The organism is Peribacillus sp. TH16 (assembly GCF_016651095.1).
In the GTDB taxonomy this organism is placed as follows: Bacteria; Bacillota; Bacilli; order Bacillales; family DSM-1321; genus Peribacillus; species Peribacillus butanolivorans.
In genome coordinates, this window is the sequence record NZ_JAEKEM010000009.1 from 1,730,145 (window position 1) to 1,845,487 (window position 115,343).

The 115,343-nt window shown below is 37.6% G+C and carries 101 protein-coding genes, 2 pseudogenes and 2 riboswitches; of the genes and pseudogenes, 29 read left to right on the forward strand and 74 right to left on the reverse strand.

Translation table 11 applies throughout. The features are described 5' to 3' along the window. Window positions 1-15: 15 nt before the first annotated feature. Window positions 16-642: an arylformamidase gene (kynB, locus tag JFV29_RS22395; protein WP_201186452.1), complete on the forward strand. Its 627-nt coding sequence runs from the start codon at window positions 16-18 to the stop codon at window positions 640-642. A 376-nt stretch (window positions 643-1,018) separates the two neighbouring features. Further along, window positions 1,019-1,651 carry a LysE family translocator gene (locus tag JFV29_RS22400; RefSeq protein ID WP_201186453.1) on the forward strand — a complete coding sequence of 211 codons (633 nt, stop codon included), beginning with the start codon at window positions 1,019-1,021 and terminating at the stop codon, window positions 1,649-1,651. A 205-nt stretch (window positions 1,652-1,856) separates the two neighbouring features. Here JFV29_RS22400 and JFV29_RS22405 read toward each other — a convergent pair whose 3' ends face one another. The 3 genes from JFV29_RS22405 to JFV29_RS22415 form a co-directional block, all read right to left on the reverse strand. Continuing rightward, the gene (locus JFV29_RS22405; RefSeq protein WP_201186454.1) at window positions 1,857-2,570 is read right to left on the reverse strand and encodes a Dph6-related ATP pyrophosphatase; all 714 of its coding nucleotides are present in this window, start codon (window positions 2,568-2,570) and stop codon (window positions 1,857-1,859) included. Window positions 2,571-3,066: 496 nt separating this feature from the next. Next, a complete protein-coding gene (locus tag JFV29_RS22410; RefSeq protein ID WP_201186456.1) occupies window positions 3,067-3,918 on the reverse strand; it encodes an MBL fold metallo-hydrolase in 852 nt (283 codons plus the stop codon). A gap of 452 nt (window positions 3,919-4,370) precedes the next feature. Then, window positions 4,371-5,801 carry a phospholipase D-like domain-containing protein gene (locus tag JFV29_RS22415; protein ID WP_201186457.1) on the reverse strand — a complete coding sequence of 477 codons (1,431 nt, stop codon included), beginning with the start codon at window positions 5,799-5,801 and terminating at the stop codon, window positions 4,371-4,373. 252 nt (window positions 5,802-6,053) lie between these two features. Between JFV29_RS22415 and JFV29_RS22420 the strand changes: the two genes are divergently transcribed. After that, window positions 6,054-6,500, forward strand: a complete 447-nt coding sequence (locus JFV29_RS22420) for a hypothetical protein (RefSeq protein ID WP_201186458.1) — start codon at window positions 6,054-6,056, stop codon at window positions 6,498-6,500. Between the two features lie 1,293 nt (window positions 6,501-7,793). On the opposite strand, the gene JFV29_RS22425 is transcribed toward JFV29_RS22420, so the two are convergent. From JFV29_RS22425 to JFV29_RS22435, 3 genes are all read right to left on the reverse strand, one after another. Next, complete coding sequence (locus JFV29_RS22425) at window positions 7,794-8,492, reverse strand: polysaccharide deacetylase family protein (protein WP_201186459.1); 699 nt, start codon at window positions 8,490-8,492, stop codon at window positions 7,794-7,796. A 196-nt stretch (window positions 8,493-8,688) separates the two neighbouring features. Further along, a complete protein-coding gene (locus JFV29_RS22430) occupies window positions 8,689-11,280 on the reverse strand; it encodes a polynucleotide kinase-phosphatase (RefSeq protein WP_201186460.1) in 2,592 nt (863 codons plus the stop codon). 2 nt (window positions 11,281-11,282) lie between these two features. Then, on the reverse strand, window positions 11,283-12,629 hold the full coding sequence (locus JFV29_RS22435) for a 3' terminal RNA ribose 2'-O-methyltransferase Hen1 (RefSeq protein WP_201186461.1): 1,347 nt from the start codon (window positions 12,627-12,629) through the stop codon (window positions 11,283-11,285). A 253-nt stretch (window positions 12,630-12,882) separates the two neighbouring features. On the opposite strand from JFV29_RS22435, the gene JFV29_RS22440 reads away from it, so the two are divergent. Further along, complete coding sequence (locus tag JFV29_RS22440; RefSeq protein WP_201186462.1) at window positions 12,883-13,425, forward strand: ATP-binding protein; 543 nt, start codon at window positions 12,883-12,885, stop codon at window positions 13,423-13,425. 493 nt (window positions 13,426-13,918) lie between these two features. Here the strand turns inward: JFV29_RS22440 and JFV29_RS22445 are convergent, their stop codons facing one another. The 6 genes from JFV29_RS22445 to JFV29_RS22470 form a co-directional block, all read right to left on the reverse strand. Further along, the gene (locus JFV29_RS22445) at window positions 13,919-14,707 is read right to left on the reverse strand and encodes an alpha/beta hydrolase (protein WP_242485384.1); all 789 of its coding nucleotides are present in this window, start codon (window positions 14,705-14,707) and stop codon (window positions 13,919-13,921) included. 3 nt (window positions 14,708-14,710) lie between these two features. Next, window positions 14,711-15,508: an ABC transporter ATP-binding protein gene (locus JFV29_RS22450; protein ID WP_201186464.1), complete on the reverse strand. Its 798-nt coding sequence runs from the start codon at window positions 15,506-15,508 to the stop codon at window positions 14,711-14,713. 9 nt (window positions 15,509-15,517) lie between these two features. After that, entirely contained in the window at window positions 15,518-16,549 is a 1,032-nt protein-coding gene (locus JFV29_RS22455; RefSeq protein ID WP_201186466.1) for an iron ABC transporter permease, read from the reverse strand. Beyond that, the gene (locus JFV29_RS22460) at window positions 16,542-17,549 is read right to left on the reverse strand and encodes a FecCD family ABC transporter permease (protein WP_201186468.1); all 1,008 of its coding nucleotides are present in this window, start codon (window positions 17,547-17,549) and stop codon (window positions 16,542-16,544) included. Before JFV29_RS22460 ends, JFV29_RS22455 begins: the two co-directional genes overlap by 8 nt. A 22-nt stretch (window positions 17,550-17,571) precedes the next feature. Next, a complete protein-coding gene (locus tag JFV29_RS22465; protein WP_201186470.1) occupies window positions 17,572-18,564 on the reverse strand; it encodes an ABC transporter substrate-binding protein in 993 nt (330 codons plus the stop codon). Window positions 18,565-18,916: 352 nt separating this feature from the next. Next, the gene (locus JFV29_RS22470) at window positions 18,917-19,819 is read right to left on the reverse strand and encodes a LysR family transcriptional regulator (RefSeq protein WP_201186472.1); all 903 of its coding nucleotides are present in this window, start codon (window positions 19,817-19,819) and stop codon (window positions 18,917-18,919) included. 123 nt (window positions 19,820-19,942) lie between these two features. On the opposite strand from JFV29_RS22470, the gene JFV29_RS22475 reads away from it, so the two are divergent. Beyond that, a complete protein-coding gene (locus JFV29_RS22475) occupies window positions 19,943-21,946 on the forward strand; it encodes a YhgE/Pip domain-containing protein (protein WP_201186474.1) in 2,004 nt (667 codons plus the stop codon). Window positions 21,947-22,128: 182 nt separating this feature from the next. On the opposite strand, the gene JFV29_RS22480 is transcribed toward JFV29_RS22475, so the two are convergent. Further along, on the reverse strand, window positions 22,129-23,577 hold the full coding sequence (locus tag JFV29_RS22480; protein WP_098175840.1) for a DHA2 family efflux MFS transporter permease subunit: 1,449 nt from the start codon (window positions 23,575-23,577) through the stop codon (window positions 22,129-22,131). Window positions 23,578-23,835: 258 nt separating this feature from the next. Between JFV29_RS22480 and JFV29_RS22485 the strand changes: the two genes are divergently transcribed. Further along, on the forward strand, window positions 23,836-24,747 hold the full coding sequence (locus JFV29_RS22485; RefSeq protein WP_201186476.1) for a TetR/AcrR family transcriptional regulator: 912 nt from the start codon (window positions 23,836-23,838) through the stop codon (window positions 24,745-24,747). 686 nt (window positions 24,748-25,433) lie between these two features. Here the strand turns inward: JFV29_RS22485 and JFV29_RS22490 are convergent. From JFV29_RS22490 to JFV29_RS22500, 3 genes are all read right to left on the reverse strand, one after another. Further along, a complete protein-coding gene (locus JFV29_RS22490; RefSeq protein ID WP_201186478.1) occupies window positions 25,434-26,114 on the reverse strand; it encodes a hypothetical protein in 681 nt (226 codons plus the stop codon). A 151-nt stretch (window positions 26,115-26,265) separates the two neighbouring features. Then, window positions 26,266-26,991: a sulfite exporter TauE/SafE family protein gene (locus JFV29_RS22495; RefSeq protein ID WP_201186480.1), complete on the reverse strand. Its 726-nt coding sequence runs from the start codon at window positions 26,989-26,991 to the stop codon at window positions 26,266-26,268. 322 nt (window positions 26,992-27,313) lie between these two features. Next, window positions 27,314-27,970: a hypothetical protein gene (locus JFV29_RS22500; protein WP_242486930.1), complete on the reverse strand. Its 657-nt coding sequence runs from the start codon at window positions 27,968-27,970 to the stop codon at window positions 27,314-27,316. Window positions 27,971-28,395: 425 nt separating this feature from the next. Between JFV29_RS22500 and JFV29_RS22505 the strand changes: the two genes are divergently transcribed. Then, window positions 28,396-30,069: a ribonuclease J gene (locus JFV29_RS22505; RefSeq protein WP_201186482.1), complete on the forward strand. Its 1,674-nt coding sequence runs from the start codon at window positions 28,396-28,398 to the stop codon at window positions 30,067-30,069. A gap of 195 nt (window positions 30,070-30,264) precedes the next feature. On the opposite strand, the gene JFV29_RS22510 is transcribed toward JFV29_RS22505, so the two are convergent. The 8 genes from JFV29_RS22510 to JFV29_RS22545 form a co-directional block, all read right to left on the reverse strand. Then, a complete protein-coding gene (locus JFV29_RS22510; protein WP_190270953.1) occupies window positions 30,265-31,140 on the reverse strand; it encodes an ROK family protein in 876 nt (291 codons plus the stop codon). Beyond that, window positions 31,137-31,826 (reverse strand): putative N-acetylmannosamine-6-phosphate 2-epimerase, encoded by a 690-nt coding sequence (locus JFV29_RS22515; protein WP_201186484.1) that lies wholly within the window; start codon window positions 31,824-31,826, stop codon window positions 31,137-31,139. Before JFV29_RS22515 ends, JFV29_RS22510 begins: the two co-directional genes overlap by 4 nt. Before the next feature lie 381 nt (window positions 31,827-32,207). Continuing rightward, complete coding sequence (locus JFV29_RS22520; RefSeq protein ID WP_098175612.1) at window positions 32,208-33,224, reverse strand: ABC transporter ATP-binding protein; 1,017 nt, start codon at window positions 33,222-33,224, stop codon at window positions 32,208-32,210. Then, window positions 33,221-34,237, reverse strand: a complete 1,017-nt coding sequence (locus tag JFV29_RS22525; RefSeq protein WP_201186486.1) for an ABC transporter ATP-binding protein — start codon at window positions 34,235-34,237, stop codon at window positions 33,221-33,223. The genes JFV29_RS22520 and JFV29_RS22525 overlap by 4 nt, the downstream gene beginning before the upstream one ends. A gap of 10 nt (window positions 34,238-34,247) precedes the next feature. Further along, entirely contained in the window at window positions 34,248-35,123 is an 876-nt protein-coding gene (locus JFV29_RS22530; protein ID WP_098175610.1) for an ABC transporter permease, read from the reverse strand. Window positions 35,124-35,140: 17 nt separating this feature from the next. Beyond that, window positions 35,141-36,094 (reverse strand): ABC transporter permease, encoded by a 954-nt coding sequence (locus tag JFV29_RS22535; RefSeq protein ID WP_201186488.1) that lies wholly within the window; start codon window positions 36,092-36,094, stop codon window positions 35,141-35,143. 80 nt (window positions 36,095-36,174) lie between these two features. Beyond that, a complete protein-coding gene (locus tag JFV29_RS22540; RefSeq protein ID WP_201186490.1) occupies window positions 36,175-37,719 on the reverse strand; it encodes an ABC transporter substrate-binding protein in 1,545 nt (514 codons plus the stop codon). Between the two features lie 89 nt (window positions 37,720-37,808). After that, window positions 37,809-38,741: a dihydrodipicolinate synthase family protein gene (locus JFV29_RS22545; RefSeq protein WP_201186492.1), complete on the reverse strand. Its 933-nt coding sequence runs from the start codon at window positions 38,739-38,741 to the stop codon at window positions 37,809-37,811. 281 nt (window positions 38,742-39,022) lie between these two features. On the opposite strand from JFV29_RS22545, the gene JFV29_RS22550 reads away from it, so the two are divergent. After that, window positions 39,023-39,700, forward strand: a complete 678-nt coding sequence (locus JFV29_RS22550) for a FadR/GntR family transcriptional regulator (RefSeq protein ID WP_190270951.1) — start codon at window positions 39,023-39,025, stop codon at window positions 39,698-39,700. A gap of 175 nt (window positions 39,701-39,875) precedes the next feature. Next, entirely contained in the window at window positions 39,876-40,583 is a 708-nt protein-coding gene (locus JFV29_RS22555; RefSeq protein ID WP_201186493.1) for a FadR/GntR family transcriptional regulator, read from the forward strand. 383 nt (window positions 40,584-40,966) lie between these two features. Here the strand turns inward: JFV29_RS22555 and JFV29_RS31790 are convergent, their stop codons facing one another. The 12 genes from JFV29_RS31790 to JFV29_RS22620 form a co-directional block, all read right to left on the reverse strand. Then, window positions 40,967-41,137 carry a DUF4083 family protein gene (locus JFV29_RS31790; protein WP_201188027.1) on the reverse strand — a complete coding sequence of 57 codons (171 nt, stop codon included), beginning with the start codon at window positions 41,135-41,137 and terminating at the stop codon, window positions 40,967-40,969. 72 nt (window positions 41,138-41,209) lie between these two features. Continuing rightward, a complete protein-coding gene (locus JFV29_RS22570; protein WP_201186495.1) occupies window positions 41,210-42,667 on the reverse strand; it encodes an amino acid permease in 1,458 nt (485 codons plus the stop codon). Between the two features lie 406 nt (window positions 42,668-43,073). Continuing rightward, window positions 43,074-44,387, reverse strand: a complete 1,314-nt coding sequence (locus JFV29_RS22575; RefSeq protein WP_201186496.1) for a peptidase — start codon at window positions 44,385-44,387, stop codon at window positions 43,074-43,076. A 2-nt stretch (window positions 44,388-44,389) separates the two neighbouring features. Beyond that, window positions 44,390-45,580 (reverse strand): thiolase family protein, encoded by a 1,191-nt coding sequence (locus JFV29_RS22580; RefSeq protein WP_201186497.1) that lies wholly within the window; start codon window positions 45,578-45,580, stop codon window positions 44,390-44,392. 18 nt (window positions 45,581-45,598) lie between these two features. Further along, window positions 45,599-46,261, reverse strand: coding sequence for a 3-oxoacid CoA-transferase subunit B (locus tag JFV29_RS22585; RefSeq protein WP_201186498.1), 663 nt, complete (start codon window positions 46,259-46,261; stop codon window positions 45,599-45,601). Further along, on the reverse strand, window positions 46,246-46,944 hold the full coding sequence (locus tag JFV29_RS22590) for a CoA transferase subunit A (RefSeq protein WP_056530315.1): 699 nt from the start codon (window positions 46,942-46,944) through the stop codon (window positions 46,246-46,248). Before JFV29_RS22590 ends, JFV29_RS22585 begins: the two co-directional genes overlap by 16 nt. Window positions 46,945-46,954: 10 nt before the next feature. Beyond that, the gene (locus JFV29_RS22595; RefSeq protein WP_053347555.1) at window positions 46,955-48,316 is read right to left on the reverse strand and encodes an aspartate aminotransferase family protein; all 1,362 of its coding nucleotides are present in this window, start codon (window positions 48,314-48,316) and stop codon (window positions 46,955-46,957) included. Between the two features lie 133 nt (window positions 48,317-48,449). Continuing rightward, the gene (locus tag JFV29_RS22600; protein WP_053347556.1) at window positions 48,450-48,680 is read right to left on the reverse strand and encodes a ferredoxin; all 231 of its coding nucleotides are present in this window, start codon (window positions 48,678-48,680) and stop codon (window positions 48,450-48,452) included. 12 nt (window positions 48,681-48,692) lie between these two features. After that, entirely contained in the window at window positions 48,693-49,571 is an 879-nt protein-coding gene (gene ablB / locus JFV29_RS22605; protein WP_201186499.1) for a putative beta-lysine N-acetyltransferase, read from the reverse strand. Between the two features lie 63 nt (window positions 49,572-49,634). Beyond that, the gene (locus JFV29_RS22610) at window positions 49,635-49,901 is read right to left on the reverse strand and encodes a YokU family protein (protein ID WP_053347558.1); all 267 of its coding nucleotides are present in this window, start codon (window positions 49,899-49,901) and stop codon (window positions 49,635-49,637) included. Between the two features lie 2 nt (window positions 49,902-49,903). After that, complete coding sequence (gene kamA, locus JFV29_RS22615; protein ID WP_201188029.1) at window positions 49,904-51,328, reverse strand: lysine 2,3-aminomutase; 1,425 nt, start codon at window positions 51,326-51,328, stop codon at window positions 49,904-49,906. Between the two features lie 332 nt (window positions 51,329-51,660). Beyond that, window positions 51,661-53,118, reverse strand: a complete 1,458-nt coding sequence (locus JFV29_RS22620; protein ID WP_201186501.1) for a sigma-54 interaction domain-containing protein — start codon at window positions 53,116-53,118, stop codon at window positions 51,661-51,663. Between the two features lie 252 nt (window positions 53,119-53,370). Between JFV29_RS22620 and JFV29_RS22625 the strand changes: the two genes are divergently transcribed. After that, window positions 53,371-53,880, forward strand: coding sequence for a GNAT family N-acetyltransferase (locus JFV29_RS22625; RefSeq protein WP_446728273.1), 510 nt, complete (start codon window positions 53,371-53,373; stop codon window positions 53,878-53,880). 555 nt (window positions 53,881-54,435) lie between these two features. Here the strand turns inward: JFV29_RS22625 and JFV29_RS22630 are convergent. Then, a complete protein-coding gene (locus JFV29_RS22630; RefSeq protein WP_201186504.1) occupies window positions 54,436-54,681 on the reverse strand; it encodes a hypothetical protein in 246 nt (81 codons plus the stop codon). Next, complete coding sequence (locus JFV29_RS22635; RefSeq protein WP_201186505.1) at window positions 54,654-54,923, reverse strand: hypothetical protein; 270 nt, start codon at window positions 54,921-54,923, stop codon at window positions 54,654-54,656. The genes JFV29_RS22630 and JFV29_RS22635 overlap by 28 nt, the downstream gene beginning before the upstream one ends. A gap of 259 nt (window positions 54,924-55,182) precedes the next feature. Here JFV29_RS22635 and JFV29_RS22640 point away from each other — a divergent pair, with 259 nt between their 5' ends. Beyond that, window positions 55,183-55,575, forward strand: coding sequence for a thiol-disulfide oxidoreductase DCC family protein (locus JFV29_RS22640; RefSeq protein WP_201186506.1), 393 nt, complete (start codon window positions 55,183-55,185; stop codon window positions 55,573-55,575). A 257-nt stretch (window positions 55,576-55,832) separates the two neighbouring features. Here the strand turns inward: JFV29_RS22640 and JFV29_RS22645 are convergent, their stop codons facing one another. From JFV29_RS22645 to JFV29_RS22675, 7 genes are all read right to left on the reverse strand, one after another. After that, entirely contained in the window at window positions 55,833-56,627 is a 795-nt protein-coding gene (locus tag JFV29_RS22645) for a collagenase (RefSeq protein WP_201186507.1), read from the reverse strand. Between the two features lie 570 nt (window positions 56,628-57,197). After that, the gene (locus JFV29_RS22650) at window positions 57,198-57,359 is read right to left on the reverse strand and encodes a YvrJ family protein (RefSeq protein WP_056530289.1); all 162 of its coding nucleotides are present in this window, start codon (window positions 57,357-57,359) and stop codon (window positions 57,198-57,200) included. 91 nt (window positions 57,360-57,450) lie between these two features. Then, window positions 57,451-57,669, reverse strand: coding sequence for a DUF2922 domain-containing protein (locus JFV29_RS22655; protein ID WP_056530286.1), 219 nt, complete (start codon window positions 57,667-57,669; stop codon window positions 57,451-57,453). Window positions 57,670-57,712: 43 nt separating this feature from the next. Then, window positions 57,713-57,931, reverse strand: a complete 219-nt coding sequence (locus JFV29_RS22660; protein WP_057219837.1) for a DUF1659 domain-containing protein — start codon at window positions 57,929-57,931, stop codon at window positions 57,713-57,715. A 189-nt stretch (window positions 57,932-58,120) separates the two neighbouring features. Continuing rightward, a complete protein-coding gene (locus JFV29_RS22665) occupies window positions 58,121-59,365 on the reverse strand; it encodes an MFS transporter (protein WP_201186508.1) in 1,245 nt (414 codons plus the stop codon). Then, window positions 59,355-60,845, reverse strand: coding sequence for an FGGY-family carbohydrate kinase (locus tag JFV29_RS22670; protein WP_201186509.1), 1,491 nt, complete (start codon window positions 60,843-60,845; stop codon window positions 59,355-59,357). Before JFV29_RS22670 ends, JFV29_RS22665 begins: the two co-directional genes overlap by 11 nt. An 18-nt stretch (window positions 60,846-60,863) precedes the next feature. Further along, window positions 60,864-61,865, reverse strand: coding sequence for a 2-hydroxyacid dehydrogenase (locus tag JFV29_RS22675; RefSeq protein WP_201186511.1), 1,002 nt, complete (start codon window positions 61,863-61,865; stop codon window positions 60,864-60,866). 142 nt (window positions 61,866-62,007) lie between these two features. Further along, window positions 62,008-62,098: riboswitch (SAM riboswitch) on the reverse strand. Between the two features lie 158 nt (window positions 62,099-62,256). Here JFV29_RS22675 and JFV29_RS22680 point away from each other — a divergent pair. Both JFV29_RS22680 and JFV29_RS22685 read left to right on the forward strand, forming a co-directional pair. After that, the gene (locus tag JFV29_RS22680) at window positions 62,257-64,305 is read left to right on the forward strand and encodes a molybdopterin oxidoreductase family protein (RefSeq protein WP_201186513.1); all 2,049 of its coding nucleotides are present in this window, start codon (window positions 62,257-62,259) and stop codon (window positions 64,303-64,305) included. Between the two features lie 347 nt (window positions 64,306-64,652). Further along, window positions 64,653-65,288: a hypothetical protein gene (locus JFV29_RS22685; protein ID WP_201186515.1), complete on the forward strand. Its 636-nt coding sequence runs from the start codon at window positions 64,653-64,655 to the stop codon at window positions 65,286-65,288. A gap of 49 nt (window positions 65,289-65,337) precedes the next feature. Here the strand turns inward: JFV29_RS22685 and JFV29_RS22690 are convergent, their stop codons facing one another. The 6 genes from JFV29_RS22690 to JFV29_RS22715 form a co-directional block, all read right to left on the reverse strand. Further along, entirely contained in the window at window positions 65,338-65,592 is a 255-nt protein-coding gene (locus JFV29_RS22690; protein WP_201186517.1) for a sporulation protein, read from the reverse strand. Between the two features lie 124 nt (window positions 65,593-65,716). Beyond that, complete coding sequence (locus JFV29_RS22695; protein WP_053347568.1) at window positions 65,717-65,923, reverse strand: helix-turn-helix transcriptional regulator; 207 nt, start codon at window positions 65,921-65,923, stop codon at window positions 65,717-65,719. A 10-nt stretch (window positions 65,924-65,933) separates the two neighbouring features. Beyond that, the gene (locus tag JFV29_RS22700) at window positions 65,934-66,437 is read right to left on the reverse strand and encodes a DUF6773 family protein (RefSeq protein WP_201186519.1); all 504 of its coding nucleotides are present in this window, start codon (window positions 66,435-66,437) and stop codon (window positions 65,934-65,936) included. Window positions 66,438-66,656: 219 nt separating this feature from the next. Next, a complete protein-coding gene (locus JFV29_RS22705; protein ID WP_201186521.1) occupies window positions 66,657-68,084 on the reverse strand; it encodes a GntP family permease in 1,428 nt (475 codons plus the stop codon). A 142-nt stretch (window positions 68,085-68,226) separates the two neighbouring features. Beyond that, entirely contained in the window at window positions 68,227-69,003 is a 777-nt protein-coding gene (locus JFV29_RS22710) for a 3-hydroxybutyrate dehydrogenase (RefSeq protein ID WP_201186523.1), read from the reverse strand. A 48-nt stretch (window positions 69,004-69,051) separates the two neighbouring features. Further along, window positions 69,052-70,335: a GntT/GntP/DsdX family permease gene (locus JFV29_RS22715; RefSeq protein WP_201186525.1), complete on the reverse strand. Its 1,284-nt coding sequence runs from the start codon at window positions 70,333-70,335 to the stop codon at window positions 69,052-69,054. Between the two features lie 577 nt (window positions 70,336-70,912). Here JFV29_RS22715 and JFV29_RS22720 point away from each other — a divergent pair. Both JFV29_RS22720 and JFV29_RS22725 read left to right on the forward strand, forming a co-directional pair. Further along, window positions 70,913-71,803, forward strand: a complete 891-nt coding sequence (locus tag JFV29_RS22720; RefSeq protein WP_201186527.1) for a LysR family transcriptional regulator — start codon at window positions 70,913-70,915, stop codon at window positions 71,801-71,803. Window positions 71,804-72,747: 944 nt separating this feature from the next. Beyond that, window positions 72,748-72,851, forward strand: a riboswitch (purine riboswitch). Window positions 72,852-73,189: 338 nt separating this feature from the next. Next, window positions 73,190-74,071 carry a 5'-methylthioadenosine/S-adenosylhomocysteine nucleosidase gene (locus tag JFV29_RS22725; protein WP_201186529.1) on the forward strand — a complete coding sequence of 294 codons (882 nt, stop codon included), beginning with the start codon at window positions 73,190-73,192 and terminating at the stop codon, window positions 74,069-74,071. A gap of 395 nt (window positions 74,072-74,466) precedes the next feature. Here the strand turns inward: JFV29_RS22725 and JFV29_RS22730 are convergent, their stop codons facing one another. Then, window positions 74,467-74,805: a hypothetical protein gene (locus JFV29_RS22730; RefSeq protein ID WP_056530254.1), complete on the reverse strand. Its 339-nt coding sequence runs from the start codon at window positions 74,803-74,805 to the stop codon at window positions 74,467-74,469. A 235-nt stretch (window positions 74,806-75,040) separates the two neighbouring features. Then, window positions 75,041-75,397, reverse strand: coding sequence for a hypothetical protein (locus tag JFV29_RS22735; protein ID WP_201186531.1), 357 nt, complete (start codon window positions 75,395-75,397; stop codon window positions 75,041-75,043). A gap of 226 nt (window positions 75,398-75,623) precedes the next feature. Here JFV29_RS22735 and JFV29_RS22740 point away from each other — a divergent pair, with 226 nt between their 5' ends. Then, window positions 75,624-75,833, forward strand: coding sequence for a hypothetical protein (locus JFV29_RS22740; RefSeq protein WP_201186533.1), 210 nt, complete (start codon window positions 75,624-75,626; stop codon window positions 75,831-75,833). Window positions 75,834-76,343: 510 nt separating this feature from the next. Here JFV29_RS22740 and JFV29_RS22745 read toward each other — a convergent pair. Next, window positions 76,344-76,589, reverse strand: coding sequence for a hypothetical protein (locus tag JFV29_RS22745; RefSeq protein ID WP_446728261.1), 246 nt, complete (start codon window positions 76,587-76,589; stop codon window positions 76,344-76,346). 205 nt (window positions 76,590-76,794) lie between these two features. Between JFV29_RS22745 and JFV29_RS22750 the strand changes: the two genes are divergently transcribed. Beyond that, the gene (locus tag JFV29_RS22750; protein WP_201186535.1) at window positions 76,795-77,712 is read left to right on the forward strand and encodes an aldo/keto reductase; all 918 of its coding nucleotides are present in this window, start codon (window positions 76,795-76,797) and stop codon (window positions 77,710-77,712) included. 359 nt (window positions 77,713-78,071) lie between these two features. Here the strand turns inward: JFV29_RS22750 and JFV29_RS22755 are convergent, their stop codons facing one another. The 3 genes from JFV29_RS22755 to JFV29_RS22765 all read right to left on the reverse strand — a co-directional run bounded on the left by JFV29_RS22755 (window position 78,072) and on the right by JFV29_RS22765 (window position 81,687). Continuing rightward, a complete protein-coding gene (locus JFV29_RS22755) occupies window positions 78,072-79,673 on the reverse strand; it encodes a sodium:solute symporter family protein (RefSeq protein ID WP_190270934.1) in 1,602 nt (533 codons plus the stop codon). Further along, window positions 79,674-79,814 carry a hypothetical protein gene (locus tag JFV29_RS22760; RefSeq protein ID WP_201186537.1) on the reverse strand — a complete coding sequence of 47 codons (141 nt, stop codon included), beginning with the start codon at window positions 79,812-79,814 and terminating at the stop codon, window positions 79,674-79,676. A 97-nt stretch (window positions 79,815-79,911) separates the two neighbouring features. Continuing rightward, complete coding sequence (locus JFV29_RS22765) at window positions 79,912-81,687, reverse strand: sigma-54 interaction domain-containing protein (RefSeq protein WP_201186539.1); 1,776 nt, start codon at window positions 81,685-81,687, stop codon at window positions 79,912-79,914. Window positions 81,688-82,046: 359 nt separating this feature from the next. Here JFV29_RS22765 and JFV29_RS22770 point away from each other — a divergent pair, with 359 nt between their 5' ends. Then, window positions 82,047-84,005, forward strand: a complete 1,959-nt coding sequence (locus JFV29_RS22770) for an oxidoreductase (RefSeq protein WP_201186541.1) — start codon at window positions 82,047-82,049, stop codon at window positions 84,003-84,005. Between the two features lie 591 nt (window positions 84,006-84,596). Here JFV29_RS22770 and JFV29_RS22775 read toward each other — a convergent pair. Next, a complete protein-coding gene (locus tag JFV29_RS22775) occupies window positions 84,597-85,229 on the reverse strand; it encodes a sigma-70 family RNA polymerase sigma factor (protein WP_201186543.1) in 633 nt (210 codons plus the stop codon). A gap of 660 nt (window positions 85,230-85,889) precedes the next feature. Between JFV29_RS22775 and JFV29_RS22780 the strand changes: the two genes are divergently transcribed. Continuing rightward, complete coding sequence (locus tag JFV29_RS22780; protein WP_201186545.1) at window positions 85,890-86,174, forward strand: hypothetical protein; 285 nt, start codon at window positions 85,890-85,892, stop codon at window positions 86,172-86,174. A gap of 512 nt (window positions 86,175-86,686) precedes the next feature. Then, window positions 86,687-86,827 (forward strand): hypothetical protein, encoded by a 141-nt coding sequence (locus tag JFV29_RS22785; RefSeq protein ID WP_207205165.1) that lies wholly within the window; start codon window positions 86,687-86,689, stop codon window positions 86,825-86,827. A 287-nt stretch (window positions 86,828-87,114) separates the two neighbouring features. Here JFV29_RS22785 and JFV29_RS22790 read toward each other — a convergent pair whose 3' ends face one another. The 5 genes and pseudogenes from JFV29_RS22790 to JFV29_RS22810 form a co-directional block, all read right to left on the reverse strand. Next, window positions 87,115-88,185, reverse strand: a complete 1,071-nt coding sequence (locus JFV29_RS22790) for a DNA (cytosine-5-)-methyltransferase (protein ID WP_201188031.1) — start codon at window positions 88,183-88,185, stop codon at window positions 87,115-87,117. 40 nt (window positions 88,186-88,225) lie between these two features. Further along, the gene (locus JFV29_RS22795; RefSeq protein WP_201186549.1) at window positions 88,226-89,275 is read right to left on the reverse strand and encodes a DNA cytosine methyltransferase; all 1,050 of its coding nucleotides are present in this window, start codon (window positions 89,273-89,275) and stop codon (window positions 88,226-88,228) included. A gap of 335 nt (window positions 89,276-89,610) precedes the next feature. Further along, the gene (locus JFV29_RS22800) at window positions 89,611-89,829 is read right to left on the reverse strand and encodes a hypothetical protein (protein ID WP_207205166.1); all 219 of its coding nucleotides are present in this window, start codon (window positions 89,827-89,829) and stop codon (window positions 89,611-89,613) included. A 270-nt stretch (window positions 89,830-90,099) separates the two neighbouring features. Next, window positions 90,100-90,330 (reverse strand): hypothetical protein, encoded by a 231-nt coding sequence (locus JFV29_RS22805; RefSeq protein WP_242486931.1) that lies wholly within the window; start codon window positions 90,328-90,330, stop codon window positions 90,100-90,102. An 18-nt stretch (window positions 90,331-90,348) separates the two neighbouring features. Then, window positions 90,349-90,797: pseudogene (locus JFV29_RS22810) on the reverse strand (JAB domain-containing protein). Window positions 90,798-90,998: 201 nt separating this feature from the next. Between JFV29_RS22810 and JFV29_RS22815 the strand changes: the two are divergent. Together JFV29_RS22815 and JFV29_RS22820 are read left to right on the forward strand one after the other, a co-directional pair. Then, window positions 90,999-92,090 carry a DNA cytosine methyltransferase gene (locus JFV29_RS22815; RefSeq protein WP_201186553.1) on the forward strand — a complete coding sequence of 364 codons (1,092 nt, stop codon included), beginning with the start codon at window positions 90,999-91,001 and terminating at the stop codon, window positions 92,088-92,090. Between the two features lie 21 nt (window positions 92,091-92,111). After that, window positions 92,112-93,191 carry a DNA cytosine methyltransferase gene (locus JFV29_RS22820; RefSeq protein WP_201186555.1) on the forward strand — a complete coding sequence of 360 codons (1,080 nt, stop codon included), beginning with the start codon at window positions 92,112-92,114 and terminating at the stop codon, window positions 93,189-93,191. A 25-nt stretch (window positions 93,192-93,216) separates the two neighbouring features. On the opposite strand, the gene JFV29_RS22825 is transcribed toward JFV29_RS22820, so the two are convergent. Next, window positions 93,217-94,692, reverse strand: a complete 1,476-nt coding sequence (locus JFV29_RS22825; protein WP_201186557.1) for a hypothetical protein — start codon at window positions 94,690-94,692, stop codon at window positions 93,217-93,219. A gap of 269 nt (window positions 94,693-94,961) precedes the next feature. Between JFV29_RS22825 and JFV29_RS22830 the strand changes: the two genes are divergently transcribed. After that, window positions 94,962-97,058: a DUF262 and DUF1524 domain-containing protein gene (locus tag JFV29_RS22830; protein WP_201186558.1), complete on the forward strand. Its 2,097-nt coding sequence runs from the start codon at window positions 94,962-94,964 to the stop codon at window positions 97,056-97,058. Window positions 97,059-97,243: 185 nt separating this feature from the next. On the opposite strand, the gene JFV29_RS31255 is transcribed toward JFV29_RS22830, so the two are convergent. After that, a complete protein-coding gene (locus JFV29_RS31255) occupies window positions 97,244-97,369 on the reverse strand; it encodes a hypothetical protein (protein WP_274607076.1) in 126 nt (41 codons plus the stop codon). Window positions 97,370-97,611: 242 nt separating this feature from the next. Between JFV29_RS31255 and JFV29_RS22835 the strand changes: the two genes are divergently transcribed. The 4 genes from JFV29_RS22835 to JFV29_RS31795 all read left to right on the forward strand — a co-directional run bounded on the left by JFV29_RS22835 (window position 97,612) and on the right by JFV29_RS31795 (window position 98,789). Next, entirely contained in the window at window positions 97,612-97,839 is a 228-nt protein-coding gene (locus JFV29_RS22835) for a helix-turn-helix transcriptional regulator (RefSeq protein ID WP_342366584.1), read from the forward strand. 17 nt (window positions 97,840-97,856) lie between these two features. Next, window positions 97,857-98,255, forward strand: a complete 399-nt coding sequence (locus tag JFV29_RS22840) for a hypothetical protein (protein ID WP_201186559.1) — start codon at window positions 97,857-97,859, stop codon at window positions 98,253-98,255. Between the two features lie 88 nt (window positions 98,256-98,343). Beyond that, window positions 98,344-98,637: a hypothetical protein gene (locus JFV29_RS22845; RefSeq protein ID WP_201186560.1), complete on the forward strand. Its 294-nt coding sequence runs from the start codon at window positions 98,344-98,346 to the stop codon at window positions 98,635-98,637. After that, a complete protein-coding gene (locus JFV29_RS31795) occupies window positions 98,613-98,789 on the forward strand; it encodes a sigma factor-like helix-turn-helix DNA-binding protein (RefSeq protein WP_201188033.1) in 177 nt (58 codons plus the stop codon). Before JFV29_RS22845 ends, JFV29_RS31795 begins: the two co-directional genes overlap by 25 nt. Window positions 98,790-99,277: 488 nt before the next feature. Here JFV29_RS31795 and JFV29_RS22855 read toward each other — a convergent pair whose 3' ends face one another. Then, window positions 99,278-99,790, reverse strand: a complete 513-nt coding sequence (locus JFV29_RS22855; RefSeq protein WP_201186561.1) for a helix-turn-helix domain-containing protein — start codon at window positions 99,788-99,790, stop codon at window positions 99,278-99,280. 173 nt (window positions 99,791-99,963) lie between these two features. Here JFV29_RS22855 and JFV29_RS22860 point away from each other — a divergent pair, with 173 nt between their 5' ends. Both JFV29_RS22860 and JFV29_RS22865 read left to right on the forward strand, forming a co-directional pair. After that, window positions 99,964-101,262, forward strand: a complete 1,299-nt coding sequence (locus JFV29_RS22860) for an MFS transporter (protein ID WP_201186562.1) — start codon at window positions 99,964-99,966, stop codon at window positions 101,260-101,262. 34 nt (window positions 101,263-101,296) lie between these two features. Next, window positions 101,297-102,280 carry an ornithine cyclodeaminase family protein gene (locus JFV29_RS22865; RefSeq protein ID WP_201186563.1) on the forward strand — a complete coding sequence of 328 codons (984 nt, stop codon included), beginning with the start codon at window positions 101,297-101,299 and terminating at the stop codon, window positions 102,278-102,280. Between the two features lie 198 nt (window positions 102,281-102,478). On the opposite strand, the gene JFV29_RS22870 is transcribed toward JFV29_RS22865, so the two are convergent. The 8 genes and pseudogenes from JFV29_RS22870 to JFV29_RS22905 form a co-directional block, all read right to left on the reverse strand. Continuing rightward, window positions 102,479-103,827, reverse strand: a protein-coding gene (locus tag JFV29_RS22870) for an IS3 family transposase (protein WP_201182105.1) whose coding sequence is annotated in 2 segments (ribosomal slippage) — window positions 102,479-103,383 and window positions 103,383-103,827 — 1,350 coding nt in all. Because the reading frame shifts where the segments join, the coding sequence is not laid out codon by codon here. Window positions 103,828-103,904: 77 nt separating this feature from the next. Continuing rightward, a pseudogene (locus JFV29_RS30735) lies at window positions 103,905-104,003 on the reverse strand (excalibur calcium-binding domain-containing protein); the annotation flags it as partial. Between the two features lie 73 nt (window positions 104,004-104,076). After that, the gene (locus JFV29_RS22880) at window positions 104,077-104,532 is read right to left on the reverse strand and encodes an SRPBCC family protein (RefSeq protein WP_201186567.1); all 456 of its coding nucleotides are present in this window, start codon (window positions 104,530-104,532) and stop codon (window positions 104,077-104,079) included. Window positions 104,533-104,682: 150 nt separating this feature from the next. Beyond that, window positions 104,683-107,853, reverse strand: coding sequence for an ATP-binding cassette domain-containing protein (locus JFV29_RS22885; RefSeq protein ID WP_201186569.1), 3,171 nt, complete (start codon window positions 107,851-107,853; stop codon window positions 104,683-104,685). Between the two features lie 274 nt (window positions 107,854-108,127). Next, window positions 108,128-108,262, reverse strand: coding sequence for a small, acid-soluble spore protein L (gene sspL / locus JFV29_RS22890; protein ID WP_201186571.1), 135 nt, complete (start codon window positions 108,260-108,262; stop codon window positions 108,128-108,130). A 181-nt stretch (window positions 108,263-108,443) separates the two neighbouring features. Continuing rightward, entirely contained in the window at window positions 108,444-110,783 is a 2,340-nt protein-coding gene (helD, locus tag JFV29_RS22895) for an RNA polymerase recycling motor HelD (RefSeq protein ID WP_201186573.1), read from the reverse strand. Between the two features lie 1,119 nt (window positions 110,784-111,902). Further along, window positions 111,903-113,477, reverse strand: a complete 1,575-nt coding sequence (locus JFV29_RS22900) for a malate:quinone oxidoreductase (RefSeq protein WP_342366597.1) — start codon at window positions 113,475-113,477, stop codon at window positions 111,903-111,905. Window positions 113,478-114,408: 931 nt separating this feature from the next. Continuing rightward, complete coding sequence (locus JFV29_RS22905; RefSeq protein WP_057219804.1) at window positions 114,409-114,975, reverse strand: competence protein ComK; 567 nt, start codon at window positions 114,973-114,975, stop codon at window positions 114,409-114,411. Window positions 114,976-115,343 lie beyond the last annotated feature (368 nt).

Sequence of the window (115,343 nt, forward strand, 5' to 3'; positions counted from 1 at the left end):
ATGGAGGTAAGATACATGGGTACATGGATTGATATTTCACAACGTCTGGATGAAAATGTCGCAGTCTGGCCTGGAGATACACCTTTCTCATACAAGGTCAATTGGAGTAAAGAAGAGAGTGGATCTGTCAACGTAGGTCAAATCAATATGAGTATACACACTGGTACTCATATTGATGCACCTTTTCATTTTGATAATGATGGAAAAAGAGTGATTGAACTGGATCTCGATTTATATATTGGAAGTGCCCGAGTCATCCATTTACCAAACAAGACAAGCATAGGAGTCCATGAATTATCCAGTATAGATTTAGAAGGAGTGACCCGTCTGTTAATTCGCACAGATGCCTGGAAGGATCGTCGTGTGTTTCCACAAACTATTCCTCATATCCAACCAGAATTAGCGGCTTATCTTTCAGAACTCGGTGTTCGTCTTATTGGTCTTGATTTACCATCAGTAGATCCATTAGATAGTAAAGAACTGTCTGCCCATCATGAACTTGCTGAGCATGGAATTCACATTTTGGAGGGGCTTGTATTAGATGATGTGTTACCGGGGGATTATGAATTGGCAGCCCTCCCACTTCCATTAGTTGAAGCAGATGGAAGTCCGGTACGTGCGGTGTTGAAAAAATTACCCTAAAAAGAAATAGATAGATTTTCACTAGGTTTAAATAAAAAAACAAGCCGAGTCACAAAAATGATTCGGCTTGTTTTTTATCTTTTTTAATTAAGCTGCCCATGGAGAATTGCTATTCATCCCCTACGTATAGAAAATTTCCCATAACATTTTTATCTCCTCCCTTAGTTCGATAAAAAAAAATCAAAATCATAGATAGATTTCAGTCCATTCTTTATTTAAGAGGTTATTAATGCTGTGTTTCATAGTTTTTTCACATGATCACAACTACTACTTACAGGAATTCGGCTTACTTATTTACCTCCCCAAACTACGTTCATTTATGTTAAATTAAATGTAACAATTTTTAGAATTTTCATCTTTGAATGGAGGTCCATAAATGGAAAACTTTTATTTGTTTGTGATTACGTGTATTCTTCTCATTATTCTACCTGGTCCAGATACAGCAATAACAACAAGGAATACCGTTACCGTTGGGACAACGGGAGGTTTCAAGACGATGTTTGGTACGTGTTGCGCACTTCTTATTCATACATCAGCTGCAGTGTTTGGCCTTTCAGCAATCATTGTAAAATCCGCTTTATTATTTTCTATTTTCAAATACGTCGGTGCCGTTTACTTGGTATATCTAGGCATCAAGACGTTATGGGGATTAAAAAACAAGGAAGTGGCAGCAACCACTGAAACGGCTGTCAAAAATAAGTATGAAAACCAGTCTTACTTTAAGCAAGGGTTCCTTACCAACCTGCTGAATCCTAAAGTGGCAGTTTTCTTCTTAACTTTCTTGCCACAGTTTGTTGACCATGGAACCAATACATTTTTACCGTTTCTTATAATGGGTTTAACGTATACCGTATTAACCTTAGTGTGGTTTGTATTTTATATCTATTTATTGAATCAGATTAGTGCTTTTATGAAAAAGCCTAGAACACAAGCGATTTTTGAAGGAATAACGGGTGCGATACTGATAGGTTTTGGGATAAAACTAGCTCTAGAAAAAGCTCATAATTAGATGGATGTTTAAGCCCCTTCGTTGATAAAACGAAGGGGCTTTTATTGAAGGATAATTAGATGACTTAGAGATACACTGACTTCAAGTTCTCTATGAAATCTCCCATCTAATCATTACAAAAAGCAATCGGCCGTAACGTCGGACAAAAGTGATTGTCTGGCCCTAGAAAATAATCAGCTGTGGATTTGAAATAAATTCGTACCGGTTATAAAAAAGTTGCACCGTCCGCCATCTGATCTAGCTCCAAGGGCAAAAAAGCATATTCTCCGTCCTTAATAATCTCACATTTACGAACTGGAATAGGATATTTAAAAATGGGCCCATCTATTACTGTGGTATGGAATTCTCCACCTTCTCCGCAGGGGTCAATACCACGGGCTTCAAGCTCCTTCACGTATTCATGGGTTAATGTTCGCCCTAAATCGTTCTCTCGCATTCCGAATGATAAATTAACAGTTACAATTATCGTTACAAATCCTAGATTTATGAACTCTTCGACAGCTTCACGATGGTTCATTTCCCATAAAGGCATCCCCAGCTTTAATCCAGCATTCTTCGTAACCTTTTCATGCCAACAGCCATGAGCAGGCATATCTAAGTCTCCAGTTACTAACACTTCTGCTCCTTGATTTTTAGCTTTGTCTAAAAGGTACATAAATACTTTTTCATAATCTGTCCAACTTGCAGCTGCAGTATATACGGGCAAACCTATAGATTTAGCTTGGGCACGAATGAGTTCCCGAGGCATTCCATGGGATCTGGAACGTTTCCCTTCTTCTTCCAGCATGACGATCAATCCAACTGCTTCTCCAACCTTCACTGCTTTATATAGAGCTAAGACACTATCCTTTCCTCCGCTAAAAGAAGCTATAAATTTATGCCCGCGAGCACTATCTTTCCAATCCATTAATTCTGCCATTCCTATCTTTCCCCTTTATTCTAATGACTTTTTTCACGATGCCTGTTATTAGCCAATTTCATGTTTTATATATGAGGTTTCATAGCTCTATTTGTTTGATTTTATCACTATTGGACCTTACAGATAATATATTATTGCACCCTGATACAAAGAAAACTTGAAATCTAATGATGAAGAAAAGAGAAGATTATCTCAAAGAAACTACTTCATTGTCGACAGAGAAAAGATAAGTCATACCCTAAAGGAGGCTTTTCTTGAAATTACTACTGCAATAGTGATCAGGACGATCTTTCATTAAAGGGCGCGATTCTTTAGCTCGTTAAGGAACACAAAAATGATCAAACTTTTTTATAAAAGAATAAATATTATAAGGGCATGTTTTGATTAATCTTTTTTCAAAACATGCCCTTTCTATTTATACATTTATCTGGGTTTCTTGTATTAATTTGATCAAAGCTACATCAGCACCATATATAGCCGCTTTTAGTTCTCGTAATTATTCAGCATATCCGTTTACAAAAAAACCAACTGTTTCGAGTTCACTTTCGGTTAATTTCCGGTTTAGCTGCTTGGCCAATTCCTGCTCCATTAAATCACGATTTCCCTGATAGTTGACGACAAGCCTTGCACAATCTTTCATTAGCTTTAGCTCGGTCTCCATTTCCTGCTTCGTGCTGGGCTTTTCGTGATGGGAGAGTATATATGTATCGGCATCATAGGCTTCAATCTTCTTAATGAGTAGCAAAGCTTGTTCAGCCGTATAATTCCATTTTTCTGCATAAAGATTGGCATAAAGACAATCTCCTAGAAATAATGTTTTTTCCTCCGGAACATAAATGATACAAGAGTCTGCTGCATGATCACCTCCAACGTGTTCAATTACACAGGTTATATCGCCAAGATCAATGGTAATCGCTGTTTCAAAGATAATATCGGGCAACGGCAGGTCAATATTTCTCTTTGTCCCGAGTTCCAATTTGATTGCATCGGCACAAAATGGAATCTCAATCCCTGCTTCGACCCGTTGATCAAGATCGTGATCTTCCCATGAAAGCTGCTGCATATCCTTAATATTGTTGTAAGTTTTCTCCTGACAAATTACCGGTATTCTCACATTCTCCAGACCAAATACATGGTCCCAGTGGGAATGGGTAAGAACAAGAAAATTCCCGCTTATATTAGCCTGTAGTAATTCGTCCTGAAAAAGCTGTGCATGCTGGACAGAGTTACCGGCATCAATGATGATAGTTTTCTTAGCTCCAGAAACGGCGGCGAGAATGGGCCGATCAGTTTCTCCCACTGGAGTCAGGTAGACAATATGTTTCGATAGATGCTGTAAAGTTTGCATGTTTCTGTTCTCCTTAGGATAGTTTAATTATCTGACCAAAACATCAATCAGCTTGCTTAAGTATAGCAAAATTACACATCTGTTGATTAGCTAATTATCCCCATAAAAAATTTCCTATTCTGTTACGATGATAAGCGTTGAAATCATCCCCTTTAATTAGCAGGCACACCACCTTGTAACTTCCATGTTCTAAGCAACTTGATTTGTGGATTAAACTTCTGAATCAATTGTTCAATCTTTCTATCACATTCATTTTGACTCATAAATCTCCTCCTATACATATATTTTCAGAAACTCATTTTATAGCGTTAGCTTTATTTCTATCATTATAATAATTAAGGTTTCCAATATGTTGAATTTCACATAATTTTCTTTCGTTCCATCAAGCTTGGTATACTATTTCTCCAAACTAAAAGACAACAATCACTGGATTGCTGTCTTTTCGTCATCATTCAAACGAACCTTTTCCAATATACCGTTATTTTCGAAAGGGCATTTAAAAAGGTCGCTTTAAAGAAAGATTCTTCCTTTTTCTGATCTTCAGGTGGTTCTATATATCTTTTATTATCCGCGACGAGTGTACTATCTGAGATTTTCGACTCGATGGCCCCTATCAATTGCGTTGCAAATTCTTCACCATCGATTATCACTATCGATTCTGTATTTAAAAAGGCAGATCGCGAATCCAGATTGAAGGAACCAACTGCACTTAATCGCTGATCATAAACAGCCGATTTACCGTGCAATGAATAAAGCTTTGAATATTCATAAAGCCTTGCCCCTGTCTCAACGATACTATCCCTAAGTGCCAAGTAACTGGAAAAAGCTATCACATTCGGGGTTGATGTCACCGAGTTGGTAAGTATGGTCCAATCAGCTTTTGAATCCATATTCTTTGGTACATATTCCTTCATGGCATCCGCAGGAACAATATAGGGACTCTGGATAAGTACCGACTTATTGGCGTTCGCAGCAATATCCACTAGAGATCTCCACACAAAAGGGTGTTTATTGAAACGTTCGATTGGATTATGAATGAAGGACACTTTTTTAGTAGGTGTTGTAGACTTGCTCCAATCGATGGCCGGATTAACGAAATCGGCATTATTTTGAATAGCTTTGCTGTATTGATTTAATAATGTATCTCTGACGCGTTTTCCTTTTTCCTTTTGCCTTTTCGAAAGGTCCGCAAAGACTTTGCTCGTATACGGATGAGTCCATAATTCATGTAAATAGTCCTTCATTTCAACGATAACACTATCTTTCTCCTGTTTAGCATTGAAAATGAGTACATCCCGGTCATAGACATAATTCTTGGGCGGATTGTTTGCTAAATACTTATCGGCGATATTCCTTCCTCCGATGATGCCTAACTTTCCATCTGTAGTGATTATCTTGTCATGGAGGCGGTTATGCCAGGTCCAGGGCTTAAATGGCTTAAAGGTTTCGTAGTACCTTAATTCAATGTTTTCATGCGATGCCAGTGCATAACGGACACTGCTTAATTGACCTCTGAGTCCATGAGAAATCCCATCCAGAAGGATTCTAACTTTGACACCCCGGTCAGCAGCTTCGAACAAGGCTCCAAGAATAAGTTCAGTAGATTTTCCTTTTCCAAAAGCGTAGTAGGCAATATCGATTGAATGCTGGGCTTCCTGGATCATTCGCATTCGGGCTAGTCCCGATTCATAACCATCTTCAAGAAGCAGGACACGATCCACGGTGGATTCCTTCTCCCCCATATATTCACTTATATGTTTAATCGGCCTATCTTCTTCTTTTTCCTTGAGGAAGTAGAAAAGGACCACTGCCGTCACCACTATATACAGGAAATATAATAGAAGAACGAGCAGAAATCCTTTAATCATCGTTTGTGCAGTCATAACGCTCTCCCCCTTTACATTTTATTACTATTCGTAATAAGTACGGACTCTATTCAACATCTTCAAGCTTAAATAAACCCTCTGACTAGTTAGCCAGAGGGTTTATTTCATTTCCTATAGTGACCATTTACCTGTCTTAGGACCGAAAGCATGATCCTGGGTGGAACTTGGAACATTTATTTTTCTTTTAAATGTGACAGAGTCGTGAACATGAAAGCAGTTGCATAATATATATATAGAAGGAGGGATTTCATGCTTAAACGACCTGATAAGATAAGTATTTTCAATTATTGTTTTGCATTAGGTGTTTCCGAAGTGTTCTTTTTATCTAGCTTTTATCTTTCCATTCTAGACGTTTCATTATTTGCTTTAGCTTTACCATTTTCCGCTTTATTTCTATTAGTCTCCTTATACCTATTCCTTCGAACAAACAAAGCTGCAAAGACTTCACACAATCAAGAAGAACGAAGAAGGGAAATTTATGCTTTCTATCATCAAACTTTCGGGATCTTCACAATCATTTTTTTCGTTTTGCTCTTTGTTGCTTTAGCGTATATCCCCTTGCTGCAAAACGGAGGACATGTCTATATACTTTATTGTTTACCCATGGCGCTATTTTGTTTGATTCCTTCGATTACCTCGTACAAGGGAATGAAATTATACAAACTGGAATCTGACAAGAACTTAACCAAAATCTAATCTGGTTATACATGGCCCTAAAGTGGATCCTCTTGGAATCCGAAAGCTTTAGTGCTTTTTTTATTTCACTTCAGTCATTTTACCAAGCCTTCAAGTCCCTAGATACGGCCTGGATAACGGGCACCGGCAGCAAAGCCTTTCGTTTTGCCCAAGATCTGCTTTGAAATAACTTCAAGATTTAATGAAAATGAATTGAACTTCATGTCCGTTAGGTCGAATTTCGTTTACGTTCTTTCTATGTTTTTTAGTTGAATGTATAGGTAAAATGAGGATATAATAAAGATAACTATCATATATAAAAAAAAGACACTGGTAAAAACCAGCGTCTTAATGAACAGCAAACTGCATAAAGAGCAGCGGCTTTCTGTGGTAAGTCAGTAGCTACTCGATCAAGAAAGTAACCCTTTTCCTACATACATCTGGCCGGATGGTATGGAGGGGGTTACTTTTTTAATGTAACCGCGATTACTGCGACGATTAAAGAGGCGAATGAGATCATAAGCATCAAACCGTCCATTATAGAAATCACCAGCGACACCCCCTTTCTTAAAGGAGTCACCGCTGCCCACTATACCAAATTGCTGTCCATTTACTATTATATCTGTATTTACTTGTTATTTATAGAAAAATATAGATATATTTAATTTCAGTATGTTTTTTTAAAAATCCCACTAAAGAACAAATTTCACCTGATTTACCCCTTATTCTTCTACTACACGGCCATCTTTATAAAGTGTCTTTTTGTCGATGTCTTAATGTAACTAACCTAGTTCTTTCGTTACACAACAAAAAGGTTGCCGCAGCAACCTCACTTATTGATGGATAGTACCTTCTTCTCCATTAAATCCTGGTTACTTATAACCTTTTAAAAAAGAATAACAATAGTCAAAATTATTACCCCGATAAATAATAAAGGTCCGATGCCTGAACTATACACGAAGTATATAGTAATGTGGCGGAAAACGATCACAACAAGAAATAAGAGTAACAGGATACACAAAATAATGATTAGAGCGGCATTTTTATTCCGATACAAAGTAACCAGCCCCATTTTCAAATCTTTATTTATACTAAAGAATAGGAAAATCAAACCATAGTAGATATTAGTAATAATTAGAATAAACAATACAGATTCATTCCGTTAAGAAACAATATGCCACCCACATTTTGTACTATTCTGTGAATATTGAAATATAACTTGCCCAGAAACCATAATAAAAAGGTTGCCGCAGCAACCCTGATTTTTGAAGTGGTTCATTCAGGTGGTAAAAAATACACTATTAGCTATATAACTTAAAAACCCTGAAGCTCATTAACAGTTACAAATGTATATCCTTCGTTTGATAACAATTTTAATACACCTTCAATCGCTTGAAGTTCTTTACCCGTATCATCATACATGGGATGCATTAATATAATCGAACCTGGTTTAATATGATCCTTCACATAATTTACTTTGTCAGAAGCAGAATTGTAATAGCTATCTGGCTCAATATTCCAGGTTATAGTGTCCCTATCATTTTTATTTAAGTAATAAGGCAAGCCTACAAGTTTTTTTCCGTTTGGTGGTCGAACGTCAATTTCACCCTTATATCCGAAGTTTTGAATTAATTTATCCGTTTTCTCGATTTCCTCTTTGATATAGGAGGACGATTTAAAAACCATTCGCTTGTGAGAATAGGTATGATTTCCAATTTGATGTCCTGCTTCTACAATTTTTTTAGCTTCCTCTGGGTATCTTTCTATTTCGTTACCGATTAGGAAGAATGTAGCCTTTACATTGTATTTATCTAATAGTGGTAGAATCTGATTTACATTCTTCGATGGACCATCATCAAAAGTTAGAGCAACCACTTTTTGATTTGTCTCGACTTTTGCTGTTAACCCTCCGAATAATTGGTGTGTTCTAGAATTCATTAATTTATATGTACTAAATAATAGAATAAAAACTAACAGTATTCCGATTCCAATAAATATTAATTTCTTTTTCATAAATACAACCTTTCTTTCTAAAAGTTTTTTTAATTATTTATTATAACAAAAACCGTTCCCCACACTTAAACAGCTATTTTTAATATCTAACCTTCTTTAGTTCAAAAAGAAAAAGGTTGCCGCAGCAACCCCTCTTTTTAAACTCAAGTACTCCTTAAGTAACGAAGAACCTGAAAAACATACTTCCACTTACCTATCACAATCTGGGATCCACAGGATCCGATTCCATGGCCAATGTTCCTAGAACACATTCATGGACTCTCTCTATCGATTCACCTTTTACATATCTTTGAATGCCTTCGATTCCCAGCGAAAATTCTCTCAGCGCTAGTTTTTGCTTTTTGCCTGTATTCCTGCTTTTCAGCCGCTCAAGATTTTTCGGTAGCAAGTAGTCCATTCCATAAATAATGTTAAGGTACTTTCTTCCCCTTACTTTAATTGCGGGCTGCAATAGCTTGCCTTTATTTCTTGAAATGTAGAATTCCGGCTTGATTACAATGCCTTCATGGCCTTCGCTTGTGATATCCTGCCACCATTTAATGACATCTTCTTCACTTGCTTCACTCGTGATTAGTTTGTATTCCGTTTCTATAAATAAACTAGATCGGATTGCAAACTCCCTGTTCATCTCCATATGCCATGTATGTGGCTGATCAAAAAAGGTTTCATTGCTATGAGCAAGCACGTGGAATGGAGCGATTTGTATAGAATTTATATCTTCAATCTCCCAGCAATACTTTTGAAAGACTTCTTTAAAAGTATAGGCATTTTCAAGTTTTTGCTCATACTCTTCCAACCATCCTTTTAACTCCATATTCTCACGAGCTGCTTCCGCTATTTTTTCCTTCAGCATCGTTCGATCAAGAATCGCATTTTCAGAAACGTGGGCATATTGGCTGCTGATGAGCTCTTTTGCCTTCAGGTTCCAGGGCATGATTTCAGCGTCCAGGAGCACATAGTCCGTATCGTACTTTTCAAAATAGCCGCTTTCATGCAAATCTTGATTGATTTTCAAGACCAGTTCTTCCTCCGTCGCGACGTCAAAGAAACGTCTGCCCGTTCTGGTATAAATAACTCCCAAAGATTCGATACCTGTATGCTTCTTAGCGGCTTCAGTATCTTTAAATAGAAAAAGAATCGCCCGGCTCCCCATATGTTTCTTTTCAGCAATCATGGTTTGAATCCCATGGCTTCTGTAATAATCGATTGCCTCTTTGGGATGCTCTAAATAATTTTCCAAAGAGGAGGGACTTGGTGTTGGACTCATTGTAGGCGGGATATAGATTAATTGTTCAATCGGTATCGTGAAATGTGATACCGTATCAATCGCAGGCTTTACAATATCCTGATGAATTTTAATCTCACCCATTTTTTCTGTCAATACTGAATACCCATTGATGAACTTGCCAATATTCGGCGGATTCAAACGGTTTTTCTCCCATTCTCTGAGAGGATTGTCATCGGCTCCTGAAAAATCTTGACTCGCTTGTACCGAAATGAATTCTCCCTCCGGATATCGAAAAGCTGTTAATGCTCCGCCAAAGACAACACCTTGATCGATGTTGATGGTATTGTTAATTAGCAGCGGTTGTGGCTTCGGATCATGTCCCCAGACAATCAGCGAGCTTTGCTTATGAGAAATATACCAATCTTTACGCACTGGCTTTCCTTTTTCATCAAATCCATTCGTATCACCGTAACGGCAGAAGTCACGAACAGCTTCAGACTGCTTTCCGATGAAAGCATCTTTGATTCCGGCATGAACACAAACTAAAGTCTGTACATCATTCTTGGTAAATACATAATGGGAAGGAGCTTGAAGGAGGAATTCTTTAAGTGTCTGTTTCGTTTCCTCTGCTTTTTCGCTTCCAAACTCCTCTTCGTACGCTTTAAATTCTTCTTCCACTTTTTCATCACCATGATTTAATGTTACGTCTCTTCCATCTAGCCATCTAGCAATTTTCCAGCCGTGATTGCTGTCAATCATATAGGCAACGTCCTTTTGAACATGTTCATAGAAAAAGAGCATCGTTTTAAGTGACTCTGGTCCTCTGCTCATGACATCCCCAATGGAAACAAACTTTCGACCTTCAGGGTGAAGATAGAGGCCTTCCTCATTTTTTTGATAGCCTAGTTTTTCAAGGACGAGGATCATTTCCTTATAGCAGCCATGAATATCCCCAATGATGTCGATCCCATTCTGGATGTCTTTTTCAATTGGATTTGTACGTCTGCTTACCTGAATATCTTCTGTTCCCTTTAACGTGTAAAGAGACGAATACCCTTCTTTTTTTAGGACGCGCTTTTCCCTTTTGAACGTCTGGTATTGCTGTTTAATACGTCTTTTTCCTCGTGGATGTTCTCTTTGTTCATCTCTGACAAGCAGATCCTCTTCAGGTATATCCAGAACAATCGATAGGATTGGGACATTATTTTTTTGAGCTAAAGAGATATATCTTTTCCGATCATCTGGGTGAAGATTGGTCGCATCAATAAAGGTTAATTTATTTAAACGGCATCTTGCTTCAATGACGGAATCCATCATGGAAAATGCTTCGCCTGAAATGGACTGGTATTCATCCATCAGATTGTCCGCTTCATCCTTTGGTCTGCCCCGCCAATCAATAAATTCAATATCACTCACCAATACCCGAAAGGCATCTGAACTAACGACCTCTGAAGGCAGAATCTCTTCTTTTTCAATCATGCTTTTTAACCATGTTGACTTACCGCTATTGGATGGTCCAATCAGCAAGACAATTCCTGCATGGGGCAATACGATTTGCATAGTTAGTCCTCCTTTCTTTCGAACACACACATTTGTGTCGGATAACCATATGTATCATGCTCTTCACCAATTCCTTCAAATTTAAGGCTATAGATATCAGAGTGATTTCGCTCTGTACACCACTGACGAAATTCAGCTCTTGTCCACTCAAAACGATGATCGTTGTGTCGAAGAACATCCTCCATATCGTATACCTCGTTATATTCACGGTTTGGCGTTGTAATAATCAGGGCATTCGGTTGATAGTCATGTAATATCGTATCCAGCACCTTAGGCAGACGGTACTCGTCGATATGCTCGATGACTTCGCACAAGATAATGACATCCTTATTCTTCAATCTTTCATCATAGTAGAAGAGTGAGCCCCATAGTGTTTCAGGAACCACAAATTTCTCTTTATTCTTCACTTTCTCGAATCGTCCCAAGGCTTTAATGGCAGCAGTTTGGGACGGCTCAACAGCCAGGATTTCTTTTATCCCTTCTACAAAACCAAGGCGTACTGAAAGTTTCCCTTCACCAGAGCCGAAGTCCACGATGCTTCTTGGATTCATTTGACTGACTGTATCAACGATTTTTTCATAGCGAAGATCATTCAGCCGAACCTTGCTTTCTTTTTCTTCCTTCTTCTCTTCAGGTTTCCTGTTCTCGACGATGCTGTATACTTCCTTAAATCTAAGTGATTGGCGATAGATATAATCTCGCATCGGATGATCCTTTAGCCACCCGTCTCCATATCTCTCAAGCTTTTCAATTTCTTTTTCATCAATGTAGTAGTGCTTATAGTTATCGATTACCGGAATCAATACAAACAAATGCCTTAACCCGTCTTGTAGTGTTTTCATTCCTTTTAGCGAAATGTACCTTGCTGAGCTTTTATCTTTAATTTGGAAAGAGTACTCAATTTCCGGACGGGTTATCGTCACTTCATAACCAATCGGCTCAAATAAATCCTTTAATTGGTTATCAGAAAGAGAAGAAACCACAGGGCCAAACTCGAACTGAAACGAAAACGGATGATTCACCCACTCTGTATGCTCTTCCTTCGGCTGACCGTTCAAAGCTGTCCCCAGTGCAGACCTAATCAATGAACAAAAAATGCTGCTTACCGCAAACTCCCGATCATTTATGTAATGAGTAATGTCATAGGAATTGGAATTGCCTTTTACCAATTCGATCGGGTCAGGTGTAACAAAAATCGTCGCTTCCAGTTCTGTTTCTGTAAACTTGCTATAAAAAAGGCGCACTAAATGGCCTTTATGATTTCTCTCATATAAATTACTCGGGTTCTTAGACAATAAATAAGATATAGCTTGTACATTGTCGCCCGAAGCCTGAATCGTTAACTGCATTTGGAACACTCCTTTCAAACACTTCATTCATTAAAAAAGCTAAAGTAAAAGTCTTTCTTAATTTCCTATTATAACAACCTAATATTACCACATAATGAAGACTTATCAGCATCAACTACGACATTATACTCTGATAGGGAGCATCTTTTAGAAGCATGTAAAAATAGGCTCTGGTCATGAGGAAGGAATTTTTATTATCTAATGGAATATTTATTACCTATCATAAAAAAGATTCGGAGTTGAAGAGAAAAGAATGAAAAAAATACATATTATCGGTGCTTCAGGTTCAGGAACTACAACTCTCGGAAAAGCATTATCAAACTCCATATCGACAGTTCATTTTGATACAGATGATTATTACTGGCTGCAAAAGTTTGGTGATAAAAGAGAAGTAAACGAAAGAAAACAAATACTCCGAAAAGATTTATTAACTTATGATGATTGGATACTATCGGGTTCCTTATGCGGGTGGGGTGATGAATTTATAAGTTATTTTGATTTAGTTATATTTTTATGGATTCCAAAAAATATAAGAATAGAAATGCTGCAGAAAAGAGAGGCACAAAGGTATGGCAAGGAAATTTTAGTTGGAGGCAGCCAATTCGATCAATATAATAACTTTTTAGAGTGGGCCTCCCTATATGACGAGGCTGGAATGGAAGTCAGGAGCAAGCATTCACATGAACAATGGATGTCAGGCTTAACTTGTCCTTTATTAAGGATTGAAGGAGATTATACAGTTCAGGAAAGGGTGGAATTTGTTTTAGAGTATGTGCAAAATCTGCGAATGAATTAATTCGTCCTTCAGAAAGATAATCCGACCGTTGCAGGATAATTCGGCCTTTGCGCCATTTATTCGTCCTTCAGAAAGATAAGCCGACCGTTGGGCAGGATAATTCGGCCTTTGCGCCATTTATTCGTCCTTCAGAAAGATAATTCGACCGTTGAGCTGGATAATTCGGCCTTTGCGCCATTTATTCGTCCCTCAGAAAGATAATTCAACCGTTGCAGGATAATTCGGCCTTTGCGCCATTTATTCGTCCTTCAGAAAGATAATTCGACCGTTGAGCTGGATAATTCGTCCTATCATCCTTGTAATTGAACAAATAATCCCCATCTACTTAACAGAGGGGGATTTTTATTTTTCATAATGCCTTTATTCACTTTACTGTGGCTGGGACTAAAAATTTGATACTATATGAAAATATGTAAGGAAGAAAGAATCCTATAACGAATGGATCCGTCACCGATATACATATAAACTCTTAATAGTATCCATAGCCCCCTCCTTACGTATTGATATATCGAAATGCTCTACTCATTATCGTTGGCACTACTGAAGCGTGATTTTCCTCCGGTGCTATATACAGTTTTACTTCTAATTGTTCCATCGATTGCAAACTAATAAATAATTGATTTGCATCATCCACCATAAATGTCTCTTCACTTCCAACAGTGATTAACAGCTTCCTATTCTCATGTGTTACAGCGTTCTTATAATATTGCTCTGCATACGTGAATAGCTCGTGGTCATTCCACCAGATCGAAGGGCTCGATGCTAAATAATATTGAAAAAGGTCTGGACGTTTAAATAAGGTCCAAAGTACAAACAAGCCTCCTAACGAATGGCCAAATAACGCCTGTTTTTCTACGTCCACTTGGTATTTTTGTGTAACTACTGGCATTAATTCTTGTTCCAAAAAAGCAAGAAATCTTTCAGCACCACCATGTATCCCAATATCTCTTCCTTTTAGTCGCTCTGGGTAAATATATTGTGCTGCTGGAGGAGTGAATTCATAAAATCTTCGCTCGTTTACCTCTTCATTTACTCCATGATGGCCAATCCCTATAACGATGGCCGGTGAAATAAATGTTTTCGGTGCATTTCTCGATTGTAGCTTTACAACATCACGTCCAAATTGAAAATACGCATGACCATCCAACAGATAATAAACAGGAAATCCTTTTTCTGGTGGGGCTACTTTCGGTAGAGATACTTTCACGTCATACGTATATTCCATTATTTTTGATTCTATTTGCCAAAGTTCTGTTTCGTCTAACTGAATTTTATCAGCCAACTCTCATTCCTCCATTAATGTTTCATATCCATAGCAAACTGGTGAGCCATTTTCCTCATCGATCATAATTTTCGCATCAATCTGGAATACTTGTTTCATTACTTCTTGTGTTAAAATCTCTTTCGGTGTTCCAACAGTAATAATTTCCCCATCCTTCATGGCAATAAGCTCATCTGAAAACCGAGCTGCATGATTTATGTCATGAAGAACCATCACGACTGTACAATGATGTTTTTTATTAAGTTTATCCACAATTTTCAGCACTTCAAGCTGATGGGACATATCTAAATAAGTAGTTGGCTCATCGAGTAGCAAAATGTCTGTTTCTTGTGCTAAAGCCATCGCAAGCCAAACTTTCTGTCGTTGTCCACCTGACAATTGATTGATTTCTCTTGACCGAAATTCACTCGTCTTCGTTATCTTCATCGCCCATTCAATGACTTCTAAATCTCTTTTCGAAAGAGTGCCTGCTCTTTTTCGGTGCGGAAAACGGCCATATGATATAAGCTCTTCCACTTTTAATTGCGGTGGAGCTTCAGGGTTTTGTGATAGCAGTGCTAACTGCTTGGCAATTTCTTTTGTTGAGATTGCTTGCATATTTTGTTCCTGCAAAAATACTTTACCACTTTTTTGTTTTAGGATTCTTCCCACCGTTTTTAATAGCGTAGATTTCCCACATCCATTTGGCCCGATAATGGTAGTAATTTTACCTTCTTGTATCGATGTACTCAAATTCTTGAAAACGGTTTGCTTCTCATAACCAGAACATAATTGTTCTACACGTAATACAGCGTTTGTCATTGGGACCTCCTATACTCTAGATCTCGCTAATAAATATAAAAAGTACGGAATACCAATAATGGATACAACAATTCCAACAGGCAGCTCTGATGGCTCAAATAATGTTTTTGCAAAAAAATCTGAAAAAACAAGTAAAAACATGCCAACAACTGCACTTGTCGGAACTACATAGCGGTGGTTAATTCCGACTAATCTTTTGGCAATATGCGGTGCTATTAATCCGATAAAACCAATACTTCCTGATACCGATACACAAGCACTTACAATTCCTATACTGCTTAACAACAAAATGGATTTTTCTTTTTCAACTCTTATCCCTAAGCCTTTCACACTAGATTCCTCTAATTGAAAATAATTGAGTAAGTGACTTTTTTTATAAATTACAAATCCCAAAATCGCAATCCACGGTATGATAGAAATAACAAATGACCAGTTGGCACTATAAATACTACCTGCGCTCCAAACTGCCGCCATTTCATAATCCTGAGCTTTCATTTTCAGTGAAATATATAGTGACAATGCACCAAAACCACTGCTTATAGCAATCCCTGTTAAAATGAGTCTTTGCATATCTAAAACGCCATTTCTCCATGAAAAAAGATAAATTAATCCCGCCGCTGCAGCCCCGCCAACAAAGCCAAAAAGTGGCATTATCAAAATAGAAAACCAGCTATCTCCTAATCCATTACTATAAGATATTTGAAAGAAGAACATAAAAATAACGATCGCTGCCCCAGCACCTGCATTAATCCCTAAAATACCTGGATCTGCTAAGTCATTTCTCGTTACGCCTTGCATTACAGTACCTGCTATACCTAGGCCAATCCCTACCAATGCTGCAATGACAATACGAGGCAAACGAAATTCGAAAATAACTAAATCATATTTTTCATTTATATCTATCCGAAGAATTGTTTTTATAATATCCATTACGGACATATCAAATGCTCCGTTGGTAATATGAAAGTAAAAGGCAATACATGTTAATCCTATAAAAACGAACATCGTTGTGATGAAACGACCTAATTCCCCTTTACCCATGACGTTCTCCCCCTCTTGTTCGAATTAAATAAAGAAAGAAAGGGACACCAATAATAACTGTTACTACACCAATAGGCGTTTCAAACGGGAAATTAATAAATCGACTGATTACATCACATAATGCTAGAAAGGTGGCACCTATTACTGCCGAACATGGGATAACAAAACGGTAGTCCATACCGACGATAAAACGTGTAAGATGTGGAATGACTAAACCAACAAAAGCAATTTTCCCGACTAGTGCAACCGCCGTTCCAGTCAAACATACAACAGATAACATACTGATTATTTTCACCCATTTTGTTCGCTGCCCTAAACCAACTGCAATATCATCACCTAACGAGGAAATCGTCACTGACTTAGCAATGCATAGAGCAAGTAAAAGCCCCAATATACCAAAAGGAATGGAAAGCCATAACATTTCAGGATTCACAGTATGTATTTTCGCGTTATACCAGACGCTGACGCTTTGTGAAACTTGAAAATACATCGCAACAGCTGTGGCAACACTACTTAAAAATGTCCCAATAATTGTTCCAATAATCGCTAGCCTAACTGGTGAGAAACCGTCTTTTAAAAGGGAAGCAAATCCGAAAACTAAACCTGCTCCAATAGCAGAACCAACCATTGATAATAAAATCATTTGATAATTCGGTAGACCAGGAAAAAATACCATTGCCAGCGTAATAACAAATGCCGATCCGTCATTTACACCCATTATCGATGGGTCAGCAAGATAATTGCGTGTAACACCTTGCATCACAGCACCCGAAATAGCTAAAAATGCTCCAACACATAAAGCAGCGATTACACGTGGTAATCGCGATGTTATGATAATATTGTGGTCAACATTACCCTTATCGAATTGTGTAATCGCATGCCAAACAGTTAATGCATCAATATCCTTTGCACCATATAAGACGGATAAAGCAATTGCCAGTACGATGAACAGTGGAGAAGTTATAAGAATAATAGAAGCTATCCAATTTGTTTTGTTCATTTCAATTCATCGCACCTTATTTTTAATTCAGTAAGTTTTCAATTGCAGCGTCTAAGAATTTCACTTTTGACCAAGCTGTTCCACCTTGTGCTAATGGGTCAATTGCATTCACAAATACTTGATCGTTTTTAACTGCTTCGATGTTTTTGAAAATTGGATTATCTAATAAATCATCAAGAGCAGTTAGATTGTCAGTATTTTCACTTTTATCAAACTGTACGAAAACATAATCTGGATTAATATCGGCTAAAGCTTCTAATGATAGCTCTGCCTGTGCCTTTGTTTGCGTAATAATTTCTGGAACTGTTGCACCTAAGTCTTCATAAATAACTGGATTTAAATATACATCTGCTGGGTATACACAAACACTTCCTGCACGAATACGCAGCACTAAGATCGTTTTATCTTTCAATGATTCCCCAATCTTCTCTTTCGCCTCAGCAGCCTTTGTATCATAGTCGGCAATGATGGTATCCGCTTCTGATTCTTTCCCTGTTAATTGACCTAATAACTGCAAATTCTCCTTCCAATTAGTAGAAATATGAGAGTATGGAATCATTGTCTCTATTTTGTTTAATTGTTCCGAAACATCCTCAGTGAATTTAGATGAGCCTAAAATAACATCCGGATCTAATGCTAAAATCGCTTCATTATTCGGGGCAAATTTATCCCCTACTAATGCTGCACCATCTAAGTCAGTTGCTAAATAAGTTGGAATTGCATCTGCAATAGCTAATACCCCGGCAGGCTTCACACCTAAAATCGCTGCATCCTCCATCGATTCAAGACTTGCTGCAACAATATTATTTACTTTTGCTGGTAAAACATAATCTTCCCCAAGATATGTAATTGTTTGTTCAGTAGCATCTTCTCCTTGTGCTGATTTCTCTGTACCTGCAGTCTCCTCTGTTGTAACCGAAGTTGTAGCTGCTTCCTCTTCCTGTTCACCACATGCCGCCAAACTTAAAGCTAAAAGTGTTGATGCCCCAATCAATCCATACTTTTTCTTCGTCATTGTAAAATCTCTCTCCTTAATAAAATGATAGAATTAGGCCTAACTAACTTTTTATTGATAATGATTATCAATATCAATGATAATCTAAAGATGACCGTTCCGCAATTATATTTTGAAAAAATAAATATTCTAATACTTAACTAAAAGTAATAAAGGCGTTGTTTCATGTAATAAAATTATAAAAAGTCACAACAAAAAGAAGTGAAGATGCAATCAGGTTATGACATCTTCACTTCTTTTTTGTTTGTTTGTGTGTAAATTACTTAGCCTTGCAAACCACCTTCTACCTTCTCTTTTCACTTAACATGTAGTTTCTCTAAAAATAATCAACTATATAGAGGCTAGTGTTCATCTACAGTGAATCCTTAAGCTCCTTAGAGATAGTAGAAAAATAATCCATGACAAATAAGCGAAATTGCTTAGCAACTGGTGTAAAGTATCGCTTTTCCGACCATCCCAATCCAATCGTCCTTTGGCAAGCAGGTTCTGTTATTCGAATTTTATGTGACAGCGACCCGGTTTGGTGCAGCCAAGTTAACTCTGATACAAAAGCGACACCTAAGCCCCTTCTGACAAGGTCTGAGATAACAGCCGGCTCATCACCTTCAAATGCAATATTCTGAATAAATCCAGCTTCTTGGCAAAATTGATCCGTTAAGTTGCGGAATCCAAAACCTGTGTTCATGCTAATGAACGCTTCGTCTTTCACTTCATTAAGATGAATGCACTCCCTCCCTGCTAGTCGATGATTGGGAGGCACAATCAAAAATATTTCTTCCGTTATCAGCGGTTCCCACTTAATATCGGGGCCTTCAATCGGAACGGACGAAATGCAATAATCAATCTCCCCTTCAATAAGCAATTGTTTCATGGAAGATACAGATTTAAGAAATTGTTGAAAACGAACATCTGGATATTCTGATAAAAATGTCCCCAGCAAATCAGGCAGCACTCTTGGAATGGTAACAGCCAACGTAATATTCTTTTGATCCTGGTCCGCTAATTCCACAATCTCGCGCCTTCCTTCATTTAATTCTGCAAAAGCTCGTTCGACACGGTTCAAGAATATCCTTCCGGCCGCATTCAACCTTATTTTTCGATGTTCCCGATCGAACAACGCCACTCCCAAATCTTCTTCAAGACGAGAAATGGTTTTACTGAGAGACGGCTGAGCAATTTGAAGTTGCTCCGCAGCCTTCGTCATATGTTCTAGGCGTGCTACGGTTTGAAAATACTGCAGCTGTAACATTTCCATTTTTATCACTCGTTTCGTATAGATTCAAATCTATTATTATATAACTAATTATGTATTATACAGTATTTAAAAAAGCCCTTATGATGAAATAATCTCATTTAGTTAGAAAGGGCAGGCTCATTAATGAAAGGATTACAACTCGTACTTCAAGACATAAAAGCAATGTGGAAACATAAACACGGAAGAATCGCCTTGATTTTTCTTTTAGTCGTTCCATTGATTTACTCAGGTTTCTTTTTAGCAGGGTATTGGAATCCTTACGGTAAGTTGGATCAGCTACCTGTTGCAGTGGTCAACCTCGATACAGGATCCGAAATGGACGATAAGCCAATCGAGGCAGGAGATGACTTTGTTAAACAATTGAAGAAGCAGAAAGAATTGGACTTTCACTTTGTATCGGCAAAGGCGGCAGATACAGGACTTAAAGAGGGCACCTACTATATGGTTGTCACGATTCCAGATGATTTTTCTGAAAATGTCACCACTTTAATGGATGAAAAACCGGAAGCCGCTAAACTTTTATATAAAATTAATCCGGGTAAAAACTTCGTTGCCTCACAAATTAGTACAACTGCAGTTGAAAAAATGACCACCAAAATCAATGCCAGCATCACGAAAGGCTATTCAGAAGGCATTCTTTCCAAATTCCAAGATGTTTCTAAAGGCTTAGCAGACGCCGGAAATGGAGCCGAGGAACTTCATCAAGGAACTGTCGATGCGAAAAGCGGCAGTGAGAAATTAACAGATGGAATTCAGAGATTAAATGATGGTGCCCAGAAGCTACGTACAGGAAGCACCCAGCTTTCGGACGGAGAAGAAGCCTTATCTACTGGCGCGGAAGGTCTAACATCAGGTTCCCAGACCTTGTATACCGGCATGAAACAGCTAACAGATGGACAACAAACATTAGAAAATGGTATGAACAAGGTGAGCAAGGGAGTTAAAGACTTGTCAGCTGGCAATGCAAAATTGGTTCAAGGACAGGAACAGGCGGAAAGTACAGCAAGTACCCTTAAGAAGCAATTGGATGCATATGCCCAAAGTCATCCCGAAGCAAAGCAAGATCAAAACTTCAAGCAAATCCTTGCCTTATCTGATGGATTATCCAATGCGGCCACTACTTTAACCGCTGGGCAAAAGCAATTGGGGCAAGGAGCGGCAAAAGTGGCAGATGGGCAAGTCACCCTTCAGGCTGGTATGAAAACGTTTGGTGATAAAATGGCGCTGGCTACCTCAGGTGCTAAGCAATTAAACGAGGGAGCAAGCCTTTTCACAAACGGATTTATAAAATGGACAAGTGGCTTTTCCACTCTAAACACCGGAATCACTTCACTTGCTGGCGGAAGCAGTCAACTAGCCAGTGGATCAACGGAACTTCTGGATGGACTTGCTTCACTAGAAACGGGCTCAAACAAGTTATCTTCCAAACTTAATGAAGCCGCGGATAAAACAGCAAGCCTTCAGTACAGCGATTCTACCACTTCGATGTTCTCTGAACCTGTGCAATTGGTCCAATCCAATCTTTCGGAAGTTCCAAACTATGGAACCGGAATCGCTCCTTACTTTCTGTCTCTAGCCTTTTATGTAGGCGGCATTATGGCTTCCAATATCCTGCCGCTAGGCCGTAGACAGAATCTTAAGGTTACCGGAACCGTTCATTTTACAAATAAATTAGGGCTAGTTTATGTAATCGGCTTGATTCAGGCACTTCTCGTGGATGCAGTTGTGCTCCTTGGATTCCATTTACATGTGGCTAGCGTTCCTGTATTCATTCTATCAAGCATCATCGTTTCATTTACCTTCATGACTTTCATACTTATGCTGGTAACCGTATTCGGAGTCGTCGGCAAATTCGCAGCCGTGACCCTTCTTGTATTTCAATTAGCCACTTGCGGTGGAACTTTCCCGGGTGAACTTGGAATGTCGATCTTAACACAAATCGGTCAATTTTTACCTATGGCTCATTCCCTTCAGGAGCTACAAGAAGTCATTTCATTAGGCGGCTGGTCAAACTTACAGACCCAGATTTGGATTTTACTTGCCTATCTCGTTTCTGCAGCAGTAATTGGCTGGATTACGAGTCATATCCAGCATGCAAAGGTGAATTCAGAAGATATAGCGTCATAACCTAAAAAGCAGTGCCATTCGATTAGAAATGGCACTGCTTTTTTATCTCTCCGCTTTTACTTGCAAAAAAAACATGATCACAAGCATATTCCGAAAAGGAAACCGCCATGACCATGCCTTAATCTATAACTTATTCTAAAATGATTATCTGTACCATTTAGTCATTCAGACATTACTTGTGATTAAGCAGTCTGATCAGCTTTTTCAGCTGGCTTATCTTTTGCCGGCCATGCACGCTTAATGAATAATGCCAAAATCAGCGCCACAGCTGCGATAAAGGTAGACACAAAGAAGGAAAAGTTAATTCCATCCAACATGGCCTGCATCCCGATTTGGGCCTGCATTTGATTCATCATCTCAGTAGTAGGCTGACCTGTTAATTTGCTCATCGCTTTAGTCATAAGATCCTCACCAGTCGAAGCTGACCGGTTAGACATGACCGTAACAAGTAGTGCTGTACCGATTGCTCCGGAAACCTGGTTCAGCGTGTTATTCATCGCTGTACCATGCGGATTCATACGGGCTGGGAGCGAGTTTAAACCATTTGTCATGATAGGCATCATTGCCATCGACAACCCGAATGACCGGATTGAAAACAATAGTACTATGTGTGTATATGATGTATCCATTGTCAGCTTACTGAAGAAATACGTCGTAATCACCGTGATAAGCAAACCAAGAGAAGCAAGAATACGCGCTCCGAACTTATCAAAGAGTTTGCCTGTTATTGGTGACATAATTGCCATTAAGAGAGCACCTGGAAGCATCAATAATCCCGAATCGAACGGGGAAATGCCTCGGACCGTTTGAGTGTACAACGGCATTAAGATCATCGCTGAAAACATTGCCATATTTAGTACGATCGAAATGGTTGCAGATAAAGCAAACATTGGATGTTTAAAAATCTTGAATTCAAGCATCGGTGTTTCCATTTTAAGCTGGCGTGTAATGAAAAGGACCAGTGAAACGGCACCAACAATTAATGTTCCGTATACCAAAGGGCTATCCCAGCCCTTGCTGCCTGCTGAGCTAAATCCATACAACAGGCCGCCAAAGCCTAAGCTTGATAAAATGACAGATAGAATATCAATTTTGATATCAACTTTTTCTTTCTTGTCTTTAAGTTTAAAGAAACCAAAAATTAGTATAAGTAAAGCAAGAGGAGTAATAAAGTGGAAAAGCATTCTCCAATCATAGTGTTCGATAATCCAGCCTGAAAGCGTCGGCCCGATAGCAGGAGCAAACATCATGACTAAACCAAACAATCCCATCGCCGAGCCGCGTTTTTCAACAGGGAAGGCAGTTAAAAGAACGTTCATTAATAATGGCATCATAATCGCCGAACCAGCAGCCTGAACCATCCGCGCGCCTAATAACAGCGGGAATACGTGTGCTACACCTGCAACAATCGTCCCGATTGAAAATAACAGCATGGCTGTCAAGAACAGATTACGCACCGAATATTTTCTTATTAAGAAGGCGGTTGTAGGAATCATGATTCCGTTCACCAGCATGTATCCTGTTGTCAGCCATTGGACCGTAGACGTCTCAATTCCAAGGTCTGTTTTAATTGATGGTAGTGCAATATTCAAAAGGGTCGAATTCAGTATGGATATAAATGCCGCGACCATTAAAATAATCAGGATACCATATGAGCCCTTTTTTTCAGTAATTTGAGCAGTACTCACTTTTTATCTATTCCTCCATTCAAACTAATAGTTCATTTTATTGTACGACTGGTATAATCCAATCTGCATAAAATCTATAATATACCTCTAGTTCAATTTTTGCAATAAAAATTTACTGGTTTAAATAAGGGTTTGTACTGTAATAGAAAATAGAGTACGATTACATTTATACAGGCAGTATAATGGAAATTAGGTGATTTGATGAATAATCGAAGACAGAATGTCATCGATACAGCTCATAAGCTGTTTATTGAAAAAGGATATCAAGCCACGTCCATCCAGGACATTTTAGACGGCAGCGGCATTTCTAAGGGTACATTTTATAATTATTTCCCTTCGAAGGGTGAATTATTTATAGCTATATTCCGTTCCTACCATAAGAAGATTCACCAAGCCCGTGAAGAACTATTAATTGGTCAAGATTTAGCCGATATTGAAATTTTTATTAAGCAGTTGGAACTGCATATGATGGTGAACAAACAAAGTAAATTACTTATCCTGATCGAAGAAGTGCGTGTGTCTAACGACGATGAATTAAAACAATTCATCAACCGAATCCAATTATTAAGCATACGCTGGGTGTATAGTCGGTTCCTCGATATATTTGGGGAAACCAAAAAACCGTATCTGTTAGATAGCGCCATTCTCTTTCTTGGGATGATGACCCACTTGAATCATTTTAATTATAAAGCCAAAACTATCAGTTCACCGGAAATAAAAGTCATCCGTTACTGCATGAACCGAATCGTCCATATAGTCAATGAGGTAGCTGAAAGCGGAGAGCAGATTCTTGACCCAGAGCTAATTGATACATGGATTCCTAATTTCAGGTGCAATCTTCATACCAGCCACAATGATCTGATGCAATCCACCTTGGCATTGAAAAAAGCAACAAACAAAGCTCTACCTTGCAGCGAAGATCGAGCCAAAGCAATTGAACTGATTGATTTCATCCATGAAGAGATAACGCAATCCAGCAAACCACGCCAATTTTTGATAGAAAGTTTGCTGAACACCTTAAAAACCCAATACGCAACAATTGCCCAGCAATATGTTGAAAATTTCGAAGAAAATATCAACTTCTGCTTGAGCCAATTAGAACAAGAAATATAAAGTCTGATGAAAATGAATGGGCTAACCTAAAAACTAAAGACAAAGAAAAAACAGTATGTTATTGAACACATACTGTTTTTTCTAATTTATGAAATGATGGAAAGTCGATTTATTTGTAACGACGGACGAATTATCTCTCTGAAGGTCGTATTATTCCTGGCCACGGACGAATTATCTCTCTGAAGGTCGAATTATTCCTGACCACGGACGATTAATCTCTCTGAAAGTCGATTTATTCCTGGCCACGGACGAATTATCTCTCTGAAGGTCGAATTATTCCTAGCCACGGACGAATTATCTCTCTGAAGGTCGAATTATTCTTGGCCACGGACGAATTATCTCTCTGAAGGTCGTATTATTCCTGACCACGGACGATTAATCTCTCTGAAGGTCGAATTATTCCTGGCCACGGACGAATTATCTCTCTGAAGGTCGAATTATTCCTGGCCACGGACGAATTATCTCTCTAAAGGTCGTATTATTCCTGGCCACGGACGAATTATCTCTCTGAAGGTCGTATTATTCCTGGCCACGGACGAATTATCTCTCTGAAGGTTGAATTGTTCCTGGCCACGGTCGAAAAATCGGAGGTGTTTTGCATGTGCAGAAATTGTGCATTCATGTGAAGGAAAATGGTCAGTTGTGGTTATCACTAAAACCAGTTTTCATCATCTGTAACCCACTTGCTATAAATTCCGTTTTCTCCATACACTCAGATACCCAACATTTTCCCACCCCGCTGCCACTGCTGCACTAAGATTTTCATCCTGCTCATAACCGACTATATGCTTGCCTACATGATTTTGACTGATTACATGAACAATATCTCTCCATATGGATGCAGCAGCATTTCCAGAGGAAAAAACATTTGATACGCCAATCGTGTCTCCACTGCCATTAGCAATAAAACCAGCAGTTATTTCATCTCCTTCTTTTGCATATACAACAACATCAGGCTGAAATAAGATATCCGGTAACAGAATGCCGTTTAAACCGGAAACCGATGTCCAGCACTGAAGTTCCTCTTCTGAGATGATTCTCCTGTATGTTGCCTTTTCAACATCTTCAACAATTGCAGGTTTATGGTAAATCCAACTGGCTTCATATAAAAGTTCAAAGTTATCTCCTAGTTTTAAGGATGAAAAACTGTCTTTAATAAACTCTGCTTGTGAGTCCTCTATAAAATTAAAGAATTCATCGTTACATACATCATTACTCAATGTAATGACATCGGGATAATAGGTCGGAGCTTTTTTATCCAAACCCCAGAGGTTATTTCCACTCCTAATTCGACATCCATGAAGTTTACTTATAATTCCGCACCAGACAACATTGTTCATTACAGCTAATTCTTGTTTTGATGTCAACTTACCCCTCCTCTTTATCTTCCTCTGAACAAACTACGCTTAATTATATTCGCTGTTATACATCGGAAAATCCTGTCAAACTCATATGTATAAAAAAAGTGTCTATCACTCTACCAGATGAAATTTAGTATAAAAATAAGGACGCCTACTTCTATAACGCTTTTAAACTTTCCAGTAAAAGATAAATCCCTGTAAAAATTAAAAGGATATATGTAAATATTCTAAATACCCTTTGGTTTAGCCGTTTGAAAATAATTTGACCTATATACAAACCCAGAAATACAATTGGAATTGCATAAAGACTTGATTCCCATATTACTTTGTTGGTTCCAGTAAAGATTATTTGGGTTATGAGACTGATGAAATAAATAAAGAGATAAAATGCTAAGGTAGTTGCTCTTAACTTTCCTTTTTCAGTATCTGTTCCTGTAAAGTAAAGCAATAACGGAGGGCCAGGCATACCGATACTTGTCGTTAAAACACCTGATATCCCGCCAACTATGAAATCCCTAAATTGTGTTGGTTTAACCCTAAAATTGCCTATCAGTAACAATGTTAATATTAAAAGTAGTATGCTAACCCCTAATTTTAAAGCATTAATGTTAATAGAAACAAAGATTAGAACACCCAAGGGTACGCCAACTATACTTCCGAAAATAAATCTTTTTAATAATATAAAATCAATGTCATTTCGTATCTTCAAAATTAATGATATTGAAATAACTAAAGATAAAATAATATTTATTTGTATGGCTTCTTGCGGTTGGAATAACATTAGTAAGAAAGGTGTCGCCATTATGGAAAAACCAAAACCTGTACTTGATTGCAGTATAGAAGCCACCAATACAATGCATATGAAAATTAGTGCAGTCCCCAAAGTACAAACCTCCTATTTTATAACTTATCTCTTCTTTTCTTTGCTGTACTTTTTCTTTTTCTCTTCTAATTTCATATACCCTCTCTTAGGTGATTAATAAGTACTTGACCCTCTCGTTACGTAATAGCTTACATTAAATGTATCTTAATTAGAGGGGAACAATAAACCCAAACCCAATATGAATTAACATCTCAAAAACTAAAGTTTCATTGTATAGTGCAATTTTTCAGGCTTCATTTCTATAGGCATGCTTACTTTGGTATTTGTAACCGATGTATGAACAAGAAAGACCTTCATAATTGAAGGCCCTTCCTTTTATGTATCAATAAGACCATTTCTCATCATCTGTAACCCATTGATTTTTCTTTAAATCAAAGGATTCATAATCATCGTGAAGAGAAAAGTAGGCTGGCAATGTGATTGATTGTCCATCTGCTTTTTTCCAGCAATCTGCGACCCAAGTAGCAAACGCTTGTTTTTCTGCAAGGTTAAGTTCTTCTTCATTGTTTTCGTAGAAATCCCAAAAGTCATCTGTTTGATTACCTAACAGGTGGGTGTATCTTACATTTCCAATCATATCCAGACTGCCTGCAAAGATAGTAGAATCCGTACCCTCGTTAAAGACTTCATTAGCTTGTCTATCCATTGAGAACATAGTAATGGATAAGTCAAACTCTGAAGGGTCTTCTACAAATGCTACAAAATCCAATAATTCCACTTTTGAGTAAATGGTGTATATATGTAACTCCTGCATGTTACTGATTAATGTTTCCGATTTTGCTTCAAGGTTTTCTTCTACTGACTTCATATAACTATCGACCGTATAAAGTGATTTAACTTCTTCATCTTCTTTGATTGATTTTTCCTCATCTTCTTTGACTGTTTTTTCTTCAGAATTGGCTTTCTTGTTCTCAGCTTCACAACCCAATAGCCCTAATAATAATAAAATAGAAAATATAACAAGTGATACCTTTTTCAAATCTTTTCCTCATTTCTATAACTTTTCCAACACGATTCAACTTATTATAACAAACCTTATACCCAAAAGGTCTCTTCAGATGCATACGAAAAAAGTTGCCGAAGCAACCCTTTTTGAAGTGAAATTTTCCTCCACGATTCAACATGTCTATGGAATTCCAAAAAATTCTTCAATAAGCCATTTCTTAACAGATCGTAGACTAAAAGCTAATTTTCTGTTTCGATGGAATAACTGATTTAGCTAGCCATCTGTTTTTGTTGTTTATATGCATTGTATTTATTCGTCATTTTATGAATAGGCCTATTTTGTCCCCTACTTTAAAAATGGAGCATAATCCTAAATTCCCTCACAAAACAATTCTCAGTAATTATACGGGATACATAAGGAAAGACTAACCATTATTGCTATAAAAGGAGGGCCTAAAAATGAGTACGAAAGATAATGCTTTGTCCATACTAGCTTTAGGCGGAGTAAATGAAATCGGTAAAAACATGTATGTGATCCAATATTCAAACGATATTATTATTATCGACTGTGGTGCAAAGTTTCCAGATGAAAGTTTATTAGGAGTTGATTTAATTATTCCTGATATTACATTTCTGCAGGAGAATATAAATAATATCCGCGCTTTAATTGTGACTCATGGGCATGAAGATCATATTGGGGGTATCCCCTACATCTTAAAAAAAATAAATGTACCCATATATGCCACACGTTTAACACTTGGTTTAATTGAATTAAAATTAATAGAACATAGACTATTGGGTGATACTGAATTAATTCAGATTGACTCTGATTCAAAGATTGAATTTGGGAATATAAATCTAGATTTTTTCAAAACTAATCATAGTATACCCGACTGTCTAGGAGTCACCATACATACCCCAGAAGGTACAGTGGTTCACACAGGGGACTTCAAATTTGATTTAACTCCTATGAATAAGCAATATCCTGACATTCATAAAATGGCCAGAATCGGGAGTGAAGGTGTCTTGGTTTTATTATCTGAAAGTACTAATGCTGAACGCCCTGGCTCAAGTCCTTCAGAGCATCTTGTTGGTAGCCATATTGAAGAGGCCTTTATGCAGGCTAAACAGAAAGTTTTTCTATCTACCTTTGCTTCAAATGTTAATCGCGTCCAACAAGTTGTGAACGCTTGCCGGAAGACAAACCGAAAACTCGCCTTATTAGGACGAAGTATGGTTAACGTCGTATCTGTTGCCATGGAGCGCGGGTACCTCGATATTTCAGATGGGATGCTGATCCAAGCACATGAAGTCGATAACTATGCTCCTGAAAGAGTCGCGGTTTTATGTACGGGAAGTCAAGGGGAGCCGTTTGCTGCCCTGTCTCGCCTTTCCAGTTCGAATTATCGCGATATGAGTATATTACCTGATGATACAGTGATCCTTGCCTCTACTCCAATCCCCGGAAATGAACGGGATGTTTCACGTATCATCGACAACTTGTTTCAGCTGGGGGCAAAAGTCATTTACGGATCAGGAAGTGTAACAGGCATGCATGTTTCTGGACATGCCTACCAGGAAGAGTTAAAACTCATGCTTACCCTGATGAAGCCTAAGTATTTCATACCCATTCACGGTGAATATAGGATGTTGCACCAACATCGAATATTAGCTGAGTCTGTCGGGGTAGAGAAGGACAATATTTTCGTTATCAATAATGGCGATGTCGTGGATATTGATAACTCGGTCGCCCTTCAAACCAGAAAAGTTCCTGCTGGCAATACCTTTGTTGACGGTATGGGCGTTGGTGATGTTGGAGAAATCGTACTGCGGGACCGTAAGCAGCTTTCCGAAGACGGGATGCTCGTAATTGTCATAACACTAAGCAAAACGGAAAGAAAAATAGTGTCAGGACCGGATACCATTTCCCGTGGATTTGTATATATTCAAAATTCCGAAGATCTCCTTAGACAGGTAAATCGCCTTGTCACGAAAACAGTCAACGAATTACAAAGTGATAAAATATACCGTTGGAATATCATTAAACAAACTATTAAGAAGGAAATAGGACAATATCTCTATAACCAAACGAAGAAGAAACCAATGATCCTTCCAATAATCATTGAAATTTAGCGTCAATTGAAGCTCCACAAAAATGGAACTCGACTTCATATAGTCGAGTTCCATTTTTTCAATCAAGTTCTGATTACTTGCTTTTGCCACCATAACTGTTTTTATGATATTTGGTTAAAAAGATACGGTGAACAAAAAGCAAAGTAAAATACTACGACTTTTTTTAAAAAATAAACCCTGTAATTCACAGGGTTTTCAAGTTTGTTTTTTTAAAAAATTATAAACTGCACCAATCATGCCGGCATTATTAGATAGCTTGGCAAGAACAATTTCTGTATTTCTGTAAAAAGAAGGCTGTAAATGTTTCTGCATTTCAAGCCGAACTTCCTGCACAAATGTATCTCCCCTGGCTGTTAAACCTCCGCCAATTATTACTTTCTCCGGGTTAAAGATATAAATCAGATTGGAAATACCAATAGCTAAATATTTGTAAAATTGGGAAACTGCTGTTTTGATATTTACATCGCCCTGATCGTACAAATCAAAGATTTCTTTTCCGGTCCAGTTACGATTTTCTTTATATCGCTGCGCAAAACGAATCAAACCTGATATGGAAGCATTTTTTTCAAATGGTTCTCCCTCAATGAGCATATACCCCCACTCTCCGGCACTGAATGTATGTCCAGAATACATTTTTCCATCTATCACGATAGCTCCGCCAATTCCTGTACCAACTGTTAGGGCAATTAAATTGCTTGTGTCATGGTTTCCGAGCCATTGCTCACCAAGCGCGGCACAATCCACATCATTTCTTACTTCAACCGGTAAATCGAGTGCATTGCTGACCAGATTCTTCACTTCTACACCCGTATAATTGGGAATCGTTTCGCCAGCACCCACTATCATTCCAGTATGGATATCAACTTGCCCAGCAGTACTAATAGCAACTCCATTGACTGAATGATTTTCAATAATGCTTTGGCTCAAGGCAATCACTTTTTCAATAATTGCCGGACCTCCCAGATGGGCTTCTGTGTCTATTAAGGACTGTGATAGAATGGAGCCTTCTTGATTCACAATCCCATATTTAATTTGCGTCCCACCAATATCAAATGCTAGGTATTGCTTCATAGCATCCGAATTTTCTCCGTAAAGGTTTTGGTGATTAACTGCGGCCTTGTTATGGAGCTCCCTACCACAATCGACCAAGCTCCCAATTCCAACATTCTACGCGCCTGGTCCGGAGTTTGGATACGTCCCTCTGCAATCACAGGAACCGTTGACGTCTTGCTAAGCCGTTCAACCAAATCAAAATCGGGTCCTTCAAATTTAGGGCTGTCTGAAGTGTAGCCCGATAGAGTCGTTGATATCATGTCAACTTCACATTCAATTGCATATTCTGCATCTCTTAATGTGGCAATATCCGCCATAACTAACGTGTCGCTTTGCCCGTGAATATAGCTGACCAGATCTTTTAAAGTTTCCCCATTCGGTCTTTTACGGAGAGTGGCATCAAGGGCAATAACATCAGGATTTACTGCAAGCAACTCCTTTACCTCTTTTAAGGTAGCTGTGATAAAGACTTCGTTGTCAGGGTAATCACGTTTGAGCAGACCAATCACCGGAAGACCTGTTTGTTTTTTAATTGCGGCCACATCTGAAGCTGAGTTACTTCTAATGGCTTTCGCTCCACCCTCTTTGGCGGCTTGGGACATTTTCGCCATAATATCAGAACCGTGCAGTGGTTCATCCTCAAGGGCCTGACAAGAGACAATTAAGTTCTTATGTATGTTTGAAAAAAAAGTATCACGGTTCACTTCATCATCTCCTAAAAATTTTCTACACGCGCGGACTTGGTAATATAAGGTTCAAATTCGAATTGACCACTAACGTCAAGATAGATTAGGTCATTATTTTATTCATTGGCAGTAATTGCTGGCCACGTTTTGGAAGGACTATCCGCAGTATTGAACTCCCATATGTGAGCTATTTTTTTATTGGATTTATAAAACTTCCATTCCACCTGTTCATCAATATATACAGTTACAAGAGTGCTTGTACTTGTTGAGATAAACATATTTCTACTTATTTGTATTTTGCTATGTTCATAGAAAAACACCCATTCTATCTTGTGATGTAGTAAAAAAATGCATTATGTCAGAGGTTTTTTTATAGTTCCCTTACACATAATCCAATTATCAAGTGTATAAATGACAAGCAACATAATGCTCATCATCAGCATGGGGAAGTAATTCCGGCTCAATTTGTGTGCAAATATCAATCTTTTTTGGACATCTATTGCTGAATGGACATCCTAATGGCCTATTAATTGGGCTGGGAACATCGCCAGAGAGGATGATCCTTTCCTTTTTTTTATCCCTTAAGACAGGAACGGGAATTGCTGAAAGCAACGCTTCCGTGTAAGGGTGCAGCGGTTTTATATGAAGCTCAGATGCATCGGAGATTTCCACAATTTTCCCCAGATACATCACGACAATGCGATCACTCATGTACTGTACAACACTCAAGTCATGAGCAATAAAAACATAGGTTAAGTTCAATTCCTGCTGAATTTCTTTCATTAAATTCAATACTTGTGCTTGAATCGAAACATCAAGCGCAGACACCGGTTCATCGCAAATGATAAGCTCAGGATTGATGCATAGTGCCCTTGCTATACTTATACGCTGTCGCTGGCCTCCTGAAAACTCATGTGGAAACCGATATAAATAATCTTCGTTTACATTCACCATGTTAAGGGCATCGATAATCTTTTGTTTTCTTTCTTCAGGGTCTTTATATCCATGCACCTTTAGCGGCTCATCAAAGGCTTCAATAATTCTTTTTGATGGATTTAGGGAGGAATACGGATCTTGGAAAACCATTTGTACACGGCTTCTAAAATCGAAAATCTCTTTTGAATTTAATGAGGTAATGTCTTTTTTCTCTCCATTGAAATTGTAAATCATTTTACCGTCGGTTGGTTTTTCAAGCAGCATCAACGTTTTACCCAAAGTAGATTTTCCACAACCCGATTCGCCTACAATCCCCAATGTTTCACCTTTTTTAATCGTTATCGAAATATCATCTACTGCCTTAACCGTTCCAATTTGCTTTCGAAAAAATCCGCCTAATACAGGATAATAAGTCTTTAAATTTTCGATACTGAAAATTACATCTTCATCTACTGGCTTCTTTTCTTTTAACTCGATCATTTTGCTACCACTTCCTTACTATTTTCAAATAATAGACATCTTACTTTATGATTATCTGTTAAGTTTACATTTGAAATAGTGGTAGATTTACAACTCTCCATTGCAAAACCACATCTATCGGCAAATTCGCACCCTCCTGTATAGTACTTCGGGTTTGGAGTAGTGCCTCTAATAGTAGCTAGCTTTCGATTTTTATCGAGACCCATAACAGGAACGGATTGTAACAGTGACTTTGTATAGGGATGGCTTGGATGATTTAAAATATCACTGACTGTTCCGTACTCAACAATTCTTCCCATGTACATGACAGCTACATGATCAGCAACCTCTGCTACTAAACCCATATTATGTGTAATTAATATGATAGATTTATTATATTTTTCCTGCAGTTCTTTCATCAAATCCATAATTTGTGCTTGAATGGTTACATCTAGGGCTGTAGTAGGCTCATCAGCGATTAATAAATCCGGATTACAAATCATCGATATCGCGATCATTACACGTTGTCTCATTCCCCCGCTGAATTGATGAGGATAATCTTTAACCCTCTGTTCCGGATCAGGTATTCCCAGACGTTTAAATAAATCGATTACCCTTTTCATTGCTTCTTTTTTCGGCATTTTATAATGTTCTATTAAATTTTCGGCTACTTGTTTTCCAATTCGATGCGTGGGGTTTAATGAGGCCATAGGGTCTTGAAAAACCATCCCTATTTTCCCTCCGCGAATCGCCCTCATCTTCTTACTGAACTTGGTCATAGAGAATAAATCCACTTCATTTTCCCCGTCATTAAAGAATACTTTCCCACTATCAATATGCCCGTTTTTCGGCAGCAATTGCATGATAGAGTGAACGGTTACACTTTTGCCACACCCAGACTCTCCTACAATGGCTAGCATTTTTCCACGAGGTACTTCAAAAGAAACATCCTTCAATATTTGGACTGATTCTTTCCCATTTTGAAAAGATGCTGATACATTTTCAACCCTTAATGTTAATTCAGTTTTTTTCATATTTTTCACCTCACTGTTTAGGATCTAATACATCTCGTAATCCATCGCCCAAAAAGTTAATGGCTAAAACAAACATTGAGATAGCCACCCCCGGGGCAAGCCATAACCACCAATAATTAGTCACTACATCAATTGATTGAGCAGCATTCATGATATTTCCCCATGTAGAAATCGTAACGGGAACCCCGAGACCCAAGAAACTCAACCCCGCCTCAGCAAGGATAAAAAATGCAACGTTTACTGTGAATGAGACAATAATCGGACTCATGGTGTTAGGCAGCATATGCCTGAATATAATGGAGAAGTTTGATATACCAAATGAACGACATACGCTAACATACGTTTCTTCCCTTACAGATAAATATTCGTTCCGTACAAGACGAAATGTTGTCATCCATCCTGTGAGAACAAAAACAATGATCAGATTATTCACACCTTGACCAAGAATAGAAACCATAACTAATACCAATATTAAATTTGGAAAAGTCATGACTATTTCAGAAAACCGAATGAGCAAGCTATCAAGTTTTCCTCCAAAAAAACCAGCAATACATCCGAGTAATACTCCAATAACCGTTCCTCCAAGTGAACTTAATATCCCTACGTATATTGAAATACGCCCACCATATAAAATTTGGGAAAAAACATCTCTGCCTAATTTATCTGTTCCAAAAATGTGCTCTGCACTCGGAGGTTGTGAAATGCTCGTAAAATCCATATGAGTGGGGCTATAACTTGTTACAAGTGGTGCCAATATTGATAACAGAGTCATAATAAGGCAAATAGCAAGACCAAGGGTAGCTGGTTTATTTGACCACAGCTTCTTTACACGCAACTTAAACTGACTTGTTTTTTTTATTTTCATTTCCATAACTGAAGTAGCCATCACTTGTTACCTCCTCACTAATCAAGTTGAATTCTTGGATCCAATAATGCTGCAAGTACATCCACTAAAAAACTTGCAATTAATATGGCGGCTGCAAGCATCATGGTCGTAATCATGATTACAGGATAGTCACTTGATGAAACCCCACTAAGTATCGCAGACCCTATACCTGGCCACATGAATACCGTTTCGATGATAACAGACCCACCAATCAGCATAGGCAAACGGAATACCAGAATGATGAGGATTGACCCCATAGAATTACGGAATGCATGAAATAGATAGACCTTCCATTCAGGAATCCCTTTACTTCTCGCTGTCTTGATATAATCTTTACTCAACACATCCAGCATTGAGTTTCTCGTATATCTGAGAAGTACAGCTAACATTCCAAAAGCCAAAGTAAGGGATGGAAGAATCAAGTTAGGAAGCCTGTCCCAAAATGTCGTATCTTCTACGCCTATCCGCCCTCCTACAGGCAGCCATCCCAGTTGTATCGCAACGACTTGAATGATGATAATTCCAAAAAAGAATTCTGGAATTGATATGCCAATTACACCAATATTCCGAGAAAAGTAATCAATGATACTATTTTGTTTGATTGCAGAAATCAACCCCAATAACACACCAAAGAATGTAGATAATACTAACGCTATCACTGAAAGTTCAATGGTTGCCGGCAATCTTAAAGCTAAAATCTCCGCTATCGGTTGACCGGTTATGATACTGTATCCAAAATCCCCTTTTAAAATATTTATGATCCAGTGGAAATATTGAACGTATAATGGATCATTCAAACCCAAGTGTTCCCTGAGCGCATCCATATTTTCTGAATTTCCAGCTACATCAGGGGATACTGAATAACTGATCGGATCTATCGGTGAGAATTGAATAGCGAAAAAAACAATGCAACTAATTAAGATCAACATCGGAATTGTGATTAAAGATTTCCTAATAATGAATTTCAACATTTACTTCACCGCCTCGAATCTGTTTAAAAACTAATCGCAAATCATAATCCAACTGAATCAACGATTATTTTTTAAATAATTTATTTAATTTCCCATTCTTCGAATTTCATATCATAGTTATACCAAGGATTTCCGTATATTCCTGAAGTCTTAACTTTCTCTTCATTTACATAGTAATAGCTTTTAATAGTATATAAAGGGAGCTTATAAAGATGTTCTACCTCAAGATTTTGTAGTTCTGAAAGTATTTCTTGGCGTTCCTTCATATCTTCAGTTCCTTTTAACCTATTAACTGCGTTGTCGAAGATGCCTTCACTACCAAAAACATTTTTAAAATTTGCATTTTTTGATTCATACTCTCCGTACCACTCTTCATAACCAAATGAAGATAAACCTTTTAGTGCTAAATCATAATCTTTCATTTTATATAGTTCACTTGCAACATCACCCTGGAATTTCAATACCTCGACTTTCATTCCAAGTTCAGTCAGGTACTGTGCAACGGCTGTCATAAAATTGATCGAAGTTTGATCTTCGTAATAATAACGAAGTTTAATTGTTTTATTAAAATCAAAGTTTGCTTCTTGTAAGAGTTTTTTGGCTTTCTTTGGATTAAACTCATATTCAGAAGCTTCTGTATCATACTCGTTAAAAGATGACGGAACTCCCGTATTTAAAGAGGTAGCTAAATTCGGATATAATTTTTCAGCTAAAATCTTTCTATCTATCCCATACATAAGGGCTTCACGAACTCTTTTATCAGCCATTTCCTCATTCTTATTTCCTTCTGCATCTTGAATATTCACTACCAAATAACGATAGAAAAGCATATCAATTGAATTCGCCGCGAAATTATCAACGGATTTCATACTTTCAATGATTTCAACTACATTTGTATTAAAGAAATCTAATTTACCTGTTTTTGCAGCAGACGTTGGTTCTGAAACAGTTGTCAATACTATTTTCTTAACTTTTGGTTTTTTCCCTTCGTACGTCTCTGCTGGAACAAATGACGCATAATTTCCTGGCTCTAGCTTTTCTAGTTTATACATTCCATTCCCAATCGGATTTTTCCAAAAATCAGAATTATGAATTTCCAATGGATTTTCATCTTCCAATAAATGCTTTGGATAAATAGCGAATTGTCCGAGAACGGGAATAAGGTTACCTACTGGTTTTGATAATTTAATAGTAATAGTATTCCCATCAACAGAAATCCCTGAAATATGATCACTCTTCTTTGCTATCCAAGCTTCCGCTCCTTCAATGGAAGAGAAAGCACTAGTATAGATTGCATTGACTTGGGAAGCCTTTAAAACCATCCCGATACTCCATACAACATCTTCACCGGTTAAGTTTTGTCCATCATGCCACTTAACTCCATCCTTCATGGTAATTTTATAAGTAAGTTTATCATCCGAAACAGTGTAACTCTCAGCCAAATCGGGTTTCTCATTCTTCAAGTCTGCATCTGGCAAAAATAAACTTCTGAACATTAACTTTTGGCTTAAATCCCCTCTGTTTAACCACAAATGGGGTAACTTATCACCAAGTCCTTCAGCCGCAATGGTAGCAATATTTAATACATCGTCACTAGTTGAAGATGCTAAAGATGAATTATTCATTAATTTAGAATCCGTCTTGTTTGAAGGTGTACAGCCGACAATTAAAATGGCACTTAAGATAGATAATAAAGTGATTATAAATTTTCTAATTAAACTCGCCCCACTTCAAATGAATATTTTTGTATGCATTCAATTATTTCATCATTCAAATCAGATAAGGATTGATGATTTAATGATGAAACTGGTAATAGTGGCAGTCTCGGAGCTCCTGTTTTTATACCTCTAAGCGATAAGATGTATTTACAAGCTCCGTATAATGAAGGATAACTAAGTAATTTATTTATTATGTTATTAATTTTAAATTGAAGTTCTTGAGCATCTTTCAGCTTATTTTCAATTATCAGCTTATTTAAAGCACAAAACAATTCAGGCATTACTCCATAAGTTCCGCCAATTCCTCCATCGGCTCCCATCGTCCTCCCACCTAAATATTGCTCATCTGGCCCGTTATAAACTAGAAACTCTTTTCCAGCATTTGCTTTAAATTGTTGGAGTTCAAAAACACTTTCACCCGACATTTTAATTCCAATCACTTTCTCTTGTGCTGCCATTTTCTTAAATAAAGACTGTGTTAAGTTAAATCCTGTTGTTTGAGGAATGTTATAAATAATGAATGGTAATGACGAGCTATCGATCATCTCTTGCCAATGTCTTTCTACGGATTTTTCAGATAATCGATAGTATATGGCTGGAACAGCAGAAATAGCATCTGCACCACATTTTTCTGCATGAATTGCCAACTCTGCACTTTCTCTTGTTGAGTTAGCACCTACGTGGACGATAATCGTTAGCTCCTGCCCTACTTCCTCCATAACTGCCTCTACTACTTTCTTTCTCTCTTCACTTGTTTGAAGGATGCCTTCTCCCGAACTCCCTCCAACATATAATCCTTTCACTCCAGAATTGACATAGTAACGCGCAAGTTTTTTCACACTTCTTTCACAAACCTCGCCAGCCTCATCATAGGCAGAATACATTGCCACAAATACACCTTTAAACTTGTCTAAATCCGATAAAGTCATAAAATCATCCCTTTTCTTCTTATAAATTAATCGTGATAGTATGGTCCTACCAGTTGAAATATCATATTATATATCATATGATGGTACTACCAATATTTATATTTAATAATAAAATTACCCATATTATCTTCCATTGTCAACATTTTTTTATTAAATATCTGAATATTTAATAAGTAGTAAAATAGCATAATCGGAGGATTTATACATTTATTGTGTTTTATGCAAAAGGCAGTTTAAAATGTATCTAATATACAAATCAAATTAGTGAGGTAAGAAAAAGAATGATTCAGCGAAAACGAACTTTATCGGAAATTGCCAGTGAACGGATTAGGACCTTCATTTCAGAGAATAATTGTCAGCCCGGTGATCGCTTGCCAACAGAAAAGGAAATCATTGAAATGCTTGGAGTTAGCAGAACCATCGTAAGAGAGTCATTAAAGGCTCTTCAGTCACAAGGTATTATTGAAATTAAACAAGGAATTGGAATATTTGTAAAAGAAGTAAAGTTCCAAAACTTATTTAAAAAAATATCACCCTTTCTAAAATTCGATAAGACAAAATTCAAAGAGTTAATAGATACACGAATTGTTCTGGAATTAGGCGCTATTGATCTTGCTATTACTCATTATCAATTGGATAAGATTAACCAAATGTCATATTGGAATGATACTATTCTTGAAAAAGTCAACAAAGGAGAAAAAGCAAAAAATGAAGACTTATTTTTCCATCAAGCTTTATTCCATGCTACCGGCAACGAAACTTTCATTCAGCTCTCTTCTATCATCAACGAATATTTTCAGATAAATCAACTTGAGGAAATTGTAGGCCTCGAGGAATTTATGACTGCATATAAAGAACATAAATTAGTGATAGATTCCTTGATTAATAAAGATGCAGAAACAGCAAAACAAAACATGAAGGTACATTTAAGCAAATTGTATAACTTACTTGAAGAATGAAAAAACAGTTAAGAAATAATCGTATTTCCTTAAACCATTTTGTTGAAGAACTGATCATGTCTTTTCGCTTCTTAAGCGATATATTTATTTAATTATTAACCGTTTAACAGTCACAAAGTCAGAGATCCTTATACAAAGGATTTGATCTATATTTCATAAAAAGTCGGTGAGAGAAATGAAACCTATTGAAGATAAAGAAAGATATACATTAAGTAAAATAGTTAGAGATAATTTGCGAGAATATATCATGAGTAACAATTTGTCTACAGGCGATAAGCTCCCTTCAGAAAGAGATCTTGCAAGTATGCTGGATGTGAGCAGGGTAATTATCAGAGAAGCGTTACATTCTTTGGAGGCATCTGGAATTCTTACAATCAAGCATGGAGAAGGTGCCTTTGTAAATGCAGATGATTCAAGTACGATTTTTAACAACTTGCTCTTTTTTTGGCAAATGAAAGATAAAAAAATCGAGGAACTTTTTGAACTTAGACTTCTATTAGAAAAAACAGCTATTGAACATCTTATTGCAAAAACGAATCCTGACCATTTGGTTGAACTAGAAAACAATATAAAACTAATGAGTGAAACAGAGGACCTAGAAAAGTTTAAAGAATACGATATTGAATTCCACAGAGGTTTAATTTCTGCTACTAAGAATGAGCTATTCTCTCAATTAGTGGATATCATTGTTCAATATTTCTCAAATGTATCTCCATCAAATTTGACTCAACATGATAAAGATCAAACCATCCAAGAACATACACTAATCATTGAAGCTTTGAAGGATAAAGATGAACAATTGGCTCTTAAACTTTTGGATGTGCATTTGCAGAGATCAAAGACATTGACACCTCTCATGGTAAAGAAACTAGATTCCAGCTAAAGGAGGAAACGACTTTCATGGGTTTTATTGAGTAAAATCTATTTCATTATTAGGCTACCTTCCCCCAAAAAGAGAATGAGGTAGCCTAATTTAGTTTTAACTCTTAGTCCAATGAATACTAATAGCTTGTGCACTATACTTGTTAACAAGTCCGAACGAAGAATTAGCATTAAATGAATGTTACTAGGTTTCAGGAAACAAAAAAGCATCATGAGCGTTACATTAATAATGCTATTAAGAATCTTGCTTACAAATGGACTGTTAATCGACCATGTTTTCGTTCAACGTTACCAGTTTTATTTCAATATGATGAAGCAAATAAAGGGGAACAATAAACCAAAACCCGATTGCAGGCACACCCTATTTTAATTAATAGAGATTCATTACTTCCCTTTATTCATCTTCTCGTTTATAGAATTCAATTCATCTTCAACTCTATCAAATCTGTTTTCAATATCTAATTGATTACTATTCTTTTTGTTAGAAATCGCAAGCAATTTCTTAATTAATAAAGTAATGGCAACGACGAATAAAACGATAAGTGCAACAACGATAAAAAAGCATCATGAATGATAACATTCACAATGCTCGTTACGATACTGACTTTGAAATTCAGTTTACTTTTCCTATGCTGATTTCTCAAAATGACAATCTTTCAATGAAATTACCTTTGTCTTATGAAAAACCTTGTACCCTAACCATATCGCTAAAAATATTGGTAAACCAATATAGGAGACTGCGACTCCATACCAGTCAATACTGCCGCTTAGAAACGCCTCGTAATTCTGCCCTGCAATGACAACTATACATAGAAAAAATGAAAGAATCGGACCGAATGGGAACCATTTTGCTTTGTATTTTAACTCATTTAAGTCACCGCCCTGTGCTACGTACGCACGTCTAAAACGATAATGGCTTACGGCAATTCCAATCCAAGCGATAAATCCCGTTAATCCTGAAGCATTTAATAGCCATGTAAATACATGATCCCCAAAAACAGATGTTAAAAAAGCTAGTCCTCCAATTATTGCCGTGAGAATCAAGGCATTCATCGGGATTCCCCTTCTGTTAACTTTAGCTAGAAACTTTGGAGCCTGATTATCTTTTGCCATCGACCATAACATCCGAGTTGATGCATAAAGCCCCGAGTTCCCTGCAGAAAGTAATGATGTCAAAACAACAGCATTCATGACAGAAGCAGCGAAAGCAAATCCTGCCCGTTCAAAGACGAGCGTGAAAGGGCTTACAGAAATATTTTCTACATCCCCACCTAATAAACTTGGACTCGTATATGGAATTAACAGCCCGAGTATCAAAATGGCTCCGATGTAAAACAATAAGATGCGCCAAAATACTTGTCGAATCGCATTCGGAACATTTTTTTCAGGATTCTCACTTTCGCCAGCAGCAATACCAACTAGTTCTGTACCTTGAAAAGAAAATCCAGCGATAAGAAAGATACTAATGATCGATAAAAATCCTCCCTTGAAAGGAGCCTCGCCCATGGTGAAGTTTTCAAATCCAATCACCTCTCCACCAAAAACACCTAAGATTGTCAATAATCCAATAATGATAAAGAAAATAATGGCCACAACTTTTATTAGGGAAAACCAATATTCTGATTCACCATAACTTTTAATGGATAAAGCATTCAGCATAAAGACGAGTCCAAGAAACAATGCACTCCATATTATGCTTGGCACTTCAGGCAGCCAGAATTTCATGATGATGGCTGCCGCAGCTATTTCCACAGCAAGGGTAACCGCCCAGTTAAACCAATAATTCCAGCCAAGTGCAAAACCAAATGCTGGATCTACAAAGCGTGTCGCATAGGAGGAAAATGAACCCGATACAGGCATGTATGTAGCCATTTCCCCCAAGCTTGTCATAAGGAAATAAACCATGATCCCAATGCATGCATATGCAGCGAGAGCACCACCAGGTCCTGCACTTTGGATGGTTGCACCACTTGCCAAAAATAAACCAGTTCCGATAGAACCTCCAATTGCGATCATGGTCATATGCCTTGCTTTTAAGTTTCTTTTAACTGTCGGTTCTTGATTTTCAATGAGATTCATGTCCATTGGCTACTACCTCATTTTCTATTAAAATTAAAACTTTAAGAAATATTATAAGAGATTTGTCTTAACAGCCGTATTGTTGGTAATAGTAGAGTTCATTAGATATGAATAGTCTCCCACAACCTCTTTGCGGAAGACTATGTATTTACCCTTTTCTAACTGAAGGAAAGAACCTGATACGTTCACTACCAAGGTTACTTCACCAATTGAAGCTTCACTTTACTGGCTAAAAACAAAATAATTTCTTTTAAGTAAACGGGGCTTAGACATCAATTCATCATATCTATCTGTAGTGTGTTGATATTCAATTTCATTCTCTGTCTCTTCCAATTAGTAACACATTGAATGGATGGAGCCCTGTTAATTTTAAATAGACATTGTCCTATCAGGTGACTCCCAATATACGTTATCATTTGTCTTCTTTACTTGCCAAGGCCACATAAGGCTCATCCTGCAATTGTTCAATTCCACACCATTGAATTAAAGTAAGGGCAATAATCTCCGCTGTCGCGAACACATTGTCCAGTAAGATATATTCATTTGGATAATGGGCAACCTCTGTTACTCCAGGTCCAAAAACAATTGCAGGCGTTTCACCGACATGTGTCAACAATCCTCCATCAGTCCCCCATGGTGAGGCTTCAATGACCGGATCTTGTCCAGCAACTTGCCGAAATTGATTGACGAGCGTATTCATTAGTTCATGTTCTACATCAATTGCCCCTGGAACCCAGCGTGCTCCGAACCATTCTAAAACGGGCGGATTATCCTTGAACCATTCATCCACTTCTTTGATCTGTAACAGCCAATTAGCCATTTCGTTTTTCGCCTGCTCCATCGTTTCCTCTGGCGCAACACCCATTCTACCTTCAATTTTCACGAGGTCAGGAACGGAGGAAGGCCAATTACCGCCTTCAATGACGCCTAAATTAATTGGAATCGGAATAGGTGTGTTCTGATAAAGCGGATCACTGATACGTGCATTTCGCTTTTCTTCCAGAGCACGAATATGATTTATTACGGTCATACTTTTTTCAATGGCACTTACACCTTCATACCTGGTTCCGCCGTGAGCTGACCGGCCTTTTACCAGAACTCGGAACCACATCGACCCTTGCTGTTTGGGAAAAATCCTCATATTCGTTGGTTCAGGGATAAGGGCAGCATCGGCTTTGTATCCCCTCAAGACGGCCGCTAACGTTCCGGCTCCGCCGCTTTCTTCTTCTATCACACTTTGAAATATGACATCTCCCTTTAAATGAATGCCATTTTCCTTTAATGCCTGCATAGCAAGGATAAGGGATACATTGCCTCCTTTCATATCTGTTACGCCACGTCCAAACATTTTCCCATTCTTTATGGCTCCACTATATGGATCGTCATCCCACTGATCCCGATCACCATCCGGAACCACATCGATGTGTCCGTTCAAGATAATGGAGCGGCCGCCTCCAGTTCCCTTCATAATTCCTACCACATTAGGACTGTTGGAAAATTCGCTGCGAGGAGAATAGAAATAGGAATGCTTTTTCAGTTCCCCACCGTTAGGCTCCCAAATATCAACCTTCAGGCCCATTTCCTCTAGTTTTTGGGCGACGATAGCCTGAGCGTCTGCTTCATTTCCTTGGGTACTCGGTGCTTGCACCAACCTTTGCAATAAGTCTGTTCCTTCTTCCCGATGATCCTTGATCCATTGGTTAATTCGTTTTTTAAAATCCGGCACTTTTATCCTCCTTTTATACACATATTCTCATAGATTACTGAAAGTCCCATTCCACCTGCCATACATAACGTTACCATTCCGTACTTAACTTGGGAACGCAACATTTCATGCATCAGTGTGACTGTCAATTTTGCACCTGTTGCTCCTACAGGGTGACCAAGTGCAATTGCCCCTCCATTGACATTGACGATATCCGGATTCAAATCTAACTCCTTGATCACTGCAAGTGCTTGGGCAGCAAAGGCTTCATTAAGTTCAATCAGTCCGATATCCTCTAACGATAGACCTGCTTTTGCCAATGCCTTTCGAGTCGCTGGTACTGGTCCAATCCCCATAACTCCAGGTTCAACACCTGCACTGGCGAAAGCCTTAATTTTCAAGAGCGGTTTTAATCCCTTTTCTTCTGCTTGCTGCTTGGACATTAATAGTACAGCTGCTGCTCCATCATTCATGGGACAGGCATTTCCTGCCGTTATGGTTCCTTCATTTTTGAATACCGCTGGAAGACTGGCTAGTTGACTCAGATGAATGTCCTCGCGTACCCCTTCGTCTTGATTGAAGATTTGAAGCCCTTTTCGATCCTTGATTTTGAGCGGAATAATTTCTCGACCAAAGCGACCCTCTTCCATAGCTTTCCAAGCCTTCTTGTGGCTTTGATAAGCAAATTGATCCTGTTCTTCACGACGGATACCATATTTTTCAGCCAGGCGCTCGGCTGTTATTCCCATATGCTCATTTCCCAAGGAACATATTAATCCATCTGCGAGCAGAGCATCCTCCATCGTTACGTTTCCAAATTTACCGCCCCATCTATTTTTCACGATATAAGGCACATTGCTCATGCTCTCCACTCCGCCGGCAATGATTATGTCTTCTTGACCAGCAGCAATAGTTAATGCAGCATTGGTAATGGCCTTTAAACCTGATCCACATGCTTTGATTACAACGTGGCCTGGGACACTGTGCGGGAAATTTGCCATTTGCGATGAAATTCGGGCCGAGTTAAGTCCGCCTCCATGGACATAGCCATGTCCGAAAATCACTTCATTGACCTTTTCTTTGCCTAATTCAGATTTTTCCATTAAGCCTTCCAATAATTGACGGCCTAATTCGGTAGCATTAACATTCCGGAGTGATTTTCCAAAGGATCCAACTGCCGTTCGCGCTCCAGCAACGATGACGACCTCATTCATGCTTCTTCCTCCTCTTACCTATTCAATGCTGTTGACAGTAGCCCCTATTTTCAACGACGCCTCTGTATTCGCAATCACATCATCAACTGTATAAGGTGTCATAACTTCCCTCAACACCAATCCCTCTTTTGTAACTTCCATGACAGCCATATCAGTAATGATTAAATCTACACTATGTCTTGCCGTTAAAGGAAGTGTGCATTTCTTTAATATCTTCGATTCCCCCTGCTTGTTTACATGATTCATCAAGACAATCACCTTTTTGGCTTTTTGGGCAAGCTCCATTGCTCCGCCCATCCCCGGTACCCGTTTGCCTGGGACAATCCAGTTGGCTAAATCGCCTGTTTCACTAACTTCCAATGCCCCAAGGATGGTAATGTCGATGTATCCTCGACGAATCATGCCAAATGCAGTTGCACTGTCAAAGTAAGAAGCCCCCATTACAGACGTAATCGGGAACCCTCCTGCGTTACAGAGAGCAGGATCTTCTTCCCCCTGATTTGGACTGGGGCCTGTTCCTAGAACACCGTTTTCCGCATGGAACAGCACATGGATATCTTGAGATAAATGATCGGCCACTAAGGTAGGCATGCCAATACCTAAATTGACGATTAATCCGTCATGGATTTCCTTGGCAGCGCGTTTGGCGATGCGATTTCGTACATCTACTCCCATGCCCATTTCCAATTCACCCCTTTTGTTGGAATCACCATATCTACATAAATACCTGGCGTGGCAATACACTCCGGATCCAATTCGCCTACCGGAACAATTTCTTCAACTTCTGCTATAGTAAAAGCTCCTGCCATCGCTACGAGCGGATTGAAATTGCGGGCACTCTTGTCAAAAACCAAATTCCCCAACGGATCTGCCTTTTTGGCATAGACGATACTCACTTCCGAGGTCAAAGCGGTTTCGATCAAATATTCCTTTCCGTCGATTACCATTTTGTCCTTGCCTTCTTCAGCTATCGTTCCAATCCCGACATCAACAAAAATCCCGCCCAAGCCTACTCCGCCTGCACGAATCCTTTCAGCTAATGTCCCTTGCGGAGAAAATTCCACTTGCAGCTTTCCTTCAGTCATGAGCCGACCGGCATTTGGATTAGATCCGATATGAGAGGCAATGACCTTTTTGGCTCTTTCAAGAGTCACCAGCCGGCCAATTCCAATATCAGGGAATCCCGTATCATTGCCAATCAATGTTAGTTCCTTAACGCCCTTGTCCAGGATGCCCTGTATGAGTGTTGGCGGAGTCCCCACTCCCCCAAACCCACCGTACATGAGAGTACATCCATCAGTAATATACTCGAGTGCTTCTTCCAGGGTCACAATTTTGTTTTTTTTCGAAATGACCTGCTTCATATGGTTCCTCCTAAATAGCCTGCTTGTTCTCTATCAGACCTTCCGAGTGCAATTCATGCTGCAATTCCTCAACTGAAGCTTCCAGTATCTTTACAAGACTATCAATTTCTTCATTTGTAATAACTAGCGGCGGAGATATAATAACTGCATCACCCGCGATCCCTTCGATTGCGCCTGAAGCAGGATAGATCAACAATCCCTTCTCAAATGCCTTATTGACAATTCTTGTGGTTATGCCATCTTGCAAGTCGAATGGAGTTTTTGAACTCCTATTTGAAACAAACTCAAGTCCCAGGAGAAGCCCTTTTCCTCGTACATCACCAATGATGTCAAATCTCTCAGCCAGCCCATGTAATTTCTCCAATAGATACTGTCCTTTCTCTTCCGCTGCCTGAACCAGATTCATTCGTTCAATGTAGGCAAGCACTTCTAAAGAAACGGCAGCAGATAGAGGATTTGCACTATATGTGTGTCCAGCCATGATTGACTTCGAACCTTTTAAAATGGGTTCCATAACCCGATCACTAACCAAAGTGGCTGCAATTGGAGTATAGCCAGCGCTCATACCTTTCCCTAATGCGATGATATCTGGGGTAACTCCCCAGTGTTCCATGGCAAACATTTTTCCTGTACGACCGATTCCAGTCATAACTTCATCGGCGATAAAGAGAATGTCATAGCGTTCGCATATTTCCTTAATCCTTTGATAATAACCATCCGGTGGAGTAACAGCCCCAGCAGATGCCCCGATAATTGGTTCAGCGATGAAGGCGGCAATATTCTCAGAACCAAGTCTTTGAATGGACGTCTCTAATTCATTTGCACACTGCAGTTTACAGCCGGAAGATTCATAAGGGCATCGATAACAATACGGTGCAGATATACTAGGAAAATCCTCTAATAACGGAACAAAACGTTTTCTTCTTGACACATGACCGGACATCGATAAAGCACCCATCGTAATCCCGTGATAACTCGTCCAGCGGGAGACGATACGATTTTTCCGCTCAAATCCTTTTTCTTGCCAATGTTGAATGGCTATCTTCATCGCCGTTTCGGTTGCTTCCGACCCACTGTTCACAAAAAACGACCAATTTAAATCTCCTGGAGCTAACTCACTTAGCTTTTCGGCTAAAGTCTCTGCGGCTTCACTTGTAAAATGAGATCGGTATGCAAAAGAAACTTTACTTGCCTGCTCTGTCATTGCCTCAACAACATCTAATACTCCATGACCAATACTCGCCGTAACCGCACCTGAAGATCCGTCGATGTATTGTTTTCCATCCGTGTCATAAAGATATATTCCCTTCCCATGAGAGACAGTGGGATAGTTATGATCTAGAATGGGCTTAATTAAATGATTCCGCTTCATTTCATCTCTCCTTTATTTACATTTTTTACCAACTACACATCTATGAAGTTCTAGTACACTAAAACTCTTAAACTATTGGAAAAATCCTATTAACTGATTGAAAGAATAGATGGCAAAATCCATAAAACCGAGTTTACCAACTAAAAGGTTCATCCTGAATCAGGATTGATTCTGTAGGGCAGCCTTCCATAGCATCATGCATGTCATCATACAGATTCTCAGGAACTACGGCATTCCCCTGATTATCATCCAAGATAACGAAAGCGATTCCTTGTTCGTCATAGTCATAAATTTCAGGACCTGTTGCACCGCATGCCCCGCACGCAATACAGGTATCTTTATCAACCCATGTGTATTTAGCCATAAACTTTTCCTCCTATTTAAAGAATCCATTTACAGAAGATAAATCTTTACCCCAAATATTCATGTCCTCATACTTATCCCAAATATTGCAATTCTTCGTAAATCTTCCTCCATATTCATATCCCAGCTGGTGAAAGACAGCATTCATGCCCATTGACAAAGATCGCGCTAAAGAGTAGGAACAATAAATATTTTTCTTGATAAGTTCTTGTTCTAATGCTGAGATAAGTACCTTCATAAAACCATGTTTTCGATGATGAGGAATCGTTGCACAGTCAGTTAGTTCAGCATTATGATACATTTCATTTACTTCCGCGGATGCAGCACTAACGATGGATCCTTCATATTGAATAACACTAAAGATCGTTCCTTCTTCCATCACTTTTTTGATATAACCCTCATCATTCATTGGGGTTGGATAGGTTTCAAAAATTGCACCGTATAAATTTGCCAGCTCATATGCATCTTCAACTTCAGCAAATCGAAGGGAGTAATTTTCAGGTAGTTGCTGCTTTTCTATTATTCTAGGAATATCAATAACATCTTGGAGAATTTTGTCTTCCTTCATCCAATAGTCGCTTGTTCGCCTTTCATTGGTAAAATACAATGCCATGCAATAAGCATCATTCCCATTAAAATACTTACTCAATATTCCTTCCAGCATAAATCCATGGACCCATGTCGCAGATAAATCTTCTTGTCTAGCTTTAAGTATCACTTTTGTAAAGCCATGCTCTTGAGCGATGACTAGAGCTCGAGTTATCGCTTTTTTGATATTCCCCCGATAATCATCAATGCGTAAGCGATGATTTGCATGATCAAGATAGAGTTCCATCGTAAAACATTCCCCAGTCTCAATTCGGGTGAAAAAAGGCAGCTTTTGAACAGACATTATGTATACCCTCCTTAACTAAAATTCGGGAGAAGCGATGCATCATCTACTTCTCCCGGCATTCTATTTCCAATTAAACAATTTCTTTACAGGAGCCTGAAGAAGCTGTTCATACGTAAACTCATCAGGATACTCACTCACGTCATATATAGATAAGGATTCATCCACCTTTTGATTCATCGAATCAGACACATAGATTCCACAATTTGGACAGTTCAGGGCTGGAACCTGAAGAACTTTTATTGATCGTTTACCATCAGGCATAATCCAGTAACAATCCTTCTTTTCACTTTCCTCAACGTTGGGGGCATTACACCACAAGCATTCCATCCTTATTCCCCCTTGCCTTCAGAACTTCCGACCATGGCGTTCTTTTTTTCTTGGGCTAACCTTAATTTTTCCTTCATTTCATCACGTTTATCACGGCGATCCTTCAAAGAAGCATGTTCATCAGTAGTTTCATACGCTTTTCTCTTGTCAAGGCGACGCAGGCCTTCTGGTACCAAATTGAATTTTTCGTCTGTCATCAGAGCAGAAATCCCCACAGCTCCTTTTCTTTCTTCGGTACCATACACTTCATCAAAGTAAGCATCTGCACTACCAGCAACATAGTTCTTCGGTTCTGGATAGCTCGTGATAACTCCCTCAAAGTTCCGTAAGACCACTTTATCCGGACTTTGCGAAAGAAGGTAATTTGGAGTCAAGGCAATCTTTCCGCCTCCGCCAGGAGCATCCACTACAAAAGTTGGCACTGCATATCCTGATGTATGGCCACGTAACGCTTCAATGATTTCCAGTCCTTTTGAAACCGGTGCACGGAAATGGCCGATCCCTTCAGATAAATCACATTGATAAATGTAATAAGGTCTTACCCTTGCTTTAACACAGTCGTGCATAAGCTTTTTCATAATATGAACACTATCGTTAATTCCAGCAAGAATAACAGCCTGATTACCAAGCGGTACTCCAGCCATCGACAACATATCACATGCCTTTTTGGCTTCTTCCGTCAGTTCAAGTGAATGATTGAAATGCGTATTTAACCAAATTGGATGATATTTTTTCAGAATATTGCATAAATTTTCTGTAATCCGCTGCGGGAAAACAACCGGTGCACGAGTACCGATACGAATGATTTCCACATGTGGGATAGCACGTAAATTACTCAATACGTATTCGAGAATCTTATCATTGATTAATAGGCCATCTCCTCCAGAAATCAAAACATCTCTCACTTCCGGAGTATTACGAATATATTCAATCGCCCCGTCTAATTGCTTCTTAGGAACGCCCATGCCAACCTGACCTGAAAAACGACGACGAGTACAGTAACGGCAGTACATAGAGCATTGGTTCGTGACAAGAAATAGAACTCGATCCGGATAACGATGCGTTAGACCTGGAACAGGAGAATCTTCATCCTCATGCAGCGGATCTTCCAAATCATATCTAGTCTTGTTCATTTCTGCCGAAAGCGGTACAGACTGCAAACGAATCGGACAGCGAGGATCATCAGGATTCATCAAGGATGCATAGTAAGGTGTAATATTTAAAGGGATTGTTTGAGTTGAAATCCGAACACCTTCTTCTTCTTCCGGTGTCAAGTTCACAACTTTTTTCAGATCATCCAAAGTTTTAATTGTATTGGTTAATTGCCAGAGCCAATCATTCCATTGCTCTTCCGTTACATCTTTCCACAATTCAATCTCATTATAATGTCTACGTCCACCAAGGTATTCCTCATGTTTTACTTCCATTCCCATCAAACTCATTAAAATGCCCCCCTCTTTATCTTAAGAAACTATATATATATCTACTTGCAAGAATAATGCCAACATCCAAAACAAGAAAAACATAGAAAAAAGAGGGCGGATCGTCCCCTTAAACCGCAAGATATTTTTCGTTATGCCTAATATTTTGCAGCCAATTTCTTTGCGCCAAAGAGATACGGATTTAATGCTTATCCTTTTGAGATTGAAAAAAGAGGGTCTCATTTCGCGAGAGCCCTCTTCAAGTTACATACTTATTCTATTGAACAACAATTCGCTAAAAGTATAAGTGAATGATAGCGTTTTCAATTACTCCCCAATCATTTTAATTCCTTCGATCCTGCGGCATAAACTTTTTCTATACCGTACTTGTTTAACTTATATTGTAATCCTTGTCTTTTAATATTGAGGGCCTCAGCTGTTTTGCTGATATTCCCATTATATTTCTCAAACATATTTATTATCATTTCCCTTTCCATTTCTTCAAGAACGACAGGTAAATCAATCTTATCTTTTAATGGAGGATGATGGCTCTGCGCATTTGAGGCGGAATATTTTCCTGAAGGGAATAAATAAGCAGGAAGATGATGTTCTTCAATCATAACTTCCCCTGTGTCCATGACGTTAAATGCTAACTCGATGGCATGTCCCAGTTCACGAATGTTTCCCGGCCACGAGTATTGAAGAAGCCGTTGCATCGCCTTTTGGCTGATCCCGCGTACATCCGAAAAGAATGATTTATTGAATTTTTGAATAAAGTGATTTACTATTTCCGGAATATCCGTTTTACGTTCCAGAAGAGAAGGCATTTGAATGGTTACGACATTCAAACGAAAAAATAAATCCGAGCGAATAATTCCTCGCTCTAACGCCTCATCAGGAGAAATATTCATCGCAGCAATGATCTTTACATTAATTTTCTGCTCCTTCGAACCTCCAACACGGCGTACCTCGCCTTCTTGTAATACTCGCAGCAATTTTGCCTGCAGACCAAGGTCGAGGCTATTCAATTCATCAAGAAACAGGGTACCGCCATTTGCCTGTTCAAAAATCCCGAGTCGGTCCATCGCTCCGGTAAAAGCCCCTTTCGTTGTGCCGAACAGTAGCCCCTCCATTAATTCCTTTGGAACAGCAGCACAATTTTGCGCAATGAATGGTTGATTTCGCTGAGCACTTACATTATGTATACTTTGAGCAATAAGTTCTTTTCCTGTCCCTGTAGGTCCATAAATCATGACTGGAGAATGTGTACGAGCCGCTTTTTTTGCTAATGAAATAGCTTCTTGAAAAGCAGGACTACTCCCAATTAAATCACTAAAATGATAGGTAGCTGTCCCTTCAAAGAACTTATTTTTCTTATGGGTCTCGGCCAGCTGGGAACGCAAATCAACAATTTGATCGTACATGCTCATGACCTTAGTAATATCCTTTGCGATTTCTACTGCCCCAATAATTTCACCGTCCTCGTATAGAGGATACGTGCTATTAATAGAAGTTATTTTTTTCTCTTTTAAATTAACATATGTTTGAATGGACTCAATCGTTTCGATGCCTTTTTCCAATGCTACATGCAGCGTACTGGATTCATCAGTCAATGATGGATACAGTTGAAAGATATTTTCTCCTAACACCTGTTCACGATCCAGCCCGTCGATATGAGCCATCATTTTATTATAGAATACGGTATCTCCATCCTTATTAACGATATGGACACCAACATTAATCACATTCAATATCCATTCAAATTGAGTGGAAAACTGATTTACTGAAGATTTCATTTCATCATCTCCGCCCTGTCATTTGATAGAACCACCTGTAAATTATAGCATTTAATGGGAAATATTCATCTACATAATCTGAAAACTCACAATTTAATAATGACCGATAATTTCCATGCCGACTAATCGTTATTTCTAGGATTTTCAAGCAGGTTAATAGATAGAACAATAAATACATATAAATAAAGGAATCTCACTCTCAGCAAAGAAAGTATTGATTAAGCGTATAATATAATGTCAGGGGTGAGCGAGATTTCAAAACGAAGCAAAGAAAACGGGTTACAGATTAAACCATGGGAAGATAGGAACCTTGATTTACTTTTTCAACTAAATTCCCCAGAAATGATGGAACATCTCGGAGGTCCAGAGAGTAAAGAACAAATTTTGAAACGCCACAAACGTTATCTTGAGATTGGAAGTAAAGGGTGTATGTTTAGCATCATCCTGTATCCAGAGGAAGAGGCTGTTGGCTCCGTTGGCTACTGGCGAACCGTGTGGAATGATGAAACTGTGTACGAAATTGGGTGGAGTGTCCTCCCTTCATATCAGGGGAAAGGGATTGCGTCCCGTGCAGTGAAGGCTGTACTAGCAAAAGTCAAAGCCGAGCGGAAATACAAGTATATTCACGCATTCCCGTCAATCCATAACCCTGCTTCAAATGCAATTTGTCGCAAGCTTGACTTCAATCTTATTTCCGAATGTGAATTCGAATACCCTCCAGGGAGCTTTATGCGATGCAATAATTGGCGTTTGGAACTTTAACATCCATCAAGGACGGAATAATTAGTGTGTAGGACGAATTATTTTGTGTGTAGGACGGATTATCCCCTGTAAGTCGAATTATTTTGTGTGTAGGACGGATTATCTCCCTGTAGGTCGAATTAATTTGTGTGTAGGACGAATTATTTCTTTGTAGGACGGAATAATTAGTGTGTAGGACGAATTATTCGATGTATGGGTCGAATTATTTCGTTTTAGGACGAATTATCTCCCTGTAGGACGGATTATCTCCCTGTAGGACGGATTATCTCCCTGTAGGACGAATTATTTTGTGTGTAGGACGGATTATCTCCCTGTAGGACGAATTATTTGATTTGTGCGTCGAATTATTCCGTTTTAAGTCGATTTGATCCAATCCACCATCATTCACCATTCACATTAGAGGTTATTGGTCTCATTCTTAATCAAGCAAACAATTCATTCCATGTTTCTTTGCCTGCTTCCTTATCTGCAGAAATCTTTCGTACCTTTTGGTATTTAAGTAAGCCCTTTCAAGGTCATTAATGAGTTAATTTAGTTGTTCCTTCAATTAACATTTCATTTCCAAGTATAACTAGCATTATATTCTTCTGGAGTTATTTCTGTTTCTTTGAAAGTAACTGGTTTTTCGTTTGGTAATGTAATAGTCAATTCCGTTTTATCTTCGCTTAATTCTAACGTAAATAATGAAGTTCTATTTTGTTTCTCAACACTATAAAGTACACCAGTAATCTTGTTATCGGTTGGTTCAATTATTTCAAAGTGCCTAATTGGTCCTATGTCATCTTTTGTGATCCTCTGCATTGTAATGTGCTAATTTCATCTCTTAGAATAACAAGGAACGAACCTTCCGCTACCCAATAGCTATACAAATATTTCCCCAGATACTTCGGTGCATTGTAAGATGGGAGATTACTGGAGGATGTATCTTGCACTTCTGTTTTCTTTTGTATCTGAATCATTTCTTTTTTGATGATTTGTTGTTCGTCGCAAGCAGCAAGGCAACATACAACTAGGAATCCTACAGTCATTTTTTGAAAAAGCAAAGGTTCCCCCCTAAATAGTACTTCAACCCTTTTGATCATTCAGTAAACAAACCCATTATTTGTAATAATATCGACATTTCCTTTTTTTAACTACTAAAAAAGCTATTCCTTAACCTTAATTACTCCTTATTAAAACATGACATAATATAGAAGAGACAGTTAAAACCCCAAGCAATTCCATACTTTTTCGCCTTACCAAAACGGGTAGTGTATGATAGAAGCATGAGTATGATAACGTCGCTCTTTAGGAGGAATGTTCATGAATTCGGTCATTTTATTTGATGGTGAATGCAATTTTTGCGATTCAAGTGTCCAGTTCATTATAAAGCGTGATCCGCAGGGGCTTTTTCATTTCGCTTCGCTTCAAAGTGAAGCTGGACAAGAGTTGATGAAAAAGTACGATGTTCCTGCAAATATTGATAGTATAGTGCTGATCGAAAAGGATAAGGCTTACTATAAATCGGCTGCAGCTCTGAGGATTTGCCGTCGCTTACAAGGGGCATGGAAAATGTTTTACGGTTTTACCATCGTTCCAAGCTTCATTCGGAACATCGCTTATGACTTTATTGCCAAGAACCGTTACAAATGGTTTGGGAAAAAAGAAGAAAGCTGTATGCTGCCATCCCCAAGTGTTCGAAAGCGGTTTTTATAACGTAAAAAAAGGTAATTCAACTGAATTACCTTTTTCAATGTAACTCCACCTACTTTTAAACGTGGAAATGAATAATGAGCAATCAACTTCTTCATCACCTCTCCCTTTTATAGGCGTTTCTTTCCTTTCTTATTTACCCATTTTAAACTCCCAACACACTTTACAATGTGCTAAAATAAAACAATTATTGCTTTAGTAACTATTGAAATACTAGAGTTAAAAAAAGATAAGATACGTAGTCTTTAACATGCAATATTTCAATTGATTAACTTATGAAATTCATTAATTTCTATGTTAGTATGTCTTTTAAAGGATTTTGAAAAGTCTAACTTATAGCTATCATCTATTATTTTTTTTATTATGCTCAAATCATTATCTTCTATTATATATTTGATTCCATAATGTGATTGAGGATATAACTCTGTATGGTTTCTTCTTTGCATTGCCCAATCTTCCCTACTCTTCAACAATTCAAAATTAATTACTTCCTCTAATGGGTCCGTAGTCTCAACCCCATCCATAGTAACTGCAACGTACTCGGCCAATCCCTCATCGAACCACTTCGGAACGGCTGTAATTTTATTTTCACTTAGATATTTAGTCAAATAATAATGTGTATACTCGTGACGTAAATCCCTTCTAAAGAACCATTCATCTGCTTCCCTAACAAGGTTATCGGGTTTAACCAATGCAATTAAATTATAATTTTTATCAAAAAAGGCTCCGATATTTTCTAATTCCGCATACTTTTGTAATTCCTCTAATTCTTCAAATACTATTATATTTATTTTAACATCCATATTAATGGTTCCAAACATACTAGACAATTCTTTATTAAGATTCGTTATCTCATTAATAATTAGATTATTCAATTCATCATTTTCTGAATTGTAAATTTTCACCCCATCTAGCAAATGATATTCTTCCCTTTCTAGTAGTTTTTCCAGATCTAATGTATTATTTCTAGATAAAAAATGATAAACAATTACTAAAGTGCCCAAGACTATTAAACTGATTACAAAACTAATTGCAACGCTTTTAAAAAAATTCATTCAAATGGTTTCCAATTCTTTAAGTTAATAATCCAAATAAAATAATCGTGTTAATTATATTTATTAGAGTTGATTCCATAATTCAAAATAAAGGATGTTCTTGTTGTACACTATAAACTTCTTCCCCTTTACAGCTGGCATTTAATGAATTCGTCATGGATGAAATAATTATTGTTAGTGCTAAAAATGATGATAGTATTTCTAAAGTAGAATCCTCCTAGGGTGTGTAATCAATTTAATTTTCGAATCAAGCTTCGTTTAATATTTCAAATATGTAATTTGAAAATACTCTTTTTTCGTTCTGATTTTTCTGACTTTTTTATACTAACACAACATTTTAATATAATTGTTACATTTTAAAAAAATAATAATATTTTCCTTTTTTAGTAAACAATGTGCAAATAAAACCGATAATATACCGTATATTCTCGTTATTTTTATAAATTAAAATGTTCTCAAGATAATTTTACATATAGTATTTTTACTCGTTAGCTCGATGGGTAGTGGTAGGATCCCTTTTGCAAAAATAAAAAAAGCACTATGAATGATAACATCCATAATGCTCCCTACCTATCCTCTGAACTGACTTTGGAATCCCTCTTGCAAACGATCCGGCAGCTCGACAAGGGTTTCGTTCAATGTATCCAATTTTGTTTCAATCCGATGAAGCAAATAAAGGGTAACAATAATCGGAAATCCGATATCACTGATAAATGGCAGGATTTGATCCACTTTTGTTCACCTCTCTTCTAGTATGGTGAAAAAAACAGGCTCACCCATTTTCAGGACACGTCCTTCAAAGATGAGCCTGCCTGCTGACAAGTTAGATAAGTTCAACATCCTCGACATTACGCTCGACAAGGCGTGCTCCTTTAATACTGACAAAGTCGCCCGATGATGCAACGAAGGCATTCCCCGTAATCATTTGCTCCATTGCCAGTTTGACTGTATTCGCATCAACCGGCTCCTTCGGATTTTCAACGGAAATCGTCGCTGACTTTCCTTCCTCTGTTACGAAAATCATTTCCAATACTCTAGCCATTTTGTATCACCTCCTGTTTTTTCAACCTTTTGCTAAAAGCCGATTATCCAATCAATGAATTCGTATCCACTCTGGTCACTTCACCCATTGGATAATTCTGCACGCTTGCAATCGCTGTTGCTGCCGAAAACAACTGATCCGCCGTCGCCTCAACCTTGATGTTCGAAAATGACCTACGCTTGAAAACAATAGACCCCTTTTCATTTAATCCCGTCTCAAAATCAATCCTTAACGTACTTGATACTGGAATTTGGTTTGCCATGTCGCTCACCTCCTTTCACACTCTATATAAACTTTTACGAGGTGAAAGTAGCATGGTGGTGAAAGTTTTTTTATTTTCATTTAATGATACGCAGCTGTTATAAATAAAAATAAAGAAGCCACAATCCAATATTGGAATGTAGCTTCTTCCTATTAATAAGAAAAGTTGATTTTAAGTCACCATGTTTCATTATGATGCAAGTGGATCCGTTTCTTTTTTCATTTCATCCTCTTCTGGTAAACGAATGAATTTAACAATCACCGCACTAGCTAGATACAGGATCGCAAAAATCCATACAACCCCTTCTGCTCCAGCCGAACCGATAAAAGTCATGGCTATAGCAGGTGCAACGAATGAAGACAAACCGGCCGCAAAATTCAAAATAGACATGGCCGCTCCTTTGTCTTCACCTGCAACGGATGGAACCAATGCACCTATAGGTACATAACCAGCTAAACAAGCACCCCATATAAATCCAACAATACTAGTTGCAATGAGGTTTCCATTTGTGATCATTGGTGTGTAATATAATAGAAGGGTAAAAATAGCACAACCGACTCCACCAAACCAGATGATTGTATTTTTCCATCCGAATTTATCTCCAACGAAACCAAAAACCAAATTAAAAATAATGTTTCCTAAGAAGATCGTACCCCATAATTGTAACCAGACAGATGTTTCAATTCCATGTTCAGCCATATGCATGGGTAAGAAAACCGGAAATCCATATGATCCTACACTATTAATAATTCTTACAACACCACCAGCAGCAACTCTTGGATTTGTTTTCAAGATGGTGATGCCCTTTAAGAGCTCATTCACTGCTTCTTTTTTGCTAGATATCTGTTTCTTTTCAAATTTGTCTTTGTTGATGACTATAGCAAAAATCGTACCTAGGCATACCCAGAAAATAGAGGTCCATAATGTGTTGACATAACCTAGGTATTGAATAGCGTAGCTTGAATACCAAGAGCCAAGTACCATCATTCCAGCACAATAAGCTACCCAAAACCAACCGACAGCTGTACTTAATTTATTTTTAGGTGATCGATAAATGACCCATGTTAAAAAAGAGTAAGCAAATAAAGGATAGCCGAAACCTTTAATAAAATAGGTGATAAGCATAACAGGATAATTCATACTTTCAAAGCCAAAAGTGATAAATCCTGCAGTCCCAATAACATAAAACAATAATCCCATAGACATAGACTTCTTTGGTCCAAAAACATCTAAACAAACACCTGAAAACCAAGAAGAAAGAGCTATAGAAATTCCGTATACAGTAAAAATGGCCGCTGACTGCTGAACAGTCAATCCATTGTCAACTAAGAAAGGGCTTAACCAGCCAGCTTCAAGTCCGTCTCCCATCATAAAGAGCATAACACCTAAAAAACCCCAGCTTAAACTTTTAGGTATTCCAATTCTATCTAACATATATATCTCTCTTTTCTATCTTATTTGGATTTAAGCTATATTGGTCTTTGAAAAAGAACTGTTGAGCTTGTTTCCACTCCTCATACTTCCATTCATCGTAACTAGCCTCATTTGTAATCGCTTTGATATCGCCTGATAATGCACTATTTACCCCTAATGTCTTATTGCAGATAACGGCAGATCCGACAACGGATGCCTGATTGAACCCTTGATGAATGCGCACTTCTTTTTGAAGGAGATTAGCTACAAATTTCGTTAACGTTTCACTTTGAAAACCACCTCCACAAGCCCATACATATGGCAAATCGTAAGGAATCACTTCGCATAATTTGTCGAAATGCCATTTGACTGTACAAGCAATTTCCCATAGAGCTGAAGCTACAAAATGAGCACGGGTTAAGTTTTCTTCTAATGGTGTATTAAAAATGAAGCCACCTTTTTTCGTCGCATTTTTCTCATCTGTCAGATACATGCCTAACGTTGATACACAATCAATCGTCGTAAGCTTACTCATTTCCTCTTCCATTAGTTGATAACTCTCATTTGGGTAGAAAATATTTTTTAATTTCTGATAATTAAGCCCAGTTATTCCTGGGTTTGTTTCTAACAGCCATTGATTTTTATTCGTATGGGCATTTGTCCATGCTCTTCGTTTAGAATCCACACTATATTCATCAGTAATATGGCAAATAGGGGTGGTCGTTCCAGATACGATGATGACATCACCTTTTTCGGCAAACGTGCTTGCGATAGCCAGCTGTGTATCACCGCCTCCTACTACGATTAAAACCTTTTCGTCCAATCCCAGCATCTGAGCCATATTCGGTGTAATTTCACCAAGGATCGAACCAGACGATTTTAATTCGGGTAACAAGTCTACCGATATCCCGAATTGTTCACACAACTCCTCTGACCATTCTTGTTTCTGAACATCATATAGCAGTGTTTCGGTCGCTTGTGATGGCTCATAGACGAGCACGTCACTTAATTTATAGGCAACCCACTCACTGATGCTTGTAAAGTATTTAATTTTATCCCATAATTGCGGCTGCCTCTTTTGCAGGGCGACCAGCTTTAAAGCTGAAAACAATGCAGATGGTAATCGACCTGCCCTTTCATAAATAAATGGTTGATTTGAAAACTCCTTTTCCCATTCGCGGCCTCTATTATCAATATTAGGTAACCCGATAAACGAATGCCCATCCTGATCCTGCAAGACAATTCCTTGCCGTTGACTAGTTGACGTTATTGCCTTGATTGAAATGTGCTGAGCTTTAGCTATCGCCTTTTTTGCTAATTGAATAAGCTGTTTCCAAAGTAATTCAGGTGAAAAGTATCGACTATCAGGATAAAGAGGTTCAATTTCATATTGTATATCCTCTCTCTCAATAGAGACGACTTCACCTGTTGTCTCAACGATAGCCACTCTTGCATTTCCAGTACCGATATCAAATACTAAATAACCTTCTTTTATAGCCATTTTTTTCACTCTTCTTTCTTATGACTTAACTTCTAGATTTCTTCTGTTATATAGAGTTGGAATCTGAAGAGTATGTTGTGTTGTCCACTTTGTTAACGCTTGGTTCATTATTGAGACGTGATGATCCTCAACCTCATAACTTGCGCCGGCAAGATGAGGGGTAGCTAATACATTGGGCAATTTAATTAATTCATAGTCACTTTGTTCAGGCGGCTCTTGATAAAACACATCTAATATCGCCCCCCTAATCTTTTGTGCTTTTAATACTTGTACAAGCGCATCTCTTTCAACCACGACAGCCCTTGACATATTTACAAAGATTGCCTCTTCTTTCATCAGTCCCAAAAAGTGTTCATTAATCATCCCGATCGTTTCCTCTGTTCTAGGGAGGTGTATGGATACCACATCACTTGTCGAAAAAACGTCTTCTAAAGAAGCCCGAACATGATTAGGATTATCACTCTCTACATAAGGGTCATAGTATTTTATCGAACATTGAAAACTTTCAAGAACCGCTGCAATTCGCTGGCCCACGGCCCCAAACCCCACCATTCCAATTGTTTTCCCAGAAATTTCATTTCCTTTAAACTTTAAATAGGCTTGGAGATAGTCTTCATTCCATTTTTCCTCCTTCAACCATTGATTGGAAGGAATGGTATGCCTTAAAAATGTAAGGAGATTACCGACAAATAATTCTGCAACAGCCTGAGCATTACGTGCTGGAGTGAAAAAGACGGGAAGTCCCCTTTTTGTTGCAGCTTCCACATCAACATTAGAAGGCATGCCACGACACACACCCACAAATCTCAATTCAGGTACTTCAGCGAATACTTTTTCTGTTACTTGATCTAACTCAGTAATTAACCCCTCCGCCTTAGACTCTTTTAATAAAGAGATCAACTCTACTTCGTTATAGGCCCTTCCATTTTCCTTCCAAGGTTGATAGGTAGCCTTTCCAAATAACTCGTTTAATTCCTTGATGCCCGCTTCGTTATATGGTGCTGTTACTAGAATGTTCATTTTTACATCTCTCTCCTTTATGTAACGACTTTACCTGTCAGTAACTCACTTCTTAAAAATAAAAAAATCTCTTCCCGCTAAGACGGAAAGAGATAATTACTTCATAATATCGTTCTCACAACAATAAAATAAAAGGCCACTCTTTCTATCTTTCAAGCTTCGCTTGCTGGAATTGGCACAATAATGTTGCCGAGGCTTCAAAGGGCCAGTCCCTCCACCTCTCTTGATAGAAATTTTACAATATTATATTGGTTTAACTATTTTTTCAATTAATAGAATATACCAAATATAATGAATTTCAAAACGGAAGTCAATATTTATTTGAACTTTCTAAATATTCTCTCCGTATGATATAATCTATGAATCATTTTTTTCATGAAAGGATACTGACATGCAATCATATAAAGATATAGAAAATGGTGTAGTCCTTTCTGTCTGTTCTCTTGATTGCCCAGACCAATGTGGTTTACTTGTACACAAAGAGGATGGAAAAATCAAGAAAATTAGTGGTGACCCAAATCATCCAGTGACGAAAGGGAATATTTGCAACAAGGTTCGGAATATGGGTGAACGGATTTATGATAGCAAGAGAATTAAGACACCTTTAAAACGCGTGGGAAAAAAAGGTGAGGGGAATTTCGCCATTATTAGTTGGGAAGAAGCGATCGATACGATCACAAATCATTGGAAAAATCTTATTTCAGAGGAAGGGGCACAAACCATTCTTCCTTACAGTTTCTATGGGAATATGGGGAAACTCGCTGCAGAAGGAATGGATCGCCGTTTTTTTAACCGCCTCGGATCAAGTCAACTTGACCGGACCATCTGTTCAGTTGCTGGCTCAACAGGCTACCGCTACACAATGGGGGGGAGCTACGGTACAGACCCAGAAGAGATGACCGAAACTAAGTTATTCATCTTTTGGGGAATCAATGCTGTAAGTACAAATATGCATCAAGTAACAATCGCACAAAAAGCAAAAAAATCAGGAGCTAAAGTCATTGTTATTGACGTTCATAAAAATCAAACCGGACGAATGGCCGATTGGTTCATTCCCATTCTCCCAGGGACTGATGGTGCACTAGCATTAGGAATCATGCATATACTCTATAAAGAAAAGCTAGTGGATCGATCGTTTTTAAAGGAATATACGATTGGTTATGAAGAGCTAGAAGATCATCTTGAGCAATATCAGCCACAAATGGTTTCTGACATAACAGGCGTTCCCGTAGAAGACATATACAAATTAGCTAGGATGTATGGGGCGATTTCCCCTTCAATGATTCGGATTGGAAATGGTCTTCAGCATCATGATAATGGCGGGATGAGCACTCGGACGATTGCCTGTTTACCTGCTTTAACAGGACAGTGGCTAGTAAAAGGCGGAGGTGCAGTTAAATCCAATTCAGGATTTCTCTCCTTTAATACCGCAGCTTTACAACGTCCTGATCTCAAAAAAACTAAAACACGTACTATTAATATGAATCAAATAGGGAAAGCATTGCTTGAACCGGACAACCCCATTCGCTCATTGTATGTCTATGGAAGTAACCCGGCTCTTGTTGCACCAGAGGCAAATAGAGTAAGAGAGGGTCTAGCCCGGGAAGATTTATTTACTGTCGTCCATGACTTGTTTATAACGGAGACAGCGAAGTTTGCAGACATTGTATTACCATCTACATCTGCCTTTGAAAATACAGATTTTTATACATCATACTGGCATAATTATATCCACTTACATGAGCCTATCATCGCACCCTATGGAGAAAGTAAATCGAACACAGCGGTATTCAGGCTACTTGCAAAAGCCATGGAATTTAACGAACAAACTCTTAAGGATGACGATGAAGAATTAATGAAACAAGCTCTAAACGATTTATCCAATCCTTATTTATCGGATATAACCTATGAGAAACTAAAAAATGAACGCTACATCAAAGCAAGTAATTTGACCGATTTGTTAAAGAATTTACAAACACCTAGTGGGAAAATCGAATTATATTCCAAAGTGATGGAAGAAGATGGATATCCAGCCCTTCCTACGTATATTCCATTAGTAGAAGAGCAGGATTACCCTCTCCAATTCATACCTGGACCGAACCATAACTTTTTAAACTCTACCTTTTCCAATAATGACAAACACATCACACTTGAAAAAGCACCTAAAATATTTATGAATCAAAAGGATGCAGATAATCGAGGAATAGAAGATGGTACAACTGTCCGTATCTGGAATGATCGTGGAGAATGCGAGCTAGTGGTTTCTGTAGGCGAACAGGTCCTTCCAGGCGTCGTAGTCAGTCAAGGTCTCTGGTCAGACATGCCTGGTAAAAAACAACTCGTTAATGCCTTGACTCCAGATCGTATTGCCGATATGGGCGGCGGAGCTACATTCTTTTCAGGGCGTGTGAATGTAGAAAGAATGAATAAGGATGTTTAATTTTTTATATCTTATCTTCCCTTCTTAAAATTTTTTTATGACTAATTAATAAAAAATAGCTTGAACCTTTTTTACTCAAAATACTCCTTTTAACATAAAATAGTCCCCTTTCCATTTATGGTTGGGGGACTTTCTAATGTATAAGAATCCTCAACAATAAACTATAGTTTGAAGTGAATTGAATAAATAATTGATTCTAATAGCTCGCAAACAAAAAAGTTTTAGAATTAAGCTTCAACCTTAAGAAACCCTAACCTAACGACGAGGCAAAATGCATCTGGCTTTAAATGGAACGACAGGTTCGCTTTTTCTGGGAAATAATAATCATGAAAGGATGTGGATGTTGGATGTCTTTAGAATGGTTCGACAGAGTAAGCGGGGAATTGCAGGATCATCTTAAATCAATTTGTGAAAAATACGATCGAAATGGCAGTTTGATCGTGGAGCGAGGAGCTAAACATCCACGTATCGAATTTTATACAGAGTTGGATGACAATGAGAGGGATTATTTTTCCACTCTGTTTTTCGATCCCCATAATGAAGAATTTTATATGGAATCCTTTGATCCGGATTTAGGCCAGGTTAGCAAGGTGATCTTATCTGATATTGAAGATATCGTTGATGCTGTTCATGAAAGCTTCCATAACTATTTAGAAGGGGATGGCATCGAATATGAATATGATCTCGATGATGAATACGATGAATATGAACTAACCGAAGAAACTGAGATGTACGAAATCGATGTGGAATGGGAAACACCTGAAGTGACAGCCTATATTCAAGAAAATGAAGTGGAGGTCACCTATCAATTCGGAGTTGTTCAGGAAACTGGTGATGGAGTGCTAAAACGGATTAACCGCATTCGTACAGCAGATGATGATCTGATAAAAGATGAAACAAACTTTATATTCAGTAAGGAAGAAGCTAGCACGATCATCGCTATGATAGCAAGCCATATGGATTCCCTCAGCGAAATGGATTAATAAAAAAAATCTAAAAACCTTGTCCATGATTAACATGGACAAGGTTTTATTAAACAAGAATAAGTTCGTATACCTCCGATAATTGAGTGACCCGTTCTGTATCACTAGCTTCCTTTGCATGCTCAATTTCCTGAGGCAGAATTCGATTAAGGAGTCTAGCTTCTTTGCCGGTAAGCTTATCGATAAGTTCTTCTTCAGAATGAAAGTGTCCATCCTTGATTTTATTATAAATTTCCTGCGCTTCAGGATATTGATCCGTATAGTTAGACAATATCTCACGTAAGTAACCAATCGTACGATCCATCATACCATCCCTCTCAACTATTAGGTGAAAGCTAACAAACTGCCTTTATACCTTCCCCCATTTTGTGATGAGAAATTCCTTGGTTTTTGGCCTCGTAATGAAAAAGGGGTATCCAAAGCAATGATTAATCTTTTATTTCTTCATCCCAAAACAAATCATTTAACGTACGTGATAATGCTATACAAATACCAATGCACAAACTTAATGAGGGATTATACTTTCCGGATTCAATCAATCCTATCGTTTGTCTGGAAACACCGACAATCTTGGCTAGCTCATCTTGTGACAAATCCTTTTCCACTCTTGCAAGCTTCAGTTTTATATTTTTCAAAGGAACGCACCTACAATTTCTTATTATCTTCGCTATTTTTCATTCCAATTTTCTTCGCTAGCAAGTATATACCACCAAAAAACAGAAGTAAAATCGGCAAATAGATCATAACCGAAACACACCATACCAATACAAAATACCACAAGCCTTGTGAACTGCCATCCGCATAGGATACAGCACTATTCACCCCCATGATCGTAGCGATGATGAGAGCTAAACCAACCGTACCAAAAATGGTCTTCTTGCTCATCGGTGTTTTACTCGTTCGGTCATGCATTTCTACTTCATCCCAGAATACGCCTAAGAAAATGGAACGAGCTAAATAATACACCCCTGATGCCAAAAGGATCACCAACTCCAGATATAATTCCCCGCTGCCTACACCATATTTATATATTTTAACAAGTACGCTCAATAGACAAATGGCTATAATGACATGATACATTTCTTTATAAATTTTATTTCTTACATTCTCGATTCGTTCATCCGTGATTTTTTTAAATACTTTCATCATTAATCACCCTCCATTCACTTCTATTATATGATTTATTTAACATATTGCAACATATATATTACATTTAATACTGTATAAATTGCAAAGTGTATAAAAAAAGGGACCCATACTTATGAATGGGTCCCTTTTTTAGGGGTTTACTCGTGAGTTTTGGGGGTTTACTCGTAAGTTTCGGACTTTTACTCGTGAGTTTTCACCATTTACTCGTGAATTCATCATTTAAACAATACCAAACCAAGTGTAGAGTGCAATGATGACAAAGACAGCCAATGATTTAATGATGGTAATCATTAATATGTGGCCATACGATTGTCTATGTGTTAATCCTGTAACTGCAAGCAAGGTTATAACGGCTCCATTATGTGGAAGTGTATCCATGCCACCTGATGCCATAGCGACAACACGGTGCATCACTTCGGGTGATATATTTGCCGCAGCGATTGCCTGATTGTATTTATCAGCCATTGCGCTTAATGCAATTCCCATTCCTCCTGATGCAGATCCTGTTATACCTGCGAGTGCACTAGTGGAGACAGCACCATTGACCAGCGGATTCGAAAATACACCTGATATTCCATCGCTGATTTTTGCAAATCCAGGAAGTGCAGCAATAACTCCACCGAAACCGTACTCAGAACCTGTGTTCATGACGGCAAGCAGTGATCCGCCAATACTGTTGTTCAGTCCTTCTTTCATGTTCTTCGTTACTCGTTTCCAATCATAGGCAAGTGCTGTGATAATTCCGACGACTAACGCAATTTCCACCGCCCAGATTGCAGCAGTGGCCGCTACATCAACTGAATAGGATTCTAACCCTATTGCCGAAAAATCAAACCCATTTGGGTACCATTTCGGTATGGCTTTTGACAAATAATTATTCATAAATGCCACTAGGCCAAGAGGAACAAATGCTAAAATCTGTCTTAAAACAGATTGGTTTGAATGCAAGTCAGGAACTGGTTCCCCTTTTTCCTGTTCAAGTGCATCGACGTTTTCCTCTGCGAACCCATAATATCCTTCTCCTGCTCTTTTTGCTCGTCTCTTACTGCTCTCTAAGTAAGCTAAACCAACCGATAAGACAAAAATAGCCCCTATTATTCCAAGTATAGGTGCAGCATAAATGTCCGTTCCAAAGAAAGACGTAGGAATAACGTTTTGAATTTGCGGTGTTCCCGGCAAAGCATCCATGGTGAACGTAAATGCTCCAAGTGCGATGGTAGCCGGCATAAGCCTTTTAGGAATATCGGCTTGCTTAAACAATTGAACGGCAAAAGGATAAATGGCGAAAACCGCTACAAACAAGCTCACTCCACTATAGGTTAAAATTGCACCCAAAAGTACAATCGTCAGCATAGCTTGTTTGGCACCGATCAACCGAACAATAGTCCTCGCAATAGATTCGGCAATACCCGACATTTCAATGATTTTCCCGAAAATGGCTCCTAATAAAAAGACGGGAAAATAATTTTTTATAAAAATGACCATCTTTTCCATGAATACACCGGAATAAAAAGGTAAAATGTTACTCGGGTCAATAAAGAAAACAGGTAAAAGTGCAAATATAGGTGCAAATAAAATAACAGAATAACCGCGGTAGGCTGCAAACATCAAAAGCCCAAGCGCCAGCAATATAATCATTAAATCCATGAAGATCCCCCTAAAAAATAATCCAAGTTTGAAAATATTCCCCATCCAAGTGAAAAAACACTAAAAGTGAACCCCTCTGTCAAATTAAAATTTGTCAGAAAGGTTCACCCTTATTGTTCTTATAAACTATTTCTTTATCCCATTATTGAGCTGTATAGCCACCGTCAATTACAACAGCTTGACCTGTTACACTTTTAGCTTTATCGCTTGCCAAGAACAATGCGTAGTCAGCAATTTCACTAACATCTAGTAAACGTTTTTGAGGAACTAAAGGAAGAAGAACTTCTGCTAAAACATCCTCAACTGGTACATTACGTGTTTTCGCCAAGTCTGCCATTTGTCCGCGAACAAGTGGAGTATCTACATATCCAGGGCATAAAGCATTAACCGTAATACCGTGTTCTGCTCCTTCTAAAGCAGCAACTTTCGTTAAACCGATAACTCCGTGTTTTGCGCTGTTGTAAGCCGCTTTACCTGCGAATCCGATAACACCGTTAATGGAAGAGACGTTAATGATTCTGCCAAAACCTTGTTCTTTCATGATCGGGAACACGTGTTTAGTTAGAATGAACGGCGCTGTCAACATGATTTTTAGCATCAATTCGTATCTATCAGTTGGAAAATCTTCGATTGGTGATACATGTTGCAACCCAGCATTATTGATCACGATATCCACTGAACCATACGTTTCTTTAGCTTCTTTAACTAGGTTTTCGATATCTTCCTCTTTTGTTACATCGGCTTTGATGCCGATCGATTCGAATCCTAATTCTTTAAGGGACTCAGACGCTTCCTTTACTGTTACTTCATTAATATCAGAAAGAACCACTTTGGCTCCACTTTCAGCGAAGTGTTTACCAATTTCAAATCCAATTCCACGTGCAGAACCTGTAATAATAACGACTTTATTTTCAACCATAATAAAATTCCTCCTATAGTTAATTAAATTTTTAGGTACAAATGTTTATTACACTATACCGATGGCACCCATTATAATACCGACGATCATTGCAATTGTCGGGATGATAAACGCTACCATAAATACATCTTTATATGTTTCTTTATGAGTCAATCCTGTAACCGCTAATAGTGTTAAGAGAGCACCATTATTAGGGAATATGGATGCACCTGAGGCAACCGCAGCCATTCTATGGAATACATCCGGGCTAATTCCCGTTGATTGAGACAGGCTGTAAAAAGTATCGCCAAGAGCATTAAGCGCAATACCCATACCGCCTGAAGCAGAACCAGTGATGATAGCCATGATTTGTACAGCAAGAGATTCAGCAACTAATGGATTGCTAGAAATATTAAGTAACCAAGAAGTGATGTTATCAAATGCAGGTATCACCGCAATAACCGCTCCAAATCCAACAGCAGCACTTGTATTCAGAATGGCCATTACTGAACCTTTTGCTCCCTCGTTAACAGAGAAAATAAACTTTTTATAATCCTTGATATTAATGACCATTATGCTCAGAACACCTATTAATAAAGCATAAATAGGTTCTAATTTAACAATGTTAAGTAATAGGACAACAATAAGAAGCGGTACCAAAGACAATAACCAATTTGGGATTTTTTCGTCTTCTTCTGTATCCGTAACGGAATCATCCGTTTCTATAAATCCCTCGCCTTTAGCAGAAAGTGATTTTTCTCTATAGGCTAACCAGAAATATCCACCAACTGCCATTACTAATGAAGTAACTATCCCGATTATCATTCCCGAAGTAGGGGTAGTATGAAAATACTCCATCGGTATTAAGTTTTGAATTTGCGGAGTCCCAGGAATAGCTGTCATTGTGAAAGTAAATGCCCCAAGCGCAAAAGTAGGAACAAGTAACCTTCTCGTAACATTCGCTTCTTTGAATAAGGCAAGAGCAATTGGGTAAACGGCGAACACAACTACAAATAAACTAACTCCACCATATGTCAACACAGCTGAAGCGATTAATACCCCCAGAATCGCTCTCTTTTTACCAATTAACTGTGTTACCTTTTTGGCAACGGATTTCGCTGCACCTGTTTCTTCCATCAACTTCCCGAAGATTGCTCCCAGCAAGAAGATAGGGAACCACTTCTGAACGAATCCGACTAAACCAGTCATATAGGTTCCTGTATACGTATCAAATACATCTAATCCGCTCATTAATGCTACAACTCCAGCCACCAATGGGGCTACCCAAATAATGGACCATCCCAAATAAGCTAAAGCCATTAACAATACTAAGCCAACAACTATACTTAACACTCGAAATCACCTCTTTTCATGGTGATATAAATAGTTTTGCTTTCCATCATAAGTTCCCCCTTGATAGTGTTAAATCTCTCTGGGCTTAAGACATCAAGAATGCGTGTCTTACAGCCCTCCCTAAATAGTCGTTAACTTTGAGTCCATGCCTAGAATGGTGACTAGCCGAATGATTAATTAATGAGAAAACGATATATTTCAAAGACCTTTTCAGCGCACCCTCTTTTTGTTATTTTAAAATAGAAAAAAGAGGGCATTAATATACAATCACCTTAATGGTGTCCTTGTCTTAGAGAAATTACCAAGAATATAGGCTGGCAAAGTTGAGAATATATAAAATAAGGGATAGTACAGATTTTATAGTTCAAAATAAACTTATATTAACTAGAACTTGTTATAGACAGCTTATTAAGATCGCTGTCTATCCTGTATACTTCTACAAAATATAATGTTTTTTTGATATAGAGTTATAAACACTCAATTTAAATCTTAATATAGTTTACATCCACCTAATTTATAAGTAAAATGAATAAAGAGAATATATTTTATGCATATATCGAATAAATAGGAGTCATATATGGAATTACGAGATTTAAAATCATTTATGGAAGTAGCCCTTCATAAAAGTTTTACGAATGCCGCCGCAAATTCTTATTTAACACAACCTTCTTTAAGTAAAGCTGTCAAAAAACTCGAAGAAGAACTTCGTGTGGAACTATTCGACCGTTCAACGAGACATTTGCGCATGACGGATGCGGGACAAATCGTGTACCAGCAGGGCCAAAAAGCTTTCGCAGCATTATCCGAATTGAACGTACTCTTAGATGAGCTCAGGGATATTACATCAGGCGTTGTGAAAATTGGCATTCCACCGCTGATCGGCACATTGTTTTTCCCTGAAATTGCCCGCAGCTTTCAAGAACGTTATCCGAAAGTTTCCCTCGAGTTGGTTGAACTTGGCGCCAAGCTGATCGGCAAACTTGTCGAAGATGGCCAAGTAGATCTCGGCATCGTCGTATTGCCAGCAAGTGAAGCCCAATTTAATATCTATCCCTTTATTGAAGACGAATTCGTTCTATTCCTTCATGAGGATCACAAACTTGCCAAGAATTCTGCCGTCTCCTTGAATGAATTGAAAGACGAAAAGTTCATCTTATTTTCGGAAGATTTTACTTTACACGATTACATTATCCAAGCATGTGAAAAAGACGGATTCACCCCGAACATCTCATATCAAAGCTCGCAATGGGATTTAATCATCGAGCTCGTCTCATCCAAACTAGGCATCACTCTCTTGCCAAAATCGATTTATCATAAGCAAACTAATAAAAATGTTAAAATCATACCGTTAAAAAATACATCCCTCCACTGGAAACTTGGGATCATTACAAAAAAAGACGCCTACCATTCCTTCGCATTGAAAGAATTATTGAAGATGTTAAATGAGGGGATTAGCTTAGAGATTTAGCTTAAATTCAAACCTTATAAAGATCTCTGTAATTAAATTCCATAATAAAAAAAAACAAAATGCTCTACTTTATATTTGGGTCTCTTCGCCATTTAAGGAGCATTTGAATCCTCATAATAAAAAACGCTGTTACTTCCATAGAAAATACAGGAAGAACAGCTTTTTCTATTTCAGATGAAAGCAGTATGGCTTAGTACACAGGTCGAGAGTATACCTCATAGTGCCTCGAAGCCTCATTTCTGAACGGTTATATAGGAAGAGCAAAATGGTAAAACCTGAAATGGCTGATGCATGTGTTAAGGAAAGGACATCTGGATTACCTTCTATCAGGAATATATGTTATATTTACCATTAATCTTATTTCTTAATTATGGGTTATATGGAATTAATAGTGATTTTGAAAAGAATTCAAAAGTCCACTTTTTACGAAAAAGATAATAATTCATACTTATGAAATACATAGAAGGAGAGATTTTGTGTTCAAGTTTGTAAAAATATTTTTTGTTGTACTTCTTTATTGGTATGTTGTACGGTACCAGAAAAGTTCCCCGGCGGATTTTGTATTTTATTTGGCCAGTATCTTGTTTTTTTTATCAATTATTTTTAGTTTGTTTTATAAAAATAAGCATAGGGTGAACATTTTCTTAATCATTGCACTATCAAATCTTTCAATGATTTTTGCACTATACGCTCATTTTTTAAGTGGGATTCTAACATTTTTCACTTTTTCTTTAATTCTATTTTTTTACTGTTTTATATTTATTTCCTATAAAATTGACTCAAATCCATAGTGTTTCAACAGAAATGTTCACGAAAACCAAAGCAAAAACCTCATTTTCCCTTTATCCTCCCCTCCCAAAAACACGAACATTAAATCATTTTCAGAATTTAACATTCACCTTTTTGTTGATTATCTATAATAAGTTTGCTATATTAACAAAGTAATAATCTTAAATATCATTACTCGTATATCCTCAGTAATATGGTCTGAGTGTCTCTACCTGGTTCCCATTGAAAGAACTAGACTACGAGTTAAAGTATTCGGCTGTTCGGCTTTTTTAGCAGCTTATGATTTAGCATTAGCTTCATTTTTGCTTAATTATCTATACTTTGACTTTCGTAGGTCTAGAAGGTAGAAATCATTCTACAGTTTCTAGACTTTTTTCTGTTGACCAAAACTACGAGGATAACAAACAACAAGGAGGAAAACATAAAGCAACAGTTTTTATAAAGGAAAGAAGCAAAGGAATATGTAGCATTATAAATCAATTTTTAATATTCGAGTTAAATAATAATAGTATTGATATGTAGGAAGACATAGCTTTAGCTAATTGGCACTTTTCAATTTTTTATGTTAGAGAAAAACTATCACTAAGGAGATTATTTATGAAAAACAATATGTTAAAAAAATACTCTTTATTAGGAATTATTACTTTACTGTTATTATCAGTAGTTGCAGGTTGTAATTCTACTTCAAAAACTGCATCTGAACAAAAAAAGACTCAAAGGCCTATTATAATTCAAGGTCCAATGCCAATCGAAGCTGAAAATTTCGCAAAAAGATTAGAAAATGTTAAAGAAGAAAAATCAGGAGATTTTGTATTTTACATTGGAAAGTTAGACAATTATCCTGTAATAGTTGCAAAAACAGGCAAGGGAATGGAAAACACAGCAGCCGCTACAGCAGTTGCTATTGAAAAATTTAACCCTTTAGCAATAATCAATCAAGGAACATCAGGGGGACATGATCCAAGTTTAAACGTTTTTGATATTGTTTTAGGAAAAAGAACGGTAAACATTGGTTCATTAAAAACAGCAGATAAGGCTGAAAACCAAGGAATTGATCCAACTATATGGAAACCTATGGACCTAATGGCTTCTGAAGGAAGTGCAGGAGAAGATCCTAATGCTGAAAAACCCCGTTTCTTTGAGGGAGATAAGGATTTACTAGCAGCTGCTAATGCAGTTAAAGATAAATACACTAAGGGTAAGGTTGTCGAGGGTACTATAGGTTCTGCAGACGTTTGGAATAATGAAGTTGATAGAATTAAATGGTTCCATACTAAATACGGTACATCTGTAGAAGAAATGGAAGGTGCCTCCGCAGCACAAATTTCCAAAGCTTATGATGTACCATTCTTGGGTATTAGAGTACTATCTAATAATAAAGTGAATGGTGGTAAATACAACCCAAATACAGCAGCAGCAAATCAAGAATATGTTTATGAAGTAGTTAAAAAATATATATCTACAATGCCAAGCAAATAATAGCTTTAATTGAATAAAAGAAGAGCACATATTGTACATGACAATATGTGCTCTTCTTTATTTAGGCCAATAGTAGAGTCGTTACGATTATCATAACTTCACTTATCATTAAATAGCGGGTACTATTCATTTCTTTTTTCTCATCTATTTCAATGGGGGGTTTTCATATATTTTCCTGAAAATCTCTTTCTTCGCTGGTAATCACTCCATATTTAAAGACAATAATTCATGCAATCGATTAAAAGACTCTTGATCTTTAAAAGTTCATGAAGTCTAAGGTTTGCAAATTTACAGGACAATCCGATAAAGCGAAGCAAAAAAACACCACAAATATCGATTTGCTTGTCTGCAAAAACGGATTGTGGCTCTACTATGCTAACAATTCCCACTATTTCTTATATTACGGATATATGAGGTTTTCCTTCCTCTTTTTCACTGACCTTTTCAATTTTCTCAACAAACATTTGGAAAACTTTTCTCTTTTCTTCCAGTTCTTTTATTGATCCTTTCAATTCGTTCACTTTTTGTTCAAAAGGTTTATGATAGAGCTCGCGAATGTTTCGAATAATTTCATCATTAATAGTGGATTGTACAACTTGTTTGGTGATATTGAATTTGTAGGAATAAACCTTAAGTTCAAGTTTAACTTCTTCATATTCTTTTTCTATCGCATTTAATAATTCACTAATTTCTTCTTTCCATTCACCTAAAGACTTTTTCACATGTTCCTCCAACTTTACTCCCCCTCTTTCACTGTAAAAAAACTTCTCCATAAAAACTCATTTTACCAATTCTTCATTTCGGTTTCTTTTCTGGTTAATTACTTAACAAATAAATTTTTATTAAAAACAGATAACAGTGCACCCCAGTCTTTAAGAAAATGGCAAATGTTGAAACCCTTTTTATTTAAAATAGTACCTGCCATTTCACTGGTTACATTTGGGGGGATTTTTTATATAGGGGGACACCTTATTCCTCCTTGCTAAATGTTAAGCTGAGGCTATTTAATGTGTAGAGTCTAGCGGTAAAAATGAATAAATCATTGTAGTTATTTTCTACGTACTCTTCTATAATGCTCATCCCTTTTCTAAATCTATCAACTAATAAATGAGTGTAGTTTTCATCCCAGGTAAACCGATTGATTCTAAGAAGCTCATCTGCTAATACTTGAAACTTATACTCCTCAACAAGAAGTTTTAATTGATACACTTTATCTGTATGTAAACAAAAGATATTGTTTTTAGTTTCATGATGTTTATGAACAAATTTAATGAAACCATTTATATTTTTAGCCAACATATTCGCTATTTGCATCTCGAAGTTCATTTCTCCATCTCCTCACTGTCTAAAATCTAATACATTACTATGAAGAGTGTATGTTTTGAGATGATATTTTAACACCAACAATAGGAAAGTAGCAGTTGATGAACTGACCAGTTGAAACTATTTGGAGTTGAAAAAATCGATTCTAAAAAATTTAAAGGTGTGACAAAAAAAAAAAGAATAAGAATTTAATAGAGTGGATAGACTAATAAAAAAGGAGTGGGAGATTATGGAGATTAAAACTAAAGTAGCAACGAAAGAAATGTGGAGAGAAATTAATGATTGTATAACTCGAATAATTGATGAAAAACATGATTTATCCTTTCAGAAGAAGAGCAATGATAATTATATGAATCTATATATTCAAACAGCCGTATTACACACCTTATTTGGACTTTCAGATGAACTTAGGAAAATTGAAAGGAAATATACCGAATAGTGATGTTTCTTGAAAAGTCATGGCTAAATTTAACTTTATGGTGGATTAGGATAAAAAATTCCCCAAGAGAGCCTTTAATACCAAAACAAAATCCTTTCTTTCCTAATCCACGTTTTCTTTTCGTCCCTATATATACCTCTTTGTTATCCCATCCAAAATCCATTTTACTTTCCTCCCCTTTAATTTATTAGTTGCAGTATATGCTTTTAAATGAAACCAAAAAGGCCCCTTATTTTTTTCCTTAAAACCGATGTTTTTGGTAATATCTTATGAACAAAAAAAAGAACCCCTCAACAGTGTTGTGTGAGATTCATGAACATTAGTTCTCGGATAACCTAACCGATTCTCTTTAGAGTTTGCATAGCGATTTCCTGAAACATTACGTATTGTGCACCTCTAGATGCAAGAAGCTAAGAATCTTCATTAAGCTGTAAGTACGATAAAAAGGGCTGTCTCAAAAGTTCATTTATTTTTTGAGACAGCCCCCTTTAAAATTAGGTTTCAACGTGATTAGATTCCCGGTGTAGATGAACTTTCAGGAATATTTTCATAGTCTGATGGATTAAGATTATGAACCGATCCATCTGTTACACCATTGATAATACCCATTAGACCCGTTTCAACTGTTTTTACTAGCTGGCCTTTCTTTTTTTGCCCAAAGTTTTGTGTTTGTCCACTAACTTCAAATTTATAAATTTTTCCGTCAACTTCTATTAAACTTCGTGAGATTAAAAAGCAACTGCTTGCTACGTACAACGGAGGACAAGGTTAATAACAAATTTAGTAAATCTTGAAAACTACTATGACTGTGTGTCACAATCAAAAAGAGATACGCAGATTTACTTGTGACGTTAAGACAGACCTGGGCAACCCGCTGAAATGAAAGGTTGAACCATTTCTTCTCTGCAGGTGACGGACTCACACACCATGTACTCAATTACAAATAAGGAGGACATAAATCATGAGGACAATGAAACTTGGAAACAGTACATTAGAGGTGCCGGTCGTTTCAGTCGGCTGCATGCGAATCAATTCGTTGGACAAAGCGGAGGCTGAGCACTTTGTCCAAACGGCGATGGAAGAGGGTGCGAACTTCTTCGACCATGCTGATATTTATGGAAGTGGCGAATGTGAGGAAATATTCGCAGACGCCATCGGAATGAACGCGGGCATTCGTGAAAAGATTATCCTGCAATCCAAGTGCGGCATACGTAAGGGGATGTTTGACTTTTCCAAAGAACATATCCTCGAATCGGTGGACGCAAGCTTGAAGCGGCTGAAAACGGATTATCTTGATATTCTGCTTCTACATCGTCCGGATACGTTAGTAGAGCCGGAAGAGGTAGCGGAGGCCTTCGATATTCTTGAAAGTTCAAGAAAAGTGCGCCATTTCGGCGTTTCCAACCAGAATCCGATGCAGATCCAGTTGCTGAAGAAGTCGGTGAAGCAGACGATTGTGGCAAACCAACTGCAATTAAGCATCACCAACGCCAACATGATCTCCAATGGATTTAATGTAAATATGGACAATGACCACGCTGTGAACCGAGACGGCAGTGTGCTGGATTTTTGCAGACTGAACGATATCACCATTCAGCCCTGGTCACCTTTCCAATACGGATTCTTTGAGGGAGTATTCCTTGGAAACGACAAGTTCCCTGAATTGAATCAAAAGATTAATGAAATTGCGGACAAGTATGAGGTTAGCAACACGACTATCGTCATCGCATGGCTTTTACGCCATCCCGCACACATGCAACCAGTCATCGGTACGATGAATGAAGGCCGGCTAAAGGATTGTTGTAAGGCAAGCGATATTCATCTTACGCGTGAAGAATGGTATGGTATCTATCGTGAGGCAGGCAATGTGCTGCCATAAACACACAGATCAAACTTTATTCTGTGTAATGAAGATCAGATCTATAATAAAGAAGCCCCTTCACGGCAACATAACAAAGCACCCTCAAGTCTTCATTGACCAAAGGGTGCTTTATTTTGACTAGACTCAGCCAAAAAGACCACATTCACATGGTTTTCCCCTCATTTCCTTTTTATAGGATAGTTTCCGGGTTGTTTTTGGGGTAAACAGGGGTGAAGTTGAGTAGCATGTTTTTAGGAAAGTTGTTTTACTATCAAACAATAAAAGGGCAGGGATTTCCCTGCCCTTAAATGAGTGAAAAATATTATATAATTCCTGTATTAGTGTATTTATAATACGCTAATTAATATGTCTATCATTCAATTTATATTTATAGGCCAATAATAAAATAGTAGAGTCGTTACGATTATCATAGCTCCACTAATCATTAAATAGGCTGGGTATCTACGAGTAATATTCATTTCTTTTTTCTCATCTATTTCAATGGGAGTTTGTAATATATTTTCCTGAAATTCTCTTTCTTCTCTGGTAATCACTCCATATTTAGAGCCAATAATTAATGCGCTTATGCTTAGGATTAAGCCAATAATCACAGGGTTAAAGTATACAGGAAGGTTAACTCCGAACATTCCTAGGCTTTCACCAAGAATAACACCAAAGAAACCAAAAATTATACTCCAGAAGGCACCTTCTTTTGTTAATTTTTTTGAAAATACGCTTGCAAAAGCTATTGGACCCCACGAAGCTGCAAATAATGTAGCAGCAAAGTAGCCAATCCACATTACAGCAGGTGGTTGCAACAAACCAATTAATAAAATAACTAAGCTAATAATAACCATGGAAATTCGACTGGCACGTAAAAGGTATTTATCTGTGTATTCCTTATTTCTTGATTGTTCCATGATATCTCGTGTTATACTGCTCCCTATTATCTGAAGGAAACTCGAACAGGAAGATAATGCCGCAGCCATGATTCCACTAACAATAATAACCCCGAGCCACGTAGGGACAATATTCATAGCTGCCCATATAAATACCTTTTCAGTTGGTGCGATATCTGCTTTGATGGTGGTAATAGTTGAAATGCTAATATGGAGAAATAGATAGACTGTCAAAATCGATATTGTTGCCCAAACACCAGCACGAATCGCTACGTGTTCATTTTTAGCCATTAAATATCGGCTACTTTGCCATGGACTTACGGCAATGACTATTCCCCAAACTAAGCCCATAATAACTGCCCAGGCCAATGCTTCCCAAGGAGTTCCCATAGAGGCACCTGGTCCTGTAATACCATGCCAACTTAATAAATCAGGCCTTTCAGCTAGATTCGCTGCCTTTGTAATGGCATTAGGAAATCCACCTGCAGATTTAATAATATAAGGAAAACTAAGATAAGTAGCGATTGAGAATAAAAAGAACATGACTGTATCATTTACCATAACGCCTTTCGCCCCAGATAGGATCGTAAATGATGAATAGACTAGCCACATGATTATCAAGGCTATCGGATATGAAACACCAGAAACCTCTGCCAACAAAACCGCAGCTCCTTGAGTAACAGCAACCAAGTATGCAGATATGCCAAGAATTGTAGTAATAGCAGCTGCCAGTCGTACTTTCTTGGAATGAAAGCGATTACCAAAATACTCAGGAACCGTTAATGATTTGCTTCTTCTTAAATATCTTCCAAAAAGGAAAACCCCGAATATATAGCCACTTGCATTAAAGATAACAAGGATAAGTAGCAGGATAGGATACCCTTCATAGGAAAATCCCGCTTCCCCCATAAATGATACAGTGCTTAAGAAAGAAGCAACAAGAGTACCAGTAATCATCAATGTGTTTCCACTTCGTCCCGACACATAATATTCTTCAGAGCTTTTCACTTTTCTGAATAAAAAAATACCGATTGATACATAAACACAAAAGGATACGATGATTCCTATGAGGAAAGCCATTTACATCCCCACCTTTTCAATCGGACTTTTTTCTTTTATTGCCTCTTGATTTCTCTTCATTTTAATCAGAAAAACGTTCGTGATCCACCCCATGACAATTAACGAACCCCCATAGCTCAAGCTAAAAATTAACTCTCCCATTTGTTGACCCCCTTAACAATATTGAAAATAATCAATAGTGAAGTATGCAATATCCATACCAACTTTTCGAATTTTCAGATATCAATAAAGGTTATAGTTAATTACTCTCATCATATACAAATTGATATTTGCCAAGTTTGCGCATGATGGTCGTTTGGCTAACCTCCAGAGCTTTGGCCATTTTTCTGGTTGATTTATATGTAGAAAGGGCTTGAGACAATAATTGCTTTTCCGTTTCCTCTACTGCTTTTTTCAAGGGAATGATTCCTGTTAAATTGACTAGCGCCGTATCTTTGTAGGTCAAATCGGAAGGCAAATCCTCTATCGTTACGATAGGTTTTCTAGCCGTCACGACAATTTGTTCAATTACATTTTCCAATTCCCGAACATTACCCGGGTAATCCTGCAGCTGCAGAATGAACTTGGAATGATCATCTATAGTTATCGATTGACCGTACTTTTCATTGAATTTCTTCAGAAAATAATCGGTTAATAATATGATATCTTCCTTTCGCTCACGCAGCTGTGGTATTTCCATTGGAACGACATGCAATCGATAATATAGATCTTCGCGAAACTGATTATTCTTGATCATTTGCTTCAAGTCTTTATTAGTGGCGGATATAATGCGAATATTCACCTTTTTCTCCTTCGTTCCCCCTACTTTCATGAATGTTCTATCTTGGACTAGATGCAGTATTTTCACTTGAATTTCGAGCGGCATTTCCCCGATTTCATCAAGGAATAGTGTGCCTCCATCAGCACTCTCAACAAGCCCTTGTTTCCCGTGCTTATTGGCTCCTGTGAAGGCACCGCTTTCGTAACCAAATAGTTCGGACTCAATTAGAGCCGATGGAATCGCGCCGCAGTTAACTTGAATGAATTTCTTATCCTTTCTATTGCTAAGATCATGAATGATCCTTGCTAAAACCCCTTTCCCGACTCCGGTTTCTCCATGGATGAATATCGAAGAATCCATCGGGGCCACTTTTTCAGCTAACTCCAAAACCTTTATCATCTTATCGGAATTGGTAATGAAGTTATTGAAGGACACGGTTTTTTTACTCTGTGAATGTTCATGCTGGGCACGCTGGTTCCTAAGATTCACTCTGTTCAATTTACTCTTCATCTCAACCAATTCCGTGATATCCCTGGAATTCGAAACAATTCTATACAAGTTCCCCTCTTCATCAAAAATTGGCTTGGCTGTGCTGAATACAGTCAATCCATGCGGATAGGTTTGTTCAGCTGAATTGACCGCTTTTGTTTCCATTGTTTTTAAGGTAACGGAATTGACGATCAGTCCCTTTTCAACTAACTCTTTAATGTTCTTATTAATAAAGGCCTCCGGCGGCAGCCCTGTAAGTTTCTTACACGCTTCACTCACGAATAACGTGTCCCCATTTGCATCCGTTACGAAAATTTCATCATAGCTGGAATGTAAGATTTGGGTAAGCTCTTTTACTTTCTTTCTTGTCACCTCTAACTCTTCATGCAGGGATTCATTTAGACTTATTAAGCTTTTAAGCTTCTTTTTGAGTATCATTTCCCTGACTTCATAGATCGGATAGCATCTATATTGGTTATCACTATGTTGAATCGCAAAATCATAGTGACTCATATCCTCTTCATTTAGCTTATCTAAATCATCTACAACAACAAACGATTGATTAAGATATTCAATGATTTTCTGATTTTGACCCACGCTATCTAATTTCTTCAAAAAGAGACCTTCATCTAAAATGCCCAGGATTTCCAAGTGGTTTTTCATGACAATAAAAGGAGATGAATGTATTTTCAGTAATGACTTTATATCCAAAATAGAAATATCGGAAAATACAATTAGTGATTCCTTTTTTAATTCGGTATCCATCCAATCACCCCAAAGTTTTTATTTCGAACCGATTTTGTTACACCTTTTAGTACGCAAAGAAATAAGTGACACTTTCATTAGCAACGAATGTCCATATATCAACCGATTCGAACCTGAACCTAAAATGAATCATCACTTTTCAAAAAAGGTTCAGTTTATATAGAATACTCGATTCGCAATCAATTCCCTCTTTACATAAGTGAAAAAAACGGTTTATTTATTCAGATTGATCCCAATCATACACTTTCGTGGCACGGCATGATTATTGCATATTGAACCTATATAGAGATATTTAGAAGGCGATTGGATTGATGCCATCTATACTCTCATACTATCTAAAACTAGGGAGGGTCATGATTATGACTCAATTCAAGAATCTGTTTACTCATTTAACGATTGGTCATACTGAATTGAAAAACCGAATTTTAAGTACAGCTCATCAAACCAATCATGTTACTGACGGAATCCCCACTTCGGATATGCTTGCCTATCATGAAGCTCGCGCTAAAGGGGGTGTCGGATTAATCATCCTTGAAGCAGCATCCGTACATCCATCCGGCATGCTTACGTCTAAAACGATTGCAGGATATGACCAAAAGATTGTCAATGCCTACAAAGAGATTTCCGAAACACTCCATAAATATGGAACGAGGGTTTTCTCTCAACTATTTCATGGCGGAAGGGAAGTCGTATCGAGCGACTATCGAAATGCCGCTTGGGCGCCATCTGCTGTACCTAGCTTGCGTTTCGGCGTCATGCCAAAGCCCATGAGCTTAGAAGATATTGAAGGAGTGATTGAAGGGTTCGCCCATTCAGCACAGCTGGCAAAGGAAGGCGGACTTGATGGGGTCGAAATTTGCTGTTCACATGGATACCTTCCTGCTCAGTTTTGGTCACTACATACAAATCAGCGTACAGATGACTATGGTGGTTCATTTGAAAATCGGATGCGATTCATTGTAGAGATTTTGGAAAGAGTATGGGAAAGAGTTGGGGAAGACTTTACAGTTGGCATTCGCATGAGTTCAGATGAATTGACGATGGACGGGACAACGATGAAGGATTCCGTGCAAATAGTCGAATATCTCGCGGAAAAAGTCCGATTGGATTTCATTAATGTCACAGCTGGAGATTCAAGTACCTTTGAGGGATCAACACATATCGTGCCGCCATCACCGATGAAGCACGCCTACTTATCTCCACATGGATTTAAAATCAGAATGGCAGGAGCCGTCCCGGTCTTTGTCGGTAATAGAATCGTCGACCCAGTTGAAGCTGAACAAATCTTATCAACCGGAAAAGCCGATGTCGTAGGAATGACCAGGGCCTTAATTGTCGATCCTGACATGCCTAACAAAGCCAAAAATGGCGACTTACAAGCAATTGATGCATGCATAGGCTGTTTACAAGCCTGTATAGGTCACTATCATAAAGGACTGCCAATTGGCTGTGTCCAAAACCCAACAACAGGTAAAGAAGCATGGATTTTACCAGAATTAAAGAAAACGAGAAACAAACAGAATGTCCTAGTGATTGGCGCCGGACCTGGCGGATTACAGGCGGCCATAACAGCGGACTCTCTCGGTCATTCCGTTACACTGATCGATCAAAGCAAATCAATAGGCGGCCTGCTCCGTACCATGCGCAAAGCGCCCATGCGACATGAACTGGCAGAATCGATGCTCGATAACTACTCCCGGAAACTAATGAGAAGCAAGGTCAATGTGCAATTAGGCAAAACGGCCACCGTCCAAGAAGTATCAGAATGGAAACCAGACGCCATTATCTGTGCAACAGGCTCACGGCCCTATACACCAGCCATCGAAGGAATCGATGACCAACGGATCATCATGATGGATGACCTATTCAGCTCAACCAAAAAAGTTGGGGACAACGTCTTGGTATTCGACTTTGGCGGTGACTGGCCTGGCATGGAAGCAGCCATTTACCTGGCCGAAAAAGGCCACAAAGTCACACTCATATCATCCAGACTGCACATTGGCGAAACCGTTCACCAATATCTCAGGAATGAATACCTAAAAAAACTATACAACCTAAACGTCACACTCCTTCCCCATTACGATATCGGGGCAATCAAAGAGAATCACGTCATTATCCGGAATCTATTCACCCAACAAAAAGAAGAACTAACAAACTGGGACTCCATCGTCCTCTCCCTTGGCCGCATTCCCAATACAGAGCTATTCGAAGAAATGAAAGGCCATGCACCCATTGTGAAACAGATTGGAGACTGTCTTGGCCCACGTACTATAGAGGAAGCGACGCATGAAGGGATGATGAGTGCTATAAGTTTATAGAGGGAAAGAGACATTCCTTTGGGGGATGTCTCTTTTTCTTTTACTTAGCCTTCCGCTCATAGTGATAATGAAGTCGATATTGACAAATATCTTTGGTCATATCAAATAAAACCCTTTGATCGTCTGGTCTTACATCAAAGTTTAGCTTGAAAGTATCATCTTCGTAAGAAATTAACCCTTTAGAGCTTCCACTCCACTTAGACATAGGTGACATGAACAATGGCTAGTGGAAGTAGAGAAAACGGGTATGGCGTAGAGTGATAAGATGGTCGTTTTGCTAGCCATGCTAGAGCGTGGAGATGATAGTTGATTCAAGCCAATCACCTCTGAGGAAGCAGCAGCACCATTCTTTCATAGCTACTTAAAAGAAACAGAGTATCGAAAACAGGCTGAAAAATCCTTTAAAAAGTTATGGAATTATGATATGTTTCTTCCTGAATTTTTATATCTACATTCTTTAGTCCTCAATCCTAATACAAATATATCTCGAAGTATCTTTTACTTAATAATATTTCTCCTATCCATATGGAATCCCTTGTGTTCAACAGACATAATATTTTCTCCTATGCTATAGATTTTTTAGTACATTATTTATACTAGTAGGTTTTCACCCCTAATTTTTTTTCTAATTCTATACATAGCATTTTGAATACCTTTACTACTTACCCCCATTATTTCCCCCGCCTCATTGTGGTTATATCCTTCCAAAACTAACAATAAAGCACGTTTCTCAAAATTTGTTAAGTAAGAATTAGAAGATAATATTTCATTATAACTTTCTTTTATTATTAGCTGTTTCTCAGGGTCAAATATATCTTTAATACTTACTACTTCACCATACGTTAGATCTCGTTCATGGTTTATTTTTGCTTGTAAGGATAATGAATTGTTTAATAATGCATTTTTGTTCCTATTTGCTTTTTTAACAGATGAAATTAAATGTCTATTAACACACATTTTCGCAAATCCAGGAAAGGAAACTCCCCCTGTAAACTTGAAGTCTATCACTGCTTTGTAAAATCCTATTAATGCTTCTTGAAATGCATCATCTATATCCGCACCTTGAATATAGTACTTTTTCGAGAAAAATAATAACAACCCTCTATATCGATTAAACAATGCACTAATTGCTTCTTCGTTATTCTTTTCTTGTGCAAGTTGAACTAAACTCTCATCAGTCATTTTTAATAAATTAATTTGAGTGTAGTCATTTATGGTTTTCATTTCTTTCTCCTTCAAAAGTCAGAATTCTATATACAATAATTATACCATTTACAGGTTGTCTGCACTAAAACCACTTCTACTTATTGGTAAATATTATTTTTGGCGGAAGAAAAATTACATGTGGATAAGGAACTGAAATGATTGGTATACAATCTTTTCGTTACGAAATAAAAAGCAGACTTTCGAATTTAAACACCACCCATCCAACTACAACTTGAGTCATATGATGGCGGACGGCAGAGTTGTAATGGCAAAGTTCTATTACAAGGCGTTAATCAGAAAGTGACACTGCTTTTTAATCACTATGATATAGCAAGTGGGTTAAATAGATTCAAGTCTTATAAAATAAGGAAAAAGAGGTTAGTCGAAGAAAACTACCTACTCGAAGTAAAATAGCTTTTTACAGATAATTTGTCTGATTAGGAATAAGCTTTTAAAAGAATACTTAAAGTTTTGGAATATATTTACGAGTTGACATTTAAGTAAGTTATTTATATTAAAAAATACCTAATGTAAAATGGATACCACTATTTTATCATGTTACAAATAGTGATATTATGGAATTGTAGTAATATTTCGTAAGAAGTGAGGCACTTTTATGGAATAGCTTTTTCACCATCGTATGGCAAGGGTTACAAGCTTAAAGGTTCTGGAGAGAGGATGTTAAGGGAACCATTATGGAACCCAGGTATTTTTGTTCAAACTAGTTTAAGATTAGGTAGTGCTCCTAATACTTGGCCATTAGCTGATGCATCCTTATATGACGATAATAAAAAGTTATCAATAGGTTTAGAATTTAAGCCTCCATTAGAAAGTAAGAGAGGATGTCTTACTGGTTTAGGACAAGTAATAGCTTATTTGAATATTTTTAGTTCAGCTATACTCGTTTTACCCGAATTCATCGAAGATGGTTTTCCAATCGCCGATTACATAGCAAATTCTTAAAATTCAAATGAACTAAGTACTGTGCCTATTGCAGTGGTTACTTATCCACCCGATGCTACCCCAGAGGATGATTTTGATATAACTTTAAAATCTGAATTCGCTGAAAGAAATGTAATAAGGCATCGAACCCTCCGAGGGGCGAAGGTGAACTCTACCTTTTATGTTAACTGGAGGGATACCTCCCCAAATGAGGTATTTTTTTTCTTGAGCATAAGCGATCAATTTCAGTTGGATTATGAAGGTCATAGGTTAAATAAAAATTTGGGATATCTATTGGAATGACTATTATTGTCCCAGAGAAGCCTAGATACACTTGATTACATTGAATTAAATGTAAATTAATTTGATAATACAAATAAAAGGATTTCCTTATATAAAACTAAGCACGTCTTAGGAAGAAAGTAGTTGACGGAAATTTAACGACCGCTGAAGCTCTAGAAATTCTAAGAATAAAAGCATCTCATGGTGTTGATACAAATTAGGTGAATTTAAGGAAAAATCACTTCAATTTTATGAACCAATTAAAGCTTTGGGATGGCAGAGGGGTTCTAACAAGTGATGGGGCGGTATTGCTTTCAAATGGAAAAAGAAGAGGACTTTCATCTCCAGCATTTGTGGATGCACTGGCACATTTACTTCTTGTAAAAGGATGAGTTTAATGACTTTTTACTGAATCATGATATAAGTAGATTTGAGGGATCAGATGAAATAAAGGCTGGAGTAATCCAGCTTTTAGAAAACCAACACTTAATAAAAAGAAACCCCAATAGAGCAAGAATCCATTTGAAAAAAGCTTTTCAAGACGAATTTACTCTATGGAGTCACCTAGGGATACTAATAAAAAATGGAAGAGAATTCTTTGACCCCCAAAGGGGACTTGTTTTTAACTGGCGGAGAATACAAAGTATTCTGGGTTACAATTTTACTGTATAACTAAATATTAAACAGAAGTAGTACTATGTTTAGCTTTATCATCCTCTATTTGCATTGCTATTTGTCTGAAATATACTTCCGCCAATAGAGGTGGAACAGCATTACCAACCTGGATACATTGTTGTTGTCTTGAACCGAAGAATACATGATTATCTGGAAAAGTCTGAATTCTAGCAGCTTCTCTCACAGTTAGCGTCCTGTTTAAGGTCGGATGGATAGGAAAAGCATTATGCCCTGGTACTAACGTGAGGGAAGGTTGTTCTCGATGTAATCTTTTGTAAACATGACTATAATTTTTTACCTGTCCTGTTGTAGAGTCTGGTCTTGTTGCTTGCAGAAGTGTCTCTGGAATTTTATTTATATCTAATTTCCCGCCTTCTTCAACATAAGACATTCTTTCTGAAACAATTGGCTTGTGTTTAAGGGGAACATGATTCGGTATTTCCTCCTCAGTCTTATCGACCAAGTCCATAATTGCTTCTCCTACTGTCGTATACTCAGGCATACATAGTTCATTAGCTGAAGAATGGGTTACTTCTGGAAAAGTGACTGGTTCCCCAATTCTATTACCTATCATCAACATACGGTGTCTTTTTTGAGGGACACCATAATCAGCAGTATTAACAATTTTATAATCAATGTCTTTATAACCAATTTTCTTGAATTCATTAATTACTTCTTCAATGAATTTACCCTTATCTAAACTTACAAACCCCTTAACATTCTCCATAAAAAAGTATTTAGGTTTCAATTCTTTAATAACTCTAATATATTCGTACACGAGAAAATTCCGTGGGTCACTTTTAGGATCATATCCTTGTGTATTAACGAAACGCCTTTTTCCAAATACAGAAAAACCTTGGCAGGGTGGGCCCCCCACTACAATATCAACTTCTTTTCCTTTAGCTAAAGATTTAATAAGCGAAGAATCAAGATCTCTTATATCATCATTAAAAACTGGGATATGAGGAAAGTTATAAGCATGAGTCTTACAAGCATCTTTATCAATTTCAACAGAAAAAAGAGTTTGATACTCAGCCTTTTCAAGCCCAACTAATAACCCCCCGCCCCTGAAAATAAGTCAACAGCAGTTAGCAATGTAAATATACCCCCTATTTTTAATCATTAAATTGGAACTCTAATTGTTTTTCTTTTAAAATATTCTCTTTAATATGCCTGGCTAATATCTTAGAAAATAAAGGAGGTACTGCATTACCAACCTGGTGTCCTTGTTGGCGCCTATTACCTTTAAAAATAATATTATCAGGGAAAGTCTGGATTCTAGCAGCTTCTCTTACAGTAAGGCTTCTGTTTAGAATAGGATGAATCGGAAAAGCATCATTTCCTGGTACCATTGTAAGTGCTGGTTTTTTTCTACCTAACCTTTTAAATGTATTGCCAAAATTCTTTCTGTATAATTCAGGAGGAAGTGCATCTTCTGGTAATCTTCCGCCCTCTGGAATAAGTTTATATCGTTCTATATTTTTCTCAGTATGTTTTAAAGGAACATGGTTAAAGCCTGGATCCTCTTCATGGTTAACTAAATCCTTTATTGAATCCCAGCAGCCAACCCATGGTTTTAGACCATCCTTTGGGCTATCAGAATGAGTTGAAGCTGGAAAGCTCACTGGTTGATTTAATCTGTTTCCTAAAATGAAAACACGTTCTCTAGTTTGTGGCACTCCATAATCCGCCATATTTATTAATTTATAGTCAACGGTATAACCACAACCCTTAAACTTTTCTATAATATTATTAATAAATTCACCCTTGTCCCAAGTTAGAATTCCTTTGACATTCTCCATTAAGAAAAACTTAGGTTGTAATTCTCGTACAAGGCGAATATATTCATCTACTAGTTCATTTCTAGGATCATACGTATTTCTTACCTCAGGTTTTGAAGAAACTCTTCTACCTATGGTAGAAAAGCCTTGACATGGTGGACCACCAATAATACCATCTAAGCTTTCATAATCTATTACTTCTCTTATTTCATTTGTATCTATTTCACGAATATCTCTGTTCCAAAAAGGTACAAAAGGGTGATTATACAAATGTGTTCTTTTTACATTTTCATTATTATCAACACTTAATCCGATTCTATATCCAGCTTCCTTAAAGCCTATATGAAGGCCACCAGCTCCACAAAATAAATCAACAATAAGCATTATTTCCTCCACCACCTTCAAAGTACAAATTTTATTATAACAGATTACTGAGCCATAGAACATATGTATGTTTCCATTGGAGGAACTCTATATTAAGGTTGATAAAAACGCAAAGGAAATTGAATGTTCTCTTCTTTTCCTTTTTTCTTTTTCAACTAGATTATGCATGACTTTTCCTACTTTTTTATATTATGGATTACTCAACGGAATTTCATGGTTTTTCACTCCTGGTTACTTCTATTATTGCTTTAATCCGCTCATCCATTCACCTATTTCCACAGCGTGGTCTTTAATGATATATTTTTCATAATTGGGTAGTTCTTCAATTTCTTCAATCATGCTTTGTTAAAACTTATTATTTTTTCGGCATCAATTTTTTTCACATCCGCATTTATTCTAAAAAAAGGGTTAGCATCAACACTTAACAGCAATATCCCAAGTAAGGGCATCGCTTCTAAAGGAATCTCAAATTTAGAGTTTTCATCATCAACTAATTCCTTGAAAGGATTTATACTTTTCATTGATAGACCATAAATTTCATTTACCTTATTCAAGCGTCTGTCGAACACAGTATTATGAGATATTTTTGCCCTTTCCTGCAAAACCTTTTTTGGTATACCCCGTTATAGACCTTCTTTTTCTCACTGATTTTTCCTTCTTTCTGTTCATTAGGTGTCAGGGGGGGGGGAGGTACTTAGAAAAAAATAGGTGTATGAATCAGTAAAGAGGTATATCCTTACTCGGTATCAGTCATGGAAAATTTAGTTTTTCCTCATACATACACCCTTTCCCCATCTTTCATGCAAATTAAAAAGAGTGGATTATTAGTTTCTGGCTTCTAAAGCAATACCAATAATCCACTCTGATTTTTCATCATATGAATATGTCAGAAAAACAACTGGGTCAGGTAGACCTGTGAGAATATCCGGAGAGACAATCTTCTCGTCTAGTTCTTCCAAGTAAAGCTCAACCGCTTCTTCCGCCAGTTTCGAAGCACTAACATCGACTCCGAACATCTCTTCCATAAATATCTTTACTACTTCCTTACTGTACAATACCTTTCCTCCTTAAATTTAGCCTTTTTCTTTTAATGAAACGAATGTTTCATCTCCGACGATGATGTGGTCAAGAACGTCTATGCCAATAATCTTTCTAGCCTCCGCTAACCTCTTAGTTACCTTTATACCCTCTTTACTCGGTTCAGGTTTTTACGGTGATTGTGGCCAACAATTATTGATGCCGCGTTGCTGAGGATCGCTGATTTCATCACCTCACGAGGATGAACTATACTTGCATTCAGGCTGCCAATATGACAGACATTGATTGATACTGGCTGATTCTTTGTATCCAGTGATGCGACGATGAAGTATTCACGGTCTTTATCCTCTAAAAGCAACTTAATTAATTGGTATCCATCCTCCGGTGACCTCACTGCCCTCTCCTTGTACAAAAGGTTGGACTCTTTTACTAGTTTCAGTGAAACAATGTTTACTCTCTTCGCTAGCTCGTTTTCTTTTTTCATTATTATTCTCCTTCTTTAGTTAATAAAGATAATAAATTACATTGTTCTCAGAATCATAATATATATTTATTAACTTAGTAGATACGTTGAATTAACAAATAATATCTGATTACAACCTTACAAAATAACGTTATAATTAATAAGTTAATCTTTAAAATTAAATACAGAACATTTGTTCCGTTTGTCGATTTATGTTAATATATGAAATATAAATATCTTTTTATGGAGGAGACTCTTAAAAATATGGTAGTAGTTGACTTATTTTGTGGGGCTGGTGGCTTACACATTGGCTTTGAACAAGCTGGTTTTAAAATTGGACTTTGTGCTGATAATAACTCACTCGTTGAGAGAACACATAAATTTAACTTTCCAAACATCCCTTTTACAAACAAAGATATAAGAAATATTAATTCTGAAGAGATATATGGAGTATTAGGTGAAAGTGAAGTAGATGTATTGATTGGAGGACCTCCATGTCAAGGGTTCTCAACGATTGGAAAAAGGTCCTCATCAGATATAGAGAAACGCACTCTTAAGGACGAAAGAAACACATTAGTTTTAGAATATATTAGACTAATTAACGAATTACAACCCAAATATTTTATTATGGAAAACGTAAAAGGTATTCTTACCATGGATAAGGGAATGTTTATTGAAGGGATTAAGGAAGAACTAGGAAAAACTAAATATAAATTTGGAATTAAACTTATAAATATGGCTGATTATGGTGTTCCACAGATGAGAGAGAGAGTCTTTATTATTGGTAATCGTCTTGGACATGAAATTGAATTCCCCCCAAAGTCACATTCACAAAATGAAGAAAACGGATTATTACCATGGGAAAATTGTTGGAAGGTTATTGAGGACCTTTCAACTATTGAGGAAGACAAAGAATTTAACCATGTGCCTCTTAAGCACACTGAAAAAAATATAGAAAGATATAAACTTATCCCGGAAGGCGGCCGCCTTCCAGAAGATTCGCTGCCCCCTGAACTATATAGGAAAAACTTTGGAAACACTTATAAAAGATTAAGTCGGACTAATCCTGCCTTAACAATGGTTCCTGGAAATGATGCATTTCCAATCCATCCAATCTTAAATAGAAGTCTTACTGTACGCGAAGCAGCTAGGATTCAAACTTTTCCAGATTGGATGATATTCCAAGGGAATAGACGACAACAAGGGCACCAAGTAGGAAATGCTGTACCACCAATGTTTTCAAAAATTCTTGCAAACCATATTAAACAAAAACTTTTAATAGAGGAACCCAAAACCCTAGTATCAGCTAAATAAAACTTAGAAAGGAGAATAAAAATGCTTAATGCAGTAGATTTGTTCTCAGGAGCAGGTGGTTTATTAACTGGTCTAATAAAAGCTAATTATAATGTCTTATTTTCAGTAGAAATTGATAAAGCAGCAGTAAACACCCATCATCTTAACTTTCCTAAAATACCAATCTTTGATGATGATATTAGAAATCTAACTTTCGAAAAAATACTTGAATTTACCGAAGGGAAAGAAGTGGATTTAGTAGTTGGGGGTCCACCATGTCAAGGATTTTCTGTTTTTGGCAAAAGGAGATTTATCAATACGAAGGGTTATAATCCAAAAGAAGATGACAGGAATAAGCTTGTTTACGAATATATTCGGATAGTAAAAGAACTACAACCTAAATATTTCTTTATGGAAAATGTAAAAGGATTTTTATCATTAGATAATGGATTATTTATTAAAGAAGTAATATCAGCGTTTAATAAAATTGGATATACCAACATTGATTATAATGTCTTTAACACAGCTGATTATGGTGTTCCTCAAAAAAGACAAAGGATGTTGATGATTGGGAACAGAATGGGGGAAAAGGTTACATTTCCTGCTCCATCTCATTTTGATCACCCAACTTTATTTGATGAAAGTTATATCACTGTTGGGCAAACTATAATGGACTTGGTTGATAAAACAGAAGATGATATACCTAATCATATTCCTTTAAAGCATAAAGAGATTGTCGCAGAAAGAATGTCTTATGTTAAAGAGGGTAAAAAATTGGTGATTGAGGATTTACCTGAACATCTTTTAAACTCAACACGACCTGATTCAACCACAGGTAAAGTTCAGAATTATAGTCATATATATAAAAGACTTCATAGAAATGAACCTTCTAATACCTTGGTTCCTGGACATAATGCTTTTCCTATTCATCCTACACTAAATCGTACACTTACAGTAAGGGAAGCAGCTAGGATACAAACATTTCCTGATTCTCATGTTTTCTGTGGGACAAGACAACAACAATGTATTCAAGTTGGTAACGCTGTTCCCCCATTAATAGCTGAGAAATTCTTCGAACATTTAGCTTTAGATATTAAGAAGTTCCAAAGAGTAAAAATATAGAAAACGGAAAAGCTTCTTCCGTTTTCTATATTTTTACATCCATAGTATTCTGTACAACTTCCCAATTAATATTTAGTCCTACTCCAATTCTGAAACCTTTTTTTATGAAACCAAATTGCCTTAATATAGCTAATTCAGCTTGAAATGGTTGCCTTGCTGCTCCACCCCTTAGGGATACTTTTCTCATAACTTTTAAATTATTTGATAATTCATCTTCTAACCAAATTAAATAATCCTTTTGGTTAAATTTTAGCCTTCCTCTTGCATCTCGTGCGGTAAACTCTAATACGTTATTTTCAAATTTTTCATCGGACAATCTATGTGCATAATAAAGAAAGGCCCCTAGCTGACCTATTTTTAATATTGCAGAACCAAGGATTGCTCTAGGTGTACCTCCATTGCTATTATTTCTATTTCTTTCACAGGCATCCACAAACCTATATCCAATATCAGTTGGCTTTCCGTCATTATCCAAAAGACCAATGTGAGTCATTCCTGAATCTAAATCCTCTCTATAGCTATGGGCTCGATTTCTTACATTTGTTGCAAATTCTTCCCAAGCATTGTCTTCTGTAATGTTTGAATTATTTAGTTTACTAACCAACTTATTTTTTATTGAATCAGACCTTCCCACAAAGAACTTTTTAAATTGATCGTCTGAGGTCAATAACTTTGATGAATTCTCATTAACCACATATTGATTACCATTTTTGCTCCAAATTTCTATTGTATCGTCGTTTAAAACATAGCTTAGCCAAAAATTTCTCCAAACAATATCATGTAAAGTATCACCAACAGAATTTGATAAATATTTAAATAGATTAGTTCCACCCAACTTTTGTACAGCATTAGATAATCCCATCGGAATATTAATTACGGGTTCGGTTAAATTGTCTATAGAAAACCTCTTTGCTATTTGTAAATACCTATAGAAAGCATCTGAGTCACTACTACCTTCTCTTAAATGAGCCCATTGTGTTTTAATATAGTTTGGAGCACTTGCATTAGCACGCGGAATTATCGACGCATTAGATAAATCCATTGCTCGTATAAGGTTAAGTTTTCCTCTAAAGGGAGAAGTAGCAAATAAATCAGGGTCATGATATGTAACGATAGAAATAGGTATATGATTGGAAACCATGTCCAATATTTGCTTTAAATATTGCCCCGGTTGGGAATGTGTATCATACCTATCGGGAATAATAATTACAGTGCCATGATACCCTTTATCTAAGTAAGCCTGAGACTGACCTAGTGCTGTTAATATTCCATGTATTCCTTCATTTTTCTTTTTAAACTCCAGTGCTAATCTATATAGTTCACTTCCATTTTCCTCTATTACTAATACACCATCAGCCAAAGGCCAGTTGGTTTTGCCTTCTTTAGTGGCATATATCGAAAAGGTTCTTCCTTGACTATTATTCAGGAAATGAATAGGACTCTGCGTGAAAATGTCTGCCAATTCAGAATTTGCCCATGAAGCATATAAGTCATGACTCAAAAAATAACCCCCTAAAATTTCGCTTTTTCTGTTTAATTCTAGCAAAAATTAAGAGGCATTAATATATCGATTTAAAAAAACCTCATTTACTTATGGTACGGTTCACCTTATCACGTTCAAAAGAATTACCTTCTCTGCACCATAAATAATTATCGGCAACTTTAAGTATAAAATAAACCTGATGTCTCAACCATCATCCTGTTTAATTATACCCAGTATCCATATTTCGTTATAATAAGTAGTATGTAAAGAAAATTGGAGGTACATTTATGAAAGCCACCGAGACAAACTTTTTACAATTTCTAAAAGGGCCAAAGCAATTCGTTATTCCGATTTATCAACGGACATATAGTTGGACAAAAAAACAATGTGCTCAGTTATGGGACGATATTGAACGAATCTCTGAAGATGTGAATCTATCAGCACATTTTTTAGGTTCAATAGTTTATGTTGAGAAAGGTTTATATCATGTAACTTCTGTGCCTCAACTTTTAGTAATAGATGGTCAGCAAAGGTTAACAACCTTAAGTCTAATTTTATCTGCGTTTTCTGAAGTAATGGAAGAACAGATTAAAATCTGCGAATCAATTACATCAAAGAAAGTTCGTAATTACTTCCTATTTAATGCTGAAGAAGATGATGACACCCGATACAAGCTATTATTAACCCAAAAAGATCGTCAAACTTATATTGATTTACTTGAAAGAAATGAATTCGAGGATGATTATTCAAAAAGAATTGTAGAGAATCAGAAGTACTTTAAGGATAAGATAATGAAAAGTCCCTTACCTTTGGATGAAATTTATCGAGCTCTTAATAAACTTATTGTTGTGGATATAGCTTTAGATCGTGATAAAGATAACCCCCAATTAATCTTTGAGAGTCTCAATTCCACAGGGCTTGATTTATCACAAGCTGATTTAATTCGAAACTATTTCCTGATGGGGTTACAACCAAAAGATCAGGAATACCTATACAACAAATATTGGTATAAGCTTGAAATCAAGTTCGACAAACTACCTGATTCAAGCTATTTTGACCGCTTTATAAGGGATTATATAACTCTTAAAACAGGAGTAATCCCCAAAATTGGTTTTGTATACGAGGCATTTAAATCCTATGTAACTGAACACCCTCACCTATCAACTGAAGAAATAATTATTGATGTTTATTCATATGGACAATATTATGTAAATCTTAATTTACGTGATAAAGATCCCATACTTGAAAATGTATTTTGTGATATACGTGGACTTAGAGTAGATACCGCTAATCCATTCTTAATGCAAGTCTACAATGACTATATACAAAACATTATTAATAAAGACGAGCTAATTACTGTTTTTAGATTAGTTGAAAGTTACGTTTTCAGACGAGCAATTTGCAGTATACCAACAAATTCGTTAAATAATACTTTCGCATCTTTGTCAAAAGAGATTGATAAAACTGACTACTTAAATAGTTTAAAAGCAGCATTTTTATTTAAGACATCCTATCGACGCTTTCCATCTGATGAGGAATTTCGTCGGGACTTATTAATTAAAGACCTATACAACTTCAGAAATCGCAACTATCTGTTACGAAAGCTGGAAAATCATAATCGAAAAGAAATTGTCAATGTTGAAAATTATACTATTGAACATATAATGCCACAAAACAAAAACCTTTCAGTTGAATGGCAAACAGCTTTAGGATCAGATTGGGAAGCAATCCAACTTTCTTACCTTCATACTTTAGGCAATTTAACTTTAACTGGATATAACTCTGAATTAAGCGATCGCAGTTTTTCTGAAAAATTATCTCTTGTAGGCGGATTCAAAGATAGCCCATTATGGTTAAATCGTAGCGTTTCCAAATTTTCAACTTGGAAAAAAGAATCGATTGAAGAAAGAGCAAATACCCTAGCCGAACGAGCAGTTACTGTCTGGCAGTCTCCGACTCTTTCCGAAGATGTTTTAAAACTATTTAAGAAAAACGAAAATGAGTCAAAATCAAAAACAGATTATACAATTGAACATCATGCCAATGCATTTAGTTCTGAAACCCATAAGTTATATGACTTATTAATAACTCGGATCTTAAACATAGATAGCTCCGTTCATGAGGAAGTAAAGAAGTTTTATATCGCCTTTAAGTATGGGAATAGAAATTTCGTAGATTTATTACCAGCAAAACATACTATAAAGATTTGGCTAAATTGTAAATTCGGTGAATTACATGATCCTGATCAGCTTGGAAGAGATGTGACAGATATTGGCCACCGGGGAAATGGAGACATTGAAATTAGCTTAACATCTGAGACTGATTTAGAACCTATTATGGACCTTATTCAGCAGTCATTTATATTAAACTCTGATTCAGAATGAATAAGGAATATATATGCAAACTAAATTTTTAATCAGTACTTTAGTTTAAGCATTTATTCTATTTATTGTTGATTGATATTCATTTCATTTTAAATTTCACAGAAACATTGAATCTTTTAAAAATAAAAAGAACCCCTTCTTCCAGAAGGGGCTTTTGGATATTTAAAAATAATTTTTTACAACATCTAACTCATTTCCACTGGACTGGCCATTTCTTTCATTAAAGATGTCTCAAAAGCTTCTGAAGTACTTTCGATTTTGGAGATTGCGTCTTCAACATCTCTATAACGGACTTTCCTCTCCTCGCTCAAAACCTCTCAACCCTTTCTTTTCTAGCTTCCATTTCAATCCGCGACCTTTCAGCTGCTATGCTTCTATTTAACACCTTCTGATGCTAAGAAAACGGCTGTTTCACCAATTTCTGATGGCTCTAGTAAACGTTCGATCCATTGCTTGCTTAGGATGTGGTGGTGAGCTTATCCAATTTAATTCCTTTTTTTTATAAAAATGTATTATTTTCAATCCATTTTGTATATAATTCTATACATAAGAGGTGAAAAATTTGAAAAGAGGAAAAGTAAAAAACAACGTGCGATATTTTCGAAGATTACATGATTTTACTCAAGAAGAACTTTCGGATCGAATAGGTGTACACAGACAAACAATTGTTGCTTTGGAAAAACAAAAATACGAACCCTCAATAGGAATTGTCTTGATGCTCTCTGCTGTATTAAATGAACCAATCGAGAAATTATTCTTTTTAGAAGAAAAAACAGATTAAATTCAGGAGGGATCTTTATGCGTTTGAAAAAGTGGATGCTTTTAGGTGGTTATATATGCTTATCCTTAGGCTTTGGATATTCATGTTATTCAATTTTTGTAGATGAAACAGGAAGTAATTTCTGGGTTATGTGGGGGATAGCTTCTCTTGTTATGGGTTATCAAGTAATTAATTTCTTAGTCGAGAAAAAAAATGATAAGTGGAACAATAGTTATGTTGTTGCAGATCAACGTCTTTTTCGTAAAATTCTAGTTTCTCTCTCTATATCATATGTTTTTATTCTGATTTTTTTATTGATTGGAACAATTGGATTCTATAATGATTTCATATCAGGCTATAATATTTTGGTCGGAGCTATTATTTCAAGTTTGTTGGTTTTTATGATTTCTCAAATTGTGCAACGTTTTGTAAACTAATCCAAATAAAACTTGATATAGGTTGTAAAAAAGTTAATAATTCCTCCCATATAGATTGTAAGGTAAAAAAATATAAGGAGGATTTTAAATGACAATTATTAATTCATTATCTTTAAATGCGCAAGAAAAACAATCGTTTAAAGAGAAAATCCGGGAAAAAGTAACAGCACAATTTAATCTTGCAGCTGACTTCGGTAAGTTGCAGGCAAACGAAATTGATTATTCTGTGTTAAATGAAGGCAAAGTTGCAAAAATGGAAAGTACGATTGGTAAGCAATTTACTATTCCTGTGAAAACACACGAAGGATTAGATGGTGAAGTACATTACACCGAAGTAAATGGGGCCGAGATAAGCAAATTGCCAACGCTCTATCCCTCTTAACCAATACTCAAAAGAAAACACTAAAGTTAAAATATGTTGATAATTTGGCATTTAAAGAAATAGCGGTAATAATGAACGTTTCGCAGCAGGCAGTTTCTAAAAACCACAAACTAGCAATTAATGAATTAAGGAACCTCCTTCAAGAAAAATAGTTACTTGTCCCCTCCTTTTGACTGCAACCACACTCCCCTTGGGAACCACAAAAGAGCTCCCATATTAATGCGAAATCGTACTAACATAATAGGCAATGAATACAAATACAAACGTTCTTATAACATTTTATGCCAAAAAGCACTTGGTTGCCTAAAAGGAACCAAGTGCTTTTATCGTGTTCTTGATAGAATAACTTATAAAGTCATTGTAACCTATTTTTATTGTACTATCCCTATAGCAAATACTATTAAATAAAAAGTCTCTTTTCTTTTCTATTCTTTTCATCGATAAATAATTTATTACTTTAATGTTTGATTTAATGTCACACATTTAACAAGGTAAAAAGAAAGGATAGATGAACAGTGAGGAATACCTGTTTACATCTATCCTTTTGTACGACTTATGACCTCATTTACAACAATCAACTTTTTCGTTAACTGGATATAGTTTTACATAAGTCTTTCGTGCAACATTTTGTAAAACAAGATTATTTCGACGACACCACCAAAAACCGGACAATTTGATCCGAGAAGTTAAACCAGTAATGGGCTTTTCTAGCATCGAACATGAATGACTGCTGTTCATGGAGTTCTATTCTTTCTCCCTCTATTTCCACTGTTAACTTCCCTTCGATAATGAATAAAAATTCATGTCCGGTATGAGAAAAAGCGCTTCCTTTATTTTCCCCTGGCTTTAAAGTGACAAGAATAGGTGAAAAAACAGCATCACGAATGCCGCTGGATAAATTCTGATAATGAAATTGTTCATGATTCGAATCTGAATTTCCTTGGGAGTGGTCCTCAGAAAAAAAGAAGCTTGGGTTGACATCTAATGTATCAGCGATTTTTTTTAATGACTCTAATGTGACGCTTGATTTTCCCCGTTCTACTTGTGATAAAAAGCTGATCGAAACGCCTGTTTGTTCAGCTAGACTCTTTAATGTTAGTTTTCGCTCTTTCCTCAATAATTTCAGTTTTTTCCCGATTGAATCAAAAGGCATACAGATGCCCCCTTTTTTACATAGTATCTAGCTACATTATACATGACAAATTTTGATGAATGTTCCGTCATTAATAACTTATCAAAAAAATATTGACAGAAAATTTCTAATTATTTAAAATGAAAGAAATTACAAATTGAAGTGATACTTCAATTTTGAAGGGATGACTCAAGATGGAAAAGAAACAAATGCGGCGAATATTAATCGCGAGTTTAGTCGGAAGTTCGATTGAGTGGTTTGACTATTTTTTATATGGGACCGTTGCAGCTCTCGTGTTTAACCAGTTGTTCTTCGTGAATGAGGATCCGACAATAGGGCTGTTGCTTTCCTATGCATCCTTTGCGTTAGCATTCTTCATCCGCCCTTTTGGCGGAGTGATCTTTAGCCATATTGGCGATCGTATTGGGAGAAAGAAAACACTTGTTTTAACACTTAGTTTAATGGGTGTCGCAACATTTGGGATGGGGCTTCTTCCTACGTATCAAGCCGTTGGTATTTGGGCGCCGATTTTATTAATTACGTTGCGCTTAGTTCAAGGTCTAGGAATTGGCGGTGAATGGGGAGGCGCGCTTTTATTGGCCGTTGAATATGCTCCCGCTGAGAAACGGGGCTTGTTCGGAGCTATTCCTCAGATGGGTGTTACGATAGGAATGCTGCTTGGAACCATTGCCTTATCTATTATGACACTGCTTCCTGAAAGCGCATTCATTACTTGGGGATGGCGTATACCATTCATTTTTAGTGCTTTGCTTGTATTTTTCGGCCTATGGATTCGTAAAGGAATTGATGAAACACCGTCTTTCAAAAAAGTAAAGGAATCCGGAGAAGTTCCAAAGCTACCGATTGTAGAAACTCTTAAGAATTATTGGCGTGAAGTGCTTATCGCCGTGGGAGCCAAAGTGGTAGAAACAGCGCCATTTTATATTTTTAGCACATTTGTCGTATCATATGCTACTTCAAATCTCGGTTTCTCACGGACAGCTACATTGACTGCAGTCATGATTGCAACAATTATAACGACGATTTTAATACCATTCATGGGGATGTTATCTGATAAAATTGGCCGCAAAAAGCTGTTTATAGGCGGAACGATTGGGATGGCACTGTTTGCATTCCCATACTTCTGGTTGCTGCAGCAAAAATCGGTACTCTTATTAATCATTGCAACAGTGATAAGTTTAGGGGTTATTTGGGCTCCCATCACAGCTGTTCTTGGAACGATGTTCTCGGAAATTTTCGATGCAAGGATTCGTTATACCGGCATCACGCTTGGATATCAAATCGGGGCAGCTCTGGCAGGAGGAACGGCGCCGCTAGTTGCAACGGCTTTACTTAATAGGTTTAATAACTCCTATGTTCCTGTCGCCATTTATATTATTTTTGCATCTCTCTTGTCACTAGCAGCGATTTGGGCAGTTAAGGATCGTAGTAATCAGAAATTAGACGAAACGCATAATAGTAGAGCCATGTAATCTATGGTTCTTTTACTTTAAGGAGGACAATTGAATGTTGGTTATAAGTGAAAAGGAAATTCAAAACACATATGGAATGAAAGACGCAATTTCGGATGTAAAAGCCGTATTACGTGCACATGGTGCTAGAAGAATAGACAACCCCCATCGCACAGTTCTTGCTTTCCCTCAACACGAGGCATCGGCACTTTACATGCCAAGCGCTGATTTATCTGAAGAAGTTTCGGCGGTCAAAATTGTTACCATTTTTCCAAAGAATCCTTCAAGGGGGATGGCAACAACACAAGGAGTCATCTTGCTTTCAGATGCAGAAAATGGCGAACATTTAGCATTGTTGAATGCCTCATATTTAACACGTCTCAGAACGGGGGCATTGAGCGGCATTGCCACAGACTTTCTTGCTCGTAAAGACGCACAGGTTCTCACGATTATTGGAACAGGGGCTATGGGATTTGAACAAGCAATTGGTGTGTTAGCCGTAAGGGACATTGAGCGTATTTTATTAGTAAATCGCACACCAGAGAAAGCGGAGAAATTCGGTGAAAAGCTGCGGGCATTCGGAGTAACCGTTCCTTTTGAAGTTTTCGAAGATGTTTCAGCAGCTGTTCGTCAAGCAGATATTATTTGCTGTGCAACCCGCTCGAACGAGCCTGTATTTAACGGGCTGGATTTAAAGCCGGGCACACACATTAACGGAGTCGGGTCTTATTTGCCGCATATGAAAGAAGTGGATAATACCACGGTATCACGCGCTGCTAAAATTATCGTCGACGATTTGGCGGGCGTGAAGGACGAAGCAGGAGAACTCATTCATGCAGCCAATCAGGGGAATTGGTCGTTTAATGATATTCATGGGGAGCTTTATGAACTTGTAATGCTGACCAAGAAAGGCAGGGAAAATGAAGAGGAAATTACCTTCTTTAAATCAGTCGGTGCTGCTTACTTTGACCTCGCTGTGGCAAAAGGCGTTTACTGCCAATCGAAAGAGCGGAACATTGGGATGGAGATTGAGGTATAAAAGAAGCCAATACATTTTGCTATCGCTGAATGAAATAACAACCCGATTTTTAAAAAAACAGGAGACGTTCAACATGAGACCTAACGCGTTTTTTTGTTTTAGGGATAATCATTTGCCTTAACTTGCAGTAACATTTCATCTTAAAAAAAGAGACCCTTCTTTCTGAAGTGAACCCAAAAAGTTAGACACTTTATTTAATTAGGCAGCCTTGAGGGCATGAACCCGGAATTCTACCGGGCTCATGCCTTTTAATTTTACCTTGATTCGTTGATGATTGTAGTAATGGATATATTCTTCTAATTCTTGTTTGAAATGCTCCATGCTTTCAAATTCTTGAAGATAAAGTAACTCTGATTTTAATAGGCCAAAGAAGTTTTCTATGACCGCATTATCGAGACAATTTCCTTTACGGGACATGCTTTGTGTAATGTTATGTCTTTTCAAATCATGCGAATATTGTTTCATCTGGTAATGCCAGCCCTGATCTGAATGAAGAATGGGTGAATCTTTCGATTCCAAGCGGTCAAAGGCTTTCTCCAGCATTTTGGAAACGAGGGGATAAACAGGCCGAGATTCGACATTATAGGCGATGATTTCTCCATTAAACAGATCAAGAATGGCCGATAAGTATAGTTTCTCCCCAGCTAGATGGAATTCTGTGACGTCTGTCACCCATTTTTCATTTGAGTTTGTTGCCTTGAAATCACGTGCTAGAATGTTGGGTGCAATCTTGCCGATTTTCCCTTTGTACGAACGGTATTTCTTCATGCGAACTAAAGACTTCAATCCTAGTTCATTCATCAATCGGAGAACTGTTTTATGATTGATGCGAGCACCTCTGTTACGTAATTCTAGGGTGATACGCCGATACCCATAGCGCCCTTTATGCGTATGGAAAATCTCTTCGATAAGGGATTTCATTTCTGTGTATTTATCCTCACGCCCGAAGGCGTTTACCCAATAATAGTATGTACTCCGTGCCATGTTAGAAATGGATAGAAGCAGATTTAAATCAAATTGTTTCCTTAGTTCATGGACTACTTTCGCTTTGTCTTTCTTTGTAGGGCTTCCTTTTCTTGAACTAAGGCATTCAACTTTTTTAGATAGGCATTCTCTGCACGTAAGTATTCTAATTCGGCAAGAAGTGCTTCTTGAGAGCCTTTAGCTGGTGATGTTTTTTTGGTTTCTTTTTTCATGGATAGACGCCCCTTTTTCTTTGGTTTAAGGGCGTCTATACCTCCTTCCTTCAACTGATTTGACCATTTCAAAAGTGTAGAATCGGAAGGAAGATTATAGTGTACAGCGGTCTCGCTGATCGATGCCCCATATTCGTTCATATAATTAAGTACCTCTAGTTTAAAGGGCAGAGTGTAATTTGTATAGGATGAAGCAATTCCTTCCATCCCATGTTCTAGATAGCGAGCGACCCATCTCTTCAGAGGGGATAAACCTACATTTCTTTCTTGTGCGATGGATTTATAGGATTTTTTCCCTTCCAAGTACTCTAAAACTGCATGTAATTTTTCGTCTATCGTATATTTAGTCAAAAAAACTGCACCTCCAATTGTTAGATGTTGTCTAACAATTGGGGTGCAGTTCATTCGGAAGGGCCTTTGAATAATCCTTAATTTTCACAAGCGATCAAGTCTTTATCACGGTCGCTTTTTTTATTGGCATCATATAGTGCCTTTGAAACATGGGGCCTGTATTTCAGTCTGATTCCATCTTGAAAAAAGATGGATTCTTTTCTATCTGTGTTGTTGTGTCGATTGCGGAAGATTGACTTAACAAAATCATTACCTACCCGTTTCTGCTTCAGCAACATTTTTGACACGTTCTAAAAATTCAACTACCACTTTATCGGTAGCAAACAATAAAAATAATTTCACAAACCACTTTAAAGGGCGATTGGTGACTGTATATGTAAAGGAAGTCTTATTATCATTGATTTTATTTAATTCATATAAAGCTGTAATTTCAAACATTTTTGCTAGTGTAAAGCCTACTTTTAGCTTTTTCTCATTCGTTGCATTCGAATATTCTAATGTTTCTATATCATACTCTTCTGTTCGTTTTCCTTCTCTATATTTTTGGCGATATACACTTCCAACCACTTCTTCAGTTATTTTAATGGGCTTTTGTTCCACTACTTGAGGCATGATTTGTTGCATATTTTCTACAGAACCATCAAGAAACTTCCAAACCTGTTCAATTGGAGCGTTTATTTCTATTTCTTTTGTCCATGTTTTCAATAGAATCACCTCTACCTACATTATATTAACTTTACTATGTAAAACCAAATTAACAACTGACTTGGGTCCATATAATCTAGGATCACCTGAGCTTCTAAAAAAAGTCCGCCATTATCGGCGGACTTTTTTTCAATAGAGTGCTGTTCAAATTTATTTATTCTGTTCAAGGCATTGATAAACTGCCATCATATCTCGTTTGTTCAATTCACGAATCCGGGCGAAAATCGGAATATCGGCAACGGCTTCGGTACGTTCACTTTCAACCACGGCATCACTTACTTTCCCTGTCAGCCAGGTCTGCACGTCAATGTCCTCGACGATTGCTTTACGTCCTTCATCATCGATGCCACTGGCATGACAACTCACACAGGGTATCGTTAATTTATACACACCGTCATGGATGTTATCTTCTGAAATGACTTTCTTGCCATTACAGAATGGACATTTATGACTTGCTTTAATTTTATTGATTTGGGTAACGATTTTTTTGTAGCCAAATGCTTCATAGACATAGGTTAGTTTTTTGTATTTGCCATTGGTGAAGTATTTATCAACAATGGTTTCTCTTGTTTCGTTAATATTGGCAAAGTCACAGATGGTGATCTGGTTTTTGCTGCTGATTGCTTCGATATTACCTTTAATGCTGCCCCAGAATGGCAGGGTATTTTGTAAAACCACTTCATACCCGACGAAGCTTGCCAGTTCCAGTTCGAGCATTTTCAACGCCGCTTTTATTTCCCGAGGAAGGAATGAGACATCATCTGTAAGTGCGATATCGCCGCCCACAATCGCTTTTAGTTTTTCCAGTTCTGGCAGCTTCCCTACAATTTTGATGACTTGATCAATCGGCTGTTGGATGATCTCGCGAATGTCTGTATCACCAAATGTTAGTTTTTTATGATGGTTCAGGACCGTTCCTTGACAGGCAGGACAGGCGATCATCTCTTTTGATGCTTTCATCTGCTCTTTAATGATCGATTTCGATATGAACATATAACGTCCAATGATGAAATTGAATCCTTCCCATGTCCTTGATGCCTTGCCTGCTTTATCGTAAAAGGACTTTTCCCAATACCCATATAAGAAGGTCTGCTTTTCGGCATCTGTCATCTCATTATAGCTTTTACTAATGTCGTGACCGAGTTCATTCTTGATCTCATCAAACAGGAATTGCAGTTTTGAATGTTGATAAAACTTTAGTACTTCCATCACGTCTGGATGTAATAAGCCATCCCAGAATGGCACGTTTTTGTCTTGAATGACGACATCAAAGTCAAATTTTTCAATGACCCTGCGGCCCGAACAGCTTGGACAATGATTTTCTGCAGAATAGAAATCGAAGCTTCTTGTATCTTTATTGGTCGGATGTGCTGCCACTAGATGGTTGATCATTCCGCCCAATTCATAAAGAAACGTATATTGACTATACAAGTGCCGTTCCAGATCGATGGCGATCACAGGTGCGATCGTGTCTGACTCGTATTCACCATAAATTACACGAGCGATTGGTGATAAGCTTTTTAAAATGCCGCCCTTATAGACGTTCTCTGCCTTTTTAAAATAGTCCAGATGATTTTCCTGTAAATAATTGATGCCATTTTTTGACCGAAGTGTGGAAGAGATTTGCAATGGCTCCACTCGATCTTCACTGTTTTTGTGTCGATAATGCTCATCATGACTGACAACGTCAAGATGCTGGACAGGTGCAAGCTGTCTTTTTCCAAAATCAACGATATAATCCGAGCTTTCCAGCATATAACCATTATGTTCAATCATGATGATGGAGACTGATTCATCCTCCAGGATGACCCTGACACTATCAATGAATTGGTTTAAAATGTTTTGCGATAACCCTTTTGAAGGCTCGTCAAAAATAAACAGCGTGTGTGGGTTTCTTGTCTTCGCAAACAGCTCGGAAACTAAGTGGACACATTGAAATTCACCCGTTGATAGTGTTTGTGTTTTTCTTTCTAACGTCAAATAACCAAGTCCAAGTTTGATCAATAAGCTCAAGCGTTTATGAGCGATGTCTTCATTTGGCAATTCTTCGATAATATCTTCAATCGAACGCTGAAAGATATCATCAATTTCATCACTGTATTTGGTGAGTTTCTTTTTAATATCAAGAAACGTCGCAACGGTTGATCGACTGGTAATCGATTTGTTTCGGTCCTGCCCGACCATGACCAGTTTATCCTTTGGATACCGCTTCTGAAAATCTTTAGAGATACATTCATTGACAAGTGTAGATTTACCGCAGCCTGACTCACCCGTAAAGGTAACTAGCCTATTCTTAGGAATCCGGATTTCTTCCATTTGAATATTACGGCAGTAAAGATCCTGAAATTGATAGTATTCCGTTGGCGTTGCTTCATTTCGTTCCCAGCTGATTGGTTTGGGACGTGGTGATTCCTCAACAATTTTCCCGCCATATTTCCCGCTGCCAGGTCCAAAGAACAATTGTTCATCTGTGCTATCTAACACCGTGTCTGAGTGATCAATGAGCCAAATTTGATTTTTATAACCTAATTGTTTAATCTGTTCTAAAATTTTCACAAGGGTTTGATGATCAAGACCGACGGAGATTTCATCAATGATGATCACGGTATTTTCACTTGTTGCCATGAATTCGGCCAAATAAAGCCGTGTTAATTCTCCCCCTGAGACTGTCCCCATAATACGATTTAAGCCTAAATAACCAATATTCATATTGATTATATTTTGGAGAATATGCTGTTTAGCTTCACTAATATGTAATGTCTCTGCAAGCGAAAGGATCGTTTCAATGCTTAGGTTGTTGATATCGGAAATAGTATGCGGGCGATCTAATAATTCAATGGTATATTGCTCGACTTCTTGATTGTAGCGCTTCCCCTCACACTTTGGACATTCGACATTTTTCGTCGTACCGCGTCCTTTACAAGTGGGGCACCAGCCTAGGGCATTATTAAATGAAAAAACTTCTGGAGAAAGATTGAATTTTTCAGCAAGACAAACACGAATCTCTTTAAACACACCAGTATGTGTGCCAATGGTTGAACGGGGATTGGCTGAAATGGATGATTTGCCGAGAAAAAGGACCAGCGGCATTTCTTCCATCTTGATGGCGCTGAAGTTGGTTTCCATAATATTAGGAAATAAATACTGATATTCAGACTTGGGCAATAAGGAAACGAGACGCTTCTTGGATTCTTCCCCAATGGTTTGACAAAAAGTCGTTTTCCCGGAACCGGATAACCCAGCAATTCCTAATGATTGGTCGTCTGGTAGTGATGAATCTAAATGATTTATATTGTTCGCTATTAATCGATTTATTTTCATATGTAACTCCTCTCCATTTTATTAAGCTCAGTCTTTCATATTAGCACAGCGACAAATGTATTTGGTATTTTTTTAACGGTAGCTCCATCCTTCTATTCTTTCACATTCCACTGCTCCAAAAACGTATGATTCATCGACAAAAATCGTGGACTTAGGTAGGTTTTTTTCCATAATCAATAAGAGGATTAGAGCATTCTTATAGATTATAAAAGCCCCTCTCGTTTAAGAGAAGGGCATTCTTTACGAAGTATGACCATATTTTTGCCCAATACACTTATTTTGTATTGGACTTTTTTGCCTTGTTTTCAAGCTCGCTTTTTGGCTCAGTGGCGAATTCGACATCTTTTCCATGTCCCTGCGGGTTAACACTTGGTGCGATTTGGCCTCTTCCTGCTGTCTTTTTACTCATTTCCTTCACCTCCAAGTATATTATGTCCGAACTGTTGTAAATTAAAATGGAGGTCGTTTCTTTCTGAGAACGTCTCTCTAAAATCAGGAACTTATAAAGATTCCCCTAATAAAAAACCTGCATAGAACTAAAGTCTACACAGGTTTCAAAAAGCTGTTTTCCATATTTGGGGCCCTCTTTGTTAATCCAAGGTCAGAAGTAAACTATCCGTTGCATCGTTGAGCAAGAAAGGACTGGGTTCGCCAACCGTATAAATCTGCAAGTTATGCATAGCCCTGGTACATGCGGTGTAGAACAATCTTCGTAAGCTTTCATCACCGTATGCTTGCACAGATGCATCATAAATGATTACAGCATCAAATTCGATGCCTTTAGCCAAATAAGCCGGAATAACAACAACACCCTGTTCATATTCATTTGTGCCTTTCTGTACGAGTTTAATTTCACCGATGGTACTAAGGGCATCATATGCAGCGGCACTTTCCGCAGCAGATTTACATATTATTGCGATTGTATTATACTCACGGCTCTGAAAGTCTTTGACTTTAGACACGATTTTGTCGTGCAATTCATCACGGTTCGACACTTGAGTCAGTACAGGTTTTTCGCCTTCACGGTCGAATGCCTTAATTCGATGGCCATCAGGAACTAGTTCACGTGTAAATTCTATAATCTGCTTTGTGGATCTGTAGCTTTGAGCCAAGGTTATACTCTCGGTTTCACTTATTCCGTATAAACTGGTAAGAGTCTGGAAATCTACCCGTTCGCTGGCATGAGCGAATATTGCCTGGTTAAAGTCACCAAGCACAGTCATCCTTGCAGAAGGAAACAACCGTTTCAAAAACTCGAATTGAAATGGAGAATAATCTTGTGCTTCGTCTACAAGCACGTATTTTATAGAAGTATTTGTCTGAAATCCTAAAATTAACTCCTTCAGCAGCAAAAATGGAGTCGCGTCTTCGTAATGCAGTTTACCTTCGTCCAGCATTTTTTGCGTTGATAAGCAAATTTCCCTTTCGACAGGTGTTTTACCCTCGTTCCACAGATCGATCCGTGTTTGATCGTCAAAAAGTTGCTTGTATATTCCCTTAATGTCGATAAAATGAAGTGCTTTTATCCGTTTGCGTAACGTCTTCAATTTCTTACGAACAATCATGCGCGCGAGCATTTTATTCTCTTTCTCATAATCGTCAAAGGAATCTTCAGTAAGGCCGCGTTTTTTCTCTAAGTAAGTGTATACCTTCTGATAGTCTTCTTTGCTAAGATACTCGATTTCCTCCTGGACCCAAGGTTGTTTCAACTCAAACTTTTCCTTTTCATCAAGTAAGTCACATAACCACTCTTTCAACTTTTCAATCCTATTGTGAAAACGTAGGGTGGTGTCTGTGTTATAAAATCTTTCTGAGATTTGTTTGGCGGAGACGAGCATTTCCCCTCGAAACCTTAACCCTTTAAAGATCATTCCAGATAATTCTAGTGATTGGCTGTATGTTTTGATTATCTCAAAGAAGCGAATTGAAGCCTTAAATCGGATACTAGCTGTCCTAGTGCTATAGGAAGGATCATCCGCTGCAGTTAACAAAAATTCTAATTGCTCATAAGGGTCCTCAACTTGAAATGAGTCAGTCAGACGATGGTCCAAATATTCCTGGAATGTTACCTGCTGCATATTCTCTTCGCCAAGTTCGGGTAGTACATTGGATACGTAGTTATTAAACATTGAGTTAGGAGAGAATAGAATGATTTGATTGGCTTTTAGCCTATCTCGATACTTGTAAAGCAAGTAAGCGATCCGTTGGAGGGCAGCAGATGTCTTACCACTGCCAGCGGCTCCTTGAACAATGAGCAGACGTCCGCGATCGTTCCGAATGATCCTATTTTGCTCCCGTTGAATGGTGGACACAATACTGTGCATATGCTTATCCGTCCCCTTACCAAGCACCTGCTGCAGTATCTCATCTCCAATGGTGAGACTCGTATCGAACATTGATTCGATAACCCCTCCCTTGATGATATATTGCCACTTTTTCTCCAACATCCCCCGGATTATGCCTCCGGGTGTTGAATATTCTACAGGGCCGGGAGGATAGTCATAATAGACACTCGAAATCGGAGCCCTCCAATCGTAGACAATGAAGTTTTCTCCTGTTGTATCAGCAAGAGTGGAGGTCCCAATATAAATATGTTCCGTAAGGGAAGACCCTTCTTCAGTTAAATCAATTCGGCCGAAATAAGGTACTCCCTGCATGCGGCGCAGTGTTGACAACCTCTTGAAAGCATATCTATGTGCCCCTTCGCTTTGTGACAAGTCTTGAGCCTGCTGCCTTAAGCCAATGATCGTCTCGAGGTAATCATCGAAAGTATCCATATTAACCTTGAGGTCATCCCAAAAGTGTTTACGGATATTAACAACTTCTTTTCTACGCTGGGAAGTTTCACCCTCTATTTTGCTGATTTGTTTCGTAATTGTTTCTATCACCTCATCCAAACGTTCTTGCTCCTGCCGAATTTCATTGTTCATATCAGACACTCCTTTAAAAAATGAGAAATTAGGGGTTGACTAGAGGTGAGTTTTACCTTATACTTATAGTAAGGGGTAAACTGTTTTTATATATTGATAAATGTGTTTCTATACTAATTTATCACAATTTCTGAATTATATCAATATATATTGCACATCAGTTGCCATAATAAATCGTCGTTTTAAACTCTAATTTAACATATAAATCCAGTAACCAGTTGAGCATGTAGCTTGGCTGGTTATTTTTTTTGACTATTTACATATTTGAAAGCCTCATTGCTTTGCTGGTCACTGATTTCATGGCAGCTACGACACTCTCATCAACGGCGATTCGTAGTATCCCATGACATAACGGCAGATCCTATTCCACCCATACAGATAATTCCTAATACTTTATAAATCGATGGAATTAGTCAAACTATTAGAAAATGAATTAACTGTTTTCATTCAAAGGTGATTGAAACGGAAGGTGCGAGACTCCTGCGGGAATAGTGCGTCCAAAGGAGACCCCCGCGGAAAGCGAGTGCCTGGAGTGGAAATCAACTATCGAGGTTGTCTACAGCCTAAAGCCCTCCTTTATAGAGAGGGCTTCTAATTTTAAAACAAATGTGATTGAAACGGAAGGTGCGAGACTCCTGCGAGAATAGTGCGTCCAAGGAAGACCCCGCAGGCAGCGCCGAGGAGGCTCACGGACCGCCCGCGGAAAGCGAGTGCCTGGAGTGAAGATCAATTATTGAGTTTGTCTACAGTCTGAAGCCCTCCTTTATAGAGAGGGCTTGTTTGTTTTGCAGGATGAGTAAAATACTGAATAATCCGGGATTAAAAAATGGATAGCCCCCAAAAGACTATCCAGCGTCATTCATTCCACTACTCTCTCATGCTGTCTAACAAATCATCACTTTACCCTTACCCCAGTTTTGATCAAGGTAGGTGGAATCCCCCCCATTTTTTGATTACCATCACTTGTGATCCGGTTCTCCGTGCCCATTCTAACTGCAAATTCCAAAAAAAAGAACCTTCAATCCATAGATAGATCGAAGGTTCCATGTTTTATTTTTCATTCATTGCCTTTTCAATCTCTTCATCAAGGAAACATTGTCCTTTGATGAAAAATGTTGCTTAAGCTTTTTGAAGTGACTTTGTTTCTGCATCAGAATTAACTTGGTTCGGCAGGTCTTCGTTTAGACCAAGCGCCTGCGCTGTTGAAGCATGAAGTTCGTGGAAAAGCTCTGGGTTTTCCACTAGTGACACGCCATAAGAAGGTATCATTTCTTTTAATTTCGGTTCCCACTCTTTTAGATGTTGCGGGAAGCATTTTCTCATTACTTCAAGCATAACGTGAACAGCGGTAGAAGCACCAGGAGAAGCGCCTAGTAATGCAGCTATCGTGCCATCAGCGTCACTAACCACTTCCGTACCAAATTGAAGTGTTCCTTTGCCGCCTTCAACAGTATCCTTGATAACTTGCACGCGTTGGCCTGCTACCACTAAATCCCAATCTTCGCTTTTAGCGTTCGGAACAAACTCACGTAATTCTTCCATGCGCTGTTCTTTCGATAACATAAGTTGCTGGATCAGGTATTTTGTCAATGACATCTCTTTTGCGCCTGCTGCCAACATAGTTACGAGATTATCCGGTTTTACTGAAGTTACCAAATCGAGCATTGAGCCATTTTTTAAAAACTTTGGTGAGAAGCCAGCAAACGGTCCAAATAGCAACGATTTTTGGTTGTTGATATATCTTGTGTCAAGATGCGGAACAGACATTGGCGGAGCACCAACCGAAGCTTTTCCGTATACTTTTCCATGATGCTGCTCTGCAATTTCCGGATTGTTACACACCATGAATATTCCACTTACCGGGAATCCCCCAATATGTTTTCCTTCAGGAATACCGGTTTTTTGCAGTAAATGCAAGCTTCCTCCCCCGGCGCCTATAAAGACGAATTTAGCAGTATGGCGTTCGACAGTACCGCTATCGAGGTTTTTCACTTTCAATTCCCACAATCCGTCGCTAGTACGTTTAATATTATTAACACTATGCTTATAGTTTAAATCGACATTCTTAGTCTTTAAGTGGTCAAATAATAAACGCGTTAAGGCGCCAAAGTTGACATCTGTTCCAGAATCGATTTTTGTTGCTGCTATAGGTTCATTTAAAGTTCGGTCTTTCAACATAACTGGAATCCATTCCATCAGTTTTTCAGGATCATCGGAAAATTCCATTCCTTCAAACAGTGGATTGTTTGACATTGCTTCAAAACGTTTTTTCAAAAACTTTACATTTTCTTCCCCATGTACGTAACTCAAATGAGGCAATGGCATGATAAAGTCCTGCGGATTACCTATCAGATTCCTATTTACAAGATAAGACCAGAACTGTCTTGAAAGCTGAAACTGTTCATTAATTTTTATAGCTTTGCTAATATCTACGGATCCATCCGGTTTTTCGACAGTATAGTTAAGCTCGCAAAGTGCAGAATGCCCGGTTCCCGCATTATTCCACTCGTTAGAGCTTTCCTCACCTGCGTCTGCGAGTTTCTCAAACACTGTAATTTTCCAGTCCGGTACTAATTCTTTTAGCAATGTCCCCAAAGTCGCACTCATGACTCCGGCACCAATTAAGATAACGTCTGTTTCAGTTTGTCTGTTACTCATTTTTACCATATCCTTATAAAGATTTGCAGAAAGGATGTAGACGCTCCTGCTTAAGCGTCACGGTAAGCCAAGACGCAACCAAGGAACACACCTTTTCTGTATGCATTTTTAACCCTATATAGTATATCACTATTATTTATAGATTTAAATATCAACTATTATATAACACCAAGATCTTTATCCAGCTTCTAGCAAAGGTTAAGGCTTTGGTTTGCCGTTATCAGTGAACCTCCACGTTTCTTAGTTGCACTGTACTGGATTATTTTAGAAATGAAAAATGTTCCCCCTTCTTTTGCAGATATTTCAAAATAACGTCAGATTTTCGAACTCTGGGAATATACCCCGTTTTAGTTATTTTATTTAATTAAAAATATGCACTTCAAACATTATATAACAGTTTATGACGTAGTTGGATACTTTGTCGTTATATTAGATGAACTTTTTTAACTAACCTTTTTTTAGTAAAAAAAGATTCATTTTCGGAGTTTGCGATTAGTGATGATGCTCTCGTCATTTTAAAAGAAAATGCCCGCTACATTTTCCACAGAAAAGGTCAAACATTAAAAAAAGGCAGCCGCTTTCAATATGTTGATGAGGATCGTAAAAAAATTAGCGGCTGTTTAGCCACGCGCGGTGAAAGATGGTATTTGTTTAGAGATTCCCACAAGTAAAATAACCAAAAAGCATGATTTCCGCGGAAATCATGAAAGATCAAAGTCATTCCACTTATCCCCCATATAAATTGGCAAATCGGTATCGCTTGGAAAAAAGACAGCTATATCTCCTACGCTACTAGCACTTGGATCGATTTTATTAAAACCAAGCTAGAAGCCAGCAAGAGAAAAACCAAGTGATGTTTGGAAAACTTAATACCCATTATTTCCAACAGACAATAGTATTTTTATCGCTTTATACAAGGAAGAGACCACCAAATTGGCAGTCTCTTCCTTAGCGATTTCTTGGTTAATCATTCTTCTTTTTCATTCTCCTTCACCTTGTAATTTATCTCTCCAGGTTCTTTACAGAATGTTATTCCACTTCCCGGTTCGTAATAAAAGGTCTTTTTCAACGTAGAGCGTTCATAGAAGGTTGTGTGCAGATAGGCTGCTTGGTCTCTTTTGAATTCGAGTTGATTTGTACTCATCGAAACAGGTAAGCTGTGACCAAAGTTGGTATGAACCATAGTTTCTTTGTCGCTGATTTTTTCAAAGTGATTAATATGAATATAAGAAAGCCAGATCCCGCCGCCTTTTCGAAAGGAGCTACATGAGAACCAAGCCATTCCAAGCTGGGCGTTAATACAGATGGGCAGTTTGTATTTACCGCCGAGCACAGATTTTGCTCCGATAAGGGCACCATTAAGATCAGATCCAAAATAGTTCAGTGTGTCATTCAAAATTTCAAGTGGAGTTTTGATTACGAAAAACGTGTTCTTTCCTTCTATCACCCTTGTCATCTCCACTCCCTTTGAATCGTACTCAACCAGCATTCCAACCGTTTCCCTATTCATTAGATAACTATTTCGTATCATCATGTAAGTCGCCTCCATTTAATATTTCATTAATAGGGGTATACTGAATATAGAGTCAGGTATACTCCTGCTCATGAGCCCTTAGGTGACTGTCTTCCCGGACTTTCTCCCCCTAAGGGATTTTCTATTTTTAATTCACATTTTCCTCACCTCCTAAAAGAAGTGTAAAGACATCTTAGGTTAAATGAAATAATAGTGGACGCCCTTTGTAGGGCCGTAGATGTTTGATAAAAAGGAATCATCTTGTTTCCAAGAACAGGTCCTTTTTAATAGCAAAAGTTGGTTCGTTGATTGCTTTACAGAGGGGATTTCATGATGTTTGTGGAGTAGATAAACGTATGAGCAAAGGAGATTCTAATGTTGAGATTTGG

Coding starts and splice junctions, on each gene's coding strand:
- JFV29_RS22555 (WP_201186493.1), top strand. CDS start 39,876: ATGAAACCTATTGAAGATAAAGAAAGATATACATTAAGTAAAATAGTT.
- JFV29_RS22905 (WP_057219804.1), bottom strand. CDS start 114,975: ATGATGATACGAAATAGTTATCTAATGAATAGGGAAACGGTTGGAATG.
- helD (WP_201186573.1), bottom strand. CDS start 110,783: ATGAACAATGAAATTCGGCAGGAGCAAGAACGTTTGGATGAGGTGATA.
- JFV29_RS22525 (WP_201186486.1), bottom strand. CDS start 34,237: ATGAAAAAAACTGAATTAACATTAAGGGTTGAAAATGTATCAGCATCT.
- JFV29_RS22620 (WP_201186501.1), bottom strand. CDS start 53,118: ATGAAATCTTCAGTAAATCAGTTTTCCACTCAATTTGAATGGATATTG.
- kynB (WP_201186452.1), top strand. CDS start 16: ATGGGTACATGGATTGATATTTCACAACGTCTGGATGAAAATGTCGCA.
- JFV29_RS22655 (WP_056530286.1), bottom strand. CDS start 57,669: ATGGCTAGAGTATTGGAAATGATTTTCGTAACAGAGGAAGGAAAGTCA.
- JFV29_RS22775 (WP_201186543.1), bottom strand. CDS start 85,229: ATGAAAACCATAAATGACTACACTCAAATTAATTTATTAAAAATGACT.
- JFV29_RS22670 (WP_201186509.1), bottom strand. CDS start 60,845: ATGGCTATAAAAGAAGGTTATTTAGTATTTGATATCGGTACTGGAAAT.
- JFV29_RS22830 (WP_201186558.1), top strand. CDS start 94,962: ATGAAAGCCACCGAGACAAACTTTTTACAATTTCTAAAAGGGCCAAAG.
- JFV29_RS22690 (WP_201186517.1), bottom strand. CDS start 65,592: ATGGATCGTACGATTGGTTACTTACGTGAGATATTGTCTAACTATACG.
- JFV29_RS22770 (WP_201186541.1), top strand. CDS start 82,047: ATGACTCAATTCAAGAATCTGTTTACTCATTTAACGATTGGTCATACT.
- JFV29_RS22510 (WP_190270953.1), bottom strand. CDS start 31,140: ATGAAGCAATACCTAGCATTTGATATTGGTGGGACGCAAATTAAATAT.
- JFV29_RS22405 (WP_201186454.1), bottom strand. CDS start 2,570: ATGGCAGAATTAATGGATTGGAAAGATAGTGCTCGCGGGCATAAATTT.
- JFV29_RS22750 (WP_201186535.1), top strand. CDS start 76,795: ATGAGGACAATGAAACTTGGAAACAGTACATTAGAGGTGCCGGTCGTT.
- JFV29_RS22815 (WP_201186553.1), top strand. CDS start 90,999: ATGAAATATAAATATCTTTTTATGGAGGAGACTCTTAAAAATATGGTA.
- JFV29_RS22470 (WP_201186472.1), bottom strand. CDS start 19,819: ATGGAAATGTTACAGCTGCAGTATTTTCAAACCGTAGCACGCCTAGAA.
- JFV29_RS22585 (WP_201186498.1), bottom strand. CDS start 46,261: ATGGGCATGGGAGTAGATGTACGAAATCGCATCGCCAAACGCGCTGCC.
- JFV29_RS22680 (WP_201186513.1), top strand. CDS start 62,257: ATGCAATCATATAAAGATATAGAAAATGGTGTAGTCCTTTCTGTCTGT.
- JFV29_RS22630 (WP_201186504.1), bottom strand. CDS start 54,681: ATGCAGAGGATCACAAAAGATGACATAGGACCAATTAGGCACTTTGAA.
- kamA (WP_201188029.1), bottom strand. CDS start 51,328: ATGGAAGTAAAACATGAGGAATACCTTGGTGGACGTAGACATTATAAT.
- JFV29_RS22685 (WP_201186515.1), top strand. CDS start 64,653: ATGTCTTTAGAATGGTTCGACAGAGTAAGCGGGGAATTGCAGGATCAT.
- JFV29_RS22410 (WP_201186456.1), bottom strand. CDS start 3,918: ATGCAAACTTTACAGCATCTATCGAAACATATTGTCTACCTGACTCCA.
- JFV29_RS22440 (WP_201186462.1), top strand. CDS start 12,883: ATGAAAAAAATACATATTATCGGTGCTTCAGGTTCAGGAACTACAACT.
- JFV29_RS22710 (WP_201186523.1), bottom strand. CDS start 69,003: ATGGTTGAAAATAAAGTCGTTATTATTACAGGTTCTGCACGTGGAATT.
- JFV29_RS22860 (WP_201186562.1), top strand. CDS start 99,964: ATGGAAAAGAAACAAATGCGGCGAATATTAATCGCGAGTTTAGTCGGA.
- JFV29_RS22865 (WP_201186563.1), top strand. CDS start 101,297: ATGTTGGTTATAAGTGAAAAGGAAATTCAAAACACATATGGAATGAAA.
- JFV29_RS22580 (WP_201186497.1), bottom strand. CDS start 45,580: ATGAATGAGGTCGTCATCGTTGCTGGAGCGCGAACGGCAGTTGGATCC.
- JFV29_RS22450 (WP_201186464.1), bottom strand. CDS start 15,508: ATGACAAACGCTGTATTACGTGTAGAACAATTATGTTCTGGTTATGAG.
- JFV29_RS22755 (WP_190270934.1), bottom strand. CDS start 79,673: ATGGCTTTCCTCATAGGAATCATCGTATCCTTTTGTGTTTATGTATCA.
- JFV29_RS22785 (WP_207205165.1), top strand. CDS start 86,687: ATGAACCAATTAAAGCTTTGGGATGGCAGAGGGGTTCTAACAAGTGAT.
- JFV29_RS22660 (WP_057219837.1), bottom strand. CDS start 57,931: ATGGCAAACCAAATTCCAGTATCAAGTACGTTAAGGATTGATTTTGAG.
- JFV29_RS22475 (WP_201186474.1), top strand. CDS start 19,943: ATGAAAGGATTACAACTCGTACTTCAAGACATAAAAGCAATGTGGAAA.
- JFV29_RS22735 (WP_201186531.1), bottom strand. CDS start 75,397: ATGAACTTCGAGATGCAAATAGCGAATATGTTGGCTAAAAATATAAAT.
- JFV29_RS22520 (WP_098175612.1), bottom strand. CDS start 33,224: ATGATCGAGTTAAAAGAAAAGAAGCCAGTAGATGAAGATGTAATTTTC.
- JFV29_RS22740 (WP_201186533.1), top strand. CDS start 75,624: ATGGAGATTAAAACTAAAGTAGCAACGAAAGAAATGTGGAGAGAAATT.
- JFV29_RS22480 (WP_098175840.1), bottom strand. CDS start 23,577: ATGGTCGCGGCATTTATATCCATACTGAATTCGACCCTTTTGAATATT.
- JFV29_RS22885 (WP_201186569.1), bottom strand. CDS start 107,853: ATGAAAATAAATCGATTAATAGCGAACAATATAAATCATTTAGATTCA.
- JFV29_RS22795 (WP_201186549.1), bottom strand. CDS start 89,275: ATGCTTATTGTTGATTTATTTTGTGGAGCTGGTGGCCTTCATATAGGC.
- JFV29_RS22545 (WP_201186492.1), bottom strand. CDS start 38,741: ATGACTTTATCGGATTTAGACAAGTTTAAAGGTGTATTTGTGGCAATG.
- JFV29_RS22640 (WP_201186506.1), top strand. CDS start 55,183: ATGAATTCGGTCATTTTATTTGATGGTGAATGCAATTTTTGCGATTCA.
- JFV29_RS22845 (WP_201186560.1), top strand. CDS start 98,344: ATGACAATTATTAATTCATTATCTTTAAATGCGCAAGAAAAACAATCG.
- JFV29_RS22725 (WP_201186529.1), top strand. CDS start 73,190: ATGAAAAACAATATGTTAAAAAAATACTCTTTATTAGGAATTATTACT.
- JFV29_RS22665 (WP_201186508.1), bottom strand. CDS start 59,365: ATGTTAGATAGAATTGGAATACCTAAAAGTTTAAGCTGGGGTTTTTTA.
- JFV29_RS22420 (WP_201186458.1), top strand. CDS start 6,054: ATGCTTAAACGACCTGATAAGATAAGTATTTTCAATTATTGTTTTGCA.
- JFV29_RS22400 (WP_201186453.1), top strand. CDS start 1,019: ATGGAAAACTTTTATTTGTTTGTGATTACGTGTATTCTTCTCATTATT.
- JFV29_RS22535 (WP_201186488.1), bottom strand. CDS start 36,094: ATGTTGAAATTCATTATTAGGAAATCTTTAATCACAATTCCGATGTTG.
- JFV29_RS22645 (WP_201186507.1), bottom strand. CDS start 56,627: ATGAATTTTTTTAAAAGCGTTGCAATTAGTTTTGTAATCAGTTTAATA.
- JFV29_RS22530 (WP_098175610.1), bottom strand. CDS start 35,123: ATGGCTACTTCAGTTATGGAAATGAAAATAAAAAAAACAAGTCAGTTT.
- JFV29_RS22455 (WP_201186466.1), bottom strand. CDS start 16,549: ATGGGTAAAGGGGAATTAGGTCGTTTCATCACAACGATGTTCGTTTTT.
- JFV29_RS22590 (WP_056530315.1), bottom strand. CDS start 46,944: ATGAAGCAGGTCATTTCGAAAAAAAACAAAATTGTGACCCTGGAAGAA.
- JFV29_RS22595 (WP_053347555.1), bottom strand. CDS start 48,316: ATGAAGCGGAATCATTTAATTAAGCCCATTCTAGATCATAACTATCCC.
- JFV29_RS22765 (WP_201186539.1), bottom strand. CDS start 81,687: ATGGATACCGAATTAAAAAAGGAATCACTAATTGTATTTTCCGATATT.
- JFV29_RS22600 (WP_053347556.1), bottom strand. CDS start 48,680: ATGGCTAAATACACATGGGTTGATAAAGATACCTGTATTGCGTGCGGG.
- JFV29_RS22465 (WP_201186470.1), bottom strand. CDS start 18,564: ATGACGAAGAAAAAGTATGGATTGATTGGGGCATCAACACTTTTAGCT.
- JFV29_RS22425 (WP_201186459.1), bottom strand. CDS start 8,492: ATGAAAAAGAAATTAATATTTATTGGAATCGGAATACTGTTAGTTTTT.
- JFV29_RS22415 (WP_201186457.1), bottom strand. CDS start 5,801: ATGACTGCACAAACGATGATTAAAGGATTTCTGCTCGTTCTTCTATTA.
- JFV29_RS22610 (WP_053347558.1), bottom strand. CDS start 49,901: ATGGAATGCTTGTGGTGTAATGCCCCCAACGTTGAGGAAAGTGAAAAG.
- ablB (WP_201186499.1), bottom strand. CDS start 49,571: ATGTCTGTTCAAAAGCTGCCTTTTTTCACCCGAATTGAGACTGGGGAA.
- JFV29_RS22570 (WP_201186495.1), bottom strand. CDS start 42,667: ATGGACATGAATCTCATTGAAAATCAAGAACCGACAGTTAAAAGAAAC.
- sspL (WP_201186571.1), bottom strand. CDS start 108,262: ATGAGTAAAAAGACAGCAGGAAGAGGCCAAATCGCACCAAGTGTTAAC.
- JFV29_RS22855 (WP_201186561.1), bottom strand. CDS start 99,790: ATGCCTTTTGATTCAATCGGGAAAAAACTGAAATTATTGAGGAAAGAG.
- JFV29_RS22460 (WP_201186468.1), bottom strand. CDS start 17,549: ATGAACAAAACAAATTGGATAGCTTCTATTATTCTTATAACTTCTCCA.
- JFV29_RS22430 (WP_201186460.1), bottom strand. CDS start 11,280: ATGCAAATCGTATTGCCCCATGCAGGAATTGTCTTGCTGATTGGACCA.
- JFV29_RS22550 (WP_190270951.1), top strand. CDS start 39,023: ATGATTCAGCGAAAACGAACTTTATCGGAAATTGCCAGTGAACGGATT.
- JFV29_RS22720 (WP_201186527.1), top strand. CDS start 70,913: ATGGAATTACGAGATTTAAAATCATTTATGGAAGTAGCCCTTCATAAA.
- JFV29_RS22485 (WP_201186476.1), top strand. CDS start 23,836: ATGAATAATCGAAGACAGAATGTCATCGATACAGCTCATAAGCTGTTT.
- JFV29_RS22675 (WP_201186511.1), bottom strand. CDS start 61,865: ATGAACATTCTAGTAACAGCACCATATAACGAAGCGGGCATCAAGGAA.
- JFV29_RS22700 (WP_201186519.1), bottom strand. CDS start 66,437: ATGATGAAAGTATTTAAAAAAATCACGGATGAACGAATCGAGAATGTA.
- JFV29_RS22435 (WP_201186461.1), bottom strand. CDS start 12,629: ATGCAGTTAACGATTCAGGCTTCGGGCGACAATGTACAAGCTATATCT.
- JFV29_RS22760 (WP_201186537.1), bottom strand. CDS start 79,814: ATGGGAGAGTTAATTTTTAGCTTGAGCTATGGGGGTTCGTTAATTGTC.
- JFV29_RS22840 (WP_201186559.1), top strand. CDS start 97,857: ATGCGTTTGAAAAAGTGGATGCTTTTAGGTGGTTATATATGCTTATCC.
- JFV29_RS22540 (WP_201186490.1), bottom strand. CDS start 37,719: ATGAATAATTCATCTTTAGCATCTTCAACTAGTGACGATGTATTAAAT.
- JFV29_RS22705 (WP_201186521.1), bottom strand. CDS start 68,084: ATGGATTTAATGATTATATTGCTGGCGCTTGGGCTTTTGATGTTTGCA.
- JFV29_RS22780 (WP_201186545.1), top strand. CDS start 85,890: ATGTTAAGGGAACCATTATGGAACCCAGGTATTTTTGTTCAAACTAGT.
- JFV29_RS22820 (WP_201186555.1), top strand. CDS start 92,112: ATGCTTAATGCAGTAGATTTGTTCTCAGGAGCAGGTGGTTTATTAACT.
- JFV29_RS22505 (WP_201186482.1), top strand. CDS start 28,396: ATGAGTACGAAAGATAATGCTTTGTCCATACTAGCTTTAGGCGGAGTA.